Raw genomic sequence first — 112699 nt, 5'->3', positions numbered from 1 at the left:
GGGGCTGATCGCCACGCCCTGGGCCGGGGCGCCGAGTCCCACCGTGCGGACGAGCTTGCCGGCCGTAAGGTCCACCACCGAGAGGGACTGGGCGACCATGCTCGTCACGTACGCCGTCCTGCCGTCGGGGGAGAGCGCGATGCCGTCGGCGTCCACGCCCAGTGGGATCTCCTTCACCAGCCGGTGCCCGACCAGGTCCGCGACCGACAGGGTGCCGCTGTGGTGGTTGGCGAGGTAGGCCAGGCGCTGGTCCTTCGACAGGGCGATGGCCCAGGTCTCCGCCTCCCTGCCGATGCCGAAGCGGGCCACTTCCTTCCCGGTGGCGGGATCGATGCCGACCAGCTCGGTGTTGTCGTCCTTGCTGAGGGTGCTCGGGGTGGTCCACAGCGTCCCGTGCCTGGCGAGGGCGTCGCCGGGCCCGGCCGCGGCGTGGGCGTTCACCGGTGCCGCGCAGACCAGCGCCGCCGCGAGCGCGGCGGCCGCGGTGAGGGTGCTTCGACGGGTACGTCGCATGGGGTCCTCCAGCGGTGGATGGAAGTCTGCCCCGCACGCTAGAGATCCTGCCGACGCCCTGTCGACGGCCGCGCACCACCCGGCGTGGCCGCAACCGGCCCCCGGCCGTTCCCGGCCAGAGGGAGCTCCGCTGCCCCACGAGTCCCGCTGAGGCGTGGGACGGCCCAACGAGCGGGGCCCGGTCGTGTCAGCGCGGTGGCGCATCCTTCCCGCACGCGGGCGCCGGCCGGTCTGCGGGCTAAAGCTCCAACAGGGGCTCCAGGGAGCGCAGTTGGTGGCGGATCTCGTCCAGAGGCTGGGTCTGGTCCCGGTCCAGGACGAGGTAGATGAAGATGCCGCCCTCGCGCAGCCGTGGCAGGGGGCGGATCATGTGCAGCTCCGTGCCGAGGGTGATCAGGATGTCCTCGACGCTGTCCGGGGCATAGCCCAGGAGCTCCAGGGTGTAGAGCTTGGCACGCATGACATCGCTGTCACCGTAGGCGACTTTGTCCATGTCCAGGCCGCTGCCGCGATCCAGCGAGCCGAGGACCCGGCGCTGCTGGAAGTCGACGATCGCCACGCCTGTGGCCCCGCCGATCGCGAGCGCCTTTTCCAGAGCCGTCTCAAGCCTGTCCATCCGTGTACGCCTTCCTTGGAGCAGGATCTTGAGAGGGCTCGATTACGCCCACGCTTCCCGGCTGCTCAAAGCATGCAGGCTAGCGGAGATGGAGTACATCGCGCGCGGGCGGAGAATGCCCGTCCACAGCCGGTTCAGGATCCCACCCGCCTACTACGAAGGCTGCCCCCGGTATGCCCGCGAGGGCCGGCCCGGACGACGACCGTCCGTGCCCGCAGGGCATGCGCGCGGGGGCCGAACACGATCCGCCTCTCTCCTGGCCCGGTGCCGCCGACGGCCTCCGGTCGGCCCGACCTGGGCGCGGGCACGCGGTTGACGGGGAGGCTCGGCAGGCTCGGCGTCAGCGGGGCGCCGGACGCGCCCTCGCGCGGGTGAGAGCACCGGATTCGCTCGGGGAGGCGCTATCTGTGGACGCATGATCACGTCTCGTGGATGGCTGCGTGCCGTCACCGCCCTGGTGGGACTGTCCGCTGTCTTGCTCCCCGCTGCCGACCCCGCCTCCGCAGTCGTCCGGACCTCATCGACGGAACCTGCCCAGACCGCCACCTCCACCGCGGCCGGTCACTGGCGCACCCTCCCGGCCGCTCCCCGTCCGGACGGGGAGGGGTGGGAGGGCGAGGGACTGAGGCTGAATGCCGCGGAGAATCGGAAGGTGGACAGCTATCTCGCGCACGCGGCCGAGGCGGAGCGTGTGATCAGCCGTCAGGTGCGGGCGGCCGCGGCCCAGAGTCAAGCGGAACTGGTGGGCTTCGACCACCGGTTGAAGTCTCCCGACTCGCTCAAGCGGAAGGTCGCCACCGACCTGAAGGAGCACCAGGGGCAGAGCGTCGACGACGCGCTCGCCCGCGTCAACGATGCCGTGCGCTACACCCTTCAGTGGCCCGACGACCGGTACGTGAGCGGCGTGATCGTCGCCTCCGAGCACCTGTCCGCGTGGGGAAACCAGACCATCAAGTGGGCCAATACCTGGGGGCGCGGGACGGGCTACAAAGGTCTCAACACCGGCTGGCGCAGCCCGCAATGGGCCCAGTCGTACGAGGTGCAGTTCCACACCCCCTCCAGCAAGTCCGCGCAACTGGAGACACACAAGCTCTACGAGGAGCTGAGGCTGCCTTCCACCAGCCCCGAGCGCAAGCGGGAACTCCAGGACCAGCAAGAAGCGATCTTCTCCGCGGTACCCGTGCCGGAAGGCGCCCCGCTTCTGTCACCGCCCGACACCCTGCCCCTGACCCGCCCGTTGCTCGTGCCGGCGGCCTGACTCGCGTCCGGGCGCCTCGCCTGACCGGCACGTGGGGGTCAGGTCCAGGTGCGATTGAGGAAGTCGGCCATCAGCGGGGCGATTTCGGGCAGCTGGTCCTCCAGGGCGAAGTGGCCGGTGCCGAAGAGGTGGAGCTCGGCGGCGGGCAGGTCGCGGAGGTAGGCGCGGGCACCGGGCTCGGGGAAGAAGGGGTCGTGGATGCCCCAGGTGATCAGGGTCGGTGGCTGGTGCTCGCGCAGCCACGCCTGCCAGGCGGGGTAGGCGGAGATGTTGCTCTTGTAGTCGTAGGCGAGCGCGCGCTGCGCCTCCTTGCGGCCGGGCAGGTCGAGGAAGTGCTGGTCGAGCAGCCAGCCCTCGGGGGCGACCAACTCCGGTTCGGCGGTGCCGCCTTCGTACTGGGCACGGGTGGCATCCAGGGTCAGCAGGTCGAGGATGGCCTGGTCGGCGCCGGGGATGTCGGGGGTGAGGGCGGTGAAGTCCCGCGCCGCGTCCGAGAGGCCCTCGGCGTACGCGTTGCCGTTCTGGACGATCAGGCCCGCGATCCGCTCCGGGTGCCGCAGGGCCAGGCGGAAGCCGACGGGCGCGCCGAAGTCGAAGAGGTACATCGCGAAACGGGTCAGCCCGAGGCGCTCGGTGAAGCCTTCCACGACGTCTGCGAGCCGATCGAAGGAGTAGGTGAAGTCGTGAGGGGCGCGGGTGTGTCCGAAGCCGGGATAGTCGGGGGCTATCAGCCGGTAGTGCTTGCCGAGGGCGTCCATGAGGCGGCGGAACTGGTGGGAGGCGGAGGGGAAGCCGTGCAGGAGGAGCACCACTGGTGCGTCGGGGCGCTCGGGCAGGGACTCCCGGTAGAAGACCTCCACTCCCTCCACGTGGACGACGCGATGGACGGTCCGGGCGGGTACGGCCAGGTGAGGTGCGGGCGCGGTCGCCATGTCACATGCCCCCTTGGGGAGAAGATGCATTAGTTCTATCGGCGAGACGGCTAATGCGTCAATGGTGGGATGTACCATTAGCGCATGGCTGACAGTGAACCGCTGACCGGTGAGGCACTGGCTCTTGACCTGGTGAACACCCGCCCAGGGTCCGGTGCCCGGCGTGTCGATCTCCTCGCCACGCCACATCAGTTGTCCGACTGGCTGGAGCTGGAGGCGGGCCGTCTGAGGGACGAAGTCCGCGGCGCGGTGCCGACGCGGGATGACCTCGCTCCCATCCACGGCGTGCGCACACACATCGAAGCCGTCGTGCGCGCTCTGCTGGCCGGAGCGGAGCCCCCCGCCTCGGCCCTGCGCGGGCTCACCGAGGCGCAGCGCGCGGCGCCTTCGGTGCGCGAACTCGGCTGGCAGGGTGGCACGGTCACGGCGGTCAGCCGCCGTACGGGCCCGCTCGGAGTCCGGCTCGCGGCGGCCCTTGCCGACGCCGCGGCCGACCTGTTCACCGACCCGGCCATCGCCGGGCTCAAGGAGTGCGAAGCCGGTGACTGCGTGATGGTGTTCCTTCCGGCGCACCCCCGCCGCCGCTGGTGCTCTCCCACCCGCTGCGGCAACCGCACCCGGGTCGCCCGCCACTACCGGCGCCACAACCCCGCGGGGCCCTCGGGTGCGTGACGTGGTCCGCGCGCGTTTCGCGGTTGAGGGCCGGCGGCCGGACGGCGGCAGCACACGGGACCACGAACTACCTTGAGTCGCACGCTTGTTGTGACGGACCGGGCCGCCCCGGCGTGATGAGGAGCCCGGCTCTGTCGCACCTCCCCGGCGCATCACGGCCGGCGCGAACTGCTCCGCGCGCCCGGCGGCGCAAGCCGTGCGCTGGCCTGCGGGCCTGCTTGGGGGAGGGGCGCTCGGGTACCGGAGGGGGCAGACACCTCCCGGGAAAGGACACCCTCCGATGCCTTTGAAGCACCCCCGCCACAACGGACGCGGCCACCGCAGTGTGGCGGCGAACCCCCTCTTCAGCCGGGAGCCGGTCAAGGTGCCTCGTCATGCGCTGCCGAGGGAGGAGATGGATCCCGACACGGCCTACCAGTTGGTGCACGACGAACTCATGCTGGACGGCAACGCCCGCCTGAACCTCGCCACGTTCGTCTCCACCTGGGCCGAACCCCAGGCGCTGCGCCTCATGTCGGAGTGCGCCGAGAAGAACATGATCGACAAGGACGAGTATCCGCAGACCGCCGAACTGGAAACGCGCTGTGTGCACATGCTGGCCCGGCTGTGGAACGCGCCGGACGCCGACGGAGCGGTGGGGTGTTCGACGACCGGGTCGAGCGAGGCGGCCATGCTGGGTGGTCTGGCCATGAAGAGGCGCTGGCAGCAGAAGCGGCGCGCCGAGGGCAAGCCCGCGGACCGCCCCAACCTGGTCATGGGCATCAACGTCCAGATCTGCTGGGAGAAGTTCGCCGACTACTTCGACGTGGAGCCCCGCTACGTGCCCATGGAGGGGGAGCGGTACCACCTCAGCCCTCAGGCGGCGGCCGAGCTGTGCGACGAGAACACGATCGGTGTGATCGCGGTTCTGGGCTCCACCTTCGACGGCAGTTACGAGCCGGTCGCCGAACTCGCCGCCGTCCTGGACGACTTGCAGGCCCGGTCCGGGATCGACGTCCCCATCCACGTGGACGGGGCGTCGGGCGCCATGATCGCGCCCTTCCTCGACCCGGACCTGGTATGGGACTTCCGCCTGCCGCGGGTGGCCTCGATCAACATGTCGGGCCACAAGTACGGGCTGGTCATGCCGGGCGTGGGCTGGGCCCTGTGGCGCGACACGGACGCCCTGCCCGACGACCTCGTCTTCCACGTGAACTACCTGGGCGGTGACATGCCCACCTTCGCCCTCAACTTCTCCCGGCCCGGTGCCCAGATCATCGCCCAGTACTACAACTTCCTGCGCCTGGGCTTCGACGGCTACCGCCGTGTCCAGCAGACGTGTCGGGACGTGGCCACCCGGCTGTCCGGGCACATCGCCAAACTCGGCCCTTTCGAGCTCATCACCGACGGCAGTGAGACCCCGGTCTTCGCCTTCCGCGTCCGGGAGGGAATCACCAACTTCACCGTCTTCGACGTCTCCGCCGCCCTCCGCGAACGCGGCTGGCTCGTTCCCGCCTACACCTTCCCCAAGAACCGCACCGATCTCGCGGCCCTGCGCATAGTCGTGCGCAACGGATTCAGCCACGATCTCGCCGACATGCTCCTGGAAGATCTGCAGCGCGTCCTGCTCCGGCTGGAGAAGCAGCAGGCTCCGCATCGCGACGAGGACGACGCGGGCGGCTTCGCGCATGGTGCCGAGACCAAGAATCCGCGCCGGTCCGGGCGTCACTAGCCGAGCCCGTCCGGGGGTGGCGCGGCGTGCCCGGGCACTGATCGCCTGTGCCCGGTACGCCGTGGTCGCGTCAGGACACCGGGATCGGCCGCTCGGGCTCCAGCGAGTTGCCCTGCGGGATGCGTCCGCAGTCGGACGGAGCCGTCCGGCCGGCGAACCGGTCCCCGAGCCAGCCGATCGCTTCGGGTGCCCAGGCCGCGGCCACCGGGACGTGGCTGAGCAGGTTGTACTGGTGGTAGGCGATCGAGCCGTTGCCGGAGGCGCAGTACTGCCGGGCCAGAGCGCGGACGTCCCCGGCGACCATGACCCCGTCGCCGGTCCCGATGCCCGGCGGGTTGCCGAAGGTTCCTTCGACGACGCCGCCGTTGCCCTGTGCGATGAACCCGGGAGCGGTGGGGGTCGCGGCCGAGCCCAGGTTGATCTTGTTGACCGCCTCGACGAACGCGGTGGCCGAGTTCGGGTTGGCGTACTGCGGCTTGGCCAGCTGCTTCCAGGTCAACCCCGGGTAGTGGCCGAGCGCGTCAAGGAGCGAGCCGTGTTCCAGCTTCGCGTACACCTGCTGGCCGTAGCTGTTCAGGTACTGCTTCAGGTCGATGCCGTACGACCGGGAGACCCCGATGATCGCCATGGGGATGACTCCGGACCACACCAGGGAACCGCCCACGTACTTGAGGTCGTGCGCCGGGTCCACGAGCAGGCCGCCCTCGGCGAAGCCCACGAGCTTCTTGTTCACATCGGGCGCGTAGGCGGGTGCGAGCGCCGCGGCCCAGTTGGTCGCGATGGCGCCGCCGGAGTAGCCCATCAGGCCTACGCGAGTGTCGGCGTTCATGCCGGTTCCGGCCTCGGCGGCGGTCGCGGCCCGGATCGAGTCCAGGGTGTTGACCGCATACTCCGGCCCGGCCGCGAAGTCGGCGGTCTGCCCCTCGGTGTCGGGGATGACCACGTTGTAGCCCTGGGTCAGCAGCGGCACCAGGAAGAGGTTCTCGCTGTTCGCGATGATCCCCCCGAGGGTGACGCCCCCTGCGATGGCGCGGGACGGGCCGTCCTCGGGGTTCAGGGAGTCGTAGAACGACTGGTACGACACCGCCTTGCTGCTGTCACCCTTGATGCTGCGCACCACGGTGGTCACGTTGGCGGCGGGCCGGCCCTGGGCGTCGCTGGTGCGGTAGAGCAGCTGGATCGCCGTGACCGGCGTGGGTAGCCCCACGATGTGGTACTGCAACCTCCGCTTCTTGAGTACGGCGCCCGGTGCGTACGAGGACAACGGCGCGCTGCCGTCGTACGCGTAGAACGAATCGCTCGCCCTGGCCGCCGACGGCGTCGAGGCAGCGGCCGTCGCCGCAGGGACGGCGCCGGTGGCCAGAGCGGTGACAATTGCGGTCGCCAGCAGCCGCTTGGTGTGTCTGAACATGGCTCCCCCGTGGATTGTTAAAAGAGCGACAGGATGGGCTCCAGGTAAGTTACCTTTAGGTAACCCCACTGCATAGAGCCGCGACTGAGGCTTTGTGGACCGGCGTTCGGCAAGCACGGGGGCGGGATCGACGGGCCCTGCCGAGCCTGCCTCCCGTCACATCGGCGAACCCGATGGTCAGGCGCCTCGGATGGCCATCAGCCCCCTGCGTTCGTCCCTGACACCGGCGCCCGAATCTGTGAGGGGGAGCCCGTTCCGCGTCTCCAACGTTCGGGTGAGACACGTGAGTTGACGGCCGAAGACCCAGCAGTCGATGGGGGGCGGCAACGAGGCGCCGAGGACTGGTCTGGAACACGTGCATCAACCCCGTCTGACCGTGGGGTCTTTTGGCCCCATGAGTCGATCACGGCGGCAGGTTGTGACCGAAGGAAATGGCCCCCACCGGTGCGTCGGCGCGTGGCAGACTGCGGGCATGACGATCCGAAGGGGCCATGCCGCGTAGGCCGCCCAGCGCTGTGCGCGCTCAACGACTGCCGCGTAGCAGTGGTCGCCGACTCGAGCAGATCAATGGCCTTGCCCGCGGCTCGCAGGCGGCGGTGACTCGACTGGAGGCCGAGAGGCTGTGGCCCGGTGCCGTGTTCGACGCGCTCGTGGCACTTCGTCGATTCCTCAAGACCCCTGGGAAAGTGCTGTACCTACCGTGGGCGGACTGCCCGTGCTGTGATGTGGTCTCGGCGCGTGACACGCTCGAGACGGCCCTGATCGCGCTGCCGCCGCAGGCTCGCGCTGATCTGCGAGCGATCGTCCGCCGACTGGATGCCGACCTTCTGTTCCGGACTCTGGCGGACCCGCTGTCGCCGGCGGGTCCTTGGTGGCATCGGCGCCTGCGCGATCGCTGAAGCAGTGCGCAAGCGGCCGGATCAGGCGGGCCGCTGCTGTCCGGCGCGTGCCCTCGCGGTGGTCGACCGGCAGGAGCCCGTACCGGTCTCGATGATGTCGCCGCCGAAGGTGAGCCGGTCCTCGATCGCCCGCACGGCCACAAAGAGCATCTCCTCTTCAGGCGCTGCCGGACAGCGAGGGGCGGCGGCTCGGGAACGCCGCTCGCCCGCTGCCGACCGGGCGCACGGAGTGGGACCTGGCGCGCAGGGGGCCAGAGGGCTTCCGGTGGGCGCGAGGGAACCCAGTTCTTTCTCCGCAGAGGGGACTGGCGCGGAGCCGGACCACTCGCGCACGACGTCAGGCGGCGTCCTGGTACCCCGCGAGGACCTGTTCGCGTACGTGGTTGCAGGTGCGGGTGATGAGGCGGGAGACGTGCATCTGGGAGATGCCGAGCTCTCCGGCGATCTGGTTCTGGGTCTTGTCCTGGAAGAACCGCATGTAGAGGATCCGCGACTCGCGCTCGGGCAGGGCCTGGAGGGCCGGCTTGACGGCCTCGCGGTCGACGACCCGGTCGAAGCCGGACTCGACGGTGCCGAGGCTGTCGACCAGCGACATCCCCTCACCGTCGTTGCCGGTGCCGCTGGACTCGGCCTCCAGGGAGAGGGTCTTGAAGGAGCCGATGGCTTCGAGCCCGTCGCGGACCTCGTCCTCCTCGAGCCCGGCCTGGGCGGCGAGTTCGGCGATGGTCGGTTCACCGGGCTGCCCGGCCTGGAGTTCGCTGCGCGCGACGCGGACCTTGTTGCGGAGTTCCTGGACGCGGCGCGGGACATGCACGGACCACAGGGAGTCACGGAAGTGCCGCTTGATCTCACCGGTGATGGTGGGGACCGCGTACGCCTCGAAGGCTCCCCGCGCCGCCTCGTAGCGGTCGACGGCCTTGACGAGTCCCATCGCGGCGACCTGGTAGAGGTCCTCGATGTCGGCGCCGCGGTTGCGGTACTTTCTGGCCAGCCGCTGAGACATGGGAAGCCACTGGGCCACGAGATCTTCACGTACCGCGTCGTGCTCGGGGCCGTCGTCGAGGGCGTGGAGACGTGTGAAGGCCTCGGCGGTGTCGGGTGCGTCGTCGTGAGTGCGCTTGCGCGGCGTAGGCGTGGTCATGGGGTGGCTCCTGCACGTCGGTTGGGCTGGGTGACGGCCGCCGGATCCACATGTGGGCAGGGCGAGTCCGGAGTTGAACGCGCCCTGGACAGGGGGATCCTGCGGGCGTGCCTCCGGTCCGAAGCACGGGGTGCGCCTGCCCCCGGCCCCTTCACGCAAACGGGTCCACGCGTCCTGGGCCGCGCGTTTGGCCGGATGGACGGGGTCCCGCCGACGTCGTCAAGTCGCACGACGCGCGCTCGACCTGCGCGCGGTCGGCGCCCTCACCGGGATGTGACGCCCCTTCGGCGGCTGGCCCGATGGCTCGCTCTCGTGCGGGGAGCGCCGGAAGATCAGCCGCCGTCAGGTGGCGCCCGCTAGAAGGGCGGTATGCGTCGGACCGGGGGAGGCGTGCCGCCGCCCGGTGCGAACCGGTCGACAGCGACTCCGGGTAGGCAGGCCCGTGGGGCGGCCGGCCAGATCCGTGCGTGCTGTCACGCATGCGCAGACCGCCCCGGGACCCGAGCCCTAACGGGACAGCAGCGCACAGACGAAGTCCTCCTCCACGGCGCGCAGGTGCGCCAGCAGGTCGGGGTTGGTCTTCTTGCTCACCTGCGAGTTCACGGACAGGGTGAGGCTGCGGCGGCCGTCCGGAGTGCCCACGCCGAGCTGGGTGTAGCCCGCCGTGTTGCCAGTGTGGCCGTACACCACGCCGCACCGGGTGGTGTACTTGAAGATCGCCAGCCCGGCCTGGTTGGCCCCGGGGCCCGCCGGTTCGGAGGCGCCGTTGACGAAGGCGCGCTGCTGTTTCCGGGTCGCGTCGCCGATCAGGGTGCCGCCTGCGTAGCCGGCCATGAAGGTGTTGAAGTCTGCCGGGGTGGAGACCAGCCCGCCCGATGCCCAGGAACCGGACGCGCCGAACAGAGTGGAGACGTCCTCCGGCGGCATGCCCGGCTCGACGTCGTAGCCGTGCAGGTAGGGCTCGGGCAGTTGGTAGCCGACCGGGAGACTGGTCTGGGTCAGCCCGCGCGGCTGGAAGACCTCCGAGGCCAGCAGATCCTCGTAGCTCCTGCCGGTCGCCGCCTCGGCCATCAGGGCGACGGCGATGTTGTCGGAGTTGGAGTACTGGTAGCGGGACCCGGGCGCGAACTCCAGGTCCTGGTCGGCGACGAAGTCGAGCAGGTGCCGGGAGTCGAACACGTGGTGCGGGTCGGCCCGAATCACGTCGACGAACTCCGGGGACGCACTGTAGTCCGGCAGCCCGCTGGTGTGGTTGAGCAGCTGACGCAGCGTCACCTGGCCCCAGGCGGTCGGCAGTGAGGGCAGCCGCTTGGCGATGGTGTCGTCCAGGCCGAGCACCCCGCAGTCGACCAGTCGGAGCGCGACCGCACCGCTGAACGCCTTCGCCGCGCTGGCCAGCCGCATGTGATCGGTGGCGCGGGGCGGGCGCTTGGTGCCGAGCTCGGCAACCCCGGCCCGTACGACGCGTACCCGACCGTCCGTGCGGAGCACCGCGATGGCGCCGGGTGGCCCGTCGGGGCGTTCAACGAGCTCCCGCAGCCTGGCCCGCAGCGGCCCGTCTCCGTCGTCGTGGGGAGCGGCCCCGGCCGGGGCGGCGAGTGCCAGCGAGGCGGCGAGCAGGGCGACGATCGCACGGCCGCCATGGCGGGGCAGCGGCAGACGACGGTAACGCAGTGACACGACGGGCCTCCGAAGGACGACGCGGCGGGACGGCTGCTGCTCTGGCCGCCTTGCATCCCCCGCCGGTACGCCATGCATCACCTGCCTACGACCGACCGAAACGCCCCACCACCCGAAGGGCCCCACCCAGCGGAGCACGCGGCCTTCGGGGCGGGATGGCCCTCCCGCGGGCCCCCGTGGGTCTGTGACTTCCCCAGTACCCGGAGGCCAAGCCTCCCGGGGCTTGGGGTTGCGTGAGCTTGGCCCAGGACAGCGCCGCGTGACCCTGTAGGTGAGAAGTCATGGTGAGACGGGGGACGTCAAGGTCAACCAGGCCTGTAGGCACGGAAGTTGATCGCGGCGACGATGCTCTCCTCTCTCTGCTGAGCCGGGCCGGTGGCTGCGCGGTGTCGCGGCCAACCCCGCCGCGCCGTCAGACGCTCCCCCTCGCGGGGCGGGCCCGTTCGTCACCCAGCACCCCAGGGGCGTGTCCGGCCTTCCCTGGTCGGGGGGATGCCGGGACGCCCTGGCCTGTGACCAGTGCTCGGCCCTTGCTTGAACAGGCGTACCGGATTGAGGCACTCCGTGGGCGAGTCAGCCGGCGGGCCGAGATATGGGGCCAGCCGGCGTGCGTGTCCCGAAGGGGGACGCGGGCCGGCTGGACGGTGTGCAGGGTGTGAGAGGGGGACGGGCTCCTGGGGCTACGCGGCTTGGGTGAGTTCGGCGCGGCCGAAGAGAAGGGCGTAGCCGGAGGGGAGTTGGGCGAGGATGCGCGTGAGCAGGTCGGGCCCGGCCAGCGGCGCGATGATGGACAGGACGGAGCCGGTGTCCCAGCGGGTGGTCGCGAGGCTGGCGTGGGCGCGGTCGGCCAGGTCCTTGACGAACTCCCAGCCGGTGAGGGGCCGGGCGCTGGGGATCTGTTCGGCGAGGAGGAGCGCGGCCTGGTGGGGCAGCCGAGCGGCCAGTTCGACGCGTTCTTCGCCCGTCAGCTGGCGTCCGAGCCCTGCGACCACCATGCGGAGCGCCTGCTCGGCTCTCTCCCTGGTGGGGTAGGCGCCTTCGTAGCGGACCTTCTCCAGCAACTGCTCGTAGGTCATCGCGAGCGACTGCCGGGGCTTCGTCTGCAGGTCGGACATCACTGCGGTCATGGCCTTTCTCTTGCCGGGGACGAGATGCGGTCGTGAGTCGGTGTGCCGGTGCCGTGCGGGTGCCGAGCGGAGGGGGGGGACTGCGGAGGCGGCCGCCTTCGCATGCTTTTCCGAGTCCGACGCCGCAGGGCCGGATGAGAGGCCCGACGCGGATAACACCGGCTGGGGTGCTGGTCTCTTGCCCGGCGCGGAGGACGGGCGGACGGGAGCGACTCCGTCCTCCGCGCGTCCGGGGCGAGCGACTCCGGCTCAGCCGGAGATTTCCTTGCGAGTGGACTGTGCGCCGATGGTGATCTTGCGGGGCTTGGCACGCTCGGCGATCGGGATCCGCAGGACGAGGACTCCCGCGTCGTAGTCGGCCTGGATGCGTTCAGTGTCGAGGGTGTCGGCCAGCACGAGCTGGCGGGAGAAGACGCCCATCGGCCGCTCGGAGAGTTCCAGCTGCACGCCCTCTGCCTTCGACACGGGGCGCCGCTCGGCCTTGACGGTCAGCATGTTCCGTTCGACGTCGACGTCGATCGACTCCGCGCTGACGCCGGGGAGGTCGAACGCGACCACGTACTCGTCACCCTCGCGGTAGGCGTCCATCGCCATCGCGGCGGGCTTCGACCAGGTGCCGGGGCTCATCAGCTGCTGGGTCAGCCGGTCGAACTCACGGAAGGGGTCGGTGCGCATCAACATCGTGAAACACCTCCAGTGGGGTCGGGCAGTACCTGCCAATGCGCGTCACACCAAACGTTGTAGCATGTCATCCAATGGATGACAAACACGGTGTCGTCGACGCGACGACAAGCGCGAAGAAGGTACCCATGGCAGCCCCTGACCAGCCCTCATCCCGCAGCGGCGACGCTCAGAGCCCGGCCTCGTTCCTCGCCGCCGCGGCAGCTCTGGAAACCATCGACAACGCTCTTCGCACGGCCCAGCAGGGCTCGGACCGAGGCGCCGGCATAGGCGCGGGTCCCGAGCAGGCCCTGGCCTCGCTCCTGCTGCTGCGACAGGTCCGCGAGCAGCTCGCCGGATGGGAAACCGGCCTGATCGAAACGGCCCGAGATGCCGGAGCGAGCTGGGCCGACCTCGCCCATCCCCTCGGCGTCGCCAGCCGCCAGGCGGCCGAACGCCGGTATCTGCGCAACCGCCCCGGCCGGGCGGGGAGCACGGGTGAGCAGCGCGTTCAAGCCACCCGTGAGCGTCGCGCGGCGGAACGCGGTGCCGCGGCCTGGGCCCGTGACAACGCCGCTTCCCTGCGCCGTCTCGCCGCCCAGATCACTGCTCTCACCGACCTGCCCACCGCCGCCCACGTACCGATCGGTCGACTCGACGCGGCCCTCGCCCATGACGACCCCGCAACCCTCCTTCCTCCCCTGAACGCGACCCGGCCCTACCTCACCGAAGCGCACCCGGATCTCGTCGCCCGCCTGGACGCCCTCCCGAACACAGAGACCGGACGGGCAAGCAAGGGCTGACCACCGTTGGGCGACTTGCCCAAGGTCAGCCGGCTGGAGGGGCGCGGCGATCGAGGCCACTCCGGCTCGCGGCGAAGTCCGGGCGGGGGACGCGGCTGGGCCGGGGCGCGAGGTATCCCCGCGGCTGGGCCGGGGCGCGAGGTATCCCCGCGCCTGGTGCATTCGCAGGGGGCATGCGGTGTCCTCGGGGCCGGCTTCACCTGCGACGCGAACCAATGTGGCGACCGGCCTGCGGCTGGACGCCCCGCACAGCGCACCCGCCTCGCCCGTTGTCCTCAGCCGGCCGGACGAGGCCGCGCCCGGGCAGAGGTGGAACCCCGTGTCCTGACGCCGGCGCCAGGACAACATCGACCGGGGCGGACCGGCGCCGTCGGGCCGCCCGGCAGGTTCCGCCCCACCGGGGGATGCGACGTACGGCCTTGTCGCCACGTCACGTCAGGACATCCAGCACGGTTACACCCAGCAGTGCTCGCGGTACGAGCACGTGGCTGTCGACCTTCGCGCCTTGTTGTCCGGCCGCTGAACCGTCCATCAGCCGACACGGCTCGGCACGAAAGCGCAGGGCGCCCCGGTGGTGTGTGATGCGAGTCTCCGCGAGTGCCCGGTGCTCCGCCGTCGGCCCAACTACCCTGGATCAGCAGGGTAGTTCAGGCGCAGATCGTCCTGCGGAGCGGCGCCGGGCGCGGCCCGCCGCCGAGGGATCGACGGGTGGGCGAGCGGGGCCGGGCCCAGGTGAGGGCCCGGTGATCGCTTCGCGTGCATTGGCCGGTTCGGCCGACGTACTCAGGCGGAACCGGAACCCTCCACCGTCTGCTTCGCCTTGCGGCGGTACTCGGCGTTGAGGCGCTGTGCTTCCTCAAGTTGGTCCTCGAGGATGACGATCCGGCAGGCTGCCTCGACCGGGGTCCCCCGATCCACCAGTTCGCGGGCGCGCGCGGCGATCCGTAGCTGGTAGCGGGAGTAGCGCCGGTGTCCGCCCTCGGACCGGAGCGGTGTGATGAGCCGCGCCTCGCCGATGGCTCGAAGGAACCCCGGGGTGGTCCCGAGCATCTCGGCGGCTCGGCCCATGGTGTAGGCCGGGTAGTCGTCGTCATCCAGACGATCGCTCAGTGGATTATCTGCTGTCATGTCACCTCGTTCTGCAACGCGTCGAGGGGCCCTGGTGCCGTACGGCACCAGGGCCCCGAGGGAATTGAACACCATCTGCCGACGCTATCGCCGCGCCGACCTTCCGTTTCCGCCGCCCGGCCCGGAAAGGGGCAGGGGAGCGGGGGATGGAGAGTGCGTGACCGGGGACCACCTTCCGTTCCGGGGACCTAGCCGTACCCGGCCGGAACCCTCCTCGGCCGGGCGATCCTGATGGCGTCTGCTCCTCCGTCCTTGGGCGGACCGGTCTGTCTGTAGAGCCAGTCCAGCGGGACTGGTGGTTCTCCCGCCAGTTCATCTCTGCCGGGCATCTCTGACTGTCTCGACGAAAGAAACCCTAGCCACGTGTCGGGCCAATGTCTACTCTGGCAAACATAGATTTGTCGGCCGGGACTCTGGGGTGGGAAGCGGGAGCAGCCGCTGGATAGAATCGGCTCCCATGTCGAACCCTGACGAGCTGCTCGTGGGTATCTCCGCCATGGTGGAGTCCGCGCAGAGCAATCGGATGTCGCTGACCGTTGTTGTCGATGGTGCTGTCATCACCGGCCGACTGGCTCCCGAAGCCGTGTGGAGGGAACGGGTCTCGGAGGTACTCAAGGACTCCGACGACCTCGACTCGTTCTCGGAGGTCTTCATCGAGGACGGGCCCCGGGACCGGGCCGGGCGTGGCGAGGCGCCCACGCACCTCCACTTCCATCTCGCCCGGATCCTCCAGGGCAACGTCGGCATCCCCGAGACCGGTGGGATGTACCGCGTGGCCATCAAGGACGTCAGCGCCTGGACGGTGGGCGACTTCAGGTACTCCGACGGCTGAGGGCCCCCGAGGACCGGAGGGGCGCCCGAGCCGGGAGCGCGTGCCCGGCTCCCGCCCGGTGGACCGGCGGCACCCGACGGGACAGACGCGGCCGGTCGGACGGAACGATTGGACGACGACAACGATGAAGGGCCCTGCCGACGCGCGTCGGCAGGGCCCTTCATCGTTGGCCGGTGGGTCAGCCTCCGGCGGTCTTCGTCACACCCCGAGCGAGCTGGGACTGCCCAGCAGCGCCGACGCCGTCTCAAGCGGCGTCAGGCCGTACGAGGGGACGGCCTCGTGGCCGCTTCGGCAAGTGAAGCCGAGCCGTGTCATGGCCCGGGTCACCTCCGCTCCGGTGAAGTCGCGGCGGTCCTGACGGGTGATGACTTCGCCCACCTGCTTGACGGGGTAGTGGCGGCGGCCGATGAGCACGGACTCGCCCGTGATCGCCTCCGGCTTCACACCCTTCATCGAGGTCAGCACCCCGCTCTTGGTGAGGTCGAACGGGAACCGGGCGATGACGCAGCGCATGATGCCTCACAGGGGAAGGAAGGTCACTGGGAAGGGGGAGGAGGTTCGGGCCGGGGCCCGGATCGATCAGCGGGACAGCGCGAGAGCGCCCGGGCCGGGCCCGCGCGCGCCTGCCACCACGCAGGGGGCACCGGGCTGCCGCAGGCGCGTCGCACGCCCGGCGCCAGGCACAGGAGCGGTGACGGGTCCGGCGTACGCCCCGTCGTCGCCGAGGACGTCCCGCAGCCGGAGACGGTCCGTGTAGACGGAACTGTTGTGGACGGCGAGGAGCCGGGCGTGGGTGATGGAGCCCGTGACCTGTTCGTCCCGATCGCACACCCGCAGGAACCCGACACGAGCACCGGCCATGACGGCCAGCGCCACCTCGACGGTCATGTCGTCACAGACCTGGGGCCCGGGCAGATGCTGGGCCTCGATGCCTTCCGCAGTCGAGCGGGGGAGCTGCGTGGGGCGTTGGCGCGACTGAACCGGTGTCAAAGGAATGCCTCCAGCTGGGTCGGACGGGTTCTCTTCGTTCACCACGGTCGGATCCGAGACCGCGGGCCATGACCGCGGGAGCAACGCGACGTGGTCTGCCGCGGTGCTAAGCGGCCGTGGTGGCGGTGGTCGAGCGCTGCGCGGTCCGGCGTGCCGCCTCGCCGCCGGAGCGGCCCTGGCCCGCGCGGCCACGGCGACCGCGGGACGCGGCGGAGGTGCTGCGGCGGGGACGCTCCGACGGGGGCGCGGTGATGGTGACTGGGATTCCCGACGGGGCCTGCGCGCCGGTGATGCGGCTCAGTTCGGCTTCGCCCGAGCGGACCTGAGTGGTCTGCGGGGTGATGCCGGCGGCGGTCATCAGCCGGCTCATCTCGCGGCGCTGGTTGGGCGTCACCAGCGTGACGACGCTGCCGGACTCGCCCGCGCGGGCGGTGCGGCCGCCCCGGTGCAGATAGTCCTTGTGGTCGGTGGGCGGATCGACGTTCACGACGAGGTCGAGGTTGTCGACGTGGATTCCGCGTGCCGCCACATTGGTCGCCACGAGTACCGTCACGTGCCCGGACTTGAAGCGGGACAGGGTTCGGGTGCGCTGCGGCTGGGACTTGCCGCCATGCAGCGCGGCGGCCCGGACACCGCTGTTCAGCAGGTGCTCGGTCAGGCGGTCCACGGCGTGCTTGGTGTCCAGGAACATGATCACCCGGCCGTCCCGGGCGGCGATCTCCGTGGTGGTGCGGTGCTTGTCCGTGCCGTGCACGTGGAGTACGTGGTGCTCCATGGTGGTCACCGCGCCGGCGGACGGGTCGACGGAGTGGACGACCGGGTCGGTCAGATAGCGACGGACCAGAAGGTCGACGTTGCGGTCCAGCGTGGCCGAGAACAGCATCCGCTGACCGTCCGGGCGCACCTGGTTCAGCAGTTCGGTGACCTGGGGCATGAAGCCCAGATCGGTCATCTGGTCGGCCTCGTCGAGCACGGTGACAGCGACCTGGTCGAGGCGGCAGTCGCCGCGGTCGATGAGGTCCTTGAGGCGGCCCGGCGTGGCGACGACGACCTCCGCACCAGTACGCAGCGCACCGGCCTGCTTGCCGATCGACATCCCGCCGACCACCGTGGTCAGTCGCAGCCGCACGGAGCGGGCGTACGGAGTGAGGGCGTCGGTGACCTGTTGTGCCAACTCGCGGGTCGGCACCAGCACGAGGGCCAGCGGCTGCCGCGGCTCGGCGCGTCGGCCGGCCGTACGGGCCAGCAGCGCCAGGCCGAAGGCGAGCGTCTTGCCCGAACCGGTGCGCCCACGGCCGAGAACGTCGCGGCCCGCGAGCGAGTTGGGCAGGGTCGCGGCCTGGATCGGGAAGGGTACGGTGACGCCCTCGTGGCCCAGCGCGCTCAGCAACTGGGCCGGCATGTCGAGCTGGGCGAACGCCTCAACGGCGGGCAGCGCACGGGTGACCGTCTTCGGCAGTGCGAACTCGCCCCGCGGCCCGGACTGTCGGGAGCCGGGGCCTGAACGGCGCGGGGAGCCGGTGCGGCTTCCGCCCCGCGGCGTGCTCGGATTTCCGGTGCGAGTGCGGGCGAAGCGGTCGTTTGAGCGCGTGCGGTTCAAGTGGAGCCTTCCTTGACGTGGCACGTATCAAGGAATTCTCGCAGAAATGAGCAGCGCAGAGAATTGCAAGAACGAGCCGGAGGAAATGAGAGCCGAATCGAATGAGGAGCCGGGTCGGCGGGATATTGCTCGCGACAGGTTTCGCGGGTCCGTATGACGGCGATTCCTGCGGGGGGCCGGTCGTGGGCGGGCTGCCCGTTCCGGGTGGAGCATCCGACGGAGATTCGTACGTGAGTCCGCAGCGTTCGTAGAGAACGGGAGACATATCCCCTGAAACGCAGCGAGCTGGGGCCCGCACCCCAAGGTGCGGGCCCCAGCTGCGAAGTGTTGTGCCGACGTCAGGCGGGAACGATGTTCTCGGCCGTCGGGCCCTTCTGCCCCTGCGCGATGTCGAAGCTGACCTTCTGGCCCTCCGACAGCTCGCGGAAGCCCTGGGCGGCGATGTTCGAGTAGTGGGCGAACACGTCAGCGCCGCCACCGTCCTGCTCGATGAAGCCGAAGCCCTTTTCCGCGTTGAACCACTTCACAGTTCCAGAAGCCATGTTATTTCTCCTTGAGGGCGGTGCTCGGAGCGCACACTGCGTGCACCCCGTGTCGCCGTGATGATCACCCTGCCGGGAAACAACCGGAGCCAGAAAGAATCGCCACCAGGAATATCCGGCGGGGATCCTTGCAAGATTTTGGGAACCACAACTGCAACTGAGATCGACAGTAGCATGGTGCGACCGGCCGTGCGCGGCGAATAACTCCGTTCTGCGTGTCGGGCAAGTAATATTCATTGTGCTCCACGTCTAATTCTCACTTCACCGGCACAGATATTGATGTGCCCGGGACCCACGGTTTCCCCTGCGGAAGTGCGGGCGGCCGGTCCGGCGACTCCTGGCGTAAGGGGCGCGGTCAGGCTGTCGGTCGGCTTCCCGACCGGGGGCTTATCATCTCCAAGTTCGGCCGGGGGGCCGATCTTCGATCGCAAATTTTCTTGGGGGCGACACCATGGGTGTCATCGTTGGTGCAGTCATCGTCGTGGTCATAGCCGCGCTGGCGTGGTGGCTGGTCAGTACGTACAACCGGCTGGTGCGACTGCGCAATCAGACGCAGGCGTCCTGGGCGCAGATCGACGTTCAGCTCAAGCGTCGGCATGAGCTGATACCGAACCTGGTCGAGGGCGCGCGCGGGTATGCGGCGCACGAGCGCGGAACGTTCGAAGCCGTCGTCGCGGCGCGAGGAGCGGCCACGGGCGGCGACCTCGGTGTCATGGACAAAGCGGCCGCCGAGGATGCGCTGACCGCTTCCCTCGGCAGGCTGATCGCGCTGGGCGAGAGCTATCCGCAGCTGAAGGCGGACCGGCATTTCGCCACGCTGCAGGAAGAACTCACCACCGCGGAAGACAAGATCGCCTATGCGCGGCAGTTCTACAACAGTGCCGTGCAGAGCTATCACAGCGCTCTGGAGAGCTTCCCCGGCAACGTCGTGGCCGGTCTGGGCGGCGCTCATGCGCGCAGGGAGTACTTCGAGGCCGGGGCCGCTCCTCAGGACGCGGTGCAGGTGAGGTTCGCGTGAGCTTCGCAGCGGAGCTGTACTGGGGCGGGGCGGGTCTGATCGGGCTGTGGCTCGCGGCTTTCGGGCTGGCCCTGGCGGCCACGCGCAACGGCACCGTGCACACCGGCCCCGCCACCCAGGAGTTCGGGCCCGACCCGGAGTCCCCCGGCGTCGTCGCGCTGCTGGCCAACCGGTGGCGGTCCGTCGACCGCGCCGCCGCGGCCGTTCTTCTGGACCTGGCGGCCCGCGGTCTCATCGAGGTGCGCCAGCCGGACGACGACCCCGCCCGCAGCACGGTGCACGTCACCGGCAAGGACGCGCAGGGCCTCACCCCGTACGAGCGACGGGTCTTCGACCGCGTCGTCGAACAGGCCGGTGAGACCGGTGCCCCGATCGGGGCCATCGCCTTCCGTGCCGAGGAGAGCGCGAAGTCCTGGAACAGCGCACTGCACCAGGAGATCGTCTCCGAGGCGCGGCGGCGCGGGCTGTCCCGGCCGCGCTTCGCGCGTCTGCTCGTGGGCGCGTTCTACGTGACCGCCTTCGCTCCCGGCGTGTTGTTCGCGGTGGCCGCCGTTTCCGGTGGACACGGCATTCGCGGCGCCCTGGTGGTCGGCGCCGTCCCGGCGGTCGCGCTGATGTGGCTACTGGCCCGCGTGCTCGGGGAGCGGGCAACCCCGCACGGCCTCGAACGCGCGGGGCACTGGGCCGGGGTCCACTCCTGGTTGCACGCCCACGAGGAGTTCGCGCAGCTGCCCCCGGCGGCGGTCACCGTGTGGGACCGCTACCTCGGTTACGGGACGGCCCTCGGAGTCACCAGCCGCGCCGGTCGCCTGCTCGGGTTCGACGCGGGTGACAAGCGCCGGGTCTGGTCCTCCTACGGCGGCACCTGGCGTCCGGTCAGGATCCGCTACCCGCGGCTGCGCCCCGGCTTCGGCGCCACGACGCCCCGACTGCTGCAACTCGCCTGTGCCGCAGGCGTGGTGGCCGTGAGCCTGTGCCTCTTCGCGGTGCTGCGCCAGCCGGACTGGGCCGTCACCACCGGCCCTGACGCGGACCATTCGCTGCGCCGCCCCGGGCTGCTGCTCAGCGCCGGCTGGGTGGGCGCCGCCCTGCTCGGTGTGGCGGTCGCCGGCCGCTTCGGCCGCTGGACGCTGTTCGTGGGATTCCTGGCGATGATGCCCGGCAACTTCGCCGGTTCCCACGCCTGGCTCGACGACGCCATGGACGGGCCGCTGCCGATCGAGACGGCCCTGATCGTCTGCTTCGGCGTGCTGACCGCGTATTACCTGACCCTCGCGGCCCTGGAGCGGCGCGTTCCGCTCACGCTCACCGGAGAGGTGCTGCGCATGGAGCCGCGTCGGCGCAAGTCGGCGCCGCGCTTCCTCGCCCTGGACACGGGCGAGGGTGACCGCACCATCGCATGGGCGCTGCCGCCCGACTCACCGGATGCCGCACCGGGCAGCGTGGTGCGTCTGGAGGTGTCACCGGGAACACGGGCCGTCCGCTCGGCGGCCGTGGTGGTGTGACAGACCGCGGCGTGTCGGCCGGTCAGCCCTCTGGGCGCCGGCCGGCTGCTCGCTCTGCTCCTGCGGAACGGCGGACCTTGTCCTGGAGGCGCCGGCGCAGTTCGGGGTCCAGGGTGCGCTCCGCGGCGGCCTGAGTTCGTTCAGCTGAGCCCGCAGCTGCTGGGCGTGACGCCGGCCGTTGTCGTCTGCTGGGCTCAGGAGCGCTCCACGGACTTCGCGGGATGCGATGAACCAGGGAGAAACAGCGAACCAGGGATGGGGCATGTCGAACCGCTACGGGTTGTGATCACTGGTGGCGTCGGCGGCGGGCTGCCGCGTCCGGTCAACGCACATCGGTTTGCCTCGTAGGGCGTCGCCCCCTCTCCGGCGGACACGCGGGCCCAGCTCAGGCATCGCGTGCTTCCTCCTCAAGTGAGCGGGTTCGAGGTGTTGTTCTGGGCGCGTCGGTGCGGCCGACTCGTACTCGAACCCCCTTGCGGGGAAGGCCGCCTTCGTGTTGACACTGGTCGCATGATCAGGGCGGCGAGGGAGCTTCTACCGGCGGGCGGTCTCGTCCTGGGCGTGCCGGACGGGTGGCCAGGGCCGCCGCCGCTGCATTTCGAGCGGGGCACGGACAGAGGCTGGAACCTCCGGCAGGGCGAACAACCACTGATCCAGGCCCGGTCGGAGGGCGAAGGCTGCTGCCGCGAGCTTCATCTGCGCCGCCTTTCCGGCCACCGCTCGCCACTGCCGCATCTGACCGCCGCGGAGATGCGGACCGGGGCCGACTGGTCGCACCGGTACGCACGGTGGCTGGAGGAGACGGTGCACGGCCCCTTGCACTCGGGGCGATGGCGCCTGACCCCGCGCACCACGTTCGCCCCGGGCATCTGGAGCTGCGACCTCGTCCAGGACTGGCCGGACGTCACCCTCGACATGCTCTGCGGAGGCGGCTGGCACGGTGTCCTGCCACTGCGCCCGCTTCCCGCCCCGGATGCCCCGCGTGTGAAGGCGTACCGCAAACACGTCCGCGAGGGCACCCTCGCCCCCGTCCTGCTGTGGTGGGTCTCGTTTCTGGACGGATGGCTCATTCTCGACGGCCACGACCGGGCCGCGGCCGCGCTGGCCGAGGGGACGCAACCGGCCTGCGTGGAACTGGTCCGCGTACCGGACGAACCTGACTGGCAGGCAACCGCGGAGCACGCCACTGAGGCATATGAGGAACGGTTGGCGCGCCTGGCCGCGCTCCCCAAGGGCCCGCACACCGCACGCCAACGGCAGGCACTGGACCAGGGCTACGCCGCCGCGATCTCCACCTTGCCGTACGACGCGGAGACCACCCCCATGTTCGAGCGCCCCCGCGACTGAGACGTCACGGGGTCCGTCTGCTGCGCGGCGAGGCGACCATGGCCAGGAAGAGCGAGCTGGACCAAGTGGTGCGGGCTCCCTTCATGCACATCTTCTACCTCGATCAGGAAGAGCCGGTCCGCATCCGGACGCTGCGCATCACCGCGGGCCCGTTGCAGACCGACGCCGTGTTCCCCGAGGCTTGACCCGCGGGTGTCGCGACACATGCAGGGCTTCCACCGTGCTGCCGCGTCCGTCCCGCCACGGGATGAGCACTGCCCGGTGGTCGTGACGCTCCTCTCCGTCCGGTGCGACCGGTGACACAGAGCGCAGTGCGGCCGCCGAGGTGGCCCCGGCCCCTCGGCGTCAGATGAGAGGGCGGGGCCCACGCGCCACCAGAGGGTGGCCGCCGTCCTCGGGCAGGACAGCGAGGAAGAGCCAAGCGCCGTCTTCGACGCGAGCCAGGCCAATGGTTTTGGCGGTGTCGAAGGCTTCGACGGCGGGCTCGGCCCCCTCGGTCAGTGAGTCGAGGTGCGCGTAGTGTCTGGCCAGGGTCGAGGCGGGGCCGTGGACCCAGAGGCGTACGGTCGCCCCGTTCCGCAGAGCGGTCAGGAGGTCGTCGCGGGCCTGCCCGGGGGCGGCGGCCTGGAGCCTGTCGTGGAGGCGCTCTTGAGCGCACGGCCTCGTCGGAGCCGCTACGGCCCGTCGGCTGCACTGGGGACACGCCTTGCACCGTGCCGGTACGAACAGGTGCCGATAGCTGGTGACTTGGTTCGCCGGTATGCCGCAGAGCGTCCCGTCCTCGCCTATGGCGTGCTCGACGCGCGGCATACCGGCGACCTCACCGGCACCGAAGTCGGCTGCCTCCCGCGCGCTCGCGAAGGACCATCCGCTGTCTGGATCATGTGTCACGCGGTGAGCTTGCCACATCGCTCTGTTCGGGTCAGCCTCGTTCCTAGCGGGGACATTTGAACGCCGGCGGGGGCCGGGCCCTGAAGGGGCTGGGTTTCCCTGGGGCATGTCGGTACCGGGTTGAGGGCTCGGGCCATCGCGAACGAGCGCCCCAGGCGAGCTGCCCGGACGACAAGAATGACATGTCGTCGGGCAACGGCCAACTGATCAGGAAGTGCTGCCAGTTGGGGCATCAGGCGATCCTTGAGCGTTCTGAAAGACGAGCAGGTAACGCCAGAAGAGGAGCCTGCGAACAGTACATCCAGGCAACAGCGTGGCGGCCTCCCGTCGGACCTCGGGCAGGGGCATGACCGGCTGCCTCACCGGCGCCGTCACTCGGGTGCGATCGGCCTCCGCGGAACCACCTCGAAGCTTGTCCCCGACAGTGACGGCGAGTCTGGCCACGGCGTTGACGGGCACCGCCGCGAGACTCCAAGCCCAGTCGATCGGGGTTTTCTCCGGATAGCAACCCAAGATCACGAGGACGCCACCGGGCGCCAGGGCGTCACGCAATGCGGTGACGGTGTCGAACGGCATGTGATGAATGCTGGCGAGGCACGAGATGAAGTCGTAGTGGGCCGGGGGCAGTTCGACCTGAGTGACGTCCGCGTGCTCGAAGCGCGGGCTCGGGGCTCCGGGCAGCTGCCCGGCCCGGGCTTCCGCGATGGCCTCCTGGGATGGATCGATCGCGTCGACCTCGATGCCCAGGTGGGCGAGGCGACGGGCGAACCGGCCGGTTCCGCAGCCAACATCCAGCGCGGCCAAGCACGTTCGGGGGACGTACCGCAAAAGTAGACGGTGGTAGTGGTCGTTGTGATCAAAGGACATGGCCCGACCCTGCCATAGAGGACTGGCGTGGCCACTGTTGTTTGGGTCGCTCGTCCGGCGGCCGGCCACGGTGAGCGGCGGCGCTGTCGTAGCGGTCGGCTCGACCAGTCATTCGGTGTGGAGCCACAGGGGCGCCCGCGGGCACACGTGCGGCACTCCGCCATCGGCTCCTGCCCGGATTCCATGCGATGACAGTCGCTGACATCCAGTGCTACGGTTGATGGCAGTGGCTGACATCGATTGTCGTCGCCGCACGCCGCCGTGTCGGCGGTCACCTCGTTCAGGAGGAGCTCTTCATGCGTATTTTCGTCACGGGCGCGTCCGGCTGGATCGGTTCCGCCGTCGTCCCCGAGCTCATCGCCGCAGGTCATCGCGTGGTCGGCCTCGCGCGCTCCGAAGTCTCGGCCGCCGCCCTCACCGCCGCCGGAGTGGAGGTGCACCGTGGCACGCTCGGCGACCCCGACGGACTGCGCGACGCGGCAGCCGCCTCGGACGGCGTCATCCACCTCGCCTTCAACCATGACATCGCCTTCACCGGAGACTTTGCGGGCGCCGTCCAGGAGGACCGGCGCGCGGTCGAGGCATTCGGCGATGCGCTCGCCGGATCCGGCAAACCCTTCGTCCTCGCTTCCGGAGTGGCCGGACTCCTGCCCGGGCGCATGAGCACCGAGCAGGACGGCCACGACATCGACCCCCGCGACACGGCGGATCTGGACGCGGGACCGCGGGGGCGTCATGTGACCGCGGAACTGACTCTTGCCCTGGCCGACCGGGACATCCGCAGTTCCGTCCTGCGGCTGCCGCCCACGGTGTACGGGCCGGGGGACCGGGGCTTCATGGCCGCACTGATCGCCATCGCCAGGGGCAAGGGGGTTTCCGGGTACATCGGGGATGGGGCCGCGCGCTGGCCCGCCGTGCACCGGCTGGACGCCGCCCACCTGTTCCGGCTCGCGGTGGAGAGCGCCCCGCCGGGCTCGACGCTGCACGCGATCAACGACGAGGGCGTGCCGCTCCGCACCGTCGCCGAGTTGATCGGCCGCCACCTCGACGTGCCTTTCGTCTCCGTCCCGCCGGAGGACGCCGGATCCCACTTCGGCTGGCTGGGCGCGTTCCTGTCACTCGACAGCCCGGCGTCGAGCACCCTGACCCGCGAGCTGTTGGGGTGGCAGCCCACGCATCCTGGACTCATCGACGACCTGGAGAAGGGGCACTACTTCCACACCGACAGGACGTGACCCCACAGACCCGTGGCCGCGATTGCGGCCTGGAGGGTGGGGTGTACGAATACGCTGCGTCGAACCGCTCGGGCCGCTTCCGCGCTCATTCAAGGACGCGAGCCGGGCCTCCGCCGGTCCGCTTACCTCTGCCTGACCTCCCCGTACGATGTGATGACATTCACTGTCATCACGTATGATCGGCCCATGGGTCGATGGGAACCGAACGCGCGCGGTCGGCTGGCGCAGGCCGCGTTGGATCTCTACGCGGAGCAGGGGTTCGAGAAGACCACGGCCGCGGAGATCGCCGCGCGGGCCGGGCTGACCGAGCGCACCTACTTCCGGCATTTCGCAGACAAGCGCGAAGTCCTGTTCTCCGGCACGGAGATGGTGCGGGACGTGTTGACCCGTGCCGTCGCGGACACGCCGACCGGCACGGCGCCCATGGACGCGGTGGGCGCCGCGCTCGAAACGCTGGGCGCCCAGTTCCTGGAGAATGCCGAACGGGTCAGGCTGCGTGAAAGCATCGTCTCGGCGCATGCGGAGCTACGAGAACGCGAGCTGATCAAGCTCGCCGGACTTGTTGTCGCCATGGCCGAAGCGCTGCGTGGCCGCGGGGTACCCGAGCCTGCCGCGAGCCTGGCCGCAGAGACGGGGATCGCGGTCTTCAAGGTCGCCTTCGCGCGGTGGATCGACGAGCCAGGCGGCCCTGACCTGCAAGAAAGGCTCCGGGCGTCGATGGAGGAGCTGAAGAACGTGCTGGCGGAACGCTCCCCTGCTTGACCGCGGCTTGCGGGCCGCCCTCTCCTCGCGGAGGTGATCGCCCCTGCGATTCACCGCAGCGGCCAGTGGTGGTTGAGGCGCATGTGGTCTGTCCGGGTAGCCGGTCAGGGAGGCCGTGGAGTGCGGCTGCCCGGCTTCGAGCTCGGTGTGGCGGGGCCGCTCTGAGCCGGACGAGACCGCCGGGGCCGCGACCGCGCCCGGCCTGTGCACGGGAGAGCCACAGCGGCGACGGTCTCCGCGTGCGGGGGCAGGGGGCACGGGGACGGCAGGGCCCCGTGGGTGTGCCGCCGCGTGTACGGCGGCTGCCCGGCCCGCGCCTCAGTCGGTCTTCGCCGACTCGTCGAAGAACCGGATGATCCGGGGCAGGGCCTGTCCTACCGATCCGTTGTGGTCGTAGTCACCGACATCGGTCAGCCGGGCTGCCGCCCGGTTTCTCGTCAACTGATCCGCACAGTAAGCCGAGTTACTGGGTGAAACGTCCTTGTCGCCGCCTCCGTAGAAGATCTCCACCGGTACGGTCGGCCGCCAGTTGCACGTGTTGTCCATCGGGCGCAGCCTGTCCTTCAGGACCCCGTCGGGCTTCCGAATCTTGTTCAGGAAGTCCTCGGTGAACAGGTCCTTGGAGGCGGCCGGGAGTTCGCCGATGATCTGCTCGGCGGTGTGGTTGCCGTCGAAGAGACCCTCCACCTTGCCGTCGTAGGGGGAGCGGAACGCCTCACTGGGTGAGGCGTAAAGGCCGTACATCTTGTTCCATGCGGTGACGAAGTAGGCGAGGTAGATGCCGGATTTCGCGATTCTGTCGTCGGCCGCGGCGGCCTCGAAGGCCGAGAGATCGTAGGGGCCGCTGACCGGTGCGAGCGCCCCCAGCCTGAAGTACCGGTCGGCCCCCTGCTGTTGAAGGGCCCGGCCTACCAGCATGGTCGCGGGGCCGCCCTGCGAGAATCCGCTGACCTGGACCTTCTGCTCCAGCTCCCGGCCTTTGCGGTGGGCCAACGTCCGGGCTGCGCGCAGACCGTCCACCGAGGCCGCGACGGTGGCCCGAGGGTCACCGTAGGGATGGAAGCCTTCACCGGAGCCGAGGCCCACGTAGTCGGGCGCCGAAACGGCACGCCCGGTCGAGGCGAACAGCAGGGCGGCGAGCCGGTCGTCCGACTTCGGATTCTCCGAGGCGACGTCCTTGCGGTAGACGATGGTGCCGTGCAGCCAGGAGACGGCGGGCAGGTGGCGCGCCCCGTTCTTGGGCAGCACGACGAGCTGGCTCGCGGTCGTGGGGGCACCAGCGCTGTTCGTGGTGCGGTAGGTGACTCGGTAGGCGGTCACGCCGTAGCGGACCTGAGACGATCCGATCTTTCCACGGAGTTCGACGGCCACTTCCTCCGCTGTGAGGTCGGCCGCCTTCTCGACCGAGACGAGAGTCCCGCCTTGTGTCCGCTCGCTGGGGGAGTCGGCCGAAGCCGACATGGGAGCCAGCAGCGCGGACACACTGCCGAGGACCGCCGCACCGGTCAGAATCCGGATTCCCGTTCGTCGTGAAGTCATGTGCCGATCATGGCCGTTGGCCGCTCCGCCGAGCCATGGAGCGACCCCCCGGCCGCATCGGGGGATTACCCCCTCGGGGCCCGTAGGGGATGTTGGGAGCCCAACTCCCCGCACGGCAGACCATGTAGTCCGGCCCGGACGGCAGGGCGAACACGAGTTTTCAGGGTGTGAGGACGATGCAGCGGGCCGGGGGTGCTACGCCATGAGTGGCCGAGACGACCGGGGCGCACAGGAACTGCTGGACCTGGCCCGTTCGTTCGTGGCCGGACAGCGTTTTTCGTCACACACTGGCGAGGAGCGCATCGAGTGGGGCGGGCGTCTGGCTGAGGTGAAGGGCCTCTACCAGGAGGTGTCCGTAACGGATCTTGCGGCCCTTCTTCGTGCCGAGGAATCGCCGCAGCTGCTGTTCCCGGGGCCGGCCGTGCTGGGCGGGTTGATGCAGGAAGGTCTGCCAGGCCCGGAGTTCCCCTTCCGCCCGGACGATCTCTTCGACTCCCGCTGTCCCCAACGCGCGGATGAGCTCGTCCTCCAGGTCCGCCACGCACACGAAGAAGCTCGGGTGCGGCGTGTGTGCCCGCCTCAGGCCGCGCTCGTAGAAGCCCTGTTCACCCTCGTCGCACAGTCCTGTCAGCCGCAGGCCAAGGCCGGGCGGCCCGAGGAGGCCGGCATAGCGGCCGACACTCATCGCCCCGCCGATGGCCAGAGTGCACACTCCTTCGGCGGCGAGGTCCCGGCCATGCCGTGCGGCCAGCACCTCGACGGCCGCGACGTCACTCGGCCCTTCCAGCAGCACCGCCGTCCGCACTCCAAGTCGCGCCGCCAGCTCACTCGCCGCCGCTCCGGAACCACCACTCGCCCAGCCACTGACCGCATCCCGGAACGCGCACATGTCCGCCATGGACCGGGAGTCTGCTCTTACTCCGGCGGCACGGCACTCAAATATCCGGCAGGCGCTTCCCCGCCTCCGCCGATGTGCTCGTGCCATGGATCGCCTCGCCCGGGCCGTGCATCACCGCGCTGTCAGCGGCCCAGGATGTTGCGGAGAATCGTCCAGGTCAGGGCCGCGGTGAGGATGAGGGCAGTGCCTGGGCGCCCGATTGGCAGGCGGTAGGGCTGCCCACGGAGACACGCCACACTCCAGCGGCCGTAGGCGTGGGCGACGAGAGGGAGGGCTGCGCACAGGGCAGGGTTGGCGCGGAAGGCGGCCGTCATGTCGCCGTGCACGAGCGCGTAGGTCATCCGAGTGCCGCCACAGGCCGGGCAGTTGAGTCTGGTCACCCAGTGGAACGGGCAGCGGGGGAGGAGCTGAGCGGGGTCATAGGGGGAGTGGCCGTAGAGGTAGAGCAATCCGGCCGACGCCGCGACGGCGACAGCGACGGGCCGCACCGGCAGCGGCAGACGCAGGCTGCGCCCAGGACGTGGGTCACTGGGCGTCGCCTGGCGCACGGCAGGTTCAGCCACGCAGCACGCGGCCGTCCGCGTCCGTCTTGTTGTCGCTGACCAGGAGCAGGATTCCGTCGATGAGAGCCCAGAAGCCGAGGCCGCCGCAGGTGAGAAGCTGGGCTATGGCCATGCCGGTGTGCTTGGTGTAGAAGCGGCCGATGCCGAAGGTGCCGAGGAAGAGCTGGAGTACACCCGCCACGATCTTCGACTTGTCCGAGTACGGACGGCCGTAAGGGTCGTATCCGTACGGGGTCGGAGCGGGCGGCATTCCACCGGGCTGGGGAGTTCCGTACGCGTTCGAGGACTGGTCGCTCATGAAGTGTGTTCGCTCTCAAAAAGGGGTGACGACCGGGCGCTCCGGGCGTTGTTCGAACACCTTATCCTTTACCTACTCTTCATCAAAAACCAACCATGGCTAAACCTTTCGGCCTCGCGAACAGGGCGGAATGCGCGTGAGGTCGACCTGATATCCGGGGCCCTCGCCAAACTCCTGGGGACGGCTCACCTCCGTGGCCCGACTTTTGTCGGGCCGGGTTTCGGGAAAGGGCGGGGCGGGGGAGATGTCCCGGGTGGACCTCATTCCCACCGTCGATCTGAACGCCCCCGATCCCGACAGCGTCGACCGGGCCCTCCAGAACGCGGGCTTCCTCCTGGTCATGGGACACGGTGTCGACCCGTCCCTGCCTGTCGCGATTCGCGAGACCGCGCGCGGCTTCTTCCACCTTCCCGCCACTGCCAAGCAGCCGTACGCCGTGAAGGTGGGCGGGAGGGGGTGGCTGGGCCCCGGCGCCGAGGCCAACGGCTATGCCGAGGGCACCGAGACCCCGCCGGACCTCAAGGAGTCACTGTCGTTCGCCGCCGAGCGCCCCACCGGGGAGGCGGCCGTCGACGCGGAGTGGTTCGCCCCCAACACCTGGCCCGCCGAGGTCCCGGCCCTCAAGCCGCTCCTCGACGACTACCTCGCCGGGATGCAGGCGCTCTCCGACCGCCTCCTGGGGCTGCTGGCCGTCGCCCTCGGCCGTCCCGCGGACTTCTTCACCCGACACACCCGTCACCCCACTTGGGGGTTCAACATCAACTGGTACCCGGGAACGGACACCGTCGGCGCCCCGCGGCCGGGCCAGTTCAGAATCGGTCCCCACACCGATTTCGGGACGGTGACGGTCCTGGACCGGCAGCACGGCAAGGGTGGACTCCAGGTGTTCAGCGAACGGCACGGCTGGCAGGACGCCCCGTACGACCCGGCCGCGCTGACGGTCAACATCGGTGATCTGATGGCTCGTTGGACGGACGGCCGGTGGAAGTCGGGCCGCCACCGGGTGCTGCCACCGCCCGCCGACGCCCCCGCTGAGGAACTGCTCTCGCTGGTGTACTTCTATGAGTGTGACCCCGGCACGGTCGTCCGGGGGATCGACTCGCACACCTACCTGCGGGCCCAACTGGACGCGATCACGGCCGATTGAATCAGCCGTTGCCCCTGAGTACGTGGTGGGTGCCGCGTCCGGCCGGTCCGGTCAGGCGCCGTTCCACACCGGGGCGTCCGTGCCCCACAGGCCCGGCGGGCGTTGCCAGTTCACGGGGCCGCCCTCGTAAGACAGCGGTGGCAGTGCGTGCCGCAGTCGGCCCATGGGGCTGTCGGTTTCGGTCAGCCAGTGCGCGGCGTCGAAGCCTGCCTGTTCGCCCGGGGCGGGCGCCAGGTCGTGGACCAGCCAGTGTGCGGTCTGGGTGAGGGCGAGGCGGAGCAGCCGGGTGCCGCCGGTGCGGTGCTGCTCGGTGAGGGCGCGCAGCACCCCGGCCGCGAGGAGGTAGCCGGTGCCGTGGTCGAGTGCCTGGGCGGGCAGTGCGCCGGGTGACTCGGGCGAGCCCTCCAACTCGGCTATTCCAGTGGCCACTTGGACCAGGCTGTCGAATCCGCGCCGCTCGTGCCACGGCCCGTAGCGGCCCCAGGCGGAGAGCTGGGCGATGACCAGGCCCGGACGGCGTTCGGCGAGCGCCTCGGGGGTCAGCCCCCACCGTTCCACGGCGCCGGGCCGGTAGCCGGTGACCACCACGTCCGCCTGGTCGAGCAGGTCGTCGAAGTGCTGACGGCCGGTGGCCTCGCTCAGGTCCAGGGTGGTGGAGCGTTTCCCCATCCCCGTGTCGTTGTGGGCCTCCTGGCTCTCCGGCAGCTGCGGGGCGTCGATCCGCAGTACGTCCGCGCCGAGCAGAGCCAGCGTTCGGGTGGCGACGGGGCCTGCCAGTACCCGGGTCAGATCCAGTACGCGCAGCCCGGCACACGGCAGGGCGGCGGCGCCGAGCGTCCTGCCCTCGGCGTCGTCGAGGCGTGCCGTCGTCAGCAGCGGCTGCTGGGCGACCAGGGCTCCCTGGCCGGTCCTGGCCCAGTGCTCGGGACCGCGCGCCGCCACGGCCAGGCCGCCCGCCGCGTACACGGTCTCCTCCACCTCCAGCGCGGTCAGGCTCGCGATGACGCGGGCCACCGCGTCCACCACCTTCTCGTCGGTGTCCTCCACGACCCCCAGCGCGGCGAGCAAGCGGGCCCTGTGGTGCGGGTAGTTGGCGTGGGTGCGGACCCATCCGTCGCTCGCCCGCCAGAACCGGGACAGCGGTGAGAACGTCGACCACCCCTGGCCGTCGACCTGCACCAGACGGTCGCTGAGAAAGGCCGTCGCGACCGCCTCGTCATTGACCCGCACGCGGGGCACGGGGTGCCCGGTCCGTACGGACGTGAGCTCGGCGGCCGCGAGTGAGCAGGCGGCGACGGTGGCCCGTGCCAGCTCCATGACCGGGAGCCGCGCCGGCAGGCCTCCAGAGGGGCCGCCGTGGGAGACGCGGTCCAGCAGCGAAGGGTCGCCCTCCAGGGCTGCCCACGCCTGTGAAGTCCCGGAGATGAGGGGAGAGTTCATGTCCGCACTATGGCACTGAGTGCCACCGCAAGGGAGGGCGGGGTCCTCGGGCCGGGGCCTCGCCGACCGACCGCTGAAGTCGCGGGGCGCTGTGCTTCAGCGGTCTTCGGCGACTCAGGGGCGGCGCGGGCTCAGTGCGAGCCGGTGCGGGTACGGCCCGACCAGACGTCGATCACCACTTGGTGGCGCGGGTGGTGGGCTGCCGCCAGGCCGGTTGCGTAGTTGCTGTCGACCTGGGCCGCCTCCGCCGCGTCGGGTTTGGCGTTCGTGCAGGACGTGCCGGGGCCGTGGCCGGACATGAGCTCCGAACACGGGCCGCTGTAGTCGTCCGGCAGTCCCAGGATGTGGCCGGTCTCGTGCGCCGTGATCCGTGTCGCGTCGTAGCCTTCGTTCACCGCTTGCTGACCCAGCTGCACATCACCGTAACCGCCGGGAAAGATCGGTCCCAGCGTGGCCTGCGGCCAGCCGCTGGTCGCCTCGTAGACGTAGTCGGCCGATCCGGAGCTGCCGGCCGGTTCCAGGTGCACGTTGTGCACCGCGTCGTTCCAGTTCTGTACCGCCTGCGCGATCGAGTCCGACCACGGGCCGGCCGCGCTGGCGTCGTAGGTCAGGGTCACCACCGCTGCGGGCGCGCGCGGCGTGGCGTGTGCCGGTGCGAGGCCGACCATCGTAGCCAGGAGGGCCGGGATGAGTGCCGTCATGACGGCTGTTCGCTTGCTCATGAGACTGTTGCGCCTCCTTGAGTCTCAGCTGTTGTCCGCAGTAAACAAGTTCATCGCGAGCATGACAACTGGCTGGGCTGCGCCCGGTTCCTGCGGCTCTCAAGTTGGCTGGATTGGCACCGAGGTTGACCGCCTCTTGGTGCGCGGACCCAGCCGGGCCCGGTGTCCCTTCCGGCGCCGGGTGGGGCGGGCCACCTGGCGCCGGGGCCGTCAGCCGGATCCCGCTCGGGTGAGAGCCGTACGGGCTGCCTCGGCCCAGTGCGGTGCGCCCGTGCGCTCGGCGATGGCGAGCGCGTGGCGGTGGTGTGCGGCCGCTTGTTCCGGTCGCCCCAGGCAGCGGGCGAGCTCGCCGAGGTAGTGGGCCACCGGGCCCAGGGTCACCACGCCGCTGCCCGCCCCGGCCAGGCAGTCCGCCGCGGGCAGCAGTTCCTCGTACACCGACGCGGCCATCTCCCGATCGTCCAGGGACACGGCCAAGATGGCGGCGAGACCGAGGCGGGCCTCAAGCAGATAGTCGCGGGGCAGCTCCCGCGCGGCCGAGGTGACGGCGCGCGCCTGGGCGGTGCGGCCCTCGGCCAGCAGCATGAGGGCCTTGCCCCGCGCGTAGTTGGAGCCCCAGCGCCCGTACTGCTCGTCGGCCTCTCCCGCCAGGTCGAGCAGGGTGCCGTTCTGGATGTAGAGGCAGAAGAGGGCGAAGTGCAGCAGATCGCGTTCGATGCCCCACATCCAGGATTCGCCGAGCCGCTCGGTGGTGCGGCGATAGGCGGTGTCGGCCTCGGCGAACCGGCCCGCGACCGAGAGCCGCATCGCGCGGTACCAGCCGAGCAGCGTGCCCGGCAGCGGCAGGTCGTAGCGGTCCGCCAACCGCTCGACGGCGTCGGCGTGTTCGTCGGCCGTCTCCGGCTCGGCCAGCGCGGCATGGGCCTGGGCGAGGATCACATGGCCCAGCACCTCCACCGCCGCCAACTCGTGGCGGACCCCGAGGATCAGCAGCTCGCGGCCGATGGCCAGGCGCTCGGTGGCGAGCCCCGCGCGATGGTAGGCGTGCGCGTGCCGGGCGTTGAGGGCCTGGGCGAGGAGATCCGGCCGCTCCAGGCCGCGCGCGAGGGCTTCGGCCTGGTGGGCGGCCTGGCGCCCCCGGTCGTCCTGGGTGCCGTCGAGTTCCAGGGCCAGGGTGGTCAGCACGCGGCAGCGCGCCTCCGCGGCATGTGGGGGCAGCTGGCCAAGGACGCGCTCGGCCGCGGCGACGACCTGGTCGTCCTTGGCCGCGTAACGGCGGTTGGTCCAGATGGTCGGCACGTCGAAAGCGGAGAGCAGGTCCGCGGTGAGCTCCGGGTCGCCGAGCTTCTCGGCATCGGCGAGGGCCGCGTTGCGCCGCTCGCGCGCGGAGACCACGTCGCCGGCCAGCGCGAGCGCTCTGATCGTGCCCATGATGAGGCCGAGGCGGGTCCGTTCGTCGTGGACCTGTGAGCGCTCGTGGGCGGCGACCGCCTCCTGCCACAGCCGGGCTGCCTCCCGGTGGGCGAACCGCCAGGTCGCCTGCTCCGCGGCCGCCCTCGCATAGCGTGCCGCGCGCGGGGCGCTCGCCCGGTCGGCCGCTGCCAGGAAGTGGTAGGCCAGCAGGCTCACTTCGTCGGGGCGCAGCCGCTGGATCTCGGTGCCCGCCCGGGCGTGCCAGCGTGCGCGGCGCAGCTGGGGAACCTCTTCATAGAGGGCGTCGCGCACCAGGATGTGGACGAAGCGCACCTGATCGGGGCCCTCTTCCACGAGCAGTCCCGCCGCCAGGGCGGTCTCGACGGCGGTGGCCATGGTCTCGGGGTCGCTGTCGGTCATCGCGGCGAGAACGTCCAGGTCGATCTCGCGGCCGAGCACGGTGGCCTGTCGCAGCAGGGCTTGGGCGGATGCGGGCAGCCTGGCCAGGCGCTGGCGGACCACGGCGTGCACTCCGGCGGGCACTTGGGACAGGGCGTCCTCGGCGCCCGCCGCGCTGATCAGCCGTGCGGTCTCGCACACGAAGAACGCGTTGCCCCCGGTCCGCTCGGCGACGGCCCGCACCGTCGCCTCGTCCAGCTCGGGTGTCCCGGACCGCAGGAGTTCGGCCACGGCCTCCTCGGAGAGGCCCGCCAGTTCGACGCGGACCGGGGCGTAGCGGGCGAGTTGGGCCAGCGCGTCCCGCAGCCCCGGGGACTCCTCGTGCGGCCGGAGCGTCGTGACGACCATGATCGGGGCGGCGTCGGCGCCGTCGACGAGGTGGGCCAGCAGGTCGAGGGTCTCCTCGTCGGCGCGGTGCAGGTCCTCGATGACGATGAGCAGCGGGGCCGTACGGGCGGCGGCCGTGAGGTGGTTGACGACGGCGTGACGCATCCGGAACCGCCCGCCCGTCGCGTCGTGGGAGGTGTGCGTGGACGCGCTCTCCAGCAGCGGGGCCAGCACCCGGGCGGTCTCGGGGGACGGTTCGTGGCCCGCACCCGCCAGTGCGGTCAGCAGCTCGGTCCACGGCCACGCGGCGGGTGCCCCGCCGCTCTCCGGGCAGCGGCCGCGCACGCAGGTCCAGCCACGACGGGCGAGCTGTGCGCCGACCTGTTCGACCAGCCGCGTCTTGCCCACCCCCGGCTCGCCGGTGACCAGGGCCAGGGTGAGCCGCCCGGCGGCGGCCACCGCCGCGGCCCCCTCCAGACGGGCCAGTTCGTGCGCGCGCCCGACGAACGGAGGGGCCGCGGAGATGGCCACCGAGGGAGTGAGCCGCACGGCGGGCCGGTGGGCGGTGGCCGGTTCCAGGCGCGGCGCCTGGGCGAGGACGTCCGCCTCCAGGCGGCGCAGTTCCACACCGGGCTCCACACCCAGGTCGTTCATGAGCACGCGCCGGACGCGGCGGAGCGCCGCGAGCGAGTCACCCTGGCGCCCGGCCTGGTAGAGGGCGAGCGCGAGCAACCGCCAGCTCTCCTCGCGCAGCGGATGGTCGAGGACCTGTGCCTCCAGGTCGGGCAGCGGTTCGGCGGCACGGCCCAGCGTGAGCAGGGCCTGGGCCCGCTGCTCCACCGCCCGCGCCCGGAACTCCTCGAGACGGGCCGCCTCCCGCGCGGCCCAGCGCGCGGTGGCGAACTCGGCGTAGGCGGGGCCGCGCCACAGTGCCAGCGCGCGGTCGAGCTGGTGCAGGACGGTCTCCGGCGGAGTGCCGCTCGCGCGGGGCATCCGCACCGCCGCCTCGAAACGCCAGGCGTCCACCGCCTCCTCGGGAGCGCGCAGCGCGTAGCCGTTGGGGGCGGATATCAGCAGCCGTGGCGGTGTGCGCGGCGGCCGGTCCGGCTCCAGCGTCTTGCGCAGTCCGAAGACGACGGTCCGCAGGACACCTGTGGCGCGCAGCGGCGGCACCCCCTCCCAGAGTCCGTCGATGAGGCTTTCCACGGACACCACTTGGCCCTGCGCGGCCAGCAGGCGGGCGAGCATCATGCGGCGCTGAGGTCCCTGTACTTCGACGGGCGCGCCGTTCCCCGTGATTTCCAAGGGCCCGAGCACCCTGAACGTCAGCATTGAACAGCCACCTCCTGCCCCGGAAACCTGCCGCACCATGAGTGTGCGGCTGACCACCCTGCCACGCGGCGGCCCAGGGGCCTCATACCAACTGGAAGGTACGGGCCGGGGACCGTAGGTGCGCGATCCTCCGGCACACCGTCTCGGATTGACGGCGACGGCCGAGCACCAGCTCTGCGCCCGCTCCCCGCAGGGTGCAAGTGGCCCAAGGCACGCGGGGTCTGACGGTCGATGGGGGTGTGTCGCCGGACCGTGCGGGGCCCTTCAGTGCGAGCCCCACCTGGCTGCGCCGAGGTGTCACCGGGCCTTCGCCGCGGTACGCGGTCGACGTGGCGGCCCCGCGGTGCCGGTGGCCGAGACCGTCGGGGCCGGTGCGGGGGTGCGTTTGGCGGCGCGGCTGACGATGGCCGTCTCGACATGGGTGATGCCCAGCCCGACCAGGTCGCGGGAGAGGAATCCGTAGAGCGCGGTCAGATCCGGGAAGTACGCGGCAGCGTGCAGGTTCGAGGGGCCCGACGTCGCGAACGCGCCGTGCACCGCGGGGTGGTCGGCCAGTGCCCGCCCGGCGCCGGCCAGATGGTCGGGAGCGACGTGCAGGAGGAGTTTGGCCTCGATGGGCAGGCCCAGGCGGCCTGGTTCGACCAGGACCTGGGTGATCAGGCGGCCCTGGGCGCCGAGCCGGGCCAGGCGTCGGCGCACCGTGCTCTCCGGGTGGCCGGTGTGCGCGGCCAGGGCCGCCGCGGTCAGACGCGCGTTGGGGGTGAGCGCGTCGATGAGGGACTCTTCGAGGGCGTCGGCGTCGATGCCGTACGGGCCGGGGGAGATGGAAGCCTCCGCCTCGGGGGAGGGGGCGGCTGGGCTCAGCGCCGCGCGTTCGGGCACGGTCAGGACCTGGTGACGCCACTCGGACGTGAGCCGGAAGACGTGCAGGATCGTGGCGCTCTCCAGGGACGTCACCGCCTGGCTCGAGGGCAGCTGACGGAAGACCAGCGGGTCGCGTGAGCCCGGTTCGGTGCGGGCGACCGCGAAGATCTCGTCTCCCGCGGTGGTGACATCGATGAACGGGATGTCCTCGCGCGCCGCGAGCGCGGCCACGATGGTGTCGAGCTTTCCCCGCAGGACCCGGATGCGCAGGAACAGGGCCCCCGCCGAGCCGCCGTTGCGCGGCCTGGCGACCGGCGAGACCACCACCCGCACCGTGCCCTCGGCATCCAGCGCGTGCAGGCGACGGCGCACCGTGGCCGGGTTGAGGCCCAGTACGTGGGCCGCCCGCTCCGCGGTGACGCGACCGTCGCACTGCAACGCGGCCACCAGCCGCTGGTCCAGGAGACTCAGTACGGAATCCGCCGTCGCGCTCGCCATGAAGACGAGTTTCGCTCATTGCCCCGCCCCGTGGGGCCCGTCTCGGCGCATGCGGCCCAACCATGGATGTCATCCCCTCCGCCCCGTTCCAGGGGTACGACGGCGGACCGAGCCAGGGAAGGGGCAACCCCGGTGATCCTCAACCCGACGATCCGGTTCCCGGCCTGACCGGCTGACCGCCGACACCTCCGGGCCCTGGGCGGCCCCGTGCGAGGGACCCGCGGTGCGCACCGCGGCCCGCGCTCTTCACCCACCACGACATCGAAGCATCTACCCACGGAGGTCACCGTGCCTGTGCCCGCGTTCAAGCAACGGGAAAAAGTCCGCTTCACCAGCGGCGACACCACATGCGCCGCATGGCACTACCCGGGGTCCAACGGCGGCTGCGTCATCATGGCCGGCGGAACGGCGGTGACGAAGGAACCGGCCTCGGACCAGTTCGCCGCACGCTTCAACGAGGCCGGATTCGCCGTCCTCGCCTTCGACCACCGGCGGTTCGGCGAGAGCGGCGGCGCGCCGCGCCAGGTCGTCCGCTTCGACGAACAGGTCGCCGACTGGCGCGCGGCGATCGAGTACGCGGCCGGTCTGCCCGGAGTCGAGCCGGACGGGATCTTCGTCTGGGGTTTCTCACTGGCGGGAGGCCACGTCGTGCGTGTCGCGGCCGACCACCCGCGACTGGCCGGAGCGATCGCGCAGACCCCGGTCGTCGACGGCCTCGCGCTCGCTCCTCACGCGCTGCGTTCCATGACCCCCCTCGCGGTGCTGCGGCTCCTGGGCCGCGGTGTCGCGGACATGCTCGGCAGCCTGGTCGGGCGGCCTCCGCTGCTGGTAGCCGCCGCCGGACCGCGCGGCGCCGTCGCCTCGCTCACCACGCCCGACGCCATGGACGGTGACCGGGCCCTCGATCCCGAGCGCCGTCACACGAACTGGGAGCAGACCGTCGCCGCACGCATCGCCCTGCAGCTGGGCGGGTACCGGCCGGGCCGCCATGCCTCCCGGGTACGGTGCCCGCTCCTTGTGGTGGTCTGCGACCAGGACCAGAGCACACTTCCCGGACCCGCCCTCCGGGCGGCCCGGAACGCGCCGCGATCCGAAGTGGTCCACCTGCCGGGCAGCCACTACGCCCCCTTCCTGGACGCGCACGAACAAGCCGTCGAGGCGGAGACCGCGTTCCTGCACAAGCATCTGGCCGACCGCGGCCGGGGCCACCGTGCAGACCCCGTCGCCGCCAAAGCCCGCGTGGTCAAGGGAGGTTGAGGGCAACGGGCTGGACCGTTGCCCTGCGGCAACAGCCCAGCCCAGTGGCGTCCTTCAGGAGTGCCGGCACGGTCAGGTCAGAGTGCAGGGAGTGCCGTTGAGACTGAACGCGGCGGGCCGGGCGAAGGCGCCGCCGTAGGTGCCCTGGAAGCCGAAGCCGACATGGCCGCCGGGGGTGATCCGTGTGTTGTAGGGCGGGCCGCTCGCGGTGACCGCTCCCGCGGACGGGGCGAGGCTCGCGTTCCAGGCACTGGTGATCCGCTGTCCTGTCGGCAGGCTGAATCCGAGCTGCCAGGCGTCGACGGGGGAGGGGCCGCTGTTGGTGACGGTGACGTCGGCGGTGAAGCCGCCCTGCCAGGTGTTCGTCGCATAGGCCACCTCGCAGGCCCGGGGTCCGCCAGGGCTGCCGCCCGCGGTGGTGACCGTGGAGGTGAACGAGGTCACGGCGAGACCGGCGCCGTTCTGCCACGGCTCGAAGCCCGCCTGAACGCTGGTCAGGTACCAACTGTCCTGCGCCAGCCCGCGGGAGACGGCCTGCCGGGCGAAGTCCATGACGTCGAAGCTCCAGCCGGCGATCGCTGATGGCGCGACGAAGGTCAGTACGTCGTTGGTGCCGTTGTTGCCGGACCACACCTGCCACTGGCGTCCGGCCACGCTCGCGGTGCCGACCTGCGAGCCGACGGGCTGGACGGGGCCGACCCTGTTGAACCAGATCATGATCTCGGTCCGGTTGACGCCGTCGGTACGGGGTGTGGGGTCGAGCCAGATGTCGTACGCGGCGTCGTACACCGCGTCGCTCACATAGCTGTAGGAGACGCTGGTGGGCGAGCCGGTGATGGTGGCGAGGCGGGCCGGCAGGTTGGTCCCGGGTGAGCAGTTGGTGTAGTGGCAGCCGTTGTACACCGAGGGGTAGGACTTCGGGGCGCCGTTCGTGGGGACCGCCCCATCGGCCCGAGCGATCCTGAATCCCGAGTCGGTGGCGGTGACGCACTGGGTCTGGGTGGTGCCCCAGCGGTTGTTCTGGACGACATAGCGTCCCTGGATGGTTGTCGATGCGAACTGGTCGCACAACGTGGTGTCGGCCTGTGCCGCCGGGGCGGTGGTCACGAGCGCGGCGAGCGAGACCAGCGCGGTGAGCAGAGCGCCCAGCAGGCCGCGCGCGCCGCGGGCGGGGTGGGGTGAGCGTCGCATGAAGGTCCTCTCGGAGGTGGGGGAGCAGAGGAGCGGGGGGCGGGGGGGGGGGGGGGGGGGGGGGGGGGGGGGGGGGGGGGGGGAGGGGGGTGCTCTTCCCCCCCCCCCCCCCCCCCCCCCCCCCCCCCCGCGACCTGTGTTCCGGTTACGGCAGCGGCGGGTAGGCGTTCTGCATCAGCTGCTGGAACTGGGCGGAGAACCAGTGCCCGGCCAGCGGCGCGTTCGGCAGAGCGCCGGAGGGGTTGTCGTTGTTTCGGGCGTTGCCGCCGTAGGTGGGGTCGCACATCCGGTCGAAGCCCTTGCCCTCGTCGTTGGGCAGGTCCGAGCTCGCACCGTCCGACTCTCCCGGGGGCTTCACCCACACATAGGCGTCGATCCCGGCGGCCGGGGCGGCGGTGGGCCGTTCGCCGATTCCGGCGCCGCTCTGGTTGCACCAGTTGCCGACATGGATGCGCCGGTCGATCCGGCCGCCGTTGACGTAGGCGTCGACAGAGGTCTGCGGGCCCGGTCCGCCGGGCCGGGCCGAGCCGCCCCAGCCGTCGCGGGAGGTGTCGATCAGCATGCCGGTGCCGGAGTTGAAGCCGGCCGCGATCACCTTGTCGCGCAGCCCCTGGGCGTAGGTCTGCTCGTCCGCGTACTGGTTCCAGTCCAGCCACTTGGCCTGGCGCACCGTCTGGCCGTTCACACTGTCGGTGATCTTGAAGTAGGGCTCCCGGACGGGACCGTAGTTCGCGGTGTTGACGATGAACCCGGCCACGTCGTTCATGGTGGCGCCGTTGCTGGTGGCTACCTTGGCGAACTCCTCGGCGGCCGGCCCGAGGTTGCTGTCCCAGCCGAGCCAGCCATGGTGACCGGCGTCGATGTAGTTGTAGACGTTCGCGATGGCGCCGAGCTTGGCCAGGGCGTAGCTGACGCCCTTCTCGTAGTTGCCGTTGCTCTTCATGGTCACGCAGGCGTCGGTGGTGGTGTTGGTGCCGCCGGCGTTGGTCACCAGGTTGGGCAGCGAGTCGGGTTCGATCACGGTGGCGATCCTGAGGCCCGCGTAGGCCGGGTCGGCGAGGATCGCGGCGATCGGGTCGATGTACTGGGTCTTGTACTTGTCGATGTCGTTCGGGCCGAGTTCGCCGTTGGAGGCGAGGGCGGCGCAGTCGCGTCCGGGCAGGTCGTAGATGACCAGCTGGACGACCAGGTCTCCGGATCCCTTCTGCTTCAGGGCCGCGTCGAGGTGGGCGCGCAGCCCCATGCCGCCGCTCACCCCGTTGATGGTGGCGATGCGGTCCAGCCAGACGGCGGTGGGCTGGTCGGCGATGCGGCTGCCGCCTGGTTCTGCGGCGGCCTTCGCCGACCACTGCGGGTTCACGTACATCTTGGCGCCGGCGTACGGGTTGTCGACCCGGCCGCCGCCGTTGTCGCCGCCTCCCGCGTCCACGTTGCAGGTGACGCCGTCGAGCGTGAACGTGCTGGGGATGGCGTTGGTGCCGCTGTAGGAGGCGTTGAAGCCGAAGCTCACCGATCCGCCGGTCGCCAGCCCTCCGTTGTAGCTCTCGTTGGCCGCGGTGACGGCGGCGCCGCTCTGGCTGACCTTCGCACTCCAGCCGCTGGTGACCTGCTGATCACCGGCGAAGGACCATTTCACCGACCAACTCGACTTGGCCGCCGCGTTGTTGGTAAGGGTCACGGCGGCGGTGAAACCGGTGTCCCACTGGTTCTGCACCTTGTAGTCGACGGTGCAGGGGGTGGCCGTGGCCGCGGCGCCGGCCGCGGTGGTGGAGAGCACCGTTCCGGAGGCTCCGGCAACCAGGGTCAGGGCGGCGAGCAGGGACGTTCGGGTGCGTTTCATGCGGGTGGGTCCCTTCTGTTGGCATCGGATCTGCGACTACGGGTGGGATGCGCCCCGGCGGCGGGCAGGGCCGCCCTACGTGGTGAGCGGGCGGCAATCAGGGATGCCTGTCAGGCCGGCGGACGGGAGCCGGTCGGCGACGGTCGTAGTGGGGCCGCGCCGGCGCCACTGGGCGCTCCGGCCGTGGCTGCCCCGGTCCGAGAGGGAGGGGCGAGCATCCAACTGGCCGTCTGCGTCAGCCGGTTGGTGCCTCTGGCAGGGCCCGGGGAGCCGGTGTCCCAGCGGCCGGTGGCCGTGCACCTCGCCAGGCGGGGCGAGGTGACGTACTCGGCGTCGCCGAGGGCAGGGCGGGCCGCTGACGCGTCCTCGCGTACCGGGCGGCTATGAGGAGTGAAGGCGGGGGGTGTCGCATGAGCGACTCCTTGCAGCTGGGCGCGCCGTGACCGGCGCGCCGACTGAATGGAACCGCTCCCACTGGTGCGAAGGAAAGTAGCGCCCGGGGACGCCATTGCCCAGAGGCGCGTCCTGACTTTGTCTGAATTGAACGCGGGAAGTCTTTCGACTCTTCAAACACCTTGACCGCAAGCGGGTCCGTCTCCACTATGGGAGCGCTCCCACTGGGTTCAAGACCTGAATTCTCCCGAGCCGTAAGCCTCAAGGAGGAACCAGCACTGGGATCCCCGACGGACACCGAGCCGCGCGGCGCTGGTGGACCGCCGTACCCTCGCCGCGCCGTGCCCCTGGCGATGTGCCCTCGGGCCCCGTCCGCGGTGAGACACGGTCCGCCCGGGCCGATCGGGGGAACCCCGGCGAGGTGGCACTCCGCGGGTCGGCGCAAGCGGTGTCATGGGTGACGACGCCGCTTCTCCCTGCCAGGAAGACCACCCATGCACACCCGCGCTCTCCGCCGTTTCGCCGCCCAACCCAACGTGCTGTTCGGGGGTGTCTACGGTGCGGTCCTCGCCAGCTCCATGGTGGCCGCGCTCACCCAGTACGGCGCGCGGGCCCGCGCCGACCGGCTGTACGACGCCAAGTGGCTGCTGATCACGGCGGTCGCCTCTGCCCTGGCACACGGGTACGCGCACATCATCGCCCGGCGCGGGGACGAGACCCATCACGGTGGCGGGCAGGCCCTGGGGATCCTGCTCGACGAGTGGCCGCTGGTGGCCGCCACGCTGCCCACGGCGGTCGTGCTGTTCGGAGCGGGGCTCGGTTGGTGGGGTCCGCGGAACATCGAGTACGTCGTCTTCGCCCTGAACATCGCGCTGCTCTTCGGCTGGGGTCTGCTGGCCGCGCGTGCGGCCGGCCGCACCTGGCGCTCCGGTGTGAAGCTGGGCGTGGTCGACGGGCTGCTCGGAGTCATCGTGGTCGTCGCCAACGCGATCATCAAGTAGCGGCCCGGCCCCGGCAGAGCTGGATCCCGCCGGGGATCAGGATGCTGCACCGGCAAGGGGCGCGCCCCCGGCTGGTGGACGTGATCAGCGGGCGCCGAGGAGGTGTTCCAGGGCCAGTTGGTCCAGCTGCTCGAAGGCCATGCCGCGGCGGGCGGCGGCGTCGATGTCGAACTCCTCGAAGGCGGACCGGTCCGTGAGCAGCCCGGCGAGTCCGTCCTGGGCCGTGGGGAGGGCGAGCTCGGGCAGGCGGGAGGCGTCGAGTGCCGCACGGACCTCGGGGTCGCCCCGGAAGGCGCGTGAACGCTGCGCCAGCAGCAGGTAGTTGCGCATGCACGCGGCCGCGGAGGCCCACACCCCGTCGAAGTCCTCGGTGCGCGGCGGCTTGAAGTCGAAGTGCCGGGGGCCTTCGTATCCGGCCGACTCCAGCAGGTCGACCAGCCAGAAGGCCTGCCGCAGGTCTCCCGCGCCGAACCGCAGGTCCTGGTCGTACTTGATGCCGGACTGACCGTTGAGGTCGATGTGGAAGAGCTTGCCGTGCCACAGGGCCTGGGCGATGCCGTGGGGGAAGTTGAGGCCGGCCATCTGCTCGTGGCCGACCTCCGGGTTGACGCCGACCCGGTCGGGCCGCTCCAGTCGGTCGATGAACGCCAGGGCGTGGCCGAGCGTGGGCAGCAGGATGTCGCCGCGCGGCTCGTTGGGCTTGGGCTCGATCGCGAAGCGCAGGTCGTAGCCCTGTTGCTCGACGTACTCGCCGAGCAGGTCGAACGCTTCCTTCAGCCGGTCGAGCGCGGTGCGCACGTCCTTGGCCGCGCCGGACTCGGAGCCTTCGCGACCGCCCCAGGCGACGTAGACCGAGGCGCCGAGCTCCACGGCCAGGTCGATGTTGCGGATCGTCTTGCGCAGCGCGTAGCGGCGCACGCCGCGGTCGTTGGCGGTGAAGGCGCCGTCCTTGAAGACCGGGTGGGTGAACAGGTTGGTCGTCGCCATCGGGACCTTGAGTCCGGCGGCGTCGAGCGCGCCGCGGAAGCGTTTGACGGCCTGCTCGCGCCCGGCCTCGTTCGCGCCGAACGGGATCAGGTCGTCGTCGTGGAAGGTGACGCCGTAGGCGCCGAGTTCGGCCAGCCGCTGCACCGTCTCGACCGGGTCGAGAGCGGGCCGGGTGGCGTCCCCGAACGGGTCGCGCCCCTGCCAGCCGACGGTCCACAGGCCGAAGGTGAACCGGTGCGCGGGGGTGGGGGAGAGTGGATCACTGGGCATGGCGCGGCTCCGTTTCAGTGCCGAGATCTATTTGTCATGGCGAAAAACAAATTAGTATGCCCAGACGCCGGAAGGAACCCCGCGGAGGAACGCATGGCTCAGCAGCGCGTCGTGATCGGCCTCGACAGCTCGACCCAGTCCACGAAGGCCCTGGCCGTCGACCTCGACACGGGCGCCGTGCTGGGCCAGGGCCGCGCGGCGCACACCGTCACCGAGGGCACCGGACGCGAGAGCGACCCGGAACGGTGGTGGGAGGCGCTCGGCGAGGCCGCGGCGCGCACGGGCTGGGCGGACCGGGCGGCCGCCGTGTCGATCGCCGGCCAACAGCACGGCCTGGTCACCCTCGACGCGGGCGGACATCCGGTGCGCCCGGCGCTGCTGTGGAACGACGTCCGATCCGCGCCCCAGGCCGCCGAGTTGCGGACCGCGATCGGCGCCGCGGAGATCGCCCGCCGCACCGGCAGCGTTCCGACCGCCGCCTTCACCGCTGCCAAGTGGGCCTGGCTGCGCGCCCACGAGCCCGCCGCCGCGGACCGGGTCGCGGCGGTCCGCCTTCCTCACGACTTCCTGACCGAGAGGCTCACCGGCGAGGCCGTCACCGACCGGGGGGACGCCTCGGGAACCGGATGGTGGGGCCCGGACGGCTACGACGGGGGCATCCTCGCCCGCATCGGCCTCGACCCGGCGCTCCTGCCGCGCGTCCTTGCGCCGGGCGCGCGGGCCGGCCTCGTCCGCGCCGGAACGCCGCTGCGCCGGGGCGCGTTGGTGGCCATCGGCACCGGCGACAACATGGCCGCCGCGCTCGGCCTCGGTCTCCTTCCCGGGCAACCAGTGCTCAGCCTCGGCACCTCCGGAACCGTCTACGCCGTGGGCCGGACCAGGCCGACCGACCCGGGCGGCACCGTCGCCGGCTTCGCCGACGCGCTCGGCGGCTGGCTGCCACTGGCCTGCACACTCAACTGCACCCTCGCCGTCGACCGCTTCGCCGCCCTCCTCGGCCGAGACCGCGAGCACGTCGAGGACGGCGGCACCGCCGTGGTCCTGCCCTACCTCGACGGCGAGCGCACCCCGGATCTGCCGACCGCCTCCGGACTGGTCCACGGACTGCGCCACGACACCACCCCGGGACAACTGCTCCAGGCCGCGTACGACGGCGCCGCCCATGCCCTGCTCGCGGCACTGGACGGCGTGCTGCGCGCGGGAGGCACGGACCCGGAGCGCGACGAGCCGCTGCTGCTGATCGGCGGCGGGGCCCGCGGACGGGCCTGGCAGCGCACCGTCCTGCGGCTCTCAGGACGGACGGTCCAGGTGCCCGACGCGCAGGAACTCGTCGCGCTCGGCGCGGCCGCCCAGGCCGCCGCCCTGCTCACCGGCGAACCCGCCGACGCCGTGGCGCGCCGCTGGCGCACGGCCGACGGCCAGGTCCTTGCGGCGGTGCGAAGGGACGACGAGGCGCTCGAAAGGATCGGCGATACCCTGCGTCGGGCCGGGGCCCTGCAGGGCGTCGCGACCGGGGACCGGTAGAAGGGGCGGCACGTGGCGGGCAGCGGCAGGACGGACAGAGCCACAGAGCACGGGCCTGCATCGCAACAGGACATGCGCCGGCGGAACCTCGCGGTCGTCCTCCAAGCGGTCCGCGCGCACAGTCCGCTCTCGCGCGCGGCCGTCGCCGGACGCGTCGGGCTCACCAGGGCGGCCGTCTCCTCCCTGGTCGACGAGCTGATCGCCCGTGGCGCCCTGACCGAGGAGGCTGCCACGGCCAGCGGCCGCGTCGGCCGCCCAGGACGGGCGCTGGCCGTCAGCCCATGCGGCCCCGCGGGCCTCGGCCTGGAGGTCGGCGCCACCCACCTCGGCGCGTGCGTGGTGGACCTGCGCGGAGAGCCGCGGCTGTGGCGCAGGGTGGAACAGGACAACACGGGACGGCCCGCCGGGCACGTACTGGCCGAAGCCGCCGCCCTGGCCGGCGAGGCGGAGGCGGAGGCCAACGCCCTCGGGCTGCGCGTCGAAGGGCGCGTCCTCGCCGTGCCCGGGGTGGTGCCGAACGAGCCCGGCGGACTAATCGAGCGGGCGCCCAACCTCGGCTGGCGCGCCGTCCGCCTCGCCGACCACTGGCCCGACCCGGCCACTCTGCCCGAGCCGGAGAACGAGGCCAACCTCGGGGCACTGGCCGAGTACTGGAGCGCCGAGCAGACCGCGGAGACCTTCGTGCACGTCTCGGCCGAGGCGGGTATCGGGGCCGCCCTGATCATCGACGGCCGGCTGTTCCGGGGAGCCCGCGGCTTCGCCGGCGAACTCGGCCACATCCCCGTCCAACCCGACGGCCCCGACTGCGCCTGTGGCGCGCGCGGCTGTCTGGAGCAGTACGCGGGTGAGGCGGCCGTACTGCGCGAGGCCGGACTTTCCCCATGCGGCGACCCGGTCGCCCTGCTGGCCGAGCGGGCGGTCGCCGGGCACGCGCCAACCCTACGCGCCCTGGACCGCGCGGGGCGCTCCCTCGGCCTCGCGCTCGCGTCCGCCGTCGAACTCATCGACCCGGACGCCCTCGTCCTCGGCGGCGCCTACACCGAACTCGCCGACTGGCTACTGCCGTCCGTCCGCGCCGAACTGGCCGACCGGGTCACCGTGCGCCCCTGGGCCCCCGAGGCTCTGCGCCCGTCGGCCCTGGGACGGCGCGGACCCGTGCTGGGCGCGGCACTGACCACGGTCCGCCGGATCATGACGGATCCCACCCTGCTGCCCACCGGATGAACCGGCCTTCAACTCCTGCTCCACGGAAGCCGGTTGAGATCGGATCGCCTGGGACGGTGAAGAGCAGTTTGGCGCCGATGAGCATACGGACGACCGTGGCCAAGCGCCTGCCGTACGCCCCCTCGCGGCGGCCCGGGGCAGAGCTGCGGAAGGAGGGTGAAAGACTGGCGGGCTGCACGATGCGGCCCGGCAAGGGTGGGAGAACGGGTCGCGGTTGGAGAGATGGGGCGAGATGGACAGTCACAACCTGGCGATCGATACGGATGCGGACCCCGTCGAAGCGTCCGTCGCGGCCTACAGCGACAGGGCGGGCGACTACGCGGCCGAGCACGCTCCGAAGATGGGGGACCGGGTGGAGCGGTTCGCGGCTTCGTTGCCGCGGCCCTCGCTGATTCTCGACGCGGGCTGCGGGCCCGGCAGGGACCTCGCCCGTTTCCGTGCGGCCGGCCACGTGGCGCGCGGTGTCGACCTCAACCCCGCGTTCGTGGCCATGGCGCGCGCCCACGCGCCTACCTCGCGGTGCGACCTGCGCGAGGTGGGATCGCTTTTCCCGGCCGGAACGTTCGACGGCATCTGGTCGTGTGCCTCGCTCGTCCATCTCGCGAAGGCCGAGACGGTGGACGTGCTGGGCCAGTTCGGCCGGTTGTTGAGGCCTGGTGGCAAGCTGTACGCGTGCCTCAAGGCTTCTGGCCGTACGGGTTGGCTCGTCGAGTCCGATGGGCGCCGCTGGTACACGGTCTGGGGCCAGGACGAGTTCGCCGCCGCCGTGACCGCGGCGGGTTTCGAGGTCGACCGCGTGGATCCGGGCCCCTACGTCGAGGTGTGGGCGACCCGGGTCGACCGAGCTTGAGTCTGGTCAACCCGTCGTGGTTCCAAGGTGGTTGCGCGGGCCGGCCCGCGGTGCCGGGTTGCCTGAGGTGCTGTGGTCACGGAGCTCTTGCGTTCTGGCGCAAAAGCTTGCCGCCGGGCCGTGGAGAGTCGACCGTGTAGGTACTGCCTCCTCGGTGGGGGCTTGGCAACCACTACGGGAGGGGAACACCATGCCCGACATGACCGGCGGTGCGATCAAGGTCATCGCCACCACGGTTCTGCTGGGAGCCACGCTCGTCGTACCCGCTGCCCCTGCGCACGCGCAGGCGGCCCGGCCGCCCGCGGTCAGTGCCGGAGCCGGCGTTCTGACGCCGGACGCGACGGCCATCGAGTACGGGCTCCTCGGCGTTCAGCCGCACTCGGCCGCGGCTCTCCCGTAGGACGACCTGCCCGCCCCGCCCCTTTCGGTCTTCGACGTCACCTTGGGGGCAGGGGCGGGCCATCGCAGACACCTCCGGACACTGCTGACCCGGCCCCATCTCGGACAGTGCCCGGCTGAGGCGGCGCTCAGCCGCGGAGCGGCTCGGCCTCGGGGTGCTGGGGGTCGCATGGAGGCCAGCCCGGGCTCCCGGTGCGGGCGAACTCGACCCACGCGCCGTGTACTTGTGATGCGAGTCCTGCCGGGGCCGGGGCAGGGCCGAGCAGGCCGGTGTCTCCGTGCAGCCAGGGCTGGTCGGCGACGTCGAACACGAAGGGCAGTTCGACGGTGTGGGCAGCGCCGAGTCGGCCGCCCAGGGCCGTCGAGCGCTGTCCGAACGAGTAGAGGTGGGTTCGGCCGCCCGAGATCCGCGCGTGGGCCTGAGCCATGCGCGCCGTACCGGCCGTGAACAGGGCCTGCCGGAGCACGGCGGAGCGCAGCTCGCCCGGTGTCGCTTCCGGCCGTGTCGTACGCAGTGCGGCGAGAGCGACCTCCGGGTCCGGATGTATCCGGGAGGTGAGGGCCAGCAGGTCGGCCGACGTGGTGGACTCCAGGTCGCCGTGCGGTACGAGGTACAGATGCCCCTCTTCGGTGTTGGTGCCGATGAGCAGGTCGACATCGGCGGCCGGGCCGTTGGCGAGGGCGTCGGCGGGCTGGACCGGCAGGACCACGCTGAAGGGGCTGAGCCCGGCGAGGGGGTCCAGGGCCGTGCTGGTGCGCAGGTCCAGCCCGGCCAGTGCGGGCAGGATGGCCAGGAAGCGCTCGTCCGGGATCAGGGCGAACGAATCGGCGCTCGGTTCGACGCCCAGCGCGGCCGCAGCCGCGGCGGTGACCCGCCGAGCCTGCTCCGGGGTGAACGCGCCGGTCCCGTTGCCGCTTTGGATGATCGCCCGCCGGAACAGGCCCTTGGCCTCAGGCGTCGCGAGCAGCGCGGCGATCAGCGTGGCGCCCGCGGACTGGCCGAAGAGCGTGACGTTGTCGGGATCACCGCCGAATACCGCGACCGTGTCCCGTACCCAGGCGAGAGCGGCGAGCACATCGAGCAGTCCCCGGTTGGGCGGTGCGCCGGGCAGATCGAGGAAGCCGGGGATGCCGAGACGGTAGTTCACGGTCACGAGCACGACTCCGTGGCGTGCGAACGCACTGCCGTCGTAGAGCGCCGCGCGATTGGAACCGGTGACGAAGCCGCCGCCGTGCACGAAGACCATGACGGGGCGCCTGCCGTCGTCGGCGGCAGGGGTGTGGACATCGACGCTCAGGTACTCGTCGCCGGGTACCCAGCCCGGCCCGAAGTACGGGGTCATGTCGAGGCGGCCGAAGTCGCGGTCGGGCTGGGGAGCGGTGGGCGACGGCTGCGTGCCGTCGCGGACACCGGACCAGCCCGGGTGTTGCGCGGGCGGGGCGAAGCGGCCGGCGCCGGCCGGTGCCGCCGCGTAGGGGAGGGAGCGGTAGCGCTCGCCGGATCCGCCGCGGAGGCCGCGCACGGCGCCCGCGGGGGTTTCGACCACCGGATCTGTCTGTCGGGTCACGGAAGGCTCTTCCTGTGTGGAGGTGGAGGGGGGTCAGGCGATGCGGGAGAAGGGCGCCCACTGCTTGATCGCGAACTTCGATCCCGCGCGGGTGACTTCGGCCGCGCCCTGGCCCCCGAAGTGCGCGGGGAAGACGAGCATGGTGTCCTCGGCGGCGCGGCCGAGCAGCTTGCGCCGGGTGGCGCGGGATTTTGCCGGGTCCTCGCAGAAGCAGGAGTTGGTCCCGGGCTCCGCGATCTGCAGCGCGGTGTGCATCAGGTCCCCGACGAACAAGGCCTGATCACCGCCGGATTCCAGGGTGAGCACGGAGGAGCCGGGGGTGTGCCCGGGGGCGAGGTCGAGACGCAGGTTCTTGTCGATCCGGTAGGTCTCCTCCCACAAGTGGGTGAGCCCCGCCTGGTGGACGGGGATGACGCTGTCCTCGAAGACGTTCTGGTTCCCTCGGCCGAGCACGGTCTTGTTCTCGTTCGCCGGGTTCCAGAAGTCGAAGTCCCGCCGGTTCATCAGATAGGTGGCATTCGGGAAGGTCGGCACCCAACTCCGGCCCTCGAGGCGGGTGTTCCAGCCGACGTGATCGATGTGCAGATGGGTGTTGACCACGACGTCGACATCCTCGGGCCGGACCCCGGCGGCGGCCAGGTGTGCCAGGTAGTCGGTCTCCAGACGGTTCCAGACCGGGGCGTAGGGGCGGTCCTTGTGGTTGCCCACGCCGGTGTCGATGAGAATGGTGCGCCCCTCGCTGCGCAGCAGCCAGGACTGGATCGCCGTACGGCACTCGTCGGTCTCCGGGTCCCAGAAGTCGGGTGCCAGCCATGCGCGGTGCTCGTCCCACGAGCCGTCCGGGCTGTCCGGGAAGAACTGGCCCGGCGACAGCTCGGCCGAGCCGTAGAACTCCTTGACGCGAGTGACGGTGACATCGCCGAGGACGAGGTGCTCCGGGGTCTGATCCATGTGTTGCGTCCGCGGGTTCGGGAGAGATGGCTGCATGGGGTCGATCCTGGGCACGGGGACGGGCAGGGACCACTCCCCGGTTGTCGTACCCCTCGCAGGGTGTGGCAGGGAGCGGTCGGCGCGCCGGATACTGGCGCCATGAACGGACCCGGCCCCCTGGGCACCTTCCTCCAAGCCCGCCGGGCGCGGCTGCGGCCCGAGGACGTCGGCCTGCGCGATCTGGGCCCGCGCAGGCGGGTGGCCGGGCTGCGGCGCGAAGAACTGGCTCAGCTGGCGGGCGTCAGCGTCTCTTACTACACGCGCCTGGAACAGGGGTTGTCGCGCGGAGCCTCATCCGAGGTACTCGACGCGATCGCCCGCGCGCTGCTGCTCGACGACCACGAGCGAGAGCACCTCGACCGGCTCGCCGATTCCGCCCGCCACGCGCCACGGCCACGCCGCCCGCGCCCCGAGAAGCTGTCCGACGAAACACGCGACCTCCTGCGTGCCGTCGACGGCGTCCCGGCGATCGTGCTCGGCCGTCGTACGGACGTGCTGGCCTGGAACGCCCTCGGCCACTCCCTGCTCGCCGGCCACCTGGACTTACTTGGCCCGGACCACCCGGCGCGACGCCCGAACATGAGCCGGATGGTGTTCCTGGATCCGCACTGTCGGGAGCTGTACGCCGACTGGAAGGGCAAGGCGCGCGCGGTGGTCGGCAATCTGCGCATCGCCGTCGGCAGGCACCCGGAGGACGCACTGCTCGCGGAGCTGATCGGCGAACTGACCATGAAGAGCCCGGAGTTCGTCGCCCTGTGGCGGGACCACGGCGTGACGCCGTGCGATGCCGCGTCGTACGCGCTGCGCCACCCGGTCGTGGGCACGGTCACGGTGACCCAGCAGACGCTGTCGATCGCTCGCTCACCGGAGCAGGCGCTCATCGTGTGCACGACCCCCGCCGGTTCCTCCTCCGAGGCGGCCCTCGCGCTCCTTCGCCAGGCGGGCGGCGGCCGGGCGCCCCGAGCGGACGACATCCGCGTGGCCGAGCAGCCGTCCCAACAGGTGTAGGCAGGCGTCTCAGGGACGCGTAGGTCCAAGGGGGATGGAGTGGCCCCACTCCCGGAATCGGATCCTCGAAGGGCGACCAACTCGCTGAGCACCCTGAGCGTCAGCATCCACACCCTGGCCTACCGGGCGCGCGGCGGAAGCGCGGTCGTCCTTCGAGACGATGTGAGCCGACCGTGCTTCTGCCTTCGGCGCACACCAGCCAGTCGCCATCCCGGACTTCGCCAGGTTGGGACGGGACCCGGTGCGAGGACGGCGAGCCGAGCGGCCCCCCTGTTCCCTATGGGAAAAGCCGCAGGGGAAGTGGCTCGGCATCGCTACTCTGCCCAGCATGATCAATTCATATGCGAGCTTCGACGATGCCGCGGTCGCGACAGCCGCCGCGCGGGCCGGTGCGGACGTGGTGCGGGCCCTGTACGGTCGGCGCCTGGACCGCATCGACAAGGGCGCCGGGGACTTCGCCACGGCGGCCGATGTGAAGGCCGAGGAGGCGATCCTCGACGTCATCCGTGCCGCACGGCCCGAGGACGCGGTGCTCGGCGAAGAGGGCGGGCAGCAGGGTGGTGCCGACGCCTCGCGCCTGTGGTTGGTGGATCCCCTGTGCGGCACGTTGAACTACGCCGTCGGTTCCATGCTGGTGGCCGTCAATGTGGCGCTGCGCCACGGCCCGGCGGCGGTGGCCGACCCGTTCAGCGGTGAAGTCTTCTTCACCGACGGGGAGTCCGCCTGGACTCGGCGGGATGGAGCCGACGACGCAGTGCTGAGGCCCACGTCGGCGACCCGACTCGTGGACGTGAACCTGGATCCGCCGTTCCCGAGCGCGCCCGGGCTCCGGGCCGTGGATCTGCTGGCGAACCCGGAGTTCGCCGAGCGCTTCCGGCCGCGGGTCGTGTCGACGACGCTGGCACTGGCCTGGGTCGCCGCGGGCAAACGCGCCGCGTACGTCACCGATGGCGGCGACCTCTCCAGCAGCGTGCATTTCGCGGCCGGTATCGCTCTGTGCCGGGCAGCCGGTTGCACGGTCACCGGGATCGACGGCGGCCCGATCGGTGAGGCGGGCCGGGGGCTCGTCGCCGCCGCCGACGCCGAGACCCACGGGCTGCTGATGTCGATGCTGCGCGGCCGAGGCTAACCGGACACAAGGTGTCGGGTTTCGGCGCGAGCATGGGGCCACCGCCCCGCGTCGACGACGGGGCGGGCCACCATGTGCACATACACAAGGGACCTCATGACCATCACGACCGGAACATCGGCACCGGACCTACAGGGACAGATCGCACTCGTCGCGGGCGCGACGCGGGGAGCCGGGCGGGGCATCGCCGTCCAGCTCGGCGCGGCGGGCGCGACGGTCTACGTCACTGGCCGCACGACCCGGGAACAGCGCTCGGAATACGACCGCCCCGAGACCATCGAGGAGACGGCGGAGCTGGTCACCGCGGCGGGCGGCACCGGCATCGCGGTACCGACCGACCACCTGGTGCCGGAGCAGGTCCGAGCGCTGGCCGAGCGCGTCGACGCCGAGCAGGGGCGGCTCGACGTGCTGGTCAACGACGTCTGGGGCGGCGAGCGGCTGTTCGCGTTCGACGTACCGGTATGGGAACACGACCTCGACAACGGCCTTCGGCTGCTCCGACTGGGCGTCGAGACCCACGCGATCACCAGCCACTACCTGCTGCCGCTGCTCGTACGCCGACCGGGCGGGCTCGTGGTCGAGATGACGGACGGAACGTCCGCGTACAACCAGGCGCACTACCGCAACTCGTACTTCTACGACCTCGTCAAGAACAGTGTGCTGCGCATGGCGTTCGTGCTCGCCCACGAACTGAGACCGCATGGCGGGACAGCGGTGGCCCTCACTCCGGGTTGGTTGCGCTCGGAGATGATGCTCGACGCGTTCGGGGTCACCGAGGACACCTGGCGCGACGCGTTGACGGCGGTGCCGCACTTCTGCATCTCGGAGAGCCCGGCGTACGTCGGGCGCGCGGTCGCCGCCTTGGCGGGTGACGCCGATGTCGCGCGCTGGAACGGCCAGTCGCTCTCCAGCGGACAACTCGCCCAGGAGTACGGCTTCACGGACCTCGACGGCTCCCGGCCCGACTGCTGGCGCTACCTGGCCGAGGTCGACAACGCGGGCAAACCGGCGGATGCCACCGGGTACCGGTGACGGGCAGCGGCACGAGGCCCCGGGGCCGACCGCCGGTCGGCCCGGGGGCCCGGCCTCCCCACCGGCACCTTGGCCCCGGCAGCCCGGCATCGCCCTGAGTCCGTGCGGCGGCCCGCCTCTGGACTGCCGCATTCCCTCAGGATGAGCGGAGGCGGGTGGCGAAGAGCAGGAGCAGGGCGAGCGCTTGCAGCGCGCCGACCACCCCGATCAGCAGCGGGATCGAGTAGCCGTACAGCGCGCCGGTCAGCGCACCCCCGGCCAGGCTTCCCGCGCCCACCACCCCGGCGAACACTCCGTACGCGGTCGCCCGCCGCCCCGCCGGGACGAGGTCGGCGACCGTGGCCCGCAGCGTCGACTCCTGGACCCCCATGGCCGCGCCCCACACCAGCGAACCCGTCACCGCGAGACCCACCGTCGTGGTGAAGGCCAGCGCCGGGACAGCCGCCGCCAGCAGCGGCAGCACCAGCAGGACCCGGGCGCCGTACCGGTCGTAGCACCAGCCCGTCGCCAGGGCCGCGACCGCGTCCACCGCCATCGCGCCCGCGTACAGCACCGGCACCCAGGCAGCCGTGAGGAGCCCTTGCTTGACCAGGTGGAAGGAGAGCACGCCGAAGGTCGCGAAGCCCGCGGTGGTGGTGGCGGTGAACGCCGCGTACGTCCAAAAGGAGCGCGGCAGACGCCTGTTGACCGGGTGCGGGAAGCCCCGTTCCGGCCCGGTCGCGTCACTTTCGTATGCGGAGGGATCGGGCACCCGGGCCCGCAGCCATACCAGCAGGCCCAGGACGCCGAGGCCGGGCAGCGCCAGTACCCCCAGCGCCGGGCCGTAGTCGCCGCCCGTCACGGCGAGCATCGTGGCCACTACCAACGGGCCGACCAGTGCGCCGACTTGATCCATCGCCTCGTGTACGGCGAAGCCGCGCCCGCGTCCGATCGTCGCGGTGGCATGCGAGAGGAGCGTGTCCTTGGCGGGTGAGCGTACGGCCTTGCCGACCCGCTCGGCGACCACCAGCACGCAGGCCGCCCACAGCACTCCCACCACGCCGAGCAGCGGCACCGAGGCCACGGTCAGCGCGTATCCCGCGATCGACAGACCCCAGAAGCGGCGCGTGCGGTCGGCCAGCGGCCCCGACACCAGCCGCAGTCCGAGCGCTGCCGCCTCGCCCGCACCCGTGACCACGCCGACCACCAGGGCAGAGGCGCCGAGCGAGGCCAGCAGCGGGCCCGTGATGGAACGGGCACCCTCGTACACGAAGTCCGCGAGCAGGCTCACCGTGCCGAACCACACCACGAACCGCCACGGTCGCATCCGCACAGGCGCCGCGTCCCCCGCAGGCGCCTTCACGCGGCCACCAACAGCCAGTTCACTCGGGCCCTCTCCCTGCCTCGACGGGTGCAGCGTGGACACGGTAGCTGTGCAGCCGAGACATGTGCCCGCCCCTCGCGGAGTGCCGGGAAAACGTCCCTGGAACGGGGGCGGCGGGGGCCTGGTCGCGGCAGGCCATCCGGACCGGACGGGGCGGAGCCCGGAGTGGCGCGGAGCCGGTTGCGCCTCGGGCACCACCCGCCGGAGGCTCTTCCGCCATACCCGGACTCGGGCGTACCGCCGCGGTGACGGCGGCTCCGTAAATTCCTGGTCTCCCGTCGGCCGCGTCGTGTCACTGCTCTTGCGCGGTGGCATGGCCAGGACGACACTCCCGGATTGCGGACACGCGGGCACCTCCTGCGTGAACGTCCTTCACTCGCCGTTTCAGCGCAACTACGGGTTCCAGAAGGGATGTTCAGCGGCGCGTGCCACAGGGGCGACAGTCCCGCAGGGGGCGTCGTGCCCCGGCCGAGCCGCCACTGCCTGATGCCATCGGCACCCGAGCGGCAGGCCGCCTACGGAGGGGGCGACCAGCCCGCCCCGTGACCGTACGCACGTCGAGCACGTTCGCGTTCCCGAAGAGAGGCAGCCCATGATCAGACCCGTGTCAAGCCGCGGTCTTCTCGCCGTGGCCGGCGTCACCGCCGTCATCCTCACCGGTGTCGCGTTCGCCCAGCCCGCGATGGCCGACGTCACCAACGGCGGTTTCGAGACCGGCACCTTGTCCGGCTGGACCGCCGCCGGAACCACGGCCGTGGTCAGCTCCGGAGCACACACCGGCACGTACGCGGCCCGAGTCGGCGGCACCACGCCGACCAACGGCAACTCCTCGATCACGCAGACCTTCACCGCGCCGGGCGGTTCTCCCTCGCTCAGCTTCTGGTACGACGTGTTCTGCCCGGACACCGTCACATACGACTGGGCGACCGCCACCCTCAAGGACAACACGTCCGGCACCACCACCACGCCGCTGGCCAAGACCTGCACCAACGGCCAGGGCTGGAAGCAGAAGACGGCGGGGCTGACGGCCGGGCACTCCTACACCCTCACCCTGGTGAGCAAGGACGACGACTACGCGGGTGACCCCACCTACACGCTGTACGACGACGTGGTGGTGTCGGGCGCCGTCGCCAATGACTTCTCGATCTCCGACAGCCCGTCGTCGGCGAGTGTCAACGCGGGTTCCTCGGCCGCGTCCACGATCTCCACAGCGGTCGTCTCCGGCGCCGCCGAGACCGTGAACCTCGCGGCGGGCGGCCTGCCGGCGGGAGCGAGCGCGACCTTCACTCCCGCTTCGGTGGTCGCGGGCGGGTCCTCCACCCTGAGCGTCACCACCAGCACGAGCACGCCGTCCGGGACATATCCGATCTCCGTGACCGGGACGAGTCCCTCGGCGACGCACTCCACCGCCTTCACCCTGACCGTCAACGGCAGTGGGCCCACGCTGACCCGAGTCAGCACCGACCCGTTCACCAACGCCTCAAGCCAGCACGCCACCGAACTCGAACCGGACACCTTCGCCTACAGCAACACCATCGTGGCCTCCTCGCAGGTCGGCCGGTTCACCGACGGAGGCTCCTCCGACATCGGCTGGAACACCTCCACCGACGGCGGAGCGACCTGGCAGCACGGCATGCTGCCCGGCATCACCGTCTACCAGGGCGGCGGCAGCTGGGCCCGGGTCTCCGACCCCGCGGTCGCCTATGACGCCCGGCACGGCACCTGGATGGTGGCGGGCCTGGTCATCGACGCCAACGCCAACGGCGCGGGTGTGACCGTCAGCCGCTCCGGCGACGGGCTGTCCTGGCAGAACCCGGTGCTGGCGCTCGGCAACGACGGCCAGGGCTACGACAAGGAATGGATCGTCTGCGACAACACCGCCACCAGCCCCCATTACGGCAACTGCTACGTCGAGGTCGACATCACGTCGTCCGGCAACGCTGTCGTGATGAGCACGTCGAGTGACGGCGGTGCCACGTGGTCCGGGCCCGTCGCCCCCTCCGGCGGTCCGAGCGGCCTCGGCGGCCAGCCGCTGGTCCAGCCGAACGGCACCGTGGTGGTGCCCTACTCCACCGACGGCACCTCGATCCGCGCCTTCAACTCAAGCAACGGCGGCGCCAGTTGGAGCGCGAGCGCGCTCGTCGCCAACGTCAGCAGCCACGGCGTGGCGGGCGGGCTGCGGGACGGGGAGGGCCTGCCCTCCGCCGAGATCGACGCCTCCGGGAAGATCTTCGTCGCCTGGCAGGACTGCCGCTTCCGCTCCGGCTGCCCCGCCAACGACATCGTCTACTCCTCGTCCCCCGACGGCACGACCTGGTCGCCGGTGACCCGCGTCCCGATCGACGCGACCAGCAGCACGGTGGACCACTTCATCCCGGGCATCGGCGTCGACCACAGCACTTCCGGCAGCACGGCGAGGATCGGCCTGTACTACTACTTCTACCCGCAGGCCAACTGCGCGGCCGCGACCTGCCAGTTGGAGGTCGGCTTCCTCTCCTCCGCCGACGGCGGCACCACCTGGAGCTCTCCCCAGACCGTGGCCGGCCCCATGTCCCTGTCGCAGATCGCATCCACCACCCAGGGCAGCATGGTCGGTGACTACATCTCGACTTCCGTCGTGAACGGCAAGTCCGTCGCCGTGTTCGCGGTCGGCAAGACCCCGACCAACGGACAGGCCTTCGACGAGGGCCTGTACACGGCGGGAGCCCTCTCCCTGACGGGCGGAACCGTCCGAGCCGAACGCGCCCCGGACCGCGCGGCCACACACCCTGCTCGACCCCCGTTGCGCACCGCGCACTGACCGCGGCACCGACAACCCCCCGCGGGTGCGGCCGCACCTCCGGCCGCACCCGCGGCACCCTCACGGCACCTGGGCCCGCCCCGCTCACTGGCCTGGTGACTCGTCCTCCTTCGTCCGGGTTGAGGACGGCGGGAAGAAGGCGCGGGTGGGGAGGAGCAGCCCGGTCAGTGGCAGCACGATGAAGACCACCTGGTGGACGTGGTCCTTGCCCGGCGGCAGCCGGCCCACCAGGTGAGCGATCCAGAACACCGGGTAGAACCACAGCGCGAGCCACGCCCACCGTTCCCGGCGGCGGAACGGGACGAGGGCGATGAGCACCCCGAAGAGCCCCATGCCGGTCGCCGCTACCCCATCGGCCCGCATGAGCCGTTCGTTGTCGGACGAGGGCGCCACCACGGCGACGAGGCCGAAGACCAGGACGCCGACCCCGACGACGACAAGGCAGATCCACGCCGCCTTCATACGGAAGTTCTCTCGCTTCACGCCAGGAACCTACCCGCGCGGGTCTGGGAGCATCCCGGCGCCGACATCCTGCACCGCGCACCCGGGATGAGGTCCTTCCGCTCGGCACTCCTGCCTCCGTGCGGGCGGGGCTCGTCGTCAGGCGGGGCTGAGCGGATGGGTCGCGGTGGCCGAGCGCGGTGGCCAGGCGCGGGGGGCGAGAATGCCGAGCACGTAGGCGCGGGCCACCAGGGCGGGCCGGGTGTCCGCGCCCAGGAGGTCGCGCAGACGGCTGAGGTGGTAGTCGACCGTCTGCCGGGACAGCTTCAGGGAGGCGGCGATGGCACCGTTGCTGCTGCCCGCCGCCAGCAGGGAGAGGATGCGCAGCTGCGCCGGGGTGAGTGAGGGATGGGCTTCGTGGGGGAGGCCTTCGTGGGTGACGACGGCCCACACGTGCCGGGCCCGGGTGCCTCCGTGGCCGACCGTCGTCAGATGGAGTTGCGTACGCCGTTGCCGCCCCTGGGCGTCGACGAGCAGCGCGGACGCCTCCACCCGGCGGGTACGCCGCGCTATGAGGCCGTTCCACCTGCGGTGCAGCCGGTCGAGGCCGGGCTCGGGGGCCAGCAGCGTGTGCGCGCGGCGCCCGACCAGGTCGGGCAGGCTCAGGCCGAACAGCTCGGCGGCCGCCGAGCTGGCCCTGACCACGCGGCCATTGGCCGACAGCAGGGCGCACGGCAGTCCGCTGTGGTCGCGCAGGGCCCGCAGGTCGTCCTCGGCCTCCTGCCGCTGGACCGTGGCGCGCAGGTGGTCCGTGATGTCCACGTAGATTCCGGCCACGCAGGTCCGCGCGTTCTCACCCACGGGGAACCGGTGCCCGACCGCCTGGCCCGCGCTGCCGTCGGGGCGGCGGTAGTCGAGGGTGTGGCGCACCGGCGCGCCGCGGGTGAGGACCTCCTGGTCGAGGCTGCGGAACTGCTCGGCCTCGGCAGGGGCGTCGAAGTCCTCGATGCGCTTGCCGATGAGCTCCTCCGGCACGGTGCCGTAGAGGTGGGCGTAGGCGTGGTTGGCCCACAGGTAACGGCCGTCGCGGTCCCGGATGAAGGCGGCGGCAGGGGCGAGGTTCACCAGCCGCGCGAACGCGGCATGCCGAGTCGGGATGTCGGGGCGGGCGTCGACCTCCACGGCGAGACCGCGCGTGCGCCCAACGGCCTCCCCATCGCCCACGGGCCAGTTCACATCGAAGGTGCGGCCGTCGAACCGCGCCTGCCAGTGGCCGGCGCCCGGCGGGCGTCCCCGGGGCGGAAGGTCGGTGCGTAGACGGTCGAGGAAGCGCTGCGCCGTGCCCGGGTCGGCGAAGGCCCCGCCGCCCGTCTCCCGTACCTGCCACGGCTCGTCGGTCTCCCACCAGAACACCGGCAGGTGTTCGAGCAGGGCCTTGAGACTGGAATCGTCCACAGCGTCTCTCCGTCCGTATACGGGCTGTACGCAGCCGACTGACGCACAGTCACATTGCGATGGGTATCCCGTCCCCCGTGCGCGCATGCTCGGTTCTCGGCCGAAGTGGGGGGCGGCATCGAGCCTTCAGCTGTCCGGCGAGGCCGCAACTCGCTCTGTTACTCAGGCATTTGCCTGAATCGCAGGGGGCCTTCGAAGCGATACGGGCGTCGGCCGCGTGGTCCCCTGGAGTGTGCGGGTGAACACGCCCCGACACATGCGCCCGGAGATCCCCCGCACTCCACGCGCATCACCGATCAGCACGACGAGCCATGTGACGCGTACCGCGCGTGCGACCGCCACGCCGCGCGTACGGCGCACAGGGCCGACATCGACACACGTCGCCACACAGCGACACGGACGAATGGAGACGAACTTCAGTGAGCAAGGTGCTGTTAGTGCATGCCAAGGGTGGTCCGCCGCTCGGTCACGTCCTGTCCCGGACGGCCGCGAGGGCGGAAGTGCACCTGCTGGCGCTCAGCGCTCTTCCTCCCGCCGTGGCAGGTTCCGCCCGGAGACTGTGCGCCTCGGTCGTGAAGCCTGCCGACGCGCAGCGATCCGACCTGGTGGATCTCATCGTTTCGCGGGCGAAGGCCGTGGGCGCGGACGCGGTGCTCACCTTCTCCGAGTACGCGGTGGTGGCGGTCGCCGAGGCGTGCGAGGTTCTTGGTCTGGCGGGGGCCGGACCCGCCGCCGCGCTCGCCCGCGACAAGCGGCTGATGCGCCGCACCTGGAAGGAGTGCGGGCTGCCGCAACCCGAGTTCCGGGCGGTCGCCACCGAGGCCGACCTGCACGAGGCGGCCGACACCCTGCCCTTCCCGCTGCTCCTGAAAGCGGCTTGGAGCGCGGGGTCCACCGCCCACCAGATCATCCGCTCCCCGCACGAGGTGACGGCCGCCTGGAACCGCTCCCGTGAAGTGATGGCCGAATCGGCACAGTTGGGATACGCGGAACTGCACGTGGCCGAGGCGCAAGGGCACTACGTCGTCGAGCAGATCGTCACCGGCACCGCATCGGAGTGGTTCGACGAGCCCGGCTGGGGCGACTATGTCAGCGTCGAGGGGGTCGTGGCGGACAGAGTCTTCCACCCGGTCTGCGTCAGCGGCCGGATGCCCACGGTCGAACCGTTCACCGAGCGAGCGGGCATCACCCCGGCCCTGTTGTCCAAGGACGCCCAGGACCGGGTGGTGACCCTCGCGCGCGAGGCCGTCGACGCGCTCGGCCTGCGCAACTGCGGGACCCACACCGAGATCAAGCTCGGCGAGAACGGCGCCATGTGGCTGATCGAGACGGCCGCCCGGTTCGGTGGCGCGATGACGGTGCCGCAGATCGAGGACGTCTTCGGCCTCGACCTCGTCGGCATGCTCGTCGACCACCTCGTCGGCCGCCCGGTCCGGTGGCCCGAGCAGGCCCGCACCCCGGCGCAGGCGCGAGGCGCGGCGGGTTCCCTCGTCGTCCTCGCCGTCGGCAGCGGGGGAGAGGCGTGGCGGGACCGCAAGGTCTGGGACTTCCCGGCCGTCGCCCAGAAGGTGCGCCTCAGCCGGGGCAGTGAGCTGTCGGTGGTCGCGGAGAGCTCTCTCGCCGACGGCCGGGTCGTTCCGGTCTACGACCCGGCAGCGGGCGCCAACACCATGGCGGCCCTGTGCCTGCTCTCCGCCCCCGACGCGCGAACGGTGCTGCGCGACTTCGAAACGCTGGTGGACGCCCTGCCGCGCGTTCTGCCCGCCGCACGGCATGAGGAGGTCCCCGCGTGACCTCCCAGCTGCTCGCCCACGCCCCCGAGCCGGCCACCGATCGTACGGTCGTCGGCGAGAACCTCTCCCTGCCGCTCTTCCGCACCCTCTCCGGAGTCCTGGCCGGGCACCCCTACCTCAAGGTCGTCGTCGACCGCGCGGAGAACACCTGGCACCTGCTCGACACGGCGGCGCACCCCTTCCACGTCAACTACATCGCCACCCGCGTCCTCGGCATGGACCTCGCCGCGCTCGACGCGGAGCTGGACGCCTTCAACGCCTCCGTCTACATGGACCCCGAGCGTCGGTTCCTGCTCGGTGTGCTGTCCCTGCACACCGACGAGGACACCGAGGGCCGCGAGCGTACCTTCCTCGTCCTGGAGACCACCGAGGCCGACACCATGAACGGCCAACTCCTGCAATGCTTCTACGAGTTCGTCAGGGAACGCGTCGACGGCAGGCTCCCGTTGCTGCTCAAGCCCGCCAACCACGGGCAGGAGGAGGAACTGGCGGCGATCAGTGAACTGCGGGTGCCGCGCATCCTGAGTCATGAACTCTTCGGCAACCGCGTCCGGACGCCGCTGAACCCCGGCGAGGCCACCGGGCGGCTTCGGTACTTCCCGACGCACGAGGCGTACGCGGCCGCCGAGGCCGGGCTCGGCTGGGCGGACATCGTCGCCATGCCGTGCCTGCCCGACGACGTCCCCCGGGTGGCCGGATTCCTGAACACCGCCCCGATCACCCCGCTCTCGCACACCAACGTCCTGGCCTCCGGCTGGGGGATACCCAACGCGATCGTGCGCGATCTGGAGCAACTCGTCGAGCAGGACGGCCTGGACGGCGCATGGGTGCGCTACCGGGTGTGCGAGGACGAGATCGTTCTGGAGCGTCTTGACCACGAACCGGTCCTGCGGGCGCCGGCCTGGCACCAGCAGCGCATCCGTCTCGAACCGCCCCTGCTCGATGACACCCCGGTCCTGGCGCTGCACCGGCTGCGCAGCACCGACCGCGACCGTTATGGCACCAAGGCCGCCAACCTCGGCGAGCTGCACCACGTACTGGACAGCCGTACGGCCGACCTGACCGCCTTCTACGCGCGGCCCCGCCCGCCGCGCGAGGACCTCCTGGGGCACCTCGCGGCCCGGCTCGGTCTCAATGCGCCCTCCGCGGCCGAACTCCGCACCAAGGCCGCGGACTTCGTGGCCTCGACGGTCGGCGCCCCGGACGGCGTCGCGCTCCCCTTCGCCCTCCAGCAGCGCTTCCTCGCCTCGTCGCCCGCCCTCCAGCAGGGCATCGGCAAACTCAAGATGGCACTCGAACTCGACGCGACCGACGTCCTGGACTCGCTGTGCCTGCAACTCCAGCAACTGATCCGGCACACGCCGGTTCCCGAGGCCGTCACCCGGCAGATCAGCCAGGCCTTCCCGGCCCCGCCGGCCGCACCCCGGCGCCTGGTGGTGCGTTCCTCGTCCAACGCCGAGGACCTCCCCGGCTTCTCCGCGGCCGGTGTCTACGACTCCGTCACCACCGTCCACGGCACCGCTGAACTCCTGGACGCGGTACGCCAGGTGTGGGCCTCCCTGGTCTCGCCCCGCAGCGTGCGGCTGCGCCATCAGGTCGGCATCTCCCTCGACGACACGTACATGGGCGTGATCATCCAGGAGTACGTGCCCGCCTCCCTCGGCGGCGTCCTGGTGACCTGCGACCCGACCCGCCGGGCGGACTTCCGCAACGTCTACCTCAACTGCTCGCCCGGCTCCCCGGAACAGGTCGTCGACGGCTCGGTCCTGCCCCAGCAGTACCTGTACAACGTGGTGGAGGGCGGCGGCCGCACCGTCGCGCTGGGCTCCTGGGGCGACGCCTTGCCCGCCGCCACCCGCGCCCGGCTCGCCGACCTGTCCCTGACCGGGCGGCTCCTGCAGTCCCACTTCAGCGGGGCGGACCTCGACGGGACACGCGGCCGGTCCCGGGCCGACGGCCCCTCACCGGGGCCGGACGTGGACAAGCCGCTGGACATCGAGTGGCTGATGACCGAGCGGGGCGACTTCCGGCTGGTCCAGATCCGCCCGTACGCGCTGTGAGCCCGCGCACCGAGGCGGCCCGCCCCAACAAGGGCGCGCTCACCCACACCGCCCGCCGGCTCATCCGCCTCAACTACGGCTTCCAGCTGCTGTTCAACCTGCTGTGGTGGATGCCGGTGTTCTACGCGTACCAGCGGGAGGCCGGACTCTCCGACGGGCAGATCTTCGGCATCCAGAGCATCTACTACGTGGCCTTCTGTCTGTTCGAGATCCCGACCGGGCTGATCGCCGACCGCATCGGCACCCGCAACTGCCTGCGGGCCGGCGCGGTGGTGATGACGGCGGCGAACCTCGCACCGGTGGTCAGCGCCTCGTACACCGGGTTCCTGCTCCACTTCCTGGCCATCGCCCTGGGCCGCTCGCTCACCTCGGGGGCGGCCAGCGCCTACCTGTACGACGGGCTGCGTGCGGAGAAGTGCGACCAGCACTATCTGAACGCCGAGGGCACCGCACGGGCCCTGGGGCTGGCGGCGAAGGTCGTGTGCTGGCCGCTCGTCGGCCCCCTGATGGCGCTGGCTCACACGGCTCCCTACGTGCTGAGCGCCGCCAGCGCCGCGGGCTCGCTCGCCTGCGCCGTCGCGCTGCCCCGGCTCACCGGGTCGGGAGGCCGTGCCCGGAAAGCGGTCCCCGCCCGCGCCGGCGGAGCGCGCGGAGGCGGGGCGTTTCTGCGGGACGCGGGGGACGCTCTGCGCTGCGTGGCGTCGTCGCCCTGGCTCGGTCTGGTGATGGTGCAGGGTGTGGCCGTCTTCACGCTGTCCCGGATCTGCCAGGTCAACCTCTTCCAGCCGATCCTGCTGGACCACGGGATCGGGGAGGCCTCCAGCGGCGGAGTCCTGGCCGCGATGACGGTGGCCGAGGCGGTGGCCTCGGCCCGCCCCCAGTGGCTGAGCCGCCGCTTGACACCGGTGGCCTGGGTGTCGGTCCTCAGCCTGGTGCTGGCGGGCACGCTGGCGGCCATGGCGTTCGGGGGCCCCTGGGCCGTGGTCGTGCTGCTCTGCCTCTTCGCGGCCGCCACCGGCTTTGTGTACCCGGTCCAGCGCAAACTCGTGAACGACGCGGTGCCCGCGAACGCCCCGCGGGCCACACTGCTGTCGATCGAGAGCATCGTGGACCGCGCGGTGTGTGCCCTGGCCGCGATCGCGGTGGGCGCCTACGTCTCCGCCGGTCACCTGGACACCCTCCTGCTGCACAGCGCGCTCGCGACCGCCGTGCTGCTCGGCGCCCTCCAACTGCTGTTGCGCAGCGGGGTGGTGAAGCGGGACCGTGCCGCCTCCTCGCCCCCGACGACGGAAACGGAACCAGCGCGCACCCCGGCCGCCCGCGTCCGCTCCGGTCGTGACGCAGGCGTCAGCGGCGTTTCCGACCGCGGCGAATCCCGCTGACGACGGGGCACCACGCACCGAACAGGCAGGAGGTGAAAGCGAGAAAGGACGAAGCGACCGGCACCGGTGGCGCCGACGGCGAGGAAGTGGCTGTGGTGAGCGCGCCCGATCATTCGTCGCGTACGAAGGCCCCGTCGGAGAGGACGGGAACGACGACGGATCCGTCGAGTTCCGTCGCGATGGCGACGTCCTGGGCGAAGCCCGCGGTGGCGAGTTCCCGTCCGGAAGCACAGGCGGTGACGGCGGCGCCCGGGTCGGGAGTCGATGTGAAGACTCCCGCCGCTGCCTCGGCCTCCGGGGAGAGCGACCCGCGGCCACGCTTCCTCAGCCCGGCGATTACTGCTCCCGCGCCCAGCAGGTCTTCGAGCGCGGGCCGGAGGCTGCCGTCGGGCCAGCGTTCACCGGAGGCGATCACTCCGACCGGGCGCTCGGCGCAACCGTAGCCACGGGATGCGAGCCAGCCGCTCACGGCGGCGGCGTTGCGGAGCGAGGCCGCGACGACCGTGGCGCCGCCTGCCGCGGAGGCGATCGCTGACCCGTTGGGTGAGGGAAGCACCAGTCGAGGGGCGAAGGGAGCGCGGCGCAGGGCGGCCGGGGAGAGCGACCACGGAGACGTACTCGTAGCCGCTCGGCGTCCAACAGCCAACTCCGCGTCCACCTGGTCGGCGAACGCCGAGGCGCTCTCGTCCCGCCACCGGTAGGGGTAGACCCGTGTTCCCCCCTCCACCGCGATCGTCACGGACGTGGTGAAGGAGAGCACGTCGACGATCACCAGACAGGCGACGTCCGCCGCAAGTCGTTCAGCGCCGACCGGGCCCCACTCGAAACGCACCCCGAAGCCTGCCTGCGTACACCAGTCATCCATGGTTGAAGATCATGTCAGCTGCGGCTGGTCGCCGCACCGGGCCGCGTCCCTGCGGATCGCCGGGGTCCAGGGCGCGGCCCCCGCCGTCCGCCTACCTCGGTCCTGCTGAGCGCGCTCGGCGAAGTCCGGTGCACGATGCGCCCCGCGGTGGCCCAGCGGCTCTGTCACATGACTCAACCACCAGTGCTGGGCACGCAGTTGAGGCAGTGCACGCAGCCCCGGGGTGCGCTCAGGGAAGATCGAAGGGCAGCGGCGTGTGCCCCTCCCAGATCCGGCGCGAGGCCTCCTCGGGGTAGGGCACGGTTTGCGGCTCGGTGTCCAGCACGCGCGTGAGCCGCAGGCCGGGCTCGTAGGCGGGCCAGCCGGGGTCGCCGGTGGTGACGAAACCCGTCCAGGCCTGCCGGAACTGCCGCGACAGCGCGACCGCCTCGGGGGTGGCCGGGTCACCGCACACGTGTCTCCCGATGGGGCTGTCCAGGGTGCCGAACGCCAGAGGAACGTCCAGGCTGTGACAGGAACCCATGGCGCCGCCCAGGGCCGGTGAGCCCCACTGCAACTCGAACAGGTAGGAGGCCCCGCCTGCCGCGGCGTTCGCCTCGGCCAGCAGCAGGGACGGCATGCGGAAGAAGGCGTCGCCGCACACCGACTCGTACAACTCTTCCGGTCCGGCCTGCGGACGGGCGGCGCGATAGGCGTCCGCGCCGCCCGGCGTCGGGGCGAAGAACTCAAGGGCGGTACGGGCCTCCTCGTCGGTGACCTTGCCCAGCCGTCCTGTCATGACGGTGAACAGCCGGAATTCGTCGCGGGTGTGACCGACGAGGAGTTCGGTGCCGCTCGCCCGGCCGGAGTGGAGCGCGGACCAGGGTGTCTCGCTCAGCACGTCGCCGTCGATGACCGGGTACACGGCGACACCTGCGTGGGAGAACCGGCCCCAGCGCTCGCGGTGTTCGGATAGCTCGTTGCTGAGGGAGGTGAGTGCGGCGGCCAGGTGCCAGGGGTCGACGTCGGCGAGCCCAGCGGTGGTGGGCAGGGTGGCGAGCCGGTCCGCGAGCGCGGCGGAGACGTCTTCGGCCAGGGCGCGCGAACAGTGCCATCCCGGTACGGAGTGGGTGATGGCCCGGCGGAACAGCCCACGCGATTCCTTCATCGTCAGCAGGGCGGCGATCGAGCCCGCTCCCGCGGACTGCCCGGCCACGGTGACCTGGCCGGGGTCTCCTCCGAAGGCCGCTATGTTCCGCTGCACCCACCGCAGCGCGGCGATCTGGTCGAGGAACCCCCGGTTGGCCGGAGCCCCCTCGATGAGGGCAAAACCCTCCACTCCCACACGGTAGTTGAGGCTCACCACGACGATTCCCGCCCCGGCGAGCACCGCCGGATCGTACATCGGCTCGTCGGAGCCTCCCGCGACGTACGCGCCGCCGTGGATCCACACCAGCACCGGCAGCCCCGCAGCTCCCGGATCGGGGGTGCAGACGTTGAGGGTCAGCCAGTCCGTGCTGCTGGTCGACGCGGCGGGAGCCTGGCCGGGGTGCGGTACGGACTGCGGAACCGTGGGCCCGAACTTCACCGCCTTCCGCGTTCCTTCCCAGCGCGGCGGGGGAGCGGGAGCGAGGAACCGGAGCGCCTCCACCGGAGGTTGGGCATAGGCGATGCCGCGGAACTGCGCGGACCCCTGCCTCCAGAACCCCTCGACCCGCCCCTCGGTGGTGCGCACTCTCGGCTGTTCGGGCATGGTGCCTTCCTTCCTCCGCAGGAGCCTCCAGCGTTATCGGTCACATGTATTATGTCAACTGTAAGGAAACGTGAGCCACGGAGAACGACGATGCCGAAACAGGTGGACCACCGTGAACGCCGCGAAGCGATCGCCCGAGCGCTGTGGCGGGTGGTGGAGCAGCGGGGGGTCACGCACCTCTCCGTACGCGAGGTCGCGCGCGAAGCGGGCATGTCCCACGGCCAGTTGCAGCACTACTTCGCTTCGCGGGAGGCGATGCTCTCCTTCGCCATGGACTTCGCGTCGGAACAGACCTCGCTGCGTGTCGGCCGCGGGCTCCATGAGCTGGGTGACGAGCCGCACCCCCGCGACGTGCTCCGCGTCATGCTCACGGAGATGCTTCCGCTGCGGGCCGATGCCCGCGCGACGAGCCGGATGAGCGCGCTCTTCGTGCTGGAGGCACTGCACAACGAGAACTTCCATGCCCGGGCGCGCGACGGAATGGCCCAAGGGAGGCTTCTCGTCGAGCAGTTGATCCGGCAGGCGATCAAGGATGGGCACATCGCCTCGGACCGCGATCCGGTGGCCGAAGCACACCTCTTGCTCGCCCTCACGGGCTTCACCACACTGCTCGAACTGGGCGTGGTCGAGCCCCAGGAGGCGCTCGCGGCCATCGATCACCACCTGGACCGGCTGTTCCGCTGAGCTCCGTCCGCGATGTCCCCGCGGACGGTTTCGCGAGGTGCGGGGACGCTGACGGGCGTGGGGTGTTACGGGCGGCCAGGTGAGGCACTCGGGCTTGTGCGGGACGAGCGGGTGCCCACCTGAAGCCCTGGTGCTCTGCGGGTTCCGGGCGAGCCGGTCAGCCGTCGAGATCGGCGGCTCGGCCGCGCAGGGCGCGTGCCAGCGCCTGCATCGATGCCGTTGGGGGACCTGGCATGCGCACCAGGCTGACGCGACGCACCTCGTCCGCGACGCCGTCGACGGACACGAAGCGCACGCCGGGCGGGGCGGCGGGGAGCAGCGCCGGAGTGGCTGTGGTGAGGCCGGCGCCCGCAGCGACCAGGTGGAGCTTGGTCAGCCAGTCGCGGGCGGTGTGGTGGACCCGGGGCCGCCCGGGCAGACCGGGCCAGACGCCGAGCAGCGGCTCGTCCGCGGTGCCGGTACTGGCGATCCACGGCGCTGCCGCGAGCTCCTCGACGCCGACGCTGCCCCGGTCGGCGAACGGCCCGTCGGCCGGAACCACCACGGCCAACTGCACTTCCAGCAGCGGCTCGACGCGCAGGGGCGGATCGTCCGTGTCGGGCGACCGGTGCGGGGGCCGCGACGTCAGCAGGGCGAGATCCAGGGTTCCGGCGCGCAGCGCGCGCGTGAGCGAGGGAGTGGTCCCCTCGCGTGTCGTCACCTGGATGTGCGGGTGCTCCGCGCGCAGCAGCGCCAGGGCCCGGGGCACGATCACCGCCCCCGCGAGGGGGAAGAAGCCGAGGCGGACGCGGCCCCGCTCGGCCTCCTGCGCGCCGCTGAGTTCCCGGTCGGCCGCCTCCAGGGCATCCAGGGCGACGACGGCGTGCCGCAGCAGTGCGCGTCCCGCCGCGGTCAGCCGGACACCACCGGGGTGGCGCTCGAAGAGCCGGGCGCCGGTGGCCTGTTCCAGCGCGGCCACCTGTCGGGAGACGGCGGACTGCGTGTATCCGAGCGCGCCCGCGGCGGCCGTGAACGTGCCCCGCTCCGCCACCTCGCGCAGCACCCGCAGCCCGACCAGCGTCATCTCCACGAGCCCTCCATGAGCAATCGGCATGTCCATCATGCCGGATCTTCGTTGGTGGAATGCCCCTGACGTTCCTAGCGTGGAGGCATGAACGAGCACGCCACGGACGAGACTCCCGGGCTGGGCGGCCGGTTGCCCCTCCTTCCTCCCGACACCCTCGACGAAGCACAGCGCACACTGCATCGCCGACTGAAGGCCACACGGGCTCGTCACGCGGAAGTGGCGGGCTACACGGCCGCGCTGCCCGACGGTCGGTTCATCGGCCCTTTCAACGCCCTGCTGCGCGTACCGCACCTCGCCGCGCCTCTGCTGGAGTGGGCCCAGGCTCTGGCCCGGGCCGGCATCGCCGCAGATGTCCGCGAGGTGGTCGTCCTCACCGTGGCCGCTCATTGGCGGGCCGAGTACGCGCTGTACGCCCACACCGCGGCCGCCGGGAAGGCCGGCCTGCCCGAGCAGGCCATCGCTGCCCTGCGCCGGGGCGGCACTCCCCGCGGCCTGCGCCCCGACGCCGACGTGGCCCACCGTCTGGTGACCGCGCTGGTCCGCGAGCACCGCGTGGAGGACGACCTCTACGACGAGGCGGTGGCGGCGTTCGGTACGCACACCCTCATCGCCCTGGTCACCCTCGTCGGTCAGTACCTCAGCACTTCGGCGCTGCTGGCCTGTTTCCAGGTACCGGCACCCCGCTCGGACCGCACCGAGGGGCCCACGGTCTGAAGCGCCCGCACCGGCAGGGCCCGAGGCGGCCACCACCGCCACGAACAACGACGAACACGGAAGGCAAGACGTCATGCCCTTGATCAACATCTACCTGCGTGAGGGAACCGCCCTCGCGTACCGCCGGAACGTCTCCCTGGGACTGCACAAGGCCATGGTCGAGGTGCTGAAGATCCCTCAGGACGACCAGTTCCACGTGTTCCACGAGGTCTCGCCCGACAACCTCCAGATGCAGCCGGTCGTGTTCGGCCTGCGGCGCAGCGAGCGCACGATGCTCGTCCAGCTGACGTTCAACCACCGCACCGCCGAGCAGAAGGCCGAGCTGTTCCAGGCGATCGTCGACAGCCTCAGGCTCTTCGCCGACGTCCCCGAAGAGGACATCCTGATGGCGATCATGGAAACAGCCAGCGAGAACTGGTGGGCCGCCGGCCGCGTGGTCAACCCCGCCACCGGCTACGACGCGCGCATGAAGGACGTCCCCGCGGCGGCAGCGAGCTGAGACCTCCGGCCTGCATCTGGCGGCGCACCCGTCAGAAGTCGCTGAGGTAGCCCGCAGCTGGGGAGTCCGGCTTCGCCGCACCCAGCCGCCAATCGCCCGGACCCGAGCCGCCGACCGAGGGCGGAACCCCGGGGCTGTCCGGTATACGCCTAGCCCAGAAGGAAATCAGGCTGGTACTCCGGAGGCCCCGGGGAAGCGCGGGCACCCCGGACGGAGCGGGAAGGGCGTATGGAGGTCATTGACGATTTTGGACTGCCGGTTGCACTCATCGCGCCGGACGAACTGCCCCTGGAGCCCTGGAAAGACCTGGATCAGCCGGTGGCCGTCGACGGATGGCGGACCCTCCGCTCGCCCTGCGGCCGGAGCTGACGAGGCGGGGATTCGTCTGCAAGCCGTCGACGCTCACGTGGGTGGCCCGGCTGGGCAAGGGCGAGGAGGTCTTCCTGCGGGCGGTGCCCCGCAAGAGCCGTCAGCAGGAGTACAGCAGTGCCGCGGACGGCGGCGCGGGACATGCGTTGCAGTCCTGCCTGATCAGCCGCTCGCGCGTCGACGTCCAGCACTACACGGCCGCCGTCCTGACCGGCACCGTCGTTCAGCCGCCGGGGGAGCGCGGCTGAAGGGCCCCCGAGTGGTTCAGGCGCGCTTGCCTTCGCGGGTCTGCCCGAAGGGCTCGGATCGCCCCTTGCCGCGCAGTGGCCTCGACAGCACCACGCCGAGGGCGATGAACCACACGAAGCCGAGGAAGCGGCCGATCGGGATGAACACCGACCCGCTCTCGGCGACGAGGGAACTCATCGACAGCACACCGGCGATCCCGATCACCATGCCGCTCCAGGAGATCCAGGCGGGCAGGGCGCGGGCGGCGCGCCCTGTCGAGGCGACCAGGAAGACCGCCGCACCCAGCGTCGCGATGGCCGGGCCCGCACCGGTGCCCTCACAGACGGGCGCCGGCTGGACGTCCCACGGGAAGGCCGTGGGTGTACTCCCGCAGGCGTTAGACAACCTTCGCCGAGCTACTCGAAGCCCGGCCGTCGCGTCGCCGAACTCGCGCTCACGCCACCGGAGTTGCTCCGCACGAAGCATGGCTGAACGCGAGCATGTGGCACACCAAACCGAGCCGCTCCGGTCATCCGCGGACGGGGATCACTTGATGTCCGCTTCCTCCGGGACCACCACCTGGTCGATCATCTGCTGGATCTTCTCGCTCGGCAGCGCCACTGCGAGCGCCCAGTAGTAGATGACGAGGCTGAACACCGCCACCGCGACCATGTCCCACCACAGCGGGAACCACGGGTGCTTGAGGGGGCCGAAGTCGCTGGCGAAGACGATGAGACCCATGCCGATCAGGTAGACGGGCAGCCACTGCGCCGCCCGCAGATCGAGCTGCGGCGTGATCGGGTTCATCTTGAACACCCGGTTGGCGACGAGGATGACGTAGCCGATGAGGATCGCCACGCCCAGCTTCCAGTCGGTGCTCCAACCCGACCACAGGATCAAGAGGTTGGCGACCACGAAGGCCAGTGGTGACATCCAGCTTCCGCCCGGCAGGCGGTAGGGGCGTTCGGCGTTCGGCAGGCGGTTGCGGAACACGCCGAAGGACAGCGGCGCGCCGGCGTACATCAGCACACTGGCGCTGGTGATCAGTCCCACCAGCGACTGCCAGCTCGGGAACGGCAGGAAGCAGATGCAGCCGGTCACGAACGCGGCGATGAGGCCGGGCCAGGGAACGCCGCGCCGCGTGGTCTTCTCGAAGACCTGCGGAATGTAGCCGTTGCGGCTCAGACCGTAGGAGACCCGCGAGGACCCTGTGATGTAGATCAGGCCCGTACCGGCAGGGGAGACCACCGCGTCGAGATAGAGGATGGCGGCCAGCCAGCCCAGGCTGACGAGTGTGGCGAGCTGGGCGAACGGGCCGGTCAGGGTGTTGAACGCGGCGGTGGCCCAGGTGCCGTGGGTCTGCGAGGCGGGCAGTGCGGCGAGGAAGACGACCTGCAGCAGGATGTAGATGATCGCGCCGATCACGATGGAGCCGATCACGGCTCGCGGGATGTCGCGCTTCGGGTTCGCGCTCTCACCGGCGAGCTGGTCGGCCTGCTCGAAGCCCAGCAGCGCGAAGATGATGCCGCTCGTGGAGACCGCGCCCAGGATGCCCTTCGCGCCGTAGGGGTTGAATCCGTCGGCCGCGGTGAAGTTGCTCCCGTGGAACTGGACGATGGCCAGCACGAAGATCGTCAGCAGCGGGATGCCGACCTTCCACCAGGTCGCCGCGCTGTTGGTGCGGGCCAGCAGTCGGATGCTGAGGAAGTTGATGGCGGTGATGACCGCCATCAGCCCGATCGCGACGGCGATCCCGGAACCGGTCAGAAGGTCCTGGCCACCCTTGATCTTCAGCCAGCCCTTCGCCCAGGAGTAGTGCTGGCCGTACGTGATCATCGCCAGCACTTCGATGGGCGCGACCGTGGCCGCCTGGAGCCAGGAGAACCAGCCGAACGACGCTCCGGCGGCTCCGCCGAAGGCGTAGTGCGGGAAGCGGGCCGTGCCGCCGGAGACCGGATACATTCCGCCGAGCTCGGCGTGCACCAGCGCGAGGATCAGGATCGCGACGCTGCCGATTCCCCAGGAAATGATGGCGGCGGGACCGGCGACTCCCAGCGCCTTCTGCGCGCCGAACAGCCAGCCGGATCCGATGATCGATCCCTCGGAGGCCCAGATCAGCCCCACGAAGCCGATCTCTCGCCTCAAGCCCGGTCGACCGTCGCGCGTGACGGGTGTCGCCTCGGATACGCCCATGGCCGCACCTTCATCCAAGGTGATGTACGTCACAATCGTAGCGCTGGATCGCGCATCGCACACCGGCCGGGAAGGTACCTGGTTCCGGCACCCTCCGGGCCGGGCGATTCAATCCCTGCAGCCCGGCGGCCTGGCCTCCACCGGTCGGCGCCGATCGGTGGAGGCCAGGAGGCCCCGCATTCCCGGGCGGTCGGTCACGCTGAGCGTCCGTTGGCCGAGAAGTGCTGATAGTCCGGGGGATTCCAGCGGCCACCCCACTGCCAGCCGATCGCATGCATCGCCGTGGTGATCACGTCCCCGGGATGGATCATGCCCTTCGCCTGCTGGGACCGGTCCAGGAAGGCGGCACCGGCTGGGGGGTACACCTTGTCGTTCACGTCGACGTACGGGTTCTCCAGGGTGTTGATGTCCACCGCGTCCCCGTACGAGTGCTGGGAGACCTCGGACGGATCGCCCGTGACGGCGCGGCAGTTGAAGGCGGAGGTGTTGTCGGCGGCCATCGCCGCCTCGTCACTCCCCCCGAACTCGGCCATCACGCGCATCTGCCGGATGGGAAACTGCGCTTGCAGGGCCCGCTCGAAGACCTGGAGAAGCGGGGCCACCGCACGCTCGCGCACGACGAGTTCGCCCCGGTGGACCTGGCCGTCGAAGCCCCAGTGGTTCAGCTGCACGAGCCGGAGCTCGGAGGGCGCCACCGGGCAGCCGGAATGCCAGCTGAGGCCCAGTTTGGCCTGCGGAACGGCGGTGACGACCGCGTCGAGCGCGGGACTCGGGAGGGGGGTTGCGGCGGCGGGGCCGGGCAGGCCGCACAGGGACAAGGCGGGCACCGCGAGCGCGGCGACGATACGGGACCGGATCTTGATCACCGGTCAGGCATAGCGCGCCCGGGCCGTCCGGTCACCCTTGGCGTCGGCGATGTGAAGGGCTTCGCGGAATTTTCCCCCGAATGCAGGGCCCCACCGCGACCGGGGAAGGGGGCTCCCCGTTCGCGGGCCGCCGGTGACCGCACGGTCATCCCGCGACGCACGTTTCGACGATCGCGCCGCGCCTGGTGGCGAACCGTCCGGGATCGACGAGGTGGACGAAGTGCCCGCCTCCCACCCACTCCTCGACCTTCGCATCCGGCATTCGGCCGAGCGGTGGCCGGCCGGCCGAACGCCACGAGACACGGAACCCGCGCATCGCCCATCCTGCGGTCGATCCACGCCCGCAGGTCGGCCGGTCAGGCTGCTGCGGTGTCCTCACCGGCCAGGAACGGACGGAGCAGCGCGAGCAGGGCGCGCGGCCGGTGCAGCGGGATGATGTGGCCGCAGTCTTCTATGACGTGGCCGGTGAGATCGTCGGTGACCGGGCGGAGTTGCCGCTCCAGTGCGGATCCGACGGGCCGGGCACCCAGCGCCATGGTCGGCACCGTCAATCGGGCACGGGCGACCGCCCGCTCGATCTGGGCCGCGCTTTCGGGCAGCGCCCGGTAGTAGGAGAACGCGCAGCTCAATGCCTGGCGTCCGGTGTATGCGCGAACGAAGGCGTCCCGGAGGGCGGGGCGTACCCCCTGACCGAGCGTGCCGCTGCGCAGGAACCAGTCGATGTAGTCGGCCTCGTGGCCTTCCAGTACGGTCTCGGCGAGGCCGGGCGCGGCCGTATGGAAGCCGAACCACCACGGTGGCCCGTCGGCGAGGAAGGCCTCCGCGCCGGGCAGCCCGCCCAGCAGGGACTCCATCACGACGAGGCGCCGTACGAGATCGGGGCGGCGCAGAGCCAGAAGGAAGGCGGGCGGGGTGCCCGCGTCGATGCCCACCACGGCGGCCGATGTCACGCCCAGCGCGGCGAGGAGAGCCGCGGCGTCCTCGGCCAGGGTGCCCGCGTCGTACCCGGAGGCGGCCCGGCTGCTCGCGCCGAACCCTCTCAGGTCCGGGGCGATGACGCGATAGCGGCTGGAAAGATTGGCCATGACCTCCGTCCACAGCTCCCAGGTGTGCGGAAAGCCGTGCAGCAGGAGGACGGCCGGACCGGATCCGGCGAGAGCGACGTTCAGTTCGACGCCGTTGACGGAGACACGTCGCAGATCGGGCATGGGGTCCTCCGAAGTGGTGCGCAATAGTGACCAGGTCACGCTAGGGAACTATCCTGGTGGGCCCAAGACGGCACTTTCGCATCAGGTGGTGAGCCCGAGGTGACCACGGCGGAGCGAGGCGGACGCGGCCAACGGCCCGACGACCGCGGAGACCTGCTGGATCCGATGTGCCCGACCCGCCAGCTGCTTGACCGCATCGGCACGAAGTGGACGTCCATGGCGGTCAAGGTGCTGGCCGAGGAGGCGCCAGGAGAGGTCCGCTTCGCGGAACTGCGGCGCCGCATCCCGGGAATCTCGCAGAAGATGCTGTCCGTCACTTTGCAGAGCCTGGTCCGCGACGGGTTGGTCGCAAGGCGCGTGGAACCCACCGTCCCACCCGCCGTCCACTACCAACTCACCCAACTCGGCCTGTCGCTCGAAGGGCCGCTTTCCGCGCTGCGGGTGTGGGCCGAGACGCACATGCCGGAGATCGACCGCAACAACCAGGTCGCTGACAGGTCACCGGCCGGGTAGGGGGCTCGCGGGGGAGGGATGTCTCCGGTGGCGAGCCGGGGGAGTGGGCGAGAGGCTCACGGCGCCGGTGGCAAGGTGATGCGCGCTGCCTGTCGCACGGCGAGGCCACACGCGCCGCGACCGTCAACGCCCCTGCTCTCAACGCGTCCAGAGCCTTCTCCATCCCAAGGCGCCCTTGGATGTGGCGGCTTGGTTCCGCGGAGCCCGCCACCACGGAGCTGGTCGCGTCCGGCGCGAGAGGCCGATGCCCAACACAGAGCCCCGGAACTGTACTTGTCCCGGGGCTCTGTGCCCTTCACTGACCGTGGGGTTCAACGAGTCGCCGCGCCCGCGGTCACCGTGTCGCCATGTCGAGCCCTCTTGTGCCTCCGGCGGCGGGGCGATTTGCTCCTCGCTCAGCTGGGCGCGTCGGCACTCCTGGAGGGAGAACCGGCGGGCCTCCGCTGTTGCTGATGGCCCGGCGGCTTGGCTCTACTTCAGATGCCGGTCGAAGAACCGGTCCCCGTCCTCTCCCTGGGCGAGCTCCTTTGCCGGCGGCGTCTCACCCTGACGGAGAAGTCGTGTCATCCACGCACATTCCGGCCGACCGTCGCCCGCAGGGGGGCGGCCGACGGGTCGGCATGTGGCCTGTGCCCCGAATTCCGGCTGACACCGGTCCGATCGCGCGACACGATGGCCAGTTGCCGTCCTGACGAGCGAGAGGCAGCCCGCATGTCGCACCCCGCACCGCAGCCGACGTCCGAACCGGCCGACCAGCTCACCGCCGAACTGGTGGTGGACGTAGCCGCCGCCGTGGCACCGGCCATCTCGCCGGACGGCCACCTGGTCGCCTATGGAGTGATCGCGCACGGTGGCAGGGACGGGCGGCCGCGCGGGTCCATCTGGGTCGCCGCCACCGACGGCCGCCCATGCCCACGTCGCCTGACGGACGGCACGGTCCGCGACCTCGCCCCGAAGTGGGCGCCGGACTCGGCCTCGCTCTTCTTCACCTCCGACCACGAGGAACAAGGCGTCGCCCAACTCCAGCGGATCCATCTGGAAGGCGGCGAGGGCCTGCTCAAGGCCGAGGCCTTGACCCGGTGGCGCGGCGGCATCTCCGACTACTGCCCCCTCCTCGACGGCCGTACGGTCGCCCTGCTCGCCGGGGACGAACCCGCCGCCCAGGGCGAGAGCCAGGACATCGAGCGCGACGACGCCAGGGTCTGGGGCCGGCACCTCCCGCCCACCCGATTGCGCCTGCTCGACCTGGAGACCGGCGTGCTCCGCACCGTGGACGCCCTCGGTGACCGGCATGTGGTCGCGCTGGTCCAGCGTCCGGACGGCGGCCCGCTGGCGGTGTTGAGCTGGTCCACCGCTGAGCTGGATCCCGGCGTCATGACGGCCGAACTGCATGTGGTCGACGCGGACTCGGCAGGCGTCCAGAATCTGGGTCCGGTCGGGATGGAGGCCCAATCCCCGGCCTGGTGGAACCACAACGGTGTCTGGCATCTGGCCCACTTGGCGGTGACTCCTGGGCATCTGGTGGGTGGGCTCGCCGTGATCGACGTGGTCCCGCCGACGACCGGCCCGGCCGTCGAACACCGCAACCTCACCGACGGCATGACCGTATGCCCGACCGAGCTGGTGCAGGTGGCGGACGGGCCTCCGCTCGCGCTGTTCGCCGACGGGCTGGACACCGCGCTGTACCAACTGCACCCCGAATCCCTGCGGTTCCACCCGTTGTCCTCTGCCCCCGGCATGCTCGCCGGGCTTACCGCGAGCCGCTCAGGGGAAACGGTCGCCCTGCTTGCCAGCAGGGCGTACGAACCCAGGAACGTCCATGCGGGACCCACCGGCGGCCCTCTGACCCGGATCAGCGACACCGCGTCAGAACTGCGCAGGATCCGCTGGGGCGCCCAGGAGCGTCTCAGCTACCGGGCGTCCGACGGACTCCAGCTCGACGGCCTGCTGATCCTTCCTGTCGGCCGGACGCGGGACAACGGCCCGTTTCCGCTCGTCACCTTGGTCCATGGCGGCCCCTACTTCCGCCACACCGACGAATTCACCCTCAACGCGGTCGATTGCGGCCAGTGGCTGGCGACCGCCGGGTACGCGGTCTTCCTGCCCAACCCCCGTGGCGGCTCGGGCCACGGCCACGTGTTCGCCGCCGTGGTCGCGGGCGCGGTCGGCGGCGATGAGTGGACCGACATCCTCAGCGGGATCGACCTCCTGGTGGAACAGCGAGTCGCCGACCCCGACCGGCTTGGAATCTCCGGGTGGAGCCACGGCGGCTTCATGGCGGCCTGGGCGATAGGCCAGACGAACAGGTTCAAGGCCGCCGTGATGGGTGCGGGGATCAGCGACTGGGGCATGCAGGCCGGGACCGGCGACTGGGGCGTCCTCGACGCCTCGCTCGGGGGCAGCACCGGATGGGAGGGCCCGGGGCCGCACGTCCACGACCGGAACAGTCCGATCTCCTACGCCTCCAGGATCCGCACTCCGGTGCTGATCCTGCACGGCGAGGAGGACACCAACGTTCCACTCGGCCAGGCGATCCACTTCCATCGCGCCCTGCGCCACTTCGGGGTCGAGGACGAATTCGTCGTCTACCCGCGCGAGGGCCACGGGTTGCAGGAGCGCGCCCACCAACTCGACGCCCTTCGGCGCATGCGCGCCTGGTTCGGCCGCTGGCTGTAGGTGCGGGTGCGGGTGCGGCCAAGGTACGGCGGAAACCGGCGAGAGGCGGGTGGGCCGCCAGGGGTGAGTGCGGGTTTGACCTCGGCCCTGCGCGCGCCCCAGGCCACGTCGGCAGCCGTCAGTGAGCCCTGCTCTCTGACCAGATCACTGATGCCCGCATCCTGCTGCGCGCCGGACCATCCCGAACCGCCGTCGCCGCCAAGCTGCGCGTCTCCCGATGGACGCTCACCCGCCCCCTCGACACTGCGTCCCCATGACGGCCGCCACCGGATGCCAACGCTTGACCGCAGCGGACAGCCCAAGCCCGATGCGCGTCCCAGGTCGTCGTCTCAGTGTCCGCCCCGGACCACCGCCAACCCGCCGACCCGGGTCGTGATGCCCGCCGGTCCGCGTTGGGCCGACGCGAGCACGCTGGACGGTCGACCGAGGGCGTCGCCCTGCTCCACCTCGATCGAGACCGTCTGCGCCCCTGTCGTGTCGAGCAGGTGGGCGGCCAGGCAGCCGGTGCTGTTGGCGTTGGCGACGTCCTCGTCGACACCGATCGCAGGCGCGAACATCCGCGCCGCACCCGGTCGCTCGCCCATCGGCGGTACGTACACGAAACAGCCGAGGAGCCCGTACCGTCGGCATGCCGCTGTCAGCCTGCCAAGATGTGGCCGGACTCGGAGCAGCGCCGACCGGTCGCGGACCGGTACCAGCATGCGCGTTGCGCCGGGCGCGGCGATCCGGGGGACGTCGGTCGGATGCGAATCGTCGGCGGTGAGCCCGAGCGCGGAGACGATCGCTGCGCGCTCGTCCGGTGCCGGGTCACGCAGCGCGACGAGGCCTTGGTCGAACCAGACCTCGATCGCGGTCGGTCGGCGGATCGCGACGGTGTCGAACGCGCGCCCGCCACTGTGTTGGCGATCCTTCAGCTCGCTCAGCGCGGTGCGGGCCAACCGCACGGCCTGCGCGGCCACGGTGCCGTGGCCGCAGCCGGTCAGCTCGGCGGTGGCGGTGAAAAAGCGGACCGGCAAGCCGCCGTCCTGCGTCCGTCCCGGGCCGAGGAACGCCGCGTGCGAGGTGCCGGCCGCAGCAGCGACGGCACGCCGGTCCGCGTCCGTCGCCGCCGGGTCGTCGTCGGTGACGGCCGTGGGGCTACCGCCCCGACCGTCGCGCCGCACACACGCATCGACCACCGTGACACCCGGCCAGGACATGGACCCACCTCTGACGCTCAACGAACCGGCAAGCGCGAAGGGTGTCCGCCGACGGCCAGACCTGGCCAACAACCGCTGACCCAACGCCTCTCGGAGCTTACCCGCCTGCTTCACCCAGTGTTCTCCTGCACGGGAGCTCCTCACGATCGACATCTTGGCCGTGGTGGTCGTGTCGTGTAAGTACGCCCCCTGACGGGACTGGAAGCCGGACTCGACAGAGTCAGCCATTCAACCTCCAGGATTAACAGGCAGGTTGAAGAGATTCGAAGGGGAAGTCCGTCTCTCCGGGAAAGCGTGGGTTCTGATCAGGTGCCGGGGAAGAGCTGTCGGCGTACCCAGGCAGGATCGGGATTGGTGTGGGGCTGGCCCGCCAGGACGAGGGTGGGCACGGTCTCGTTGCCGTCGTTGACCGCCCTGACCGCCGCCGCTCCCGCGGGGTCGCGCCAGATGTTGACCCAGTGGAGCCGGCGAGCATCACGGCCCAAGCGGAGACGCAGGCGCATGCAGTACGTGCAGCCGGGACGCCAGAAGACGACCGGGCGGCCATCGACCGCGCTGAGGCGTTGTGCCTCCAGCGCACTGATCGACCTAGGAAAGATCAAGGGCGAGCTCACACCGGCGAACAGTACGAACAGCACCAGGAGTACGGCTGCCGCGCCCGGGCTCCCGCTGAAGGCCAGGCCAGTCGCGGCGACCGCCCCGGAGAGCACGAGCACCATGGGCAGGATCCACACGCGCATCATGGCGACCAAGGTATCGGCACCCCGAAATGCTCCTCGCACTTACCCGCTCGCCCGGGGATTCCTGGCTCTTTCACGGGCCATCACGGTATGGCTCAGTGGTCCGTTGTGCGCGAGCAGTGATCTTCGCTGTGGTGTCCGAGGGGGAGCAGACGTAGGGTGCCTCGTCATGAACAGTGAGACGGACACGCACCAGTTGCACGGCATGGCCAGCACTGCCGGATACGGCGAGGCGGCAAAGGCTCTTGCCGAGCAGTACGAGAGCGTGACCTTCAGCGAGGTACACCGCGACATGCTGCACCTGTTCCCCTCCCGGCCGAGCTCGGTGCTGGACATCGGGGCGGGCAGCGGGCGCGATGCGGCGGCGCTGGCCGCCCGGGGGCACAAGGTCGTCGCCGCCGAACCCACCGCTGAGTTGCGCGCGCTGGGTCGGCGTATCCATGCCGACCAAGAGATCGAATGGGTCGACGACGCACTTCCCGAGCTTCCAGGGCTGACCGCGCAGGATCGCCGCTTCGATCTGATCCTGCTGACCGCAGTGTGGATGCATCTCGACGAACACCAGCGCCCGTTGGCCATGGCCCGTGTGGTCGGCCTGTTGGAGAGGGGAGGCCGGGTGGTCCTCTCGCTGCGTCATGGACCAGTACCGGCGGGCCGCCGTATGTTCGCCGTCTCCACCGAAGAAACCATCAGCCTTGCCCACAGTCACGGCCTGGAGGTCGTACATGAAAGTCACCGTGAGGATCTGCACGGACGCCCCGGAGTGACCTGGGCCGACCTCGGCCTCCAACGTGGCGTCAGGACGGAAACGCCCTGACGCCACCGCCCAGCAGTAGCCGCAACTCCTTCCGCATCAGCCACGGAAGTCGACGGTTCACGGCGCAGCCGCTTCCGCGGCACCTGGGCTGACCGTGCGAACTGAGCAGACGATGTCGTAGTGATCAGCCTGCCATGTGCTCTGGCGGGAAGTCGGCGCTGAGAGTCAGCTCCCGCCAGTCGTCGAAGGTGGTTTTGAGGGAGTCGAGTTTGCCGATGGCGAGGTCATACGCGACTTTGCCCAGCAACAGGCGCTGCGGGGACTTTTCGGCCGTGACCGCTTCGATGATGGCGTGGGCGGCGCGCTTCGGGTCCCCGGGCTGGTGGCCGTACGTGGCGAGGGTGCTGGTGCGTCGTGTGCCGGCGGTGGGGGCGTAGTCGTCGATGGTGAGGGCCGACTGATGCATTGAGGGCCCGGACCAGTTGGTACGGAATGCAGCGGGTTCGACGATCGTCACGTCGATGCCGAGGGGAGCGACCTCGGCGGCGAGGGACTCGGAGAGGCCCTCCACGGCGAACTTGGTGGCGTGGTAGTAGCCGGTCGCGCCGAAACCGATGAGTCCGCCGAGGGAGGAGATGTTCACGATGTGGCCGCGGCGCTGGGCCCGCATGCCGGGAAGGACGGCCTTGGTGGTGTCGACCAGCCCGAAGACGTTCGTGTCGAACAAGGCCCGAACCTCGTCGTCCTGGCCCTCTTCGATGGCGGCTAGGTATCCGTAGCCGGCGTTGTTGACCAGGACGTCGATGTGCCCGAAGGCCGTCTGCGCCCGCGCGACCACTTTCGCGATCTGTTCGGTGTCGGTGACGTCCAGCGTCAGGGCGAGCGCGTGTTCCTCGTGCCCGGCGACCACGTCGGCGACCTTGCCGACATCCCGGGCGGTGACCACGGCACGCCACCCGCGTTCCAGCACGGTGCGGGCGAGAGCCCGGCCCAGGCCGGAGGAGCAGCCGGTGATGAACCATACGGGGGAGTCAGGGGAGCTCATGCAGTGTGTGTCCTTCGTCTTGAATGTCGTGCACGTCAGTGGGGGAGAGGTTGCTCAGCAGGGCCAGTGCCTGTTCGGCGGCGCTGCCGGGCGCGGCCCTGTAGACGACCAAGTGCTGGCCCGGGGCGCTGTTGACCGAGAAGGTCTCGAAGTCCAGAGCGAGTTCGCCCGCGAGCGCGTGCCGAAAACGCTTCGTGGAGGCCGTTTTGGCGCGCACGTCGTGGCGCGCCCACATGCTTGCGAAATCAGCGCTGCGCACCGACAGTTCGCCGACCAGTTCCCGCAGCCGCTGATCGCCCGGGTCAGGATTGGTCGCCCGCAGCGCGGCCACACACCCCTGCGCCACCACATCCCAGTCACGATAGAAGCGTGGGGCGGCAGGGTTGAGGAACATGGCGGTGATCAGGCTCGTCTCGTTGCCGAGCCACGAGAACAGCGCCTCGCCCAGGGAGTTGACGGCCAGCAGGTCCAGGTACCGGCCGTAGACCAGAGCCGGGGTGTCCGCCCATGCGTCAAGCAAGGCCACCAGCTGCGGGCCCGCGTACTCGCGAGCGGGCCGGGACTGCGGGCGCTCAGGTGGGTCGACCATGGCGCGCAGGTAGGCGGCTTCCTCGTCCTTCAGCAGGAGCGCGGCCGCCAGAGCCCGCAGGACCTGCGGTGAGGGATTGCGTTCGCGTCCCTGTTCCAGCCGGATGTAGTAGTCGGTGCTCACCCCGGCGAGGACGGCGACCTCCTCACGGCGCAGGCCGGGTGTACGGCGCACACCCGCGGGCATCGCGTGGTCCTCGGGTCGCACCAGTGCGCGGCGGGCCCGCAGGAACTCACTCAGACGCTTGTTGTCCATGCCGACCAAAGTACGGCCCGGCACGGCGAAGTGGGTGGTCCTGTCGCACCCACCCGGAGGGCCGGATCAAGGGCGGACGCAGGCCGACGCGGGGTACGTTCGTCGCTGAAGGCCGCCTGCTTTTCCGTTCCCTGCTTTTGTGGATTCCCGACAGTCGCGGTCGGAGCGGTCCCCGAACCGGGTCGTACGTACGGCACCGTTCCCGCGCAGGTCGGGCTGTTTCGCGGCGGGCGGGCAGCGCGGCGGGAGTGCGCCAAAGAGCCCGCCCGTGCGCCGGCTGAGCGGGCGGCGACGCACGGACGGGCTGAACGAGGGGTTCGTGAAACCTAGTTGACGGCGACCGCCGACCATGCGGCGGCGACCGCGTTCTGCTCGGTGCTGCCCGCGCCGTACAGGTCCTTCGCCGCGTTGAGGGTCGCCGTGCGGGCGGCCGCGTAGTTGGTGGATGACGTCATGTAGACGGTCAGCGCCCGGTACCAGATCTGTCCGAGCTTGTCGTGGCCGATGCCGGAGACCGAACTCCCGTTGCAGGTGGGGCTGTTGTAGGACACGCCGTTGATGACCTTCGCGCCGCTGCCCTCGGACAGGAGATACGCGAAGTGGTTGGCGACGCCCGAGGAGTAGTGCACGTCGAGGTTGCCGACCCCCGAGCTCCAGCAGTCCGCGGAGTTGCCGTCGGTGGACGGCTTGTCCATGAAGCGCAGCGCGGCCTTGCCGAAGCCGGGCTTCACTATCTTCTCGCCGATGAGGTAGTCGCCCTGGTCGAAGCTGTTGTTCGCGTACCACTCGACGAGGGTGCCCATGATGTCGCTCGTGGCTTCGTTGAGCCCACCGGACTCACCGGAGTAGGTCAGGGCCGCCGTCTTCGAGGTGACGCCGTGCGTCATCTCGTGCCCGGCCACGTCGAGGGCGACCAGCGGCCCGAAGGTGGTGCCGTCGCCGTCCCCGTACGTCATGCAGAAGCAACTGTCGTCCCAGAACGCGTTGTTGTAGTTGCTGCCGTAGTGGACGCGGTTGTACGAGCCCTTGCCGTCGCCGCCGATGCCGGTCCGGCCGTGGACGTTCTTGTAGTAGTCCCAGGTGGTGTTGGTGCCGTACTGGGCGTCGACGGCGGCGGTCGCCCGGTCGGAGTTCGTGCCGTTGCCCCAGTGGTTGTCGCTGTCCGTGAAGAGCACCGCGGGTGCCCGGACGAAGCAGATGCCGAAGAAGCACAGGTCCGTCTGGTTCTGAGCGTCGCCCGTGTACGTGTTCCCGCGCGTCGGGTCCTTGAGCTGGTACGTCGACCCGGACTGGGTGGTCTCCAGCGGGACCGTGCCGCTGTAGAGGGACTGTCCGTCGCCGGTCACGGTTTCGATGGAGTCCCAGGCGTCGATGCGGGCGCCGGTACGGGCGTCGGTCAGCACGACTCGGGCGACCGGGTTGCCGAGCGAGTCCTTGGCCGCGGTCTGGGTGCGCCAGGCGAGCCTCGGTGCGCCGTGCAGGGCGTCCACGATGAGCTGAGGCTCGGCCGTCAGCTGCTTGAGCGTGCCGCGGTGGGCCGCGCGCAGCTCGGCGGAGGCGAGATCGGCGGCCTTCGGGGCGGAGATCCCGGGGGTGATGCTGGGCACGGAGAGGTCGTTCGTGACCGCCCGGTCGGCGCCGCGGTAGGCGCCGGTGGGCGAGAGGTGCACGACGAAGTCGCCGCCGAGTACGGGCAGTTTGCGGTAGGTCCGGTCGTACCGTACGTGCTGGCTGCCGTCGGGATCGACGACCACATCGCGTACGGAGGTCTGCTGGGCAGCGGTGAGGGCGAGCTGGGCGGCGTGCGCGGCGCTCGCGGCGTTCGCGTTGCGGATGGCGGTGGCGCGGTCCGGCGTCGGGTGCGCTGCTCGCGCCTCGGTCTGCGTCTGGGGGGTGCTCGCGGCCGACGCGCCGGTGGAGAAGGCGGCGGCGAGCAGGGTGGTGGCCGTGACGGCCACGCCGGCGGTGGTGAGGCGCGATGTTCTCCGGTTCGGTCTCATCGGACTCCTCTGAGGGGGCGGCCCTAGCGTGGTGCTGATGCTGCCTCAGATTTAAGGGGGCATGACAAGTCTGTGTCCATAGGTCGTCGCTGAGGCCGTTCCCGGACGGGCAACGCCTGTTGCCTGAGGGGGACTTGATGCCGAAAAGCGGTCTTGGCATGGCCGGATTTCGGCTCGCTGAGACCTGCTCAGGACGACGCTGGCCACCGGCCTGCCAGGCTTCGCCGCTCGGTGCTGTGCCGGTTTGACGGCTCGCACCTGGCCGAGTGCGGTGGTCAGAACCCGGGATCGGGGTGCCCGGAGTGTGCTCCGGACACGGGCCGCGAGCTGCTGCCGCCAGCAAGTGTGAGCCAGGTGCGTTTCCCGCATGTGCAGGCGGTCGACGAGACCGTGGTGGTGCCCCTTGCGCCGGACGGCAGGGTGAGGTCAATGCAGGGAGAGCGGGCGGGGCGTGCAAGGGCGGGTCGGCCGAAAGGCCGAAGAGCACGGTCGAGCCGACCGCGGCGAGGCGGATGCCTCGTGGCCGGAGCCGTACCCGACGGCTCGTCACCGTCAGATGGCCGAGTTGGCTTCCGGTGGAGCGGTACGAAGCATCTGGCCTGGTAGGGTCGCTCTCTTCTCCGGTCAGTCCGGACGGAGTCCCTTCAAGGAAGGGCCATGACCGACCCCCAGCAGCACCTCCAGGGCGCACTCGGCGCCCTGGACGCGGTTTTCGCACCACTCGCCGAGCTGCCGTTCGCAGTGGGTGGTTGTACCCACTGCTACACCGCATCCGATCTCGTCACCCTGAGCGGCCCCGTGCGTCTGGTACCGGAATCGCTGGTCTTCTCCGTCGCGTGGAAGACGCCTGATCACTGGGCCGACTTCCCCTCCCTGTACCGGCGGTTGACGCCTCGAATCGTCCGTCTCCTCATCGCCGATCAGCTTGATCACGGTCTGGTCGCCTCGCGGCTGCTCGCCGCGGGGTGGCGGGACTGGCCCGGGCGGGAGCGCGAGGCGCTGGAAAGGGTCTGGATTGCCTGGTGGCGCTCGGTGCTGGACACCCACCGAGTACAGGGCACGTCACCGACGTTGGGGCGAGCGCCCGGCCTGGCGTCCGTCTGTGCGGCGCTCAGGCCAGGGCAGGGCCGCTGTCCGCGCCGAGCGCACACGGGGCCAGGGCGACACCACGGTTACGTTGAGACCGCGTTGATCAGGCGGTGGCTTGGAACGTCCACAGCAGATTCGTGCTGGTCACCCAGGTCCACTGTTTCGTCACGGAACCCGAGGGCACTTGTCCGCCGCCGTCGAGGACCAGCCCGGTGGTGCGGTTGGCGATCGAAAACCGGCCGCTGCCGCGATCGGTGATCTGCCACTGTTGGTGGGGGCCGCCGTTCCAGGTCGCTTGCTGGGCAGGAGCTCCGTCATTGGTCGAGCCCCAACCGTCGACGACCATGCCGTTGGCGCGGTTGACCAGCCTGTAGTAGCCGTTGCCGAGGTCGACGGCCTGCCACTGGAGGTTGGGGCTGTTGACGGGTGTCCACTGTTTGAGATTGGATCCGGCGGCGACGTTGCCGCCGCTGTCCAGGGCCAGACCGTCCGTCACGTTGATCAGCCGGAAATACGTGGCAGGGTTGAAGGTGACCTTCAGCGAGACGATGGCGTCGTTGTTGCCGGTCACGCGCAGGTCGGGGTTGTCCGCGGTGAACGTCCAGGCCGTGCCGGTGAAGTTGTCGCCGGAGTAGCCCGTCACGGAGTAACCCTGGGGGACCCTCAGTGAGGAGATGGACGAGGGTCCCACGCCGGTGGCCGACAGCTGGGAGGAGGTGTAGCTGCCCAGCGGCAGGATGGCGCTCGCCGCGGAGTAGCCGACGTCCTGGTACACCGCCACCCTGGCCCCAGCAGTGGACGTGGGGACACCGCTCACCTCGATACAGACCACGGAGGCGTTGGCGTCCGGGGCGGTGCTCGGGACGGTGACGCTGATCTGTCCGCCGCCGACGGTGTACGAGAGAGAAGCCGAGGGGTTGTTCATCAGGTAGACGCGGCTGATCCTGTTGGTGATCGCCGGGATCTGCAGGAGGCCGTTGGCGGGCCATGTGAAGACGTGGGCGAACAGCTTGCCGTCCTTCTTGGTGGCCCTGCCCCAGGGCGGATCGGTGGCGAAGGGGCTTGCGGTGGCTCCGTGGATGCTGTCTCCGTACGTCGACATCCAGGAGGCCAGGCCGCGCAGAATCGTCACGGATCCGGCGGTGACCGAGCCGTCGCCCTTGGGTCCGATGTTCAGCAGGAAGTTGCCGTCCCGGGAGACGCACGTGATGAGCTCCCGGACGAAGTCACTGATGGGGCGGTAGGAGTTCTCGGCGGACGAGTTGTAGCCCCAGGCGCCGTTCATGGTGTCGCATCGTTCCCACTGCCGTTGCAGTGGGGCGTCGGGGACCCCGAACTCCGCGACGCTGTAGTCGCCCAGGTTGAAGTCCCGCTTGACCCGTTCGTTGATAACAAGGTTGGGCTTGCGGGCGATGAGCCAGTTGTAGAGGTCGAGGCCGTCCGAGCGGAGCCACCAGTCCTGCAGGGTCGGGGTGGCGGGCTCTGCGAACCAGTCGCCGTCGAACCACAGGAGTGCGGGATCGTAGCGGTCCAGCAACTCCTGGAGCTGGGCCTTCATGTCGGCGATGTACGCGGTTCGGGCGGCCTGCGAGGCCATGGTGGTGAGGCCGCCTCGGTCGGTCTGGGAGGGGTGGTTCCAGTCCAGGATCGAGTAGTAGAGCCCGAACTTGACGCCTCGCGCCTCACACTCGGTCTTGAGCGCTCCCAGCAGGTCGCCCTGCACGCCGGCGTAGTCGTGGAGGTTGTAGAGCTTGGTGCCGGTGGTGTCGGTGAACCCGGGAACGTTGGAGTCCCACATGGCGAAGCCTTCATGGTGCTTGGCGGTGATCACCAAGTACTTCATGCCGGCGTCCGCGGCCAGTTGGGCGATGGCGGCCGCGTTGAAAGCGGTGGGGTTGAAGTGTGCGGACACCTGGGTCTGATAGGCGGGCTTCGACCAGTTCTCGTTGGTGAACGCCCATTCACCGTGCCCGAGGTAGGAGTAGGAGCCGAAGTGGATGAACATCCCGAACCGGCCCTCGTACCACCAGTCCATTTTCGAGGGGACCGGGTAAGCCTCGGCGTCCGCAGGTAACAGGACCTGCGGCAGCCCGAAGACGACGACGCCTCCGGCGAGCGCGGCAGCCTTGATCAGGGAACGTCTGCTGAGGGGTGCAGAGGACACGTGCGGCTCCTGGATCGTGGGGGTGCTGGACCGGGCGAGACGTGTGGGTGAAGGGATGTCAGGTTCGAGGGCTCCTCGGGTGCGGCGCGCGCCGGTCGTCTGCTTGGCTCTGCTCGACGGCAGTGTCGGTCAAGTACATCGGATGAATTTATAGGCGCTGCTCGCTGGGACGTCCAGAGGGAGCGCGGAGATTCCTCGAACGCGCTGCTGCTTTGGCCGATTGAACAAGGGTGACCCAACTGTCCGTGCTTCACAGACGACTTGCAGTCTGCGGATAGCTCGGATCTATGAGTAGCGAAGGAGCCATGCGTGCGCCATCGCGGCGGTAGGCCTCCTGGCTGGCGCGCTGTGCAGCTGGCCAACTGAAACGGGTAGTGGGCGGTCAGCCGAGCAGGCCGACCGCCGAGACGAAGGCAAGTAGAGGAGCGATGAACAGGAGGGAGACGGCCAAGCCCAGGGCCAGGAGGAGCGCCTGCAGAAACAGGGGCTCGACCAACCTGCCGGGCTGCATGAGGGAGGGTTGCTCTGGGTCGTAAGTCACGTCGACCGCGCCGGTCTTGCGTTGGAAGTAAATATTGATCATGCCTTGTTGCTTGTGACGGCGACCTTCGAGGGTGACGTACTCGTAGACGTGACGCTCTTCGCTCTCGCCGTCGCGGCGCACCCACTCGCGGTGAAGGAACTGTCCGGGCACGGTGATGCCGCGCCGGCGCAGATTCAGCAGGTCCCGGAACCGGCCCCGCCAGAGGTGCAGGGTGCCGGTGGCTCCAAGCGGAGCCAGCAGGAGCCCGTACACAACTGCCCCACCCCATGCGCCAGCGTGCGAGACGGCCACCAAAGCGAAGCCGACATACGCCGACACAGCGAGGAAGCGGCGTGTTCTGGGATGCTGGAGGGGGAGGGACGGCAGGCGTAGCGCCCGTTGTTCGCGCACCACGAGGTCTGATCCGTGTGCCGCGGTCCGTATTCCCACCAGGGATGCCTGCACCTGGCGTACGAACGCGTCGGCCGCGGTGGCATTGCGTGTGGTCACGGAGGCCCAGGTCGTGTCCGCCGCACCGGACAGCTCCAGGCGGACCTGGGTGGTGCCCGTTCTTTCGCTCGTTATGGCTATGCGGCCTACCGCGGCGAGGGGAACGGCCCACGTGGTCCGCCCCCGCTCGACGGCGATCTCCTGCTCGTGAAGGCGGAAGGTGGTGCCCCGCCCGCGCAGCGTCATGACGGGGCGTGAGGTGGGAGTCATGCCCGAAACACTAGATGATCTTGCTCCGTGCCGCTGGCTGCTTGGCGGGAGGGCGCCAGTGCGGGCGCGGGTGTGCGTGCCGTTGTCGCCGGTCCTGGTTCGGAATTCCAGCAGGCTGCGCGGTCGTGTGCCGCACCTGGCGGCGAGGCGAGCGCATCCTGCCCCAGGGCGGGTGGGTGCGCTGCCGCCTGTACGGGAACCCGGGTTACGGCGCGGATTTTTGTGGGTTCTGCCAGATACGTGGCTCCGTCCGGTTGGGCGAAACTGCCAAGCAGGCAGGCGGCGTTCCCCCCAAAGCAGGGGGTTGGAGACGAACGCGGCGACGCTTCAACGGGAGGACGGCGCGATGAGCGTGCAACAGTATGACGAGATCGGCGAGGCGTACGAGGGCTTCAAGGCCCTGCCGCTGGAGCAGTACGCGGTGGTGCCCAGCTTCCTGGGCATGGTGGGTGACGTGCGCGGCAAGTCGATCCTGGACCTCGCCTGCGGTACGGGCTTCTACAGCAGGGAGTTCAAGCGCCGCGGTGCCACCGAGGTGCTGGGGGTCGACATCTCCGGTGAAATGGTGCACGTCGCCCAGCAGCTGGAGCAGAGCAGCCCGCTGGGCGTGCGTTACGAGGTGGGTGACGTGGCCGAACTGCCGCTCTTTGAGCAGCGGTTCGACATCGGTCTGGCCGTGCAGATGCTCAACTACGCGCCCGATCTTGCCACCACGGAGCTGATGTGTCGCAAGGTGCATCGGAACTTGAAGCCCGGTGCTGAATTCTTCCTGCTCAACCAGTCGCCCGACTTCCGTTTCGACGGGCCGACCCCCGAGAAGTACGGCTTCCTCAGCGTGCTCACCGGCGAGGAGGCCGAGACCGGGCCGCAGGTCCGCACCACGGCGCTGCTCGACCCGCCGGTCTCCTTCTTCGCCAACCGCCCGCGCCGCGAGGTGTACGAGAAGTCCCTGCGCGCGGCCGGATTCAGCGAGTTGACGTGGGTCCCGGTCACGGTATCCGAGGCCGGCCTGCGGGAGTTCGGCGAGGACTTCTGGGCGGACCTCCACGCCAACCCTCCGCTCGAGATGCTTCGCTGCCGCGCCTGACGGCCGGCCGCACGGTGTACCGGCCCCACCCCTGCCATGAGCCCGGATGGGGGTGGGGCCCCGTCCCGTCGTTGCCCGGTCTGCGGCGGAGAGGCGGGCCGGGAACCGGCACTCCTGACGCGGGCCGTGTCCGCCACAGAGGACGGTCGGCGAACGAGGGCGGACGACTGGCGCCCACCCGCCGACGACGCCGGACAACCGCCAGAAATGCGCCTGTCCGGTAGTGCGGCGCCGACGATCGCTACCGGCGGCCGCCGAACTCCCAGTCATGCGCTTCGACGTGGGCATACCGGTCCGTGGTCAGGACGGAGCGGGCGGTCTCGCGGTCCGGTGCCGTGAGCAGCGCCGCCGTACCCAGCCAGGTGGCGCCGTCGTCGGACAGCAGCGGCCCGTAGGCGATCAGGGTGTCCCGGTCCGTCGGCACCGCCAGATCGACTGCTTCACCGGCACCGAGTCCGAGCACCAGATACCGGTTCGCGGACGGGTCACCCGGAAACTCCCACATGGTCCGACCCAACGCATTTCGCCACCGTCGCAGGAGCACGTCCCGGTAGGCGCCGGCCTGATACCCCGGCTCGTCGAAGGCGAACGCGCGGGCGGCGTCGGGGCCGGGCAGATCGACGATGTGGACACTTCCGGTGAGCGTTTCACCGTCCTCACCGAACGTCGGCCCGCGGGCGATCATCTCCTTCGCGTACTGGTCCATGTAGGACCAGTGCTCTTCCAGGAGTTCATGGCGCAGCGGCTCGGAGCCGGGCCGGTCGCGATGGTAGACGAGGAATTCCATCCTCAGAGAATGCGGGTTCGGAGCTGATCATGTCGAGCCGGTCGGGGAGCACTGGCTTCATTGATCAGGGGTGGGCTGCGCGCTTGCCCCGTCACCGTGGGGCCACGACAAAGGGAAGGCGGAGGCGGAGTCAGCGCTGGGAGGATGTCCGGGCTTCTGTGTCCCGGCTCGCACCTTCCAGAGGAAAGGACCCACAGCGTGGCTCGTGCCATCACATTGATCCGTTCCGCCTCCCTGTCCGACGTTGCCGAGTACGCGTACGCGGCCACGGCACCGGCCGAGTCGCGCCTGATCTTCCTGGCGGGGGCGTGCCCGCTGAGCGAGGACGGTGCCATCGTGGAGATCGGGAACTACGCAGGTCAGGCAGCGAGAGCGGTCGAGAACATGCGGGTCGCTCTCGCTGCCTCGGGGGCGTCGCTCCAGGACGTCATCAGCACACGGGTCCTCGTCGCCTCGAATCGGCGGGAGGACTTGGTGACTGCCTGGCAGGTGGTCCGGGACGCGTTCGCCGACCATGACGTCCCCAGTACCTTGATGGGCGTCACGGTGCTGGGTTACCAGGACCAGCTTGTCGAGATCGAGGCCGTCGCCGCCGTACTCGACCCGTGAGTTCGTCTTCTGGGCTCCCTCTGCAAGCTTCCGTCGCGAAGAGGGGCGCCCCGCGCCGCACCCTGAGATTGCCGCGTGCCTGCGGCAGGGCGGGTAGGCAGGGGTGGGCCTTCATGACCGAGCCGCATGGTCAGCCGACCACCACGGGTACGCCGTCCGAGCGGCCGGTGAGCAGGGCGGCGATGTGATCCGCGCACCGCGTCGCCGCCGTTGCCATCGCACCCTTGGTCATACCGGCAACGTGCGGGGTGAGCAGGGCGTTGGGAAGGCCGAAGAGCGGGGAGGCGAAGGCGGCGTGTTCGTGCTCGAAGGTGTCGACGGCTGCCGCGGCGAGCGGGTGTGCCGGATCGCTGAGTGCGTCGGCCAGCGCCTGCTCGTCGACGATCCCGCCCCGCGCGGTGTTCAGCAGAATGGACCCGGGAGCCATCATCGCCAGTTCCGTCCTACCGATCATGCCGCGTGTGCGGAGGGTGAGCGGAAGATGCAGGGACACCACGTCACTGGTCGCCAGCAGTGCGGTAAGGGATGCCGCCTGCGTCACCGCGGTCTGGGACGGGCGTCGTGAGAGGCCCTGGACCGTCATGCCCAGGAAGGCCGCCCGGTCCGCCAGAGCCAGGCCGGTCCGGCCCAACCCGACGATTCCCAAGGTCAGCTCCCGCAGTTCCGCCGCGGGTGCGGTCGGCGCAGGCCAGCGTCCATGGTGGGCGGCCTCGTTGTGGGCGGGGAGTTGCCGAGTCAGGGCAAGCAGCTGTGCCAGGGCGAACTCCGCCACAGCGTTCGAGTTGGACCCCGGGGTGTGGGTGACGGCGACGCCATGGCGAGCGGCGGCAGCCAGTTCGACGTGATCGGTGCCTGCTCCGGCCCGGCCAATGACCCGCAGGCGGTGGGCCAGCGCCGGATCGGTCGCTGCCGCGAGGAAGGCCGCACCCAGCGGGACACCGGCGCGGGACTTGACCGCGTCAAAGCCGATCCCGTCCCGGACCGTCTCGGAGGTGAGGGACGACTCGTCGAAGGCGTCGAAATCGGTGAAGTCCACCCGGTCGCCCCAGGCCAACTGCGCTCCGGCCTTGTCTGCCACGCGCCGCAGATTCAACGTGACCGCCAGCCCGTGGCCAAGCAGACGATCCAGTTCCCGGTCCAGCAACTCCCCAGAAGCCGCATCCAGCACCAGGACTCGTAGTCGTCCCATGTGATCCCCCTTCACCGTGTCCGGAGCCTATCGGCGATCCGCGAACCGGCTGTTCATCCGGCGGTCCACCTTGGTCGTTTCAGCCCTCATACGGCTCCGGCCTGCTGCGGATTGCGCACGATGCCGCAGGCGTGATGGCTTCCGTCGTGCGCGTTGATGCGTGCGACATCGTCGGCACGCTGGGCCCCCGGGCCGACATGCCGACGAACAACCCCCGTATTGAGCGCGGCAGTTACCACGGCGGCCCGGGAGTCGACAAGCGACCTCGGAGCGGCGGCGGGAGCGATGCCGTTGTGGTGGCGGGCCGCTCTGAACAGGTCGCCGATGGGTGCCGGGAGGGCGTGCCCTCAGGTTCGAGATCGCGGCCAATGGGTGGGCCTCCCGGTGCCGGAGGGTCGGGGGTGGGAGGTCCGTGGGGTGCGGTGCGCTACCGCGTGGTGAAGGCGCCACCATTGACGTGGACGGTCTGCCCGGTAATGTGCCGGGCGCCCGGAGAGGCGAGGAAGTACGCGGTCTCGGCGATGTCGCCGACTGCCCCCGCCTGCTTGTTGTGAGTTTCTTCCACGAGCATGCGACGGCGTTCCTCGGTCATCTGACCGCGGAAGAAGTTCGTGTCGGCGATGAATCCCGCGGAGATCACGTTGCAGGTGACTCCCCGGGGAGCGAGTTCGGCGGACAGGGAGGCGTTCCAGGCAGCCAGGGCCGCTTTCGCCGCGCCGTATGAGCCGCCACGGCGCTCCGCGCCGATGGAGCCGATGCTGATGACGCGGCCGTCGCTGGTGAGCTTGTCCTGGACGGCGAGGGTGGTCAGCACCGCGGTGAGGAGGTTCTGGGCCAAGCTGCTGTGCCACTGGGCCAGTTGCGTATCCAGCGTCGAGGGATCACCGGCGTCCGTCTCAGGAAGCCCTCCGGCGGCATTCACCAGGACGTCCAGGTCGCCGAGCCGCGCGGCGAGCGCCTCCACCTGCGCGGTCGAGGTGGCATCACAGACGACTCCGTGCGCCCCTATCGCGCTGGCTGGCTCTTCGACGGTGGCGGGGTTGCGGCCAGTGATGAAGACCTCTGCCTTGTCGTCGGCGAACTTCTGCGCGATCGCGCGGCCGATGCCGCTGGTCCCACCGGTCACGAGCACAGTGCGGGTCACGAGTCCTCCAGGCATACTAGGTTTAGGTCTAAACGTAACCGATGACGACAGGGATCCGCACGTGACCAACATCGAGATCGGGCCGGAGGGCCGCGAGGGCGCCCCCTCCGCCGCTGACATCGCCACGGCCTGGCAGCGGGAACGACCGGGTACCCCGACGGAGTCGATCGAGATCGTCACCCCCATCTGGTGGCTGGCGAAGCTCTTCACCGACGACCGCAACCGCGCTCTTCGAGACGCCGGGATCGATGCGGCCACTCTGGACCTACTGTCCGTCGTCCGACGCTCCGGGCCGCCCTACCGCCTCAGCACCCGCGAGATCGCCCGCAGAACGCTGGTGACCGCCGGAGCGATTTCGCAGCGCGTCGCCCGGGCGGAGCGGGACGGCCTCGTCCGGCGGGCGCCCGGGGCCCCCGGTACCCGCACGGTGCTGGTGGAACTGACAGCCGACGGGCACGCGCTCATCGAGAGATCCGTCGACACGGTCCTCGGCCGCGAGGCCGCGCTCGTCAGCGGGCTTTCGCAGCACGACCGCGTGGCGCTGGTGGCGCTCCTGGACAAACTGATGGCTGACGTCCGTCGGCGGCGCACCACCGACGAAGAAGGCCGCGGCTGAATCGCGTACGAGCCCGCCTTCGGAACTGCCCAAGTCGGCTGCACAATCGGCCAGTTGGGCAGGAATTACTTGTGCCCGCACCCTTGGGGTCAGAGGCAGAGACGTCGCGTACTGGTAGTGGTAGGTGTGGGCCGTCTGCCGTTTTCGGGGGCGGTTTCGACCGCGCTGACTGGGCGGCCCGCCATGGCGAACCAGATCATGCGTGAGCGCCGGGGGATCGGCCAAGCGGGCCGGGGGGTGGGCGGATGCGGCAGCACGGACCGCCGTCAGGAACCGACAGCGGGCGCGTGACGTGCCAACTCGGTGACCAAGCGCCGCATGACCGTGCGGTTGGCTCGGAGGAGCGTGGCCCGCACGACAGGGGCCAGCACCCGGTCGCCGAGAGGTGCCCGCACCCATGTGTACGTGAACGAGATGTGAGCCCCACCCGTTGGCAGGGACTCGATGGCGTAGGCGCCGTGAGCGACACGTCGACCGCCCGCGCTGACATTGCGTTCCACGATGCGCCGGGGCGCGTCGGTCTCGACGACCTCGATGGTGACGTCCGCCTTTGTGCCGCCCAGCGCGGCGGTGACCTTGGCGCGCGAACCGATGCCGCGGGCGGGGCCGCTGTAGTGCCAGTCGCTCAAGTAGTGGTCGGTGAACCGTTCGTGGTGCGCCATGACGTCGAGGAAGTCGTAGACCTGCTCGGGTGTCTGGGGTACGTCGATCGACACGCTGACAGCCTTCATGTACCACACGGTACATCTGGCATGTACCCATGGGTACACTCGTGACGTGGTGACATCCGGCGACGTGCATTCCGAGGACGAGCACGGAAGAGGCGTGCAGGGAGGCCGGCGCGCACAACTGGTGGACGCGGCTGTCGATTACGTCGCGATGCACGGCATCGCGGATCTGAGCCTGCGCGGCCTGGGCGCCTCGATCGGCGTCAGCCATCGCATGCTGCTCCATTACTTCGGCTCCAAGGAACAGTTGCTCGTCGAGATCGTCCGGGCGTCGGAGCGACGCCAGCGCGTTTTCCTGTCCCAGCTCCGCTCGGAGCGCGATCTCTCACCCGCTGCCGTCGCGCGGCTGCTGTGGCGGCAATTGACGGGCCCTCAATTGGCCAACCAGGAACGGCTCTTCTTCGAGCTGTGCGGGCACGCGCTGCGCGGCCGCCCCGGGACCGTACAGATCCTCGAAGGGCTTGTGGCGGACTGGCTGGAGCCGCTGGCGGCCGCGGAGATCGGCGCAGGAGCAGACCCCGCCACGGCTCGGAGCCGGGCCCGGCTGGGGCTCGCCGCGGTCCGCGGTCTGCTGCTCGACCTGCTCGCCACCGGTGACCGAGCGGGCGTCGACGCGGCGATGGAGGAGTTTCTTCGGCTGTACTACGGCCCGGAGTGACGCAGCCCTGCGACGGCAGTGGAGAAGGACCGGACACCTCCCCGTTGTTTGCGGCTGCCTGAGACAACCTCGCGGCGTTTGGAGAACCGCTCTCTTCGGTTCGCCCGGCGGCAGAGGAGGCGCGGCGGCGCAGCAGGGGCCTCTGCCGCCCCCCAGGCCGCGTTGTCCGAGTGATCGCGGATGGAAGACACTGGCCTTCTTTGGGTGGGGAACGGCGAGGAGACGAGTCATGGCGACACCGGACACCGAAACGGTTGACGTGGCGGGCGGACCGCCGCCTTCTCCGCACCGTGTGGGACGGAACCGGCTGGTTGGCGTCGCGCTGATCGTGCTGTCCGTGCTGGGCGCTCTGACCTGCTATTCCGCGTTCACCGTGTGGATGTCCAACGATCGGGCCTTGTACCAGGAGTACCAGACGGCCGAGGTGTGCCCTGCCCAAAGTGACGTACGGCGGTCACAGGACTGCCTCAGGGAGGTGACCTTCACCGTCGCGGACATCAGCAAGAGCGGCAAAGATCTGCGGGCGACGCTCCTCGGACCGGATTTCTTTCCCAGGGCCGAGGTGAGGTTTGGTGACCGTGGGCCCGTCCTGCGAAGGCTTCAGTCGGGGGAGAGGATCACCGGGACGGTGTGGCGCGGTGCCGTCGTGGTGGTCGCAGCAGGAGATGCGCGACAGAGCTCGGTGGACGCACCGCGCGACGAACTCCAAATGCCGGCCGCCGTGGGCACGTTCGCCGGGCTGATGGCGGCGCTGGGCCTGATGTTCGGAGGCATACACCTGATCAGGCCCCGCCACCCTGGACACTTCACCTGGCGCCCGTACGGCAAGTGGCTGTGCATCGTCACGGGAGCGAGTTGCGCTGTGACGGGTCTTGCCACCACGTTGGCGGGCCTTCCGTGGCCGGTCGTACCCACGGTTTGCGGAGCGGTCGTCGCGACAACGGCGTGGTTCCTCCACCAGGACCTGAGGCTGGGGCGGGTGGGTCATGAACGAGGGTGACATCGCGAATCGCGCGGTCGGGGGCTCTCGTTGGCCCAGCTGGCCGACATTGCCACGACCTGACGCAGTCGACGCCGCGCAGTGCTCGTCGCTGCTGGTCTGGTGACCGCCCCGCAGCCGGGCCATGGGGGAGGTCCGGTGCGGCACGATACCCAGCCAGCGGGCCGTCTCAATCAGCGAGTTGAGCCCACGGGGCTCACTCCACAGCCGTGATTGAGCTCCTTTGCTGCGGCGCCGGTGATGTGCTCGGACAGGCGGCAGGGGCCAGGGCGTACTGGCGGCCGAGCGGGCGCTCACGGCGCATGTGTGCGTTTGCGCGGATGCTTCGTCCAGTGGTGCGCCTGGCGTCAGTCGCGTCCCGTGCTCTTCTGGCCTGCCGCCCAGCGAGCGGTGAGCGTGTCCACGGCGGCGACGGCGCGCCTGGTGCGGGTGTCGTCCGTGCGCACCGTGTTGCTGAACTCGACGTGCAGGAACGGGACATTGGCGGCCGCTGCTTTGCGGCCCTCCACGTTCTCGGTGCCTTCCAGCCGACAGGAGCGCGCCCAGGCCCGGCACACCTCGAAGCCCTGCCCCCGTAGGGCGTCCGCCAGGGTCTTGCCGTCGGCGCGGCCTGCCGTGCCGGTCCCGGTGGAGGCGATGACGTCGTGGTCGGGATCGGAGTCGTCGGCGAAGCCGTGGACCTGGATGCCGGGCAGGCCGCGGTCGGCGAGCTCGTCGCAGACCGCCGCGAAGACCGAGTCGCGGCGGTGTGCGACGTCGGCCGAGTTGCCCCGCCCCGCGTCTCGATGGGCGCCCGCGATGACGAGGACACCGCCGGGGGAGCCCAACAGGACGCGTGCGCCGAGCCGTTCAGTACGCGCGTCGGCCACCGGGTGCGGCGCCTGGACCGACCAGCGCACGGGTGAGGACAGATCGATGTAGACCCGGCCCCAGCCGCGGGGAGCGGGAACGGTCTCGCTCCGGTCGGAGAGTTCCGCGTACGTCCGCCCCGTCTCGGCATCGACGAGCGTGCGCAGCTGGTAGCCGACGCGGGAGAGGGTCCGGTCGGCCTCCTCGCGCTTGCCGTCGAGCACGAGCCCCACGGACTCGGCCACGGCGCGGCGGTCGGCGGGGCTTGGTTCGCGATATCCGGAGCCCGCGCGGAAGGGTGCGGCGAACTCGACGATGTGTCGCTCCAGTTCACCTCGGGGCGGCCCGCTGGGGGAGGGGGTCGCGCGAGGGTGGGAGCTCTGTCCGTCCGCCTGGTCGTCCCGGCTGGTGCCGCTGCCCGAGCGGCCTTCGGTGAGGGCGAGGGCCGACGCGATCAGGGCGCCGAGCAGGACGAGCGCCGAGGCGACGGCGATCGCTTTTGTCTTCCTGTGCACAGTCATGGCCGCACCAAAGATACGGGGCGGGAGGGGGAGGAAGGTGATGGGCCAAGGGGAGATGTGATGCTAGAGCACTGCTTAGATATATATATGCACTTAATTCGGACAATGATTCTCTGTGGCGCCATCTGTCTGGGAGTTGCAGGCGGTCGATCCTCCGGGTCGGCATTTGCCAAGGATTTGCGCAAAGATCTTTTCCCATATATTTTTCAGTGAATTTTGTCCGGAGGTAGGCAACTCTTTACCTACCTCGTGGTGGGGGTCTAGCGTCGCACTCTCGTGCGCCCCGGGGTGGGACGGCCGCCTCGGGTTGGCGCCCGAAGAACCAGAAGAGGAGCGTCGCGTTGGCGGCTTCGGGATCGAGGCGGCGGCACAAGGTCCGCCGCAGGTCGGACATGTCGCTGATAGGTGGCATACGTCCGCCCATCGCCGTGCTGGCGACGCTGCTCCTGTCCCTCGCGGGCATCACGGCGCTCGCCCTCGGCAAACCCGAGAACGCCCTCGTACCGGAGGCCGTCCGCAAGTCCCAGCAGTACGTCGCCGAGGACGGGGCCATCGCACTGCGCGCCTCCCTCGACGAATCGATCACTGATCTGACCCGCACCGCCACCCTCTTCAACCAGCAGCAACCCGCGCCCGCCGACGACGTCCTGGACAAGGTCGGCGACGTGTACCAGAAGTGGCGCGGCACCGCCGTCATGGAGATCGCCTCGGGCAAGCTCCTCGGTGCGCGCGGCGAGAACGTACCGCTCACCGCCATCGACCGGAGCCGCCTGGCCGACGAGGGCGGTCTCGCTCCGCGCCTGGTCCGACTGGAGAACGGTCAGACCCGTCTGGTCACACTGGCCCTGCTGTCCTGGGAAGGCCGGCCCCAGCAACTCCTGATCGCCTCCAGCAGCCTCAACTTCCCCGGCGTGAACCTCGGCGAGGGCCGGGCCATCGGCGTCGTGGACAGCGACGGGCGCGTCCTGAGCAGCCACGGCGCGCTCGGCGGCAAGGGTGCCAAGGAGCAACTGCGCACCTTCGCGGGCATCGCCGCCAAGAAGGGCAAACAGAACGCGATCTCCGCCAAGGCCCCCGGCGCGGGCGGCTACACGGGCGTCAGCGGCCACCTGGCCGGGGACACCGTCGAGGACAAGCAGACCATCGGCGGCTACGCCACGCTCGCCACAGGCGACCCCGGCCAGGCCACCCCGGCCGGCACTCTCGGCCTCACCGTCGTCACCCAGGTCGGTGTCGGCGAGCACGCGTCCCGCCTCGCCCGCCCCGCCGTCGGCCTCGTGGCGGCGGGCGCACTCCTCGTGATCGGCGCCCTCGCGATCATGCTGCTCCTGTCCACGGTGCAGCGCCCCTTGATCAGACTCTTCCTGGAGAGCCGCCGCCTCACCCGCGGCGACCTCGAGCGCCCCGTGACCGTGCCGAGGTCCGGCGAGGCCGCCCGGATCGGTGGCGCCCTGGAGCGGCTGCGCTGCCAGCTGCGCGGAGCACCCGTCGCCGCGCAGGATCCACCACGTCGCGGACGCCGCAGAAGGCCCGGCACCCGGGCGCTCCTCGTCGTGTGCGCCCTGCTGCTGCTCGGCTGGGCCGCGCCGCTGATGCTCCTGCTCAACCGGGCCGAGGACGACGTCCGCGTGCCGACCCAGACCGTCCACGACCAGAAGGCCCGCACCGCGACGCTCAGCGACCGGGTGCGCCGCGCCCTCAACGAGGGCCACGCCGACCTCGCCGCCGTCGCGTCCCTCATCGGCGACCGAACCTCCGCCCAGGACATGAACGCCGTCCTGGACCGCACGCTCAAGGAGCACCAGCGTTACGAGTCGGTGTACGTCCTCGGCGCCGACGGCACGATCCTCGCCCAGTCCGGTCACACCCCCCACCACACCGCAGGAGAAGCCCCTTCGGACAACGCCTTCGAGGTGAGCGGCCACGGAGGCAAGAAGCCCGTCATCACCGCCACTGTCGCGGCGCCGGACCGCCAAGGTGCCGCAGTCGTCGGGGAGTTCCGCATCGAGTTCCTCAACGCACTGCTCGGTCGCCAGGGACTCGGCGAGGTCCGCGTCGTCGACACCGAGGGCCGCGTCATCGGAGGCGACTCGGGATACCGCGCCTTCCAGAAACTGCCCGCCTCACTCCAGCCCCTGCTCGACCGGAAGGCCGACCACGGCGAGGTGCGGCGCGACGGCGGGAACGTACGCGTCGTCGCCGCGGCGCCGTTCTCCGGCGGCGGGGTCGCGGACACCCTGAAGTGGACGGTGGTCAGCTCCCAGCCGGCCTCCTGGCTCGCCATCCCCGAATACAGCCTGCAGAACCGCACGGTCCTCGCCGGCATGCTCGGCCTCACGGCGGCCGCGGCCTGCCTCGGCTGGCTGCACATCGTGGTCGCCCGCCCGCTGCGCGAACTCGCCGACCAGGCCGAGAACCTGGCCGACGGCGACCGCAAGACCGTGCTGTACCCGCGCCACCACGACGAGGTCGGCGCCGTGGCCCGCAGCCTGGAACTGATCCGACAGCGCCTCCTGGACCAGCAACGCCAACGCGACGGCGCCACCCGCACGCCCGCCGCGACCGGAAGGAACCAGTAACACCGTGCTTTTCCTCTACACCGTGCTCGTGGTGTGCGGGGCCGTCCTGCTGATCTCCGGAGTGATCGAACAGCGACGGCACTACGTCAACCTCGACCGCATCCCGACCCGCGTGCTCGTCAACGGCATCCGTGGCAAGAGCTCCATCACCCGCCTGTGCGCGGGCGCGCTGCGCGGCGGTGGCCTCGTCACCGTCGCCAAGACCACCGGAACCGCCGCCCGGTTCATCCACTCGGACGCCACCGAGGAGCCCGTCTACCGCAAGTTCGGCATCGCCAACGTCGTCGAGCAGATCGGCATCGTGCGGCGCGCCAGCGCCTACCATCCGGACGCCCTCGTCATCGAGTGCATGGCCGTCATGCCCGCGCTCCAGGAGATCAACCAGTCCAAGCTGATCCGCTCGACGATCGGCGTCCTCTGCAACGTCCGCGAGGACCACCTCGCCGAGATGGGCCCCACCCTCGACGACGTGGCACGCTCGCTGTGTCGCTCGATGCCCGAGAACGGCATCTGTGTCACCGCCGAGAAGGACCGTTTCGCCATCCTCCAGGAAGAGGCCGAAGCACGGAACTGCCGCCTCGTCTACGCCGACCCCGAGATGGTCACCGACGAGGAACTGCGCGGCTTCAGCTGGTTCACCTTCAAGGAGAACGTGGCCATCGCGCTCGTCGTCGCCGGACTCCTCGGCGTCGACCGCGAGACCGCGCTGCGGGGCATGTACGACGCCCCGCCGGACCCCGGAGTCCTCTCCGTGGAGCGGTACGTGACCCACGAGGACAAGAAGCTCCGCTTCGCCAACGTCTTCGCGGCCAACGACCCCGAGTCGACGCTGATGAACATCAACCAGCTGCTCGACCTCGGCGCCATCCACCGCCCCCTGAACGTGGTCATCAACTGCCGACCCGACCGCGTCGAACGCAACGGCCAGATGGGCGAGATCATCCCCGACCTCGACCCCGACCAGGTCTTCGTCATCGGCCACCCCGCCAAATCAGCCATCGACGCGATCCCGGCCGCCTACCGCGACCGCGCCGTCGACCTCGGCGGAGACCGGCGCGACCCCGAGGAGTTCATGCGGGAGCTCCTCGGCCGACTCGGGCCCGACTCCTCGCTCGTCGCCATCGGCAACATCCACGGCCAGGGCGAACTGCTCCTCGAACACCTCGCGCACCTCCCGCCGGACGACTCGGCCGAGCCCGCCGCTCCTGCCACACCCGGGCACATGACCCCGGAAGCCGAGACGACAGCGCAGTACACACCCCATCTCGACCCCTACCAGCCCTACCCGCAGGCGTACGAGGACCGCTATGCGCCCCACCCCGCGCAGCGCGCGGGGGAGCAGCACCCCGACCCGTACCCCCAGCAGGACCCGGCGCACCCCGCGCACCTGGAACAGGCCCGCACCCGCGGCCTGTTCGAGCCGCGCGTACCTCCCGCCGACGATTCCCCGCAGTGGCACAACCCAGGAGAGCAACACCGTTGATCCCCTCCGTCCTGACCCCCGAGATCGCCGCCATCGGCATCGCGATCGGGCTGCTCTTCTCCCTGGTCTGCTACCTGACGACCAACCTCTCGCCCGGCGGCATGATCACCCCGGGCTGGCTCGCGCTGACCCTCGTCGAGGACCTGCAGCGCGCCGCGATGGTCGCGGGCGTCACCGTCCTCACCTACGCGGGCACGCTGCTGATGCAGAAGTTCGTGATCCTCTACGGCAAGCGGCTCTTCGCCGCCGTCGTGCTGCTCGGCGTCACCCTCCAGGCCACCGTCATGATCGTGCTCTCTCTGGAGTTCCCGCTCATGTACGCCAACCAGACCCTCGGCTTCATCGTGCCCGGATTGATCGCCTACCAGCTGGTCCGCCAGCCCAAGGGGCCCACCCTCCTGGCCACGGGATCGGTGACGCTCATGGCCTATGTCGTCCTCACCGCCGGAATCCTCCTCGGCGTCATGCCGTCCGCCTGACCCGGGATCGGAGCCGAAACAGCCATGCCCCCCAAGAAGAAGCGCGCCGCCGTGCACGCCCTGACCGTGCTGGCCCTGCTGGCGTCCAGCACGTACCTCACCGTGGAACTGCGCAGTGAGGAGCGGGACTCGGTGCCCGGTGTCCAGACCGTCAAGGACCGCCCCGTCGGGGAGGGCGACGCCGGCAAGGACAGCGGCAAGGAGCGCTGGGAGCGGCTGAACAACCCCGCGCGCACCGTACTGCGCGGCGACCAGGGCCAGATCCTCGCCACGTTCACCGACAAGGCGCGCACGGCGACCCTCAGGGGCCCCTCGCGCACCTTCGCCGAACCGGCGAACACAACAGTCCGCGTCGTCACGGAGGACTGGGTACGCCTGATGCCCCAGGCCTGGCGCCAAGGAGCCGAGAAGGAGGCGTGGTTCAAGACCTGGTTCAAGCAGGCCTCGAGCACCAAGGAGGACGACCTCTTCGCGACCGCCTTCCAGTACGCCACCGGGGCGCCGGTCAAGAAGGACGCCAAGGGCCTCGCGTACGCGGGCGACGCCAAATTCGGTCCGGTCAACCCGGACCTCACCAAGAGCCGCGGCACACCGCTGCTCGAACAGTCCGACTTCTTCCACTACTTGGGCATCCCCTACACCTTCCGCGACGGCACCACCAAGCAGCCGGAAGCCGCACGCGTCGGCGCCATCGACTGCTCGGGGTTCGTGCGCATGGTGTTCGGCTACCGGGCCCGCTACCCGCTGGCGTCCGACGACAACAAGGGCGACGGCCTGCCCCGCACGGCCAACGGCATGGCCCGCTCACGCCTGGGCGCCGACATCATCCCGTTGTCGGGCCCGGCGCCCTGGTACGAACGGCCCAAGAACATCGACGTGCTCCAGCCCGGCGACCTCCTCTTCTTCAAGATGGACCACCACACCGGCGACCGCCTCGACCACGTGGCCCTCTACCTGGGGCCGGACACCGAGGGCCACAAAACGTTCATCTCCAGCCGCAAGGAAGTCAACGGCCCGACGATCGGCGACAAGGGCGGAGTCTCCCGCATCGACGGAAGCGGGTTCTACGCACAGCTGCTCCGCAACGCGAAGCGGCTGTGACCCAGGACTGCCCCGCTCTCCGGCCCGACGCGGACGAACGCCGCACCACGCTCATCCGGCACAGCTTGTCCGGTCCAGGATGACGCCGACGCGGTCGTCTACTACCCCGACAAGGACAGCGACAGCGACGAGAAGCTGCGGCTGCTCGCCGCAGTGTCAGATACTGGGGCGGCCGTACGGCCCACACCAGACCGGCAGACGCCCAAGCACGAAGGCACCGTGACGAGCAGGCGCCGTCCCGGCGTCGCAACCAGATCGCCCGCACCATGAAGCACGCACCCCTGGTGCCCCCCGTGGCCCACCCGCCAGCACGAGTGGTGCTGCCGTAGCGGACGGCCGACGGAGCCAGTCAAGGAGGGCCGCTGCAACGTGCCAGGAGTCCCGAGAACGCCCAGCGCCGTGCCGGTGGCAATCTGGTTCTCCTCACCGTTCCGTCGGCCTGATCGGAACGGAGAGCCACACGCGGGCCGTGGAGGAAGGCAGCCCCCAGCGCCGTGTTCCCCGCTGGGTCGGGCTCGTTGCCCTTCAGGAGGGGCAGAGGTTCGAGGCCACAACGCCAGCTGGTTCCGGCCTCCTGGCGGCGTCGACCGACGACTCCCCGAAGCCGGGACGCCCAGACCGAACGGCCTGGGCCCGAAGGGATGTGTTGACTTGAACGCCCACCACGATGAAGCCCGACTCACCGCGCAACTGACGGACCTCGGCGTACAGGAGGGCGGCGTCCTGCTGGTGCACGCGTCCGTACGCGCCATCGGTGCGACGACCGAGGGCCCCGCGACCGTGGTACGGGCCCTGCGCGGCGCGCTCGGGCCGGCCGGCACCCTGACCGTGCCCACCTTCACCCCCGAGAACTCCGACACCTCGCCCCAGTATCTGGAACGAGTGCGCGGCCTCAACGAGCATGCGGTGGCAGAACTCAGGGCGACCATGGCCCCGTTCGACCCTGCGGTCACCCCTTCCACGACGGGGCTGCTCGCCGAGACCGTGCGACAGACGCCAGGCGCGATCCGCAGCGAACACCCTCAGACCTCCTTCGCGGCACTCGGAGAAGAAGCGGCGAAGATCATTGAGCACCATCACCCGGACTGCCACCTGGGCGAGAACTCCCCCCTGGCCCGCCTGTACGACCTGCACGCGCAAGTGTTGCTCCTGGGAGTCGGGTTCGACGTCTGCACGACTTTCCACCTCGCGGAGTACCGGGGGCCGCGCCCGGTCCGGCGCCCCTACAACTGCGTGGTCACGCTTGATGGACTACGGCAATGGTGGACGTACGAGGATGTCGCCCTGGACGACCGTGACTTCGCCACGCTGGGTACGGAATTCGAGCGCACATCGCCGGCCGGTGCTGTGCGCACCGGCCGCGTGGGCTCCGCCGTCGCCCGCCTCTTCAGCCTCCGCGAAGCCGCAGATTTCGCCCAGTACTGGCTCCCCGAAAATCGGCCCTCCAGCTGACACGTCCTCGGTTCGCAACCTGCACTCCCTCGCTCCGGTGGATGCAGGCCGCTGCCGAACGCAGCCCGCTTTCCGCCTGTTGATTGAGCGCATGCGGACCCCAGCAGGTGAAGGGAGATTGCCGACATCGTTCCACTGCCGCGCCGCGGGCACCGCGCCACTGCGAGTGCGATCAGCAAGGCTGGCTCCGCACGAGGCGCGCTGGGCTCGTGAAAGTTCACGCGAGCACTCGTATCTTTGCCCCATGACGAGTGGAAGAGAGCCGCAACTCTGGGGGAACCGCTGGGCTGACATGTTGGGTCCGGCCCCCCAACGGCCTGGGATTCGCCAGGAGGCCTGCGCGTGTTTCGACCCGTCCAGGCCGCGTCCACGAGCCCGCGTCGGCTTCCACTCCGAGAGCCAGGACACCTCCGCTCCTGGCTGGCGGCGTCTGCTGAAGCTGATTGACGAAGCGGCAGCCGACGGACGGGAGGAGTTCAGCCCTCTCGCTGAACTCAGCCCGGAGGAGTGTCGGCAGGTCGTCACCCTGCCGACGAGCATCGCCAGGCTGACCGCGGTCAAGCATCTGGTGCTCTATGGCAGCAACCTGGTTCGGATCCCGCCTGCGATCGGGGCCATGACCAATTTGGAGGCGTTCACGCCCTATACCTCCTACCGGCTCCACTGGTTTCCTTACGAACTCACCCGATGCGAGAAGCTGACCCGCAGCACAGTGAGTACACGGGCGCTCTTCGGCAACTACAAGTTGCGACCACCATTTCCTCAGCTGCAGCCCTCTCTCGACTCCGTCGCGGACCTCGCCCTGGAAAGGCTCGATCCCCGGCGCTGGGGAGCCACGGCCATCAACCAGTGCAGCGTCTGCGACCGCCCGTTCGAACAGGCCGGGCTTCAACAGGTATGGATTTCGCTGCGCGTTGCCACGGACGTGCTGCCCCTGCTGGTGAACGCCTGCTCGGCTGCCTGCGTCGCCGCACTGCCCAGCGGTGCGTGTGACTACGTCCCCACTCCGCACAAAGGCGGCCGAATCGACCAACCGTCGCCCGACTGGGACTGATCGGCTGACGTGCCAGCGCAACGGCACGCCCCGGGTTTCGCTGAGCAGCCGCACACCAGACGACACCGGGTGCCACCGACGTCAACTCAGCCCGAACCGTGGACGATGCTGCCGTCGCCCATCAGGGCCTCGGTAACAACGCGTGGGGGACGCTCCCTTTCGCGGCCGACCCCAGCCAGGCGGCGGAGTTCTTTCACGCTGCAGGCTGGGTGGTGCGGCGGTCAAGCTGGTCCGAGTTCGAGGTAGAGCAGGCCTTCGCCGCGCTTGAGGTCCTGCCGACAACACCGTTCACGCTCAGTGGTTTTGTCGTCCCGGACCGCGCCGGTGTCCTGCTCCAAGCACCCGCGACGATGGGACTGCCCCTAAAGCATCGAATTCCGAGACCTCGAAGGGCGAGAGCACGCCCACCGCGCAGGGTGACAAGTAGCTCGGCCTGCGGAGTGCCTCTTACGCCCCCGTACATGCCACGGGTCACGCAGAGTCCTACGGCCGTGCCCACGGTTTGGCTCTCTTCAGGTACCGCAGAGTCCTCACAGAGGAGGATCAGCCGGTACTGGTGAACGTCCACGGCCCGCCTGGACGCTGGGGCGGGATCCCCACGTGCAGCAGGTGGTCGTCGTCCATGATCAGGACACCGGCCGCGTGCAACTCGTGGATCTGACAGGCGACACCTTCATGAGTGGCGCCATCATCTGCCCCCAGCCCCTCCAGCCCAGGGAACTCGGCCTCGATGCGGGCCATTTGCCCGGGATCGCAGATCGACTTGGCCATCTCGGCCACGGGGACGACGGAGGCAGAGCCCGGCACCCCCGGCGCCGCCATCCGAAGGTATCCCTCACTGAGCTGCTCGTCGAGGTAGAGAGCGGCGAGCGGTACCCGGCGGCCGTAGCAGGGGCCCAGTTTCACCAGTACATCGAGCATCTCCTTCGCGCTGCCGCTCAGGCGCTCGTCGTGCATCGCCGGGTGCTCACCTCCGTCCCCGGGCGCTTCGGGGGCCTGGAGCCATTTCCGATAGGGCTCCAAGAGTGGTTGGACCTTGAAGAGACGGCACGCCGTCTGACTTTCGATGGCGTGCCGCTGTGCGCGACCTCGTTCGGTCTTCTTCGTGCGGGCGGACTTGTTCCGGGGCTTGCGTGCCATGCCGGGCATCGTGCCTCGACTGACATGCCCGACGTGGAGGTTCTGGTGGTAACTCCCCGTGATATAGGGCACGTTCGCAACACCCGACACGCGAGCTGTGTCGAGTGTGCTATTGATCGAGCGAGGCTATCGGTGGCTGGCGCGGGTGGAACCGTAGAGCTGTTGGGAGAGGTGACGAGGCTCAATCACCCCACGTGAACGAGCCGCGGTCACCCTGCACCGCGTGCTTTACAGGTCCATCACGACGGTCGTGGAGAGGGCGTCAGGGCCCGCGACGATGGCCCGTGCCTCCTCATCGCTGAATTTCTGCGTGTTGCCGTCGTGCGTCCCACCGCTTTGCAGCGCGCGGAGGAGCCGCCCCTGCTCGGCCAGGGTCTCGCGAAGTACCCGGATCAGATCGCTGTCGGTACGTCGCTGGTCCTGGAGGCTGCGGACATCGATCTCCAGGAGTTCCATTCGGCGCTTCACGTCGTCTATCTCGCTCATGTCGGGAGCGTATCCCGTGTCTGCTATGGGGAGTTGGGAAACCAGTCACGGTCGCCAGGCTGCACCCCGCCCGGCGGCAGCGCGCGCACTCGATACCGGGGTCTGGTCATCACCTGGTCGTGGGCCGAGAAGCAGGACACCCTCCAGCTCGGCGTCAACCGGGTCACACGCACCACGTCCGGCTGACTGCTTGCGGCGCCAGTTCGGAACGTCAACCGCGAGGGCTGATGCCGCTGGACGTCGGGGGCCTCGCTCAGAAGGCCGGGGAAGGGCTCCCCTCGCAACAACTGTAGGGCTCGCAGGGACACACCCTGGGGCCTCGTCGGAACTTCGGCTTCCGTTTGAGGAAGCGCTACCGCATTGCATCGGGCGGGGCCGTCAAACGGTGAGGATCTCTGTCTCGTGCAGGTAGGACTCGACAGCACCCAGGTGCTGGTCCAGGGTGAGGACGAGGTCGTCGTCGAGAGCGAGCAGCCGGATGCTCCCAGCGGGGAACTGGAGGCTGAGGCCGGCCGTGAATTCGACGCGGGCCGCCCGGTACCTGATGGCTCGGACGGCGCGAATCGTCTCGCCGATGAACCGGGTCACCGGGATGTGCGGCGAGTCGTCGTCGACTGTGACGCTGCCGTACTCGTCCATGGAGTACGGCTCGTGGGGCCGGTCGATTCTCAGCGAGAGGCCAGTGCTGGGCGTGTGGACGTGGACCGGGCCGAGCCCCTCCAGATCGAGCCACAGCTGCAGCAGCGACGGCTCGTCCTCGGCGTGGTGGTGCCAGGACGTGGTCACCCGCAACAGCCGTCTGCCGATCAAGTCGGCGGCCGACACCTCTTCATCATCGTTCACCGGCCGATGCTCGCATCTTCTTGTTGGCCGTGCATTCAGTCCGCGCGGCCGGGTACGTAGGCGGGGTCGCGCTGCCCGGGTTTGGTCCCGCCAGAAGATCTGGCTGATGGCCGCATAGCTGAGAGGGGATCCGGCGCGAGAGCGGAACGGCCATGGTTTGCCGTTGCGCTGCCCCTTCCCAGAGCCCCGTTGCCAGCCGGCCGTTGTGGACGCACGCGCATGGGGATGCGCTCCTCGGCCATGGGACCGATGTGCTGACGAAGCTTGACTTGGAGCATGAACACACACAACAAGCACAGCGCCAGCGGTAGTTGGGTGCTCGGGGCGGCTACGGTGACCACCGGGCTCGCTGCCGGGTCGTTCTTCGTCTTCTCGTGTGCGGTGATGCCGGCGCTGGCTCGCAGCGGAGACCGTACCTACGTCGAGGTGATGCGGAACATCAACGACGTGATCCAGAACCCGGTCTTCTTCGCGAGCTTCGTCGGCGCCCTGGCGCTGACCGCCGTCGCGGCCTGGCAGCAGCGCCGGGTGCCCGAGGTGCGGACCTGGGTGTATGCCGCGCTCGGGGCGTACACGCTAGCCTTCCTGATCACCAGCGGGGCGAACGTGCCACTCAACAACAACCTTGCCCACACCGCCGATCCGGCGACCGCACGCGCGGCGTTCGAGGGCCCGTGGGTGGTGTGGAATGCGGTGCGTACCGCACTGAGCACCGTGTCGCTGGCCTTCCTGGTGCGCGCCTGCTTCGTACGGCGGGGCTCGGCGCGGCCGTCGCAGCGCTTGGCATCGGCGTCGGGGGCCAGCGCGATCCGGTAGTCGCACTTGGCCATCCTTTCCATGACCCGGGGGCGCGCGCCCGACCACGACTGGCGCCCCTGGCTCGCGCACCTGGCCTGGGGCATGCACGACCACTTCCTGGCACTGCCCGGCTACGCATCCCCGATCCTGCGTCCACACCGTCACACCGCCCAGAACTTCGAGCGGTTCCGCAGCAGTGTCCTGACCGCCTTCACCGACGCCGGAGTCTCGTCCCACCTGGCCGAGCAGAGCTGGTACATCTTCATCACCTCTGTCGTCAGCTGGCTTGCCGCCCACGAGCACCCGCTCGACCTCGGCGACAGCGCCCCCCCGCTTCGAACTGTTCCTCGACACGCTTCTTCGCGGCCTGCCCCCGCAAGAGCCGGGCGTTGCACGGAGTTGAGCCCCGGCACTTCAAGGCGACCGCGGTGCGAGGCCGAGCGACAGACCGGGCCGGGGAGGAACCCGTCCATCGGGTCCGGCGGTACGGCAGCAGTTGAGGCGGTTGCGGCGGACAGGTGGGAGCCGGTCGACAGCGACGCGGGCGAGGGCCGTGAGGCTGCGTGCGGCATCTCCCCTACGAGGATCGCGTGGTGCGGCAGCCTGCGGCACATCGGAGTCCGTCAGTTCGGCGGCACGGGCGATCAGATTGGCGACAGAGACGCGCCTTCGGTAGGGCTGGCATCTACGAACAGGGGGGAATCAGGCGAGTTGCGACACCCTCCAGGAGTGGGGCAGTTGCAAGGGCGTGCGGGGAGCCCCGGGTGGGAGTTCGCACGCGCGCCGCCCTGTCGTTGGAGCTCGTAAACTCGTGGCCTTGGTCGGTGAATGAGGAGCATGACGTGATCGAGCTTGGCCACCGTGTCAAGGGAATCCGCGATGGCGTGGACAGTCCCTCGCTGCGCCGGAGGCTGGCCGTGGCGGACCTGTACGAGCTGACATTCGAGTTGTTCTGGGGGGAACTCGTCTTCCGAGCGGGAGACGCCGACTTCAGTCGTCCGGGACCCGTTCTCGATGTCGCCTACTGCCTCCACTGCGTCGGCCTGGACTTGGAGCACCAGTCCAAGCGGAGTTATTCGGCAGCGGAAGGTGCCGGTGAGTTCTTGTTCACTCGGAACGGTGACTGTCTCCTCATCCGCGAAGAAAAGGGGCCCACCGGCTCCGTCTCGTTCAAGGAGTTCCGGACCGCGACGGAGGCCTTCCTCCGTGCCGTCGTCGTGGACTTGTGCACGCTCTACCCGGAGCTCAACGAAAATCGAGAGATCCTGAAACTCAAGCACCGGTTGAAGCTTGCCGCACATCGCCGAGCCGTCTAGGCCTGAGGAATCACGGTCACAGCAGGTCACAGCAGATCACAGCGTCCGGGGTCGTGAAGGCCAGAGGAGCGCCCGGTTCCCCGCGTGCTGAAGGGCGGCGCGAGGAGGGTCGCCCGTAAGAGGTCCTAACAAAGGCGTTGGACGTGTCGGTGGGTGATGAGGCAGGTGGCGAGGCCGAGGAATGCTTCGTGGATGTCAGCGCGTCGTTCCCAGCGGATGCGTAAGCGGCGGAAGCCGTGGAACCAGGCGATGGTGCGTTCCACCACCCAGCGGTAGACGCCGAGGCCGGATCCGTGGGGGACGCCACGGCGGGCGATCAAGGGTCTCACGCCCAGCTTTCGTACCTTCTCGCGGTAGATGTCGTGGTCGTAGCCGCGGTCGGCGAACAGCAGGGCGGGCCGTTTGCGCGGCCGGCCGACCAGGCCGGCGACCGCGGGCACCTTGTTCAGGAGGGGGATCAGCTCGGTGACGTCGTTGCGGTTGCCTCCG

The 112699-nt window shown here is 70.3% G+C and carries 100 protein-coding genes and 2 pseudogenes (1 of these 102 cut by a window edge); 47 read left to right on the top strand and 55 right to left on the bottom strand.

Translation table 11 applies throughout. The features are described 5' to 3' along the window. Window positions 1-513 carry the 5' portion of a YVTN family beta-propeller repeat protein gene (locus AC07F3_RS09525; RefSeq protein ID WP_479112142.1) on the bottom strand. 516 nt of this gene lie to the left of the window's left edge, so only the first 513 of its 1029 coding nucleotides appear in the window; it begins with the start codon at window positions 511-513; its stop codon lies off the left edge, out of view. A 238-nt stretch (window positions 514-751) separates the two neighbouring features. Next, a complete protein-coding gene (locus AC07F3_RS09520) occupies window positions 752-1129 on the bottom strand; it encodes a hypothetical protein (protein WP_479112140.1) in 378 nt (125 codons plus the stop codon). Between the two features lie 415 nt (window positions 1130-1544). Between AC07F3_RS09520 and AC07F3_RS09515 the strand changes: the two genes are divergently transcribed. Further along, window positions 1545-2387 (top strand): ATP nucleotide 3'-pyrophosphokinase, encoded by an 843-nt coding sequence (locus AC07F3_RS09515; RefSeq protein WP_479112139.1) that lies wholly within the window; start codon window positions 1545-1547, stop codon window positions 2385-2387. A 38-nt stretch (window positions 2388-2425) separates the two neighbouring features. On the opposite strand, the gene AC07F3_RS09510 is transcribed toward AC07F3_RS09515, so the two are convergent. After that, complete coding sequence (locus tag AC07F3_RS09510) at window positions 2426-3319, bottom strand: alpha/beta fold hydrolase (protein WP_479112137.1); 894 nt, start codon at window positions 3317-3319, stop codon at window positions 2426-2428. An 84-nt stretch (window positions 3320-3403) separates the two neighbouring features. Between AC07F3_RS09510 and AC07F3_RS09505 the strand changes: the two genes are divergently transcribed. Next, complete coding sequence (locus tag AC07F3_RS09505) at window positions 3404-3991, top strand: CGNR zinc finger domain-containing protein (RefSeq protein ID WP_479112135.1); 588 nt, start codon at window positions 3404-3406, stop codon at window positions 3989-3991. A 280-nt stretch (window positions 3992-4271) separates the two neighbouring features. Beyond that, window positions 4272-5702: a glutamate decarboxylase gene (gene gad, locus AC07F3_RS09500; protein ID WP_479112133.1), complete on the top strand. Its 1431-nt coding sequence runs from the start codon at window positions 4272-4274 to the stop codon at window positions 5700-5702. Between the two features lie 70 nt (window positions 5703-5772). Here the strand turns inward: gad and AC07F3_RS09495 are convergent, their stop codons facing one another. Next, on the bottom strand, window positions 5773-7113 hold the full coding sequence (locus AC07F3_RS09495; RefSeq protein ID WP_479112131.1) for a lipase family protein: 1341 nt from the start codon (window positions 7111-7113) through the stop codon (window positions 5773-5775). 635 nt (window positions 7114-7748) lie between these two features. Between AC07F3_RS09495 and AC07F3_RS09490 the strand changes: the two genes are divergently transcribed. Continuing rightward, the gene (locus tag AC07F3_RS09490; RefSeq protein WP_479112129.1) at window positions 7749-8012 is read left to right on the top strand and encodes a hypothetical protein; all 264 of its coding nucleotides are present in this window, start codon (window positions 7749-7751) and stop codon (window positions 8010-8012) included. A gap of 21 nt (window positions 8013-8033) precedes the next feature. Here AC07F3_RS09490 and AC07F3_RS09485 read toward each other — a convergent pair whose 3' ends face one another. From AC07F3_RS09485 to AC07F3_RS09465, 5 genes are all read right to left on the bottom strand, one after another. Further along, complete coding sequence (locus AC07F3_RS09485; protein WP_479112127.1) at window positions 8034-8162, bottom strand: hypothetical protein; 129 nt, start codon at window positions 8160-8162, stop codon at window positions 8034-8036. A 187-nt stretch (window positions 8163-8349) separates the two neighbouring features. Beyond that, window positions 8350-9153 (bottom strand): SigB/SigF/SigG family RNA polymerase sigma factor, encoded by an 804-nt coding sequence (locus tag AC07F3_RS09480; RefSeq protein ID WP_479112125.1) that lies wholly within the window; start codon window positions 9151-9153, stop codon window positions 8350-8352. A 507-nt stretch (window positions 9154-9660) separates the two neighbouring features. Continuing rightward, window positions 9661-10911: a serine hydrolase domain-containing protein gene (locus tag AC07F3_RS09475; RefSeq protein WP_479112123.1), complete on the bottom strand. Its 1251-nt coding sequence runs from the start codon at window positions 10909-10911 to the stop codon at window positions 9661-9663. Window positions 10912-11513: 602 nt separating this feature from the next. Next, window positions 11514-11960, bottom strand: a complete 447-nt coding sequence (locus AC07F3_RS09470) for a DUF2267 domain-containing protein (protein ID WP_479112121.1) — start codon at window positions 11958-11960, stop codon at window positions 11514-11516. Between the two features lie 249 nt (window positions 11961-12209). Next, window positions 12210-12641 carry an Hsp20/alpha crystallin family protein gene (locus AC07F3_RS09465; RefSeq protein WP_479112119.1) on the bottom strand — a complete coding sequence of 144 codons (432 nt, stop codon included), beginning with the start codon at window positions 12639-12641 and terminating at the stop codon, window positions 12210-12212. 128 nt (window positions 12642-12769) lie between these two features. Here AC07F3_RS09465 and AC07F3_RS09460 point away from each other — a divergent pair, with 128 nt between their 5' ends. Beyond that, window positions 12770-13423 carry a type III effector protein gene (locus AC07F3_RS09460; protein WP_479112117.1) on the top strand — a complete coding sequence of 218 codons (654 nt, stop codon included), beginning with the start codon at window positions 12770-12772 and terminating at the stop codon, window positions 13421-13423. Window positions 13424-14206: 783 nt separating this feature from the next. Here AC07F3_RS09460 and AC07F3_RS09455 read toward each other — a convergent pair. After that, a complete protein-coding gene (locus AC07F3_RS09455; RefSeq protein ID WP_479112115.1) occupies window positions 14207-14551 on the bottom strand; it encodes a MerR family transcriptional regulator in 345 nt (114 codons plus the stop codon). 457 nt (window positions 14552-15008) lie between these two features. Between AC07F3_RS09455 and AC07F3_RS09450 the strand changes: the two genes are divergently transcribed. Further along, window positions 15009-15383: a hypothetical protein gene (locus tag AC07F3_RS09450; RefSeq protein WP_479112113.1), complete on the top strand. Its 375-nt coding sequence runs from the start codon at window positions 15009-15011 to the stop codon at window positions 15381-15383. A gap of 198 nt (window positions 15384-15581) precedes the next feature. Here AC07F3_RS09450 and AC07F3_RS09445 read toward each other — a convergent pair whose 3' ends face one another. From AC07F3_RS09445 to AC07F3_RS09430, 4 genes are all read right to left on the bottom strand, one after another. Then, window positions 15582-15896, bottom strand: coding sequence for an SCO5918 family protein (locus tag AC07F3_RS09445; RefSeq protein ID WP_479112111.1), 315 nt, complete (start codon window positions 15894-15896; stop codon window positions 15582-15584). Window positions 15897-15962: 66 nt separating this feature from the next. Continuing rightward, window positions 15963-16271 (bottom strand): CBS domain-containing protein, encoded by a 309-nt coding sequence (locus AC07F3_RS09440; protein ID WP_479112109.1) that lies wholly within the window; start codon window positions 16269-16271, stop codon window positions 15963-15965. A 208-nt stretch (window positions 16272-16479) separates the two neighbouring features. Then, on the bottom strand, window positions 16480-17973 hold the full coding sequence (locus AC07F3_RS09435) for a DEAD/DEAH box helicase (protein WP_479112107.1): 1494 nt from the start codon (window positions 17971-17973) through the stop codon (window positions 16480-16482). A 338-nt stretch (window positions 17974-18311) separates the two neighbouring features. Continuing rightward, window positions 18312-18515, bottom strand: a complete 204-nt coding sequence (locus tag AC07F3_RS09430) for a cold-shock protein (protein WP_114037418.1) — start codon at window positions 18513-18515, stop codon at window positions 18312-18314. A 451-nt stretch (window positions 18516-18966) separates the two neighbouring features. Between AC07F3_RS09430 and AC07F3_RS09425 the strand changes: the two genes are divergently transcribed. The 4 genes from AC07F3_RS09425 (at window position 18967) to AC07F3_RS09410 (ending at window position 22570) form a co-directional block, all read left to right on the top strand. Then, on the top strand, window positions 18967-19533 hold the full coding sequence (locus AC07F3_RS09425) for a LemA family protein (protein WP_479112105.1): 567 nt from the start codon (window positions 18967-18969) through the stop codon (window positions 19531-19533). Then, window positions 19530-21038 carry a DUF2207 family protein gene (locus AC07F3_RS09420; protein WP_479112103.1) on the top strand — a complete coding sequence of 503 codons (1509 nt, stop codon included), beginning with the start codon at window positions 19530-19532 and terminating at the stop codon, window positions 21036-21038. The genes AC07F3_RS09425 and AC07F3_RS09420 overlap by 4 nt, the downstream gene beginning before the upstream one ends. Window positions 21039-21548: 510 nt before the next feature. After that, window positions 21549-22385 (top strand): hypothetical protein, encoded by an 837-nt coding sequence (locus AC07F3_RS09415; RefSeq protein ID WP_479112101.1) that lies wholly within the window; start codon window positions 21549-21551, stop codon window positions 22383-22385. Window positions 22386-22423: 38 nt separating this feature from the next. Beyond that, window positions 22424-22570: a hypothetical protein gene (locus AC07F3_RS09410; protein WP_479112100.1), complete on the top strand. Its 147-nt coding sequence runs from the start codon at window positions 22424-22426 to the stop codon at window positions 22568-22570. Between the two features lie 160 nt (window positions 22571-22730). Here the strand turns inward: AC07F3_RS09410 and AC07F3_RS09405 are convergent, their stop codons facing one another. Together AC07F3_RS09405 and AC07F3_RS09400 are read right to left on the bottom strand one after the other, a co-directional pair. Then, window positions 22731-23276, bottom strand: coding sequence for a hypothetical protein (locus AC07F3_RS09405; RefSeq protein ID WP_479112098.1), 546 nt, complete (start codon window positions 23274-23276; stop codon window positions 22731-22733). A 207-nt stretch (window positions 23277-23483) separates the two neighbouring features. Further along, complete coding sequence (locus AC07F3_RS09400; RefSeq protein ID WP_479112096.1) at window positions 23484-24143, bottom strand: class I SAM-dependent methyltransferase; 660 nt, start codon at window positions 24141-24143, stop codon at window positions 23484-23486. 296 nt (window positions 24144-24439) lie between these two features. On the opposite strand from AC07F3_RS09400, the gene AC07F3_RS09395 reads away from it, so the two are divergent. Together AC07F3_RS09395 and AC07F3_RS09390 are read left to right on the top strand one after the other, a co-directional pair. Further along, window positions 24440-25378 (top strand): SDR family oxidoreductase, encoded by a 939-nt coding sequence (locus AC07F3_RS09395; RefSeq protein ID WP_479112094.1) that lies wholly within the window; start codon window positions 24440-24442, stop codon window positions 25376-25378. A 186-nt stretch (window positions 25379-25564) separates the two neighbouring features. Continuing rightward, entirely contained in the window at window positions 25565-26140 is a 576-nt protein-coding gene (locus tag AC07F3_RS09390; protein WP_479112092.1) for a TetR/AcrR family transcriptional regulator, read from the top strand. A gap of 318 nt (window positions 26141-26458) precedes the next feature. Here AC07F3_RS09390 and AC07F3_RS09385 read toward each other — a convergent pair whose 3' ends face one another. The 4 genes and pseudogenes from AC07F3_RS09385 to AC07F3_RS09370 all read right to left on the bottom strand — a co-directional run. Continuing rightward, complete coding sequence (locus AC07F3_RS09385) at window positions 26459-27679, bottom strand: lipase family protein (protein ID WP_479112090.1); 1221 nt, start codon at window positions 27677-27679, stop codon at window positions 26459-26461. Between the two features lie 280 nt (window positions 27680-27959). Beyond that, window positions 27960-28577, bottom strand: a complete 618-nt coding sequence (locus AC07F3_RS09380) for a TOPRIM nucleotidyl transferase/hydrolase domain-containing protein (protein ID WP_479112088.1) — start codon at window positions 28575-28577, stop codon at window positions 27960-27962. A 122-nt stretch (window positions 28578-28699) separates the two neighbouring features. Then, a complete protein-coding gene (locus tag AC07F3_RS09375; protein ID WP_479112086.1) occupies window positions 28700-29065 on the bottom strand; it encodes a DUF2752 domain-containing protein in 366 nt (121 codons plus the stop codon). Window positions 29066-29132: 67 nt separating this feature from the next. Continuing rightward, window positions 29133-29414 (bottom strand): annotated as a pseudogene (locus AC07F3_RS09370) (TM2 domain-containing protein); the annotation flags it as partial. Between the two features lie 268 nt (window positions 29415-29682). Between AC07F3_RS09370 and AC07F3_RS09365 the strand changes: the two are divergent. After that, window positions 29683-30585: an isopenicillin N synthase family dioxygenase gene (locus AC07F3_RS09365; RefSeq protein WP_479112084.1), complete on the top strand. Its 903-nt coding sequence runs from the start codon at window positions 29683-29685 to the stop codon at window positions 30583-30585. Window positions 30586-30636: 51 nt separating this feature from the next. On the opposite strand, the gene AC07F3_RS09360 is transcribed toward AC07F3_RS09365, so the two are convergent. From AC07F3_RS09360 to AC07F3_RS09345, 4 genes are all read right to left on the bottom strand, one after another. After that, the gene (locus tag AC07F3_RS09360; RefSeq protein ID WP_479112082.1) at window positions 30637-32025 is read right to left on the bottom strand and encodes a CoA transferase; all 1389 of its coding nucleotides are present in this window, start codon (window positions 32023-32025) and stop codon (window positions 30637-30639) included. 131 nt (window positions 32026-32156) lie between these two features. Continuing rightward, on the bottom strand, window positions 32157-32747 hold the full coding sequence (locus AC07F3_RS09355; RefSeq protein ID WP_479112080.1) for a snapalysin family zinc-dependent metalloprotease: 591 nt from the start codon (window positions 32745-32747) through the stop codon (window positions 32157-32159). Between the two features lie 210 nt (window positions 32748-32957). Then, entirely contained in the window at window positions 32958-36278 is a 3321-nt protein-coding gene (locus AC07F3_RS09350) for a BTAD domain-containing putative transcriptional regulator (protein ID WP_479112078.1), read from the bottom strand. Between the two features lie 297 nt (window positions 36279-36575). Then, a complete protein-coding gene (locus AC07F3_RS09345) occupies window positions 36576-37640 on the bottom strand; it encodes an Lrp/AsnC family transcriptional regulator (protein ID WP_479112076.1) in 1065 nt (354 codons plus the stop codon). A 288-nt stretch (window positions 37641-37928) separates the two neighbouring features. Here AC07F3_RS09345 and AC07F3_RS09340 point away from each other — a divergent pair, with 288 nt between their 5' ends. Further along, entirely contained in the window at window positions 37929-38897 is a 969-nt protein-coding gene (locus tag AC07F3_RS09340; RefSeq protein WP_479112075.1) for an alpha/beta hydrolase, read from the top strand. A gap of 72 nt (window positions 38898-38969) precedes the next feature. On the opposite strand, the gene AC07F3_RS09335 is transcribed toward AC07F3_RS09340, so the two are convergent. Both AC07F3_RS09335 and AC07F3_RS09330 read right to left on the bottom strand, forming a co-directional pair. After that, the gene (locus AC07F3_RS09335; protein ID WP_479112073.1) at window positions 38970-40088 is read right to left on the bottom strand and encodes a glycoside hydrolase family 12 protein; all 1119 of its coding nucleotides are present in this window, start codon (window positions 40086-40088) and stop codon (window positions 38970-38972) included. Window positions 40089-40233: 145 nt separating this feature from the next. Next, window positions 40234-41928 (bottom strand): glycoside hydrolase family 6 protein, encoded by a 1695-nt coding sequence (locus tag AC07F3_RS09330; RefSeq protein WP_479112071.1) that lies wholly within the window; start codon window positions 41926-41928, stop codon window positions 40234-40236. Between the two features lie 887 nt (window positions 41929-42815). On the opposite strand from AC07F3_RS09330, the gene AC07F3_RS09325 reads away from it, so the two are divergent. After that, complete coding sequence (locus tag AC07F3_RS09325; protein WP_479112069.1) at window positions 42816-43322, top strand: hypothetical protein; 507 nt, start codon at window positions 42816-42818, stop codon at window positions 43320-43322. A gap of 84 nt (window positions 43323-43406) precedes the next feature. Here AC07F3_RS09325 and xylA read toward each other — a convergent pair whose 3' ends face one another. Continuing rightward, window positions 43407-44579: a xylose isomerase gene (gene xylA / locus AC07F3_RS09320; RefSeq protein WP_479112067.1), complete on the bottom strand. Its 1173-nt coding sequence runs from the start codon at window positions 44577-44579 to the stop codon at window positions 43407-43409. A 93-nt stretch (window positions 44580-44672) separates the two neighbouring features. Here xylA and xylB point away from each other — a divergent pair, with 93 nt between their 5' ends. The 4 genes from xylB (at window position 44673) to AC07F3_RS09300 (ending at window position 48577) form a co-directional block, all read left to right on the top strand. Further along, on the top strand, window positions 44673-46103 hold the full coding sequence (gene xylB, locus AC07F3_RS09315) for a xylulokinase (protein WP_479112065.1): 1431 nt from the start codon (window positions 44673-44675) through the stop codon (window positions 46101-46103). 72 nt (window positions 46104-46175) lie between these two features. Then, on the top strand, window positions 46176-47327 hold the full coding sequence (locus tag AC07F3_RS09310) for an ROK family transcriptional regulator (RefSeq protein ID WP_479112063.1): 1152 nt from the start codon (window positions 46176-46178) through the stop codon (window positions 47325-47327). A gap of 232 nt (window positions 47328-47559) precedes the next feature. Then, window positions 47560-48177 carry a class I SAM-dependent methyltransferase gene (locus tag AC07F3_RS09305; protein ID WP_479112061.1) on the top strand — a complete coding sequence of 206 codons (618 nt, stop codon included), beginning with the start codon at window positions 47560-47562 and terminating at the stop codon, window positions 48175-48177. 190 nt (window positions 48178-48367) lie between these two features. After that, a complete protein-coding gene (locus AC07F3_RS09300; protein WP_479112059.1) occupies window positions 48368-48577 on the top strand; it encodes a hypothetical protein in 210 nt (69 codons plus the stop codon). A 127-nt stretch (window positions 48578-48704) separates the two neighbouring features. On the opposite strand, the gene AC07F3_RS09295 is transcribed toward AC07F3_RS09300, so the two are convergent. Together AC07F3_RS09295 and AC07F3_RS09290 are read right to left on the bottom strand one after the other, a co-directional pair. Then, window positions 48705-50144, bottom strand: a complete 1440-nt coding sequence (locus AC07F3_RS09295) for a carboxylesterase/lipase family protein (protein WP_479112057.1) — start codon at window positions 50142-50144, stop codon at window positions 48705-48707. A gap of 33 nt (window positions 50145-50177) precedes the next feature. After that, the gene (locus tag AC07F3_RS09290) at window positions 50178-51095 is read right to left on the bottom strand and encodes an MBL fold metallo-hydrolase (RefSeq protein ID WP_479112055.1); all 918 of its coding nucleotides are present in this window, start codon (window positions 51093-51095) and stop codon (window positions 50178-50180) included. A gap of 138 nt (window positions 51096-51233) precedes the next feature. Between AC07F3_RS09290 and AC07F3_RS09285 the strand changes: the two genes are divergently transcribed. From AC07F3_RS09285 to AC07F3_RS09275, 3 genes are all read left to right on the top strand, one after another. Then, entirely contained in the window at window positions 51234-52142 is a 909-nt protein-coding gene (locus AC07F3_RS09285) for a helix-turn-helix domain-containing protein (protein ID WP_479112053.1), read from the top strand. A gap of 328 nt (window positions 52143-52470) precedes the next feature. Continuing rightward, window positions 52471-53271 carry an inositol monophosphatase family protein gene (locus AC07F3_RS09280; protein ID WP_479112052.1) on the top strand — a complete coding sequence of 267 codons (801 nt, stop codon included), beginning with the start codon at window positions 52471-52473 and terminating at the stop codon, window positions 53269-53271. Between the two features lie 96 nt (window positions 53272-53367). Further along, window positions 53368-54303 carry an SDR family oxidoreductase gene (locus tag AC07F3_RS09275; RefSeq protein WP_479112050.1) on the top strand — a complete coding sequence of 312 codons (936 nt, stop codon included), beginning with the start codon at window positions 53368-53370 and terminating at the stop codon, window positions 54301-54303. A 136-nt stretch (window positions 54304-54439) separates the two neighbouring features. Here the strand turns inward: AC07F3_RS09275 and AC07F3_RS09270 are convergent, their stop codons facing one another. Further along, entirely contained in the window at window positions 54440-55609 is a 1170-nt protein-coding gene (locus tag AC07F3_RS09270) for an MFS transporter (protein ID WP_479112048.1), read from the bottom strand. A gap of 661 nt (window positions 55610-56270) precedes the next feature. Between AC07F3_RS09270 and AC07F3_RS09265 the strand changes: the two genes are divergently transcribed. Further along, window positions 56271-58466: a hypothetical protein gene (locus AC07F3_RS09265; RefSeq protein WP_479112047.1), complete on the top strand. Its 2196-nt coding sequence runs from the start codon at window positions 56271-56273 to the stop codon at window positions 58464-58466. An 84-nt stretch (window positions 58467-58550) separates the two neighbouring features. Here AC07F3_RS09265 and AC07F3_RS09260 read toward each other — a convergent pair whose 3' ends face one another. Beyond that, complete coding sequence (locus tag AC07F3_RS09260; RefSeq protein ID WP_479112045.1) at window positions 58551-58949, bottom strand: hypothetical protein; 399 nt, start codon at window positions 58947-58949, stop codon at window positions 58551-58553. A 117-nt stretch (window positions 58950-59066) separates the two neighbouring features. Next, window positions 59067-60362: a PAS domain S-box protein gene (locus AC07F3_RS09255; protein ID WP_479112043.1), complete on the bottom strand. Its 1296-nt coding sequence runs from the start codon at window positions 60360-60362 to the stop codon at window positions 59067-59069. Window positions 60363-60934: 572 nt separating this feature from the next. Between AC07F3_RS09255 and AC07F3_RS09250 the strand changes: the two genes are divergently transcribed. From AC07F3_RS09250 to AC07F3_RS09240, 3 genes are read left to right on the top strand one after another with little or no spacing between them, the layout of a single operon-like run. Beyond that, complete coding sequence (locus tag AC07F3_RS09250) at window positions 60935-62155, top strand: ATP-grasp domain-containing protein (RefSeq protein ID WP_479112042.1); 1221 nt, start codon at window positions 60935-60937, stop codon at window positions 62153-62155. Further along, complete coding sequence (locus tag AC07F3_RS09245; RefSeq protein WP_479112040.1) at window positions 62152-64215, top strand: PEP/pyruvate-binding domain-containing protein; 2064 nt, start codon at window positions 62152-62154, stop codon at window positions 64213-64215. The genes AC07F3_RS09250 and AC07F3_RS09245 overlap by 4 nt, the downstream gene beginning before the upstream one ends. After that, window positions 64212-65597: an MFS transporter gene (locus tag AC07F3_RS09240; RefSeq protein WP_479112038.1), complete on the top strand. Its 1386-nt coding sequence runs from the start codon at window positions 64212-64214 to the stop codon at window positions 65595-65597. Before AC07F3_RS09245 ends, AC07F3_RS09240 begins: the two co-directional genes overlap by 4 nt. A 109-nt stretch (window positions 65598-65706) precedes the next feature. Here AC07F3_RS09240 and AC07F3_RS09235 read toward each other — a convergent pair whose 3' ends face one another. Beyond that, entirely contained in the window at window positions 65707-66462 is a 756-nt protein-coding gene (locus AC07F3_RS09235) for a 2-phosphosulfolactate phosphatase (protein ID WP_479112036.1), read from the bottom strand. Window positions 66463-66691: 229 nt separating this feature from the next. Further along, window positions 66692-68194 carry a carboxylesterase/lipase family protein gene (locus AC07F3_RS09230; RefSeq protein WP_479112034.1) on the bottom strand — a complete coding sequence of 501 codons (1503 nt, stop codon included), beginning with the start codon at window positions 68192-68194 and terminating at the stop codon, window positions 66692-66694. A gap of 90 nt (window positions 68195-68284) precedes the next feature. On the opposite strand from AC07F3_RS09230, the gene AC07F3_RS09225 reads away from it, so the two are divergent. Then, window positions 68285-68878, top strand: a complete 594-nt coding sequence (locus tag AC07F3_RS09225) for a TetR/AcrR family transcriptional regulator (RefSeq protein WP_479112032.1) — start codon at window positions 68285-68287, stop codon at window positions 68876-68878. A gap of 157 nt (window positions 68879-69035) precedes the next feature. Here the strand turns inward: AC07F3_RS09225 and AC07F3_RS09220 are convergent, their stop codons facing one another. Then, window positions 69036-69941, bottom strand: coding sequence for a LysR family transcriptional regulator (locus AC07F3_RS09220; protein ID WP_479113049.1), 906 nt, complete (start codon window positions 69939-69941; stop codon window positions 69036-69038). Window positions 69942-70028: 87 nt separating this feature from the next. On the opposite strand from AC07F3_RS09220, the gene AC07F3_RS09215 reads away from it, so the two are divergent. The 3 genes from AC07F3_RS09215 to AC07F3_RS09205 all read left to right on the top strand — a co-directional run bounded on the left by AC07F3_RS09215 (window position 70029) and on the right by AC07F3_RS09205 (window position 71774). Next, the gene (locus AC07F3_RS09215; protein ID WP_479112030.1) at window positions 70029-70658 is read left to right on the top strand and encodes a carboxymuconolactone decarboxylase family protein; all 630 of its coding nucleotides are present in this window, start codon (window positions 70029-70031) and stop codon (window positions 70656-70658) included. 73 nt (window positions 70659-70731) lie between these two features. Then, the gene (locus tag AC07F3_RS09210; protein WP_479112029.1) at window positions 70732-71157 is read left to right on the top strand and encodes a tautomerase family protein; all 426 of its coding nucleotides are present in this window, start codon (window positions 70732-70734) and stop codon (window positions 71155-71157) included. A gap of 332 nt (window positions 71158-71489) precedes the next feature. Beyond that, entirely contained in the window at window positions 71490-71774 is a 285-nt protein-coding gene (locus AC07F3_RS09205; protein ID WP_479112027.1) for a hypothetical protein, read from the top strand. 16 nt (window positions 71775-71790) lie between these two features. Here the strand turns inward: AC07F3_RS09205 and AC07F3_RS09200 are convergent, their stop codons facing one another. From AC07F3_RS09200 to AC07F3_RS09185, 4 genes are all read right to left on the bottom strand, one after another. Next, entirely contained in the window at window positions 71791-72159 is a 369-nt protein-coding gene (locus AC07F3_RS09200) for a hypothetical protein (protein ID WP_479112025.1), read from the bottom strand. 141 nt (window positions 72160-72300) lie between these two features. Beyond that, window positions 72301-73947, bottom strand: coding sequence for an APC family permease (locus AC07F3_RS09195; RefSeq protein ID WP_479112023.1), 1647 nt, complete (start codon window positions 73945-73947; stop codon window positions 72301-72303). A 194-nt stretch (window positions 73948-74141) separates the two neighbouring features. After that, window positions 74142-74813, bottom strand: coding sequence for a M15 family metallopeptidase (locus tag AC07F3_RS09190; RefSeq protein ID WP_479112021.1), 672 nt, complete (start codon window positions 74811-74813; stop codon window positions 74142-74144). A 356-nt stretch (window positions 74814-75169) separates the two neighbouring features. Next, entirely contained in the window at window positions 75170-76021 is an 852-nt protein-coding gene (locus AC07F3_RS09185) for an alpha/beta fold hydrolase (protein WP_479112019.1), read from the bottom strand. Window positions 76022-76186: 165 nt separating this feature from the next. On the opposite strand from AC07F3_RS09185, the gene AC07F3_RS09180 reads away from it, so the two are divergent. Further along, the gene (locus tag AC07F3_RS09180; RefSeq protein ID WP_479113047.1) at window positions 76187-76534 is read left to right on the top strand and encodes a winged helix-turn-helix transcriptional regulator; all 348 of its coding nucleotides are present in this window, start codon (window positions 76187-76189) and stop codon (window positions 76532-76534) included. Window positions 76535-77245: 711 nt separating this feature from the next. Next, a complete protein-coding gene (locus AC07F3_RS09175; RefSeq protein WP_479112017.1) occupies window positions 77246-79210 on the top strand; it encodes a S9 family peptidase in 1965 nt (654 codons plus the stop codon). 329 nt (window positions 79211-79539) lie between these two features. Here the strand turns inward: AC07F3_RS09175 and AC07F3_RS09170 are convergent, their stop codons facing one another. Both AC07F3_RS09170 and AC07F3_RS09165 read right to left on the bottom strand, forming a co-directional pair. Then, window positions 79540-80409 (bottom strand): PhzF family phenazine biosynthesis protein, encoded by an 870-nt coding sequence (locus tag AC07F3_RS09170; RefSeq protein ID WP_479112015.1) that lies wholly within the window; start codon window positions 80407-80409, stop codon window positions 79540-79542. 305 nt (window positions 80410-80714) lie between these two features. Continuing rightward, the gene (locus AC07F3_RS09165) at window positions 80715-81152 is read right to left on the bottom strand and encodes a glutaredoxin domain-containing protein (RefSeq protein WP_479112013.1); all 438 of its coding nucleotides are present in this window, start codon (window positions 81150-81152) and stop codon (window positions 80715-80717) included. A 166-nt stretch (window positions 81153-81318) separates the two neighbouring features. Between AC07F3_RS09165 and AC07F3_RS09160 the strand changes: the two genes are divergently transcribed. Beyond that, complete coding sequence (locus AC07F3_RS09160; RefSeq protein WP_479112012.1) at window positions 81319-81966, top strand: class I SAM-dependent methyltransferase; 648 nt, start codon at window positions 81319-81321, stop codon at window positions 81964-81966. 124 nt (window positions 81967-82090) lie between these two features. Here the strand turns inward: AC07F3_RS09160 and AC07F3_RS09155 are convergent, their stop codons facing one another. From AC07F3_RS09155 to AC07F3_RS09135, 5 genes are all read right to left on the bottom strand, one after another. Continuing rightward, window positions 82091-82951 (bottom strand): oxidoreductase, encoded by an 861-nt coding sequence (locus AC07F3_RS09155; RefSeq protein ID WP_479112010.1) that lies wholly within the window; start codon window positions 82949-82951, stop codon window positions 82091-82093. Continuing rightward, the gene (locus AC07F3_RS09150; RefSeq protein ID WP_479112008.1) at window positions 82938-83795 is read right to left on the bottom strand and encodes a helix-turn-helix domain-containing protein; all 858 of its coding nucleotides are present in this window, start codon (window positions 83793-83795) and stop codon (window positions 82938-82940) included. The genes AC07F3_RS09155 and AC07F3_RS09150 overlap by 14 nt, the downstream gene beginning before the upstream one ends. Before the next feature lie 326 nt (window positions 83796-84121). After that, window positions 84122-85795: a M4 family metallopeptidase gene (locus AC07F3_RS09145; RefSeq protein WP_479112006.1), complete on the bottom strand. Its 1674-nt coding sequence runs from the start codon at window positions 85793-85795 to the stop codon at window positions 84122-84124. 1192 nt (window positions 85796-86987) lie between these two features. After that, window positions 86988-89048 carry an alpha-L-fucosidase gene (locus AC07F3_RS09140; RefSeq protein ID WP_479112004.1) on the bottom strand — a complete coding sequence of 687 codons (2061 nt, stop codon included), beginning with the start codon at window positions 89046-89048 and terminating at the stop codon, window positions 86988-86990. Between the two features lie 382 nt (window positions 89049-89430). After that, window positions 89431-90267 carry a hypothetical protein gene (locus tag AC07F3_RS09135; protein ID WP_479112002.1) on the bottom strand — a complete coding sequence of 279 codons (837 nt, stop codon included), beginning with the start codon at window positions 90265-90267 and terminating at the stop codon, window positions 89431-89433. 370 nt (window positions 90268-90637) lie between these two features. Here AC07F3_RS09135 and AC07F3_RS09130 point away from each other — a divergent pair, with 370 nt between their 5' ends. Next, the gene (locus AC07F3_RS09130) at window positions 90638-91378 is read left to right on the top strand and encodes a class I SAM-dependent methyltransferase (RefSeq protein ID WP_479112000.1); all 741 of its coding nucleotides are present in this window, start codon (window positions 90638-90640) and stop codon (window positions 91376-91378) included. Window positions 91379-91619: 241 nt separating this feature from the next. Here AC07F3_RS09130 and AC07F3_RS09125 read toward each other — a convergent pair whose 3' ends face one another. After that, complete coding sequence (locus tag AC07F3_RS09125) at window positions 91620-92165, bottom strand: YciI family protein (RefSeq protein ID WP_479111998.1); 546 nt, start codon at window positions 92163-92165, stop codon at window positions 91620-91622. Window positions 92166-92363: 198 nt separating this feature from the next. On the opposite strand from AC07F3_RS09125, the gene AC07F3_RS09120 reads away from it, so the two are divergent. Then, window positions 92364-92774, top strand: a complete 411-nt coding sequence (locus AC07F3_RS09120) for a RidA family protein (RefSeq protein WP_479111996.1) — start codon at window positions 92364-92366, stop codon at window positions 92772-92774. A 130-nt stretch (window positions 92775-92904) separates the two neighbouring features. Here AC07F3_RS09120 and AC07F3_RS09115 read toward each other — a convergent pair whose 3' ends face one another. Further along, window positions 92905-93942 (bottom strand): NAD(P)-dependent oxidoreductase, encoded by a 1038-nt coding sequence (locus tag AC07F3_RS09115; protein WP_479111994.1) that lies wholly within the window; start codon window positions 93940-93942, stop codon window positions 92905-92907. Between the two features lie 448 nt (window positions 93943-94390). After that, a complete protein-coding gene (locus AC07F3_RS09110; RefSeq protein WP_479111992.1) occupies window positions 94391-95107 on the bottom strand; it encodes an SDR family NAD(P)-dependent oxidoreductase in 717 nt (238 codons plus the stop codon). 61 nt (window positions 95108-95168) lie between these two features. Between AC07F3_RS09110 and AC07F3_RS09105 the strand changes: the two genes are divergently transcribed. Further along, window positions 95169-95723: a MarR family winged helix-turn-helix transcriptional regulator gene (locus AC07F3_RS09105; RefSeq protein ID WP_479111991.1), complete on the top strand. Its 555-nt coding sequence runs from the start codon at window positions 95169-95171 to the stop codon at window positions 95721-95723. Between the two features lie 266 nt (window positions 95724-95989). On the opposite strand, the gene AC07F3_RS09100 is transcribed toward AC07F3_RS09105, so the two are convergent. Beyond that, window positions 95990-96454 carry an SRPBCC family protein gene (locus AC07F3_RS09100; RefSeq protein ID WP_479111989.1) on the bottom strand — a complete coding sequence of 155 codons (465 nt, stop codon included), beginning with the start codon at window positions 96452-96454 and terminating at the stop codon, window positions 95990-95992. 46 nt (window positions 96455-96500) lie between these two features. On the opposite strand from AC07F3_RS09100, the gene AC07F3_RS09095 reads away from it, so the two are divergent. Both AC07F3_RS09095 and AC07F3_RS09090 read left to right on the top strand, forming a co-directional pair. Then, window positions 96501-97109, top strand: a complete 609-nt coding sequence (locus tag AC07F3_RS09095; RefSeq protein ID WP_479111987.1) for a TetR/AcrR family transcriptional regulator — start codon at window positions 96501-96503, stop codon at window positions 97107-97109. A 229-nt stretch (window positions 97110-97338) separates the two neighbouring features. Then, window positions 97339-98109: a hypothetical protein gene (locus tag AC07F3_RS09090; RefSeq protein WP_479111985.1), complete on the top strand. Its 771-nt coding sequence runs from the start codon at window positions 97339-97341 to the stop codon at window positions 98107-98109. A 347-nt stretch (window positions 98110-98456) separates the two neighbouring features. Here the strand turns inward: AC07F3_RS09090 and AC07F3_RS09085 are convergent, their stop codons facing one another. Further along, entirely contained in the window at window positions 98457-99479 is a 1023-nt protein-coding gene (locus tag AC07F3_RS09085; RefSeq protein WP_479111983.1) for a hypothetical protein, read from the bottom strand. 392 nt (window positions 99480-99871) lie between these two features. Here AC07F3_RS09085 and AC07F3_RS09080 point away from each other — a divergent pair, with 392 nt between their 5' ends. The 7 genes and pseudogenes from AC07F3_RS09080 to AC07F3_RS09050 all read left to right on the top strand — a co-directional run bounded on the left by AC07F3_RS09080 (window position 99872) and on the right by AC07F3_RS09050 (window position 107627). Next, the gene (locus tag AC07F3_RS09080; protein ID WP_479111981.1) at window positions 99872-102058 is read left to right on the top strand and encodes a cache domain-containing protein; all 2187 of its coding nucleotides are present in this window, start codon (window positions 99872-99874) and stop codon (window positions 102056-102058) included. A 4-nt stretch (window positions 102059-102062) separates the two neighbouring features. Next, window positions 102063-103541, top strand: a complete 1479-nt coding sequence (pgsB, locus tag AC07F3_RS09075; protein WP_479111979.1) for a poly-gamma-glutamate synthase PgsB — start codon at window positions 102063-102065, stop codon at window positions 103539-103541. Next, on the top strand, window positions 103538-104020 hold the full coding sequence (locus AC07F3_RS09070) for a poly-gamma-glutamate biosynthesis protein PgsC/CapC (protein ID WP_114037365.1): 483 nt from the start codon (window positions 103538-103540) through the stop codon (window positions 104018-104020). The genes pgsB and AC07F3_RS09070 overlap by 4 nt, the downstream gene beginning before the upstream one ends. A 24-nt stretch (window positions 104021-104044) precedes the next feature. After that, a complete protein-coding gene (locus tag AC07F3_RS09065; protein ID WP_479111977.1) occupies window positions 104045-105121 on the top strand; it encodes a C40 family peptidase in 1077 nt (358 codons plus the stop codon). 78 nt (window positions 105122-105199) lie between these two features. Then, window positions 105200-105450: pseudogene (locus AC07F3_RS09060) on the top strand (hypothetical protein); the annotation flags it as partial. A 322-nt stretch (window positions 105451-105772) separates the two neighbouring features. Continuing rightward, window positions 105773-106573, top strand: coding sequence for an AAC(3) family N-acetyltransferase (locus tag AC07F3_RS09055; protein WP_479111975.1), 801 nt, complete (start codon window positions 105773-105775; stop codon window positions 106571-106573). Between the two features lie 244 nt (window positions 106574-106817). Then, a complete protein-coding gene (locus tag AC07F3_RS09050) occupies window positions 106818-107627 on the top strand; it encodes a leucine-rich repeat domain-containing protein (protein WP_479111973.1) in 810 nt (269 codons plus the stop codon). A gap of 543 nt (window positions 107628-108170) precedes the next feature. On the opposite strand, the gene AC07F3_RS09045 is transcribed toward AC07F3_RS09050, so the two are convergent. The 3 genes from AC07F3_RS09045 to AC07F3_RS09035 all read right to left on the bottom strand — a co-directional run bounded on the left by AC07F3_RS09045 (window position 108171) and on the right by AC07F3_RS09035 (window position 110096). After that, a complete protein-coding gene (locus AC07F3_RS09045) occupies window positions 108171-108767 on the bottom strand; it encodes a hypothetical protein (RefSeq protein ID WP_479111971.1) in 597 nt (198 codons plus the stop codon). A 228-nt stretch (window positions 108768-108995) separates the two neighbouring features. Next, window positions 108996-109253: a hypothetical protein gene (locus AC07F3_RS09040; protein ID WP_479111970.1), complete on the bottom strand. Its 258-nt coding sequence runs from the start codon at window positions 109251-109253 to the stop codon at window positions 108996-108998. Between the two features lie 378 nt (window positions 109254-109631). After that, complete coding sequence (locus AC07F3_RS09035; protein ID WP_479111968.1) at window positions 109632-110096, bottom strand: hypothetical protein; 465 nt, start codon at window positions 110094-110096, stop codon at window positions 109632-109634. Between the two features lie 276 nt (window positions 110097-110372). Between AC07F3_RS09035 and AC07F3_RS09030 the strand changes: the two genes are divergently transcribed. Both AC07F3_RS09030 and AC07F3_RS09025 read left to right on the top strand, forming a co-directional pair. Next, complete coding sequence (locus tag AC07F3_RS09030) at window positions 110373-110912, top strand: anthrone oxygenase family protein (protein ID WP_479111966.1); 540 nt, start codon at window positions 110373-110375, stop codon at window positions 110910-110912. An 824-nt stretch (window positions 110913-111736) separates the two neighbouring features. Continuing rightward, window positions 111737-112210, top strand: a complete 474-nt coding sequence (locus AC07F3_RS09025) for a hypothetical protein (protein WP_479111964.1) — start codon at window positions 111737-111739, stop codon at window positions 112208-112210. Between the two features lie 125 nt (window positions 112211-112335). Here AC07F3_RS09025 and AC07F3_RS09020 read toward each other — a convergent pair. Further along, window positions 112336-112699, bottom strand: a 364-nt coding sequence (locus tag AC07F3_RS09020; protein WP_479111963.1) for a transposase, incomplete at its 5' end; no start/stop codon positions are given.

This window comes from Streptomyces sp. NPDC045846 (assembly GCF_056431605.1).
Note: the sequence above shows the minus strand (reverse complement) of the source record. Positions and strands in the feature narration are given on the sequence as shown.

Coding starts and splice junctions, on each gene's coding strand:
- AC07F3_RS09520 (WP_479112140.1), bottom strand. CDS start 1,129: ATGGACAGGCTTGAGACGGCTCTGGAAAAGGCGCTCGCGATCGGCGGG.
- AC07F3_RS09515 (WP_479112139.1), top strand. CDS start 1,545: ATGATCACGTCTCGTGGATGGCTGCGTGCCGTCACCGCCCTGGTGGGA.
- AC07F3_RS09510 (WP_479112137.1), bottom strand. CDS start 3,319: ATGGCGACCGCGCCCGCACCTCACCTGGCCGTACCCGCCCGGACCGTC.
- AC07F3_RS09505 (WP_479112135.1), top strand. CDS start 3,404: ATGGCTGACAGTGAACCGCTGACCGGTGAGGCACTGGCTCTTGACCTG.
- gad (WP_479112133.1), top strand. CDS start 4,272: ATGCCTTTGAAGCACCCCCGCCACAACGGACGCGGCCACCGCAGTGTG.
- AC07F3_RS09495 (WP_479112131.1), bottom strand. CDS start 7,113: ATGTTCAGACACACCAAGCGGCTGCTGGCGACCGCAATTGTCACCGCT.
- AC07F3_RS09485 (WP_479112127.1), bottom strand. CDS start 8,162: ATGCTCTTTGTGGCCGTGCGGGCGATCGAGGACCGGCTCACCTTCGGC.
- AC07F3_RS09480 (WP_479112125.1), bottom strand. CDS start 9,153: ATGACCACGCCTACGCCGCGCAAGCGCACTCACGACGACGCACCCGAC.
- AC07F3_RS09475 (WP_479112123.1), bottom strand. CDS start 10,911: ATGCATGGCGTACCGGCGGGGGATGCAAGGCGGCCAGAGCAGCAGCCG.
- AC07F3_RS09470 (WP_479112121.1), bottom strand. CDS start 11,960: ATGACCGCAGTGATGTCCGACCTGCAGACGAAGCCCCGGCAGTCGCTC.
- AC07F3_RS09465 (WP_479112119.1), bottom strand. CDS start 12,641: ATGTTGATGCGCACCGACCCCTTCCGTGAGTTCGACCGGCTGACCCAG.
- AC07F3_RS09460 (WP_479112117.1), top strand. CDS start 12,770: ATGGCAGCCCCTGACCAGCCCTCATCCCGCAGCGGCGACGCTCAGAGC.
- AC07F3_RS09455 (WP_479112115.1), bottom strand. CDS start 14,551: ATGACAGCAGATAATCCACTGAGCGATCGTCTGGATGACGACGACTAC.
- AC07F3_RS09450 (WP_479112113.1), top strand. CDS start 15,009: ATGTCGAACCCTGACGAGCTGCTCGTGGGTATCTCCGCCATGGTGGAG.
- AC07F3_RS09445 (WP_479112111.1), bottom strand. CDS start 15,896: ATGCGCTGCGTCATCGCCCGGTTCCCGTTCGACCTCACCAAGAGCGGG.
- AC07F3_RS09440 (WP_479112109.1), bottom strand. CDS start 16,271: ATGACCGTCGAGGTGGCGCTGGCCGTCATGGCCGGTGCTCGTGTCGGG.
- AC07F3_RS09430 (WP_114037418.1), bottom strand. CDS start 18,515: ATGGCTTCTGGAACTGTGAAGTGGTTCAACGCGGAAAAGGGCTTCGGC.
- AC07F3_RS09425 (WP_479112105.1), top strand. CDS start 18,967: ATGGGTGTCATCGTTGGTGCAGTCATCGTCGTGGTCATAGCCGCGCTG.
- AC07F3_RS09415 (WP_479112101.1), top strand. CDS start 21,549: ATGATCAGGGCGGCGAGGGAGCTTCTACCGGCGGGCGGTCTCGTCCTG.
- AC07F3_RS09410 (WP_479112100.1), top strand. CDS start 22,424: ATGGCCAGGAAGAGCGAGCTGGACCAAGTGGTGCGGGCTCCCTTCATG.
- AC07F3_RS09400 (WP_479112096.1), bottom strand. CDS start 24,143: ATGTCCTTTGATCACAACGACCACTACCACCGTCTACTTTTGCGGTAC.
- AC07F3_RS09395 (WP_479112094.1), top strand. CDS start 24,440: ATGCGTATTTTCGTCACGGGCGCGTCCGGCTGGATCGGTTCCGCCGTC.
- AC07F3_RS09390 (WP_479112092.1), top strand. CDS start 25,565: ATGGGTCGATGGGAACCGAACGCGCGCGGTCGGCTGGCGCAGGCCGCG.
- AC07F3_RS09385 (WP_479112090.1), bottom strand. CDS start 27,679: ATGACTTCACGACGAACGGGAATCCGGATTCTGACCGGTGCGGCGGTC.
- AC07F3_RS09380 (WP_479112088.1), bottom strand. CDS start 28,577: ATGGCGGACATGTGCGCGTTCCGGGATGCGGTCAGTGGCTGGGCGAGT.
- AC07F3_RS09365 (WP_479112084.1), top strand. CDS start 29,683: ATGTCCCGGGTGGACCTCATTCCCACCGTCGATCTGAACGCCCCCGAT.
- AC07F3_RS09360 (WP_479112082.1), bottom strand. CDS start 32,025: ATGAACTCTCCCCTCATCTCCGGGACTTCACAGGCGTGGGCAGCCCTG.
- AC07F3_RS09355 (WP_479112080.1), bottom strand. CDS start 32,747: ATGAGCAAGCGAACAGCCGTCATGACGGCACTCATCCCGGCCCTCCTG.
- AC07F3_RS09350 (WP_479112078.1), bottom strand. CDS start 36,278: ATGCTGACGTTCAGGGTGCTCGGGCCCTTGGAAATCACGGGGAACGGC.
- AC07F3_RS09345 (WP_479112076.1), bottom strand. CDS start 37,640: ATGGCGAGCGCGACGGCGGATTCCGTACTGAGTCTCCTGGACCAGCGG.
- AC07F3_RS09335 (WP_479112073.1), bottom strand. CDS start 40,088: ATGCGACGCTCACCCCACCCCGCCCGCGGCGCGCGCGGCCTGCTGGGC.
- AC07F3_RS09330 (WP_479112071.1), bottom strand. CDS start 41,928: ATGAAACGCACCCGAACGTCCCTGCTCGCCGCCCTGACCCTGGTTGCC.
- AC07F3_RS09325 (WP_479112069.1), top strand. CDS start 42,816: ATGCACACCCGCGCTCTCCGCCGTTTCGCCGCCCAACCCAACGTGCTG.
- xylA (WP_479112067.1), bottom strand. CDS start 44,579: ATGCCCAGTGATCCACTCTCCCCCACCCCCGCGCACCGGTTCACCTTC.
- xylB (WP_479112065.1), top strand. CDS start 44,673: ATGGCTCAGCAGCGCGTCGTGATCGGCCTCGACAGCTCGACCCAGTCC.
- AC07F3_RS09310 (WP_479112063.1), top strand. CDS start 46,176: ATGCGCCGGCGGAACCTCGCGGTCGTCCTCCAAGCGGTCCGCGCGCAC.
- AC07F3_RS09305 (WP_479112061.1), top strand. CDS start 47,560: ATGGACAGTCACAACCTGGCGATCGATACGGATGCGGACCCCGTCGAA.
- AC07F3_RS09300 (WP_479112059.1), top strand. CDS start 48,368: ATGCCCGACATGACCGGCGGTGCGATCAAGGTCATCGCCACCACGGTT.
- AC07F3_RS09290 (WP_479112055.1), bottom strand. CDS start 51,095: ATGGATCAGACCCCGGAGCACCTCGTCCTCGGCGATGTCACCGTCACT.
- AC07F3_RS09285 (WP_479112053.1), top strand. CDS start 51,234: ATGAACGGACCCGGCCCCCTGGGCACCTTCCTCCAAGCCCGCCGGGCG.
- AC07F3_RS09280 (WP_479112052.1), top strand. CDS start 52,471: ATGATCAATTCATATGCGAGCTTCGACGATGCCGCGGTCGCGACAGCC.
- AC07F3_RS09275 (WP_479112050.1), top strand. CDS start 53,368: ATGACCATCACGACCGGAACATCGGCACCGGACCTACAGGGACAGATC.
- AC07F3_RS09270 (WP_479112048.1), bottom strand. CDS start 55,609: ATGCGACCGTGGCGGTTCGTGGTGTGGTTCGGCACGGTGAGCCTGCTC.
- AC07F3_RS09235 (WP_479112036.1), bottom strand. CDS start 66,462: ATGGATGACTGGTGTACGCAGGCAGGCTTCGGGGTGCGTTTCGAGTGG.
- AC07F3_RS09230 (WP_479112034.1), bottom strand. CDS start 68,194: ATGCCCGAACAGCCGAGAGTGCGCACCACCGAGGGGCGGGTCGAGGGG.
- AC07F3_RS09225 (WP_479112032.1), top strand. CDS start 68,285: ATGCCGAAACAGGTGGACCACCGTGAACGCCGCGAAGCGATCGCCCGA.
- AC07F3_RS09220 (WP_479113049.1), bottom strand. CDS start 69,941: ATGACGCTGGTCGGGCTGCGGGTGCTGCGCGAGGTGGCGGAGCGGGGC.
- AC07F3_RS09215 (WP_479112030.1), top strand. CDS start 70,029: ATGAACGAGCACGCCACGGACGAGACTCCCGGGCTGGGCGGCCGGTTG.
- AC07F3_RS09210 (WP_479112029.1), top strand. CDS start 70,732: ATGCCCTTGATCAACATCTACCTGCGTGAGGGAACCGCCCTCGCGTAC.
- AC07F3_RS09205 (WP_479112027.1), top strand. CDS start 71,490: ATGGCGGACCCTCCGCTCGCCCTGCGGCCGGAGCTGACGAGGCGGGGA.
- AC07F3_RS09195 (WP_479112023.1), bottom strand. CDS start 73,947: ATGGGCGTATCCGAGGCGACACCCGTCACGCGCGACGGTCGACCGGGC.
- AC07F3_RS09185 (WP_479112019.1), bottom strand. CDS start 76,021: ATGCCCGATCTGCGACGTGTCTCCGTCAACGGCGTCGAACTGAACGTC.
- AC07F3_RS09180 (WP_479113047.1), top strand. CDS start 76,187: ATGTGCCCGACCCGCCAGCTGCTTGACCGCATCGGCACGAAGTGGACG.
- AC07F3_RS09175 (WP_479112017.1), top strand. CDS start 77,246: ATGTCGCACCCCGCACCGCAGCCGACGTCCGAACCGGCCGACCAGCTC.
- AC07F3_RS09170 (WP_479112015.1), bottom strand. CDS start 80,409: ATGTCCTGGCCGGGTGTCACGGTGGTCGATGCGTGTGTGCGGCGCGAC.
- AC07F3_RS09165 (WP_479112013.1), bottom strand. CDS start 81,152: ATGATGCGCGTGTGGATCCTGCCCATGGTGCTCGTGCTCTCCGGGGCG.
- AC07F3_RS09160 (WP_479112012.1), top strand. CDS start 81,319: ATGAACAGTGAGACGGACACGCACCAGTTGCACGGCATGGCCAGCACT.
- AC07F3_RS09155 (WP_479112010.1), bottom strand. CDS start 82,951: ATGAGCTCCCCTGACTCCCCCGTATGGTTCATCACCGGCTGCTCCTCC.
- AC07F3_RS09150 (WP_479112008.1), bottom strand. CDS start 83,795: ATGGACAACAAGCGTCTGAGTGAGTTCCTGCGGGCCCGCCGCGCACTG.
- AC07F3_RS09145 (WP_479112006.1), bottom strand. CDS start 85,795: ATGAGACCGAACCGGAGAACATCGCGCCTCACCACCGCCGGCGTGGCC.
- AC07F3_RS09135 (WP_479112002.1), bottom strand. CDS start 90,267: ATGACGCTGCGCGGGCGGGGCACCACCTTCCGCCTTCACGAGCAGGAG.
- AC07F3_RS09130 (WP_479112000.1), top strand. CDS start 90,638: ATGAGCGTGCAACAGTATGACGAGATCGGCGAGGCGTACGAGGGCTTC.
- AC07F3_RS09125 (WP_479111998.1), bottom strand. CDS start 92,165: ATGGAATTCCTCGTCTACCATCGCGACCGGCCCGGCTCCGAGCCGCTG.
- AC07F3_RS09100 (WP_479111989.1), bottom strand. CDS start 96,454: ATGAAGGCTGTCAGCGTGTCGATCGACGTACCCCAGACACCCGAGCAG.
- AC07F3_RS09090 (WP_479111985.1), top strand. CDS start 97,339: ATGGCGACACCGGACACCGAAACGGTTGACGTGGCGGGCGGACCGCCG.
- AC07F3_RS09085 (WP_479111983.1), bottom strand. CDS start 99,479: ATGACTGTGCACAGGAAGACAAAAGCGATCGCCGTCGCCTCGGCGCTC.
- AC07F3_RS09080 (WP_479111981.1), top strand. CDS start 99,872: ATGTCGCTGATAGGTGGCATACGTCCGCCCATCGCCGTGCTGGCGACG.
- AC07F3_RS09065 (WP_479111977.1), top strand. CDS start 104,045: ATGCCCCCCAAGAAGAAGCGCGCCGCCGTGCACGCCCTGACCGTGCTG.
- AC07F3_RS09050 (WP_479111973.1), top strand. CDS start 106,818: ATGACGAGTGGAAGAGAGCCGCAACTCTGGGGGAACCGCTGGGCTGAC.
- AC07F3_RS09045 (WP_479111971.1), bottom strand. CDS start 108,767: ATGGCACGCAAGCCCCGGAACAAGTCCGCCCGCACGAAGAAGACCGAA.
- AC07F3_RS09040 (WP_479111970.1), bottom strand. CDS start 109,253: ATGAGCGAGATAGACGACGTGAAGCGCCGAATGGAACTCCTGGAGATC.
- AC07F3_RS09030 (WP_479111966.1), top strand. CDS start 110,373: ATGAACACACACAACAAGCACAGCGCCAGCGGTAGTTGGGTGCTCGGG.